Origin of the sequence: Mycoplasma leachii PG50 (genome assembly GCF_000183365.1) — a bacterium.
GTDB lineage: Bacteria > Bacillota_I > Bacilli_A > Mycoplasmatales > Mycoplasmataceae > Mycoplasma > Mycoplasma leachii.
This window is the reverse complement of record NC_014751.1, coordinates 1-115,343: the sequence shown is the minus strand read 5'-3', so window position 1 is coordinate 115,343 and position 115,343 is coordinate 1. Positions and strand designations below refer to the sequence as shown.

The following is a 115,343-nucleotide window of genomic DNA, read 5'->3' as shown; positions in this document are numbered from 1 at the left end:
AATGATTTTGATTATATTTGTTCAGATTATCAATTAAAAATATTTAAAGATCAAAAATATCAGTTTATTGATTTAAATAATTGAGATTTTACTTGATTAATTAATAAATATCAATTCACAAAAGTTTATATTACAAAAAGTTTTAAAAAAATGAATAATATTGAAAATATTTTTCCTAATACTTATATAGAAGATGATTTAACAGATATTAATAATGCAAAACAAGCTTTAATTAATGCTGATATAAATAGTTTTTATAACATAGCGGGTTTTAATTATACATTTAGTGGAATTGTAACTCATTGTAATCATTTAGGAAGAACTATTAATTTTCCAACAGCAAACATTTTAACTAATGACAGTTTAGTAATTAAAAATGGTGTTTATTTAGTAAAAGTAATAATAGATGATAAAAATATACAATTTGGTATGGGTGATCATTGAATAAATAGAAATAATTTAAAAGTTTTTGAAACTTATATATTTAACTTTAGTAATGATATTTACAATAGTAAAATTACTTTTGAATTACTAGATTATATAAGAGACAATCAAAAAATAAATAGTTTAGAGCAATTAAAAACATTATTAAATAATGACAAAAAAGAGTGTTTAAAAAGATTGGAGAAATATAATGGATAAAATTTTACTAGGTTGTCATGTTAGTATGAATAAACAAAATAATTATTTAGTTGGAAGTGTTAATGAAGCTATTAGTTATAAAGCAAATACTTTTATGATCTTTACAGGCCCTCCACAAAGCACACTAAGAACTAATACTAATCATTTATATATTAATCAAATGCATGAATTAATGAATAGTTATAAAATTGATGCAAAAGATCTAGTAGTACATGCTCCTTATATTATTAATATTGCAAATAGTGTTGATCAAAACAAGTGAAAATTTGCTGTAGATTTTTTAATTCAAGAAATTAAAAGATGTGAAGAAATTAAAATACCAACTTTAGTATTACACCCTGGTTCTCATACTACTGGAAATTATAAAGATTCATTAAATCAAATCATTAAAGCTTTAGATATAGTAAGTAATTATCAAGTTAATGTAAAAATTGCTTTAGAAACTATGAGTGGTAAAGGTACTGAAGTTTGTTCTAGATTAGAAGATTTTAAATACATTTTAGATAATGTTAAAAATAAAGATAAGGTTGGAGTTTGTTTAGATACTTGTCACTTACATGATGCTGGTTATGATTTAAGTAAATGAACTAAGTTTAAAGAACAAATCAAACAAAATTTTAGTTTAGATAAAGTTTTATGTATTCACTTAAATGATTCAAAAAATATGATTAGCTCACATAAAGATAGACATGCAAATATTGGTTATGGTTATGTTGGTTTTGATACATTAGTTAACGTGGTTTTTGATAAAGATTTTTCTAATATTTCAAAAATATTAGAAACACCTTATATAGACAAAAAAGCTCCTTATAAAATAGAAATTGAAGATTTATTAAATAAGACATTTACAAATAGGTTATAGTTCTAATTTAATTAGAAAGGGATTATATGAAGAAATTATTATCAATAATAACAGGTTTTTCATTAGTTATTAGTCCTAGTTTATTTGCTATAAGTTGTTCACCAAAAGTTCAAATTAATAATAGTTTTTCTGACATAACATCAATAAAAAATACTAAAGCTTTTAAAAACAACCAAGCATTTATAAGTAGAAATGAACTAAAGGAAATAGTTAGTGAAACTACAACAACAAATGGGGTAAATAATAGTGGAACAACTACAAGTGGGGTTCAAACTAATCATAAAAACTATGCAACAAATAGACTAAAAGCTTTAGCTGCTGATAGCTTTACTAAAAACAAACAACAAGCTTGAGAGAGTTTAAAAAAAGTTAGAATGACTTTTTATAAAAAAGTTGAACCTACTGCTATAAATGTTTTAGGATATGAAGAAATTAAAAAAGAAACAGTTGATAAATTAGAAAAAGATCTTAAAACTATATTTTTAGTATTTAAAGATAATAATAAAGAAAGTGAAAAACTAGAAGTTGAATTATTATCTGAGATTAATAGCAATAATCAAATTGTAAAAGATGGTGTTCTTTATTTAGAACACTTAGAAAAACCAGAAAATCTTAAGTTAGCAAATCAAAAAAGCATTGTTGAAGTTTTAAGAAAATATTTTTATCTTATTCCTAACCTTTTAAACAATTCTAAAGAAAATACTGCTCAAAAGAATAATAGTTTAAAAGAAACTGAATTTTTTAACAATATAATAAAAGATCTATCATCATATTTAGCTAATGCAGTTAAATATTTTAATTCTGAGTCTGGTGTAGTTTTAACAAATCCTAATTTTTCATATAAAACTAGAAGCAAGCAAATTTATGAATATATAACTAAAAATAAAAAAGACGATTTATACACAAGATTATCAAAAGTATTTTCATCAGAATTTAACAAAATAGACTTTATAGATGTTTTTAAGGATTTTGAATTTGATAAAGATGATATTAAAAACAATAGTAATGATAAAAAAATAATTACAAAAATAATCAAATCTTCACCAACAAATTCATCATCTTCATCAACTACTACAAGTTCAGCTACCACTAGATAAAAGGAGAAAATATGGAAACTAAAATAAGTTTTTCTAAAAAAAGAAAACTACTGATCCAAGCCTTTTATAAATATCAATTATTAAATGCTAGTATAGATTATATTTATCAAGATGTATTAGATGATGTTCAAAATTTCAATAATAAAAAATTACTTTTTGAAATTAATCTTATTGCTGAAAAGCAAGTTGATCTTATTAATCATATAAACATAAATATTTCTTTAAATTGAAAATGAGATAGAATTCCTGCTGTTATTAGAGCTATTTTGATAGTTGGAACATATGAAATTTTATATACAGATACTCCAAAACCAGTTACTATTAATGAAATGGTTAATTATGTAAAAGAAATTGAACCTGATTTTGATTACAAGTTTGTTAATGCAGTATTAGATAAAATAATTAAATAAAATGAAAACGATTTTATCAGTTCAACAGTTAAATGAAAGCTTAAAAACTTTTATAGAAGAGCCAGATTATTTTAAAAATATTTATGTAAAAGGTGAATTGTCTAATTTAACTTTTAATAAATCAGGACACGTTTATTTTTCAATAAAAGATCAAAATGCTGCAATTAATTGTATGATGTGAAAATCTAATACACAAAAATTAGAATCTTTGAATTTAGAAGATGGTGTGCAAATAATTTGTCATGGAAGATTAACTTATTATATACCAACAGGAAGAGTTAGTTTTGAAGTAAAAGATATTCAAATTTATGGCATTGGTGATCTACAAAAAATTTATGAACAAAGATATAAAGATCTAAAACAAGCAGGATGATTTGATCAAAGTCTAAAAAAACCACTTCCTGAATTTATAAAAAATGTTGGAATTATTACAGCTAGTTCTGGAGCTGCAATTCATGACTTAATTACAACAATTCATAGAAGACTACCTTTAATTAATATTTATTTATTTCCAGCTCAAGTTCAAGGTGCTCAATCTGAAATAGATATTGCAAATAAAATAAAACAAGCTAATGATTTTAAAGTTAAATTAGATGTTTTAATAGTTGGAAGAGGCGGGGGAAGTTATGAAGATCTTTGAGCTTTTAATGAACTTGTGCTATTACAAGCGATTAAAGATAGTAAAATTCCTATAATTAGTGCTGTGGGTCATGAACCTGATGTTGTTCTATCAGATTTTGTAGCTGACATTAGAGCAGCAACTCCAACTGCTGCAGGAGAACTTGTAAGTAAAGATATTAATGAAATTAAAAATAGATTAAAACATTATTATCAAACAAGTAAAACTTTAATATGAAATAAATTAAAATTAACCAATCAAGAGTTAATTAATTTTAAAGAAAATCAAATTAAATTCATAAATAATTATTTATCTAATCAATATTTAGAACTTAAACAATTAAGTATTTATAATCCAAACTTAGTTAAAAATAAAATAACTTCATTAATTGATAAATTAGATGATAATAAGCATTTTGTTTTTGAATCAATTAAAAAAATTATAATTTTACAAAATAAAGAAATTAATAGTTATTTAAGTATAAATAAGCAAAAAATATCTGATTATTTAAAAAAACAAATTACTGATTTTAATTTTGCAATATCTAGTTTTAAAGGTTTAATTAGCCAAAAAATAAAATTTGAAGAATTAAGTTTTATTTCACTTGAAAAGCAAGTTAATTTACTAAACCCTTTAAAACCTTTAAAAAATGGTTTTAGTATAATTACTAATTTAAATGATCAAAAAATAACATCATACAAACAAGTAAAAATAAATGAAGATCTAAAAGTTTTTCTATCTGATAGTAAACTAGTAGTAACTATAAAAGAGGTAAAGATTAATGAATAATGAAAATAAAAGTTATGATGAACTAATTTCTGAAATTAAAGAAGATACTAAAAAACTATCAAGTAATGAAATTTCAGTTGAACAAGCTATGGAAATTTTTGAACAAAACATTAAAAAAATTAAACTAGCAAAAGAAAAATTAACTCAATATAAAGGTCAAATTAATAAAGTAATGCAAGATGATGAGTTAGAAGAATTTAAAGACTAATGAAATTAAGATTAGATGAATATATTTATAAAAACAATTTAACACAATCAAGAAGTAAAGCAAAAGAACATATTGTTAACAAAAGGGATGTTTATGTTAATAATATAAATATTATAAAACCTAGTTTTTTAGTTAATAATAATGATGTTGTTGAAATTAGAACAACAAAATTAGAATATGTTTCAAGAGCTTATGAAAAACTAGAAAAAGCTATAAATAAATGAAATATCGATCTGACTAATAAAGTTTGTTTAGACATTGGAGCTTCAACTGGTGGGTTTACTCAATGTTGTTTAGAAAATAATGCTAAATTAGTTTATGCAGTTGATGTTGGAACAGATCAATTACATCCATCACTTTTAAATAACAAAAAAGTTATTAATATGAGTCAATATAATTTTAAAAACGCTAAAAAACAAGAATTTTTAGAAAATATTAATTTTATTTGTTGTGATGTAAGTTTTATTTCTTTAGAAAAAATTTTTATACCTTTAAAAGATATAGTTGAATTTAATACAATTGGAGTATTTTTAATAAAACCTCAATTTGAATCTCAACCACAAAATATTAAAAATGGAAGAATTAATTCTAAATTAGATCATAAACAAGCAATTTTAAAAGTAATTAGTTATGCAAATAACAACAGTTTTGATGTAATTAATTTAGATTATTCTCCAATTTTAGGAAATAAAAAACAAAACATTGAATATTTAGCTTATATTATTAAAAAAGAAAATAATTATAAAATCTGAAAAGAAGAACAAATTAATCAACTAGTAAATATAGCTTGAAAAGAATTAAAAAAATAGGTTATTCTAATAACCTATTTTTTTGTATATAAAACTCTAATTGATAAAAATCACTAATAGCTAAATCGGGTTTTTTTCTTTTAATTGATTTATTTTGACTTCTTCTAATTCTTAAAATATCTCTTATATTAGTTTTATCTCTTTTTAAAACTCTAAAAATAGATTTTAATAAACTAGATTTAACTTTAACAATTAAATCTAAATTAGTTAAGTTTAATTCAAATAATAAAGCAGCTTCAATAATGTAATTAGTATTTGGATTGTTTTTGATTTCTTTTTGGATTTGTTTACTAATTAGTGGTCATAATAAGCTATCAACTTGTTGCTTTAATTTTTTATTTGTAAATAGTGTTTTTCTTAAATATTTTTTATCTACTTTATCATCTCTAATGATGTTATTATCAATTTCAAATAATTTAGATTTAATTTCTTGATTTTCTAATATTTTTTTACTTACATCATCTGCGTTAATTATTTTAAATTCAGGATGAAAATTTATAAATTTATTTGAAATATAAGTTTTACCAGATCCAATTTTTCCATAAATACCAATTATCATTTTATACACCATGCATTCTAAGCTGTTTTTCAGCTGAAATTTCAGTTACTGTTATAATTAAGTTATTTTGTTTATTAACTACAAAAAAGATATTAGTATTAGAAGCTGAAATATAAATTTCGTTACCTGACATAAAACTTTTAGTTGAATTTCTAATATGTTCTAAACAGATTTCTTTTACTTCATAATCTTTTTTATCTTTTAGTTTAAGCCTTTCTTTAGCTCTTTGCAAGCCATGATAACTAAAACTAAAATTATGTCTATAATAATAACTCATAACAGCTCCACTAATAATATAAAATTCAGATATTCACCTATATTATTGTACTTATTTAGAACTATATTTTTATCTAAATTAATTCTTAATAAATAATTTGTTTAACTTTTTAACAAAAAGGGTGATTTTGCCGTTAATTTTAAAAAGTTTATCAGAAAGTAACAAGTTATAATATTTTTTATAAATTTGAGCTATAAAATAATAGTTTTATGATTAGTATTTTTAAAAATGATGTTGATTTTTTACAAGATTTATTACACTTTCTAGACTAAAATTTAACAAAAAGGGTGATTTTGCCGTTAATTTTAAAAAGTTTATCAGAAAGTAACAAGTTATAATATTTTTTATAAATTTGAGCTATAAAATAATAGTTTTATGATTAGTATTTTTAAAAATGATGTTGATTTTTTACAAGATTTATTACACTTTCTAGACTAAAATTTAACAAAAAGGGTGATTTTGCCGTTAATTTTAAAAAGTTCTTTGGAAAGTGATATAAAAACAAGATAAAATTTAATAAAAGAGGTAATTTTGCCGTTAATTTTAAAAAGTTTATTGAAAAACAATAAAAAGAAACTCTGAAGAGGTGTTTATGGAAATAAAAAGAGATTTTTATTTAAATATGCTTATAGAAAAAATGAACAATAAAAAAGTAAAAATTATTACAGGGATAAGAAGATCGGGTAAATCATATATACTTTTCAAATTATTTTATAATTACTTACTTTCTAAACAAGTAGAAAAAGATCAAATTATTACTATTGCACTAGATGATATAGACTTTTTAGAGTATAGACAACCCTTAAAATTAAATGAATATATAAAATCTAGAATAATAGATGAAAACAAACAATACTATGTGCTTATTGATGAAATACAATATTGTGAAATAATTAAAAATCCTTATTTTCAAAATAGTAGTTATGATGTTAGTTTTGTTGATGTGTTATTAAGTTTAGTTAAAAAAGATAATGTTGATGTTTATGTAACAGGAAGTAACTCTAAGATGCTATCAACTGATGTTTTTACTCAATTTAGGGGACGTGGTGATGAAATTTATGTTAGTCCTTTATCTTTTTTTGAAATACAAGATCTTTTTGAAGATAAAAAACAAGCTTTAAATCATTATATGTTATATGGTGGATTACCTGAAGTTTATAATATTCAGCTAGACAAGAAAAAAACTGAGTATTTAAAAGATTTATTTGAAAAAATTTATATTAAAGATATATTAGATAGACATAATATTTATAAGGACAAACTAATACTAGAAACTTTATTAAATTTTATTTCTTCTTCAATAGGTTCACTTACAAATCCAAATAAATTATCTAGAAGATTTTTATCTAGTATGGAAATAAAAATATCTTCTAGCACCATTTCTAATTACTTAGATTATTTTGAAGAGTCTTTTATTATTTTTAAAGCTCAAAGATATGATGTTAAAGGAGGTAAATATTTTACTACACCTTTAAAATATTACTTTACTGATATTGGATTAAGAAACGCTTGATTAAACTTTAAACAAAACGAAGAATCACATATTATGGAAAACATTATTTATAATGATTTAATAAGAAGAGGATATAGTGTAGATGTTGGTGTTGTTGAAATCAGACAAAAAGATGGTGAAGCGTTAAAAAGAGCACAATTAGAAATCGATTTTATTGTTAATATATCTCACCAAAGATACTATATTCAGTCAGCTTTAAATGTTGATACACTAGAAAAACGCCAACAAGAAACGCAATCATTAATAAATGTAAATGATTCGTTTAAAAAGATAGTTATTGTTAAAGAAAATATAATTCCAAGACATGATGATAATGGAATATTATACGTAGGACTAGAAAAATTTTTATTAGATGATAGTTTTTTAGATAGTCTAATATAAAACTTTTTATACTAAGATATTTAACTATTAATTTTATTACATAAAAAATATATGGAATTTCTGACTATAAACATATAATAAATTAATCACTAAAGTATTTAAGCATATTTAAATATTGTACTTGTTTTAAACTATATTTTTATACTTTAGGATTAAAACTAAAATAGTTATTAATAAATAATTTGTTTAACTTTTTAACAAAAAGGGTAATTTTGCCCTTAATTTTAAAAAGTTTATTAGAAAGTAATGAAAATACGTATCTTTTTTATATTAAAAAGAACTGCTAAAAGCAATTCTATAAGTTCAATGCCTCAGGATCTAGTAAAAATTTTTAGATCAATGTACAAAACACACAATATCAAATCTTTCTACAAAAAATTTATATGGAATTCCATTGTTTTTTTAACTTGTTTTTATAAATTCATATTATTAGATTTACTAATATAAAATTACAATAATCAAAGGCTTAGACTCTATAACATAAGAATTAGACTAGCGTTGCTCATAAAAGTGAGGCGAGTTTTATTTTTTTTAAATTTAAAAAGAAACATAAATTAAAGACCAAATTCACAACTTCTTCAAGCTTAAATAAATTGAAATATTTTTATAATTATAATAAAAAACTATCCATAAAATATTAGGTCAGAATTCTGACCTAATTATTTTTATCCATTGCAATTTTGATTTAATTTTGTAGCTAAAAACGATTTTTAAATATTTCACTTATAAAAATACACTTATAATTGTGAAATTATAGATAAAAAATATTATTCTTAAAAAAACGATAGTTACATACTTTCAATTAATAAATTGTATGCATGTGTATAACAAAAAGCATACTAAAAATAAGAGACAATTAATTGAATGTAATTTTATATTAAATTATATCTTCTTGACTTAATGTTAAAAAGTTGGTGATGATATACATCATATAAAAATTATTAATAAAACACAATTATTAGCTAATAAAAATTTAAAGATTTATTCTAATAAAAGATAAATTTTAGTCATTAAGTCTTTTAGTATTGGTATTGTTTAACAAGAGAAAATAACAATATTATTTTCTATTCTGAACTCTCTAATTACCATTAATCAATATAAGTCAGCTTTATAGAAGAAAAATAAAAACTTGGATAAGAGAGTAAAATTACCTTAATTTTTTTTAAATAGTTATCAATATTAAACGAAGGACTTTATTTGAAATGAAATAAATTATAAATTAAATGTAGAATGGACTTGTAAAAATAATTACAAGAATCACAGGAATTGGTTCTATATTTATAAAAATGATACAAATAAGTAGATACTTAATTATCATCTTATTATTCTTTATATAAAAAAATACTGGATAACTAATTCAATTGATACTAAACATCAAAAAAGATATCTATTTTAAACTATAGATATCTTTTTTTATAATTGTTCAAGTTCTTTAATCATTGGATTAATTTTTTTTAATTTTTTTGTTTTTGATGAAGAATTTTATGTTTTTTTATTATTAAAAAAGTTTACTCTTTTATATGAAAATAATAATTAATTAAGTACATTTCAAATATTTATAATAAAAAAGATTAATTTATAAAATTATGCTTTTACATATAAAAAATTTAATATAAACATTTTTTGCAAATAAACAATGTAAGTTATAGAAAATTAGGTTGGGATTCCGACCTGATTTACAAATAGTATTTTTTAATCCATTACAAATTTAATTAAATTGTATAGTAAAAACGATTCTTCAATATAACATTTATAAAAATATATTTATATCAAGAGCAGGACTATTTAAAAATATTTAATAGAAATAACTCTAATAGAATTCTAATTACTTCTAATACTAAATATTGCAATACACAAATATCATTTATATCAATGTTTGATTTAACTAAAAGAGATGGGCTTATATATTCAATACAACAAAAAATATAAAGAAATAAATCTTAAATTTACTCATTTATATTAAGACGATTAGTTAATAATATTCATAGTTTGTACCGAGTCTATAAAATAAAATACAAGAGATTAATAATTTACTAAATTATTTTCCTTTCCTTTTTGCTGCTTGTTCTATTCATTTCCCCATATTTGAATAGCCATCATCTAGAACATAATCATAAAAACCGTCACAGATATCAATAAACCTATATCCATTCACTATTGTATATGGACTTTGAGAAATACTTGTAAGTCTATTTTGGTTTTTTATTCTACCAATGCTAATTCCGATAATGCCATTTTTTCTCTTTATACTTTCTTGTATTTCATATTGTACAAATTTTCTATTTAATGTTTCACTACCAATGAGAACAACTGTAACACTAGCTCCCATTAACTGTTTATCAATTCATTTTTTAATTGCTAACTCATTTTCAAGTTTGGTTTTTTCAAATTCAGCCTTATCTATAAACCCCGCTTTTTTCTTCCCTCTAATAACTCAGCTATTTCTAACTACATTTACCCTTCAAACATCATTATCATAGTGAAAGCTGAAAAAACTTTTCTCGCCATTTTAGTTAAGATCCTTATTATTTAATAAATTAATTGATTCTATAATATTTTCTACAATTTTGTTTATGTTATCTGTAGTTTCACTATTTGCTTTCTCAATAGCATTTTTAATTTCATCAATATCATTTGAATATTCTAAATCAAAAATTTGCTTTGCACTACCACCTGTAATTTTTATAGGAATTGGAATTAACTTTTTTTGATTTGTTAATTGATATTCTTTTATCATTCCTTCTGCGTTATTGTTATCTTTATTTCCAAAAACAAAAATAGCAATACCACATTTTTCTATCATTTGTTCTCTATTTTTTATATAAAGTTCTTCTATATTTGCTTTTGAAATTTTATTTTGTGGAAATGGAGCAACAGTTAAATGATCTGAGATTTTCTTATTATTTTTCAAACAAAACTCTGTTATTCCAGAAAGCAAGAAATCTCCAATTCCTTTACCATATCCATTAACTATGTGATAATTATTTTCTGCTAACTTGTATGCTAATGTATGAAGAAATAATTTGGCATCATTTTCATTTCTAAAACCATCATATTTATCAGCACTACCAGAAATAAAAATTGTTTTTCTTTTGTACATGTCTACAAGAGTTTGTAAAATTTCTGTTATTTCATCATACTCATCAACAAGACAAGTAAATATTCCATAACGTCTTAGATCTTGAATTTGTAAGTTTTGTTTTACAAGCCTATACCCAAAATCCTCGTTTGTTTCGTTTTCTTGCTTACTTACTCGTTTCATTATGCAATAATGTGTTCTTGTATTAGATTCTTGTAATAAGACTCTAAGCCTAGCAATAACATAATTAAAATTAGGATCATTAAAACTAAAGCCAAGAAAAATAAATGTTTTAGTTAGTAAATCACCCTCAAGAACTTGTCTAAAAAGTTTTCTATTATAGTATCCAAATTCTTCATAATCATTTCTAGTTATCACAGCTTCTTCTGGCTTATCAACATCTCCATGTAATTTATACACTATTGCATCAAAGCTTCTATTTGTGATACGCAAGTGTTGATCTGTAGTCTTTACAAATGGATTTTTATTTTGACTTTCCAATCCTTTTTCAATTAATTTATCATAGTTAGTTGTTCAAAATGTAGTTATTGGTAATTGAGCAAGTAGTATATGGTTTTTTGTTGGTATATTCATTTTTGCAAAATTTTCTTTAATTAGTTCATCTATCGAACTTCTAAGCTTTGCATTAGAATAATACTGAGCTAAACTTACTAAATCATTCTCTTTTTCAATATTAAGACCTATATCTAAAGCAGGCTCTTTAAGTAGATTTGATCACATCATAAATCCAGAATCAGCAGAGATTCCAGCGCCAATAAAAGCCGCTAACTCTCTGGATTGAATAGATTTTTTTAATTTTTTTATAAGTCCTTTTTTGTCAATTTCTCCATTCAACATAATAGTTTTACACCTCTTAAATTTATAAAATATCTAATAATAATTTTATATACTAAAGTCGTTTTACTTAAAAGTTAGTTTTTATAATTTAAAAAATCAAAAAACAATCTTATTTGAGAACCTGCTAGAACAACTCATTTATCCTCTCTTTTTATACAATAAGCAGTTAAGATTTGTTTTGTATGCTTATCTTTTTTTACCATTTTAAAATAACTATTTTTATTAGTTTGCTTGTTATCTAATAATAGGTTTAAAGATTCTTGTTTAGTATTTATTTTTCTTGTAAAAATATCAAAACCTATAGATCTAAAAATAGTAATTGTATTATCTAAAAAATCTTCTCAATGTTTTTGATCATATAAAGATATATTCCCTTTACTCCCTGAATTTTCATTTTTTAGACTAATTAATTTATTATCTACTCCATTAATAAAACAATACTCTAAATACTTAAGTTCTGTTGCTCCTAGCAAATTATTTGTACTAGTTAAAATATAAACATAATCAAAGTCTTTTGTTTTTGGTTCTTTAAAATGAGCTAGTACTCTTGTAAGTATTCCTGTGTTATCATTTCTTACATCTGCTTGGCCTATATAAACACTTTTATTTGTAATATCTTGTTTTACTAGAAAATAAATACCAGCAGATTTAAGATCTATTTCATTTTTTACTTGTTCATTATTAATGAAATTTTTTGAAATTTTATATATTACTCCAGTTCAACTTTTATTGACATATTTTATATAATCTGTGCTATCTAAAAGATAGGTATGAAACGTACTTATTGACATATTAACCTCTATTTATAATTTTATCAATTTTAAATATTAACTAAATTAACAAATTTAAAGTCTATTTTTTAGTCTATATTGATTTTAATAAAGCCAAAAACAACTTAAAATTAACAAACACTTGAGAACAGGAAAAGGGTGATTAGTGAATCTAGGTTGGAAAATAATGATGATATTTTAGTTTGTTCATTATAGGTCGGTCTAAAAATCATGTGGTTATATATTTGTTCTAATACCAAATAAGGAACTCCACCAAATTTAGTTAATTTTTCACATTTTGATAAAAAATTATTTAATAAAGTGCAATATAGGAACATTCTATTAACTTCGATGTTTTGCAATATATAAGTGCGTTGATATGCATTATATTTGCCATCTGTTAAGTGTAAATAACCCATATTAGCTCCATTTCCTGCTATAGAAATTCCTGGCCCTTCAAATGCGTATTTATTTATCTTGTAAATTTCGACTCCTGATGTAAAAAAATCATATTTTCCATTATGTTCCATAGCATTAGCATCTAATGAACCACAATTTATAGAACATATTTCTCCCAACTTTTCCTGTTCTCAAGCGTTAGTAAATTCTTTAAATCTAATCTTTGGAAATAACTCATTTTGCTTCATTTTAATTTCCTCCTAGAATTTTAATTAACTCATTAACAGCTCTCATATCACTTTCTTCACCTGTTAGATCTTTTAATAAATCTAATAATTCTTTTTCACTGTTTAAAATTTGATTATTAATATCATCTAATGTATCTTCATATTTTTTAGATAATAATTCAAACTTAGAAACATAACTATCAATTATATCAATTGGTTTTTGTTCAAATGTTTTAATAATATTTTCAAGTCACTTGGTTATTAGTAACTCATAAAATTCATTTTCAGTTAAACTTAAATATTTATTATATGAATCATTTATTAATTGTTTATTAGTTAAATTAAATATTGCTTTAATTTCTTTTTGTTTTTCATATAAGTTAGAAACTTGAACTATTTTATCTTCTAAAGAATCTTGTTCAATAACTTGTTTATATTTTTTAATTGATTTTGCTAATTTTTCTATACCATCTTTAATAATGAATTTTTCTTTTTCAAAATCATAGATTTCGTCAGTTTTATCTTCTTCATCTATTAAACTTAAAACATTTTCAATTTCACTATTTTGTTCTTCTATTTGTTCTTGTTGAACGCTTAAAAAATCATAAATATCTTTAAAATATTTATTTTTAATAAATCTAGGTTCTAAAATAGTTGAATTTCAGTCTTTTACTTCTAAATCCTCAGATTTCTTCTTTTTAGATTCTCAAGTTACTGTTAATTCATCTTTTAATAATTCTAAATGTATGTCTTGTTTAGTTTCATTTTGATTATCATTGTCATTATAGTATTTTGAAATTAATTCTGTGTTTTCTTTAATAACATTAAAATTATTAATAATAATTTGATATAGATCATACTTATCTGTTAGATCTATATCATCTATTTGGTTAAAAATATAGTCAGTAAGTGATTTTTCTAATTCTGTTATATTAATGTTTTTAATATCATCAAGTGATGGTATTAAAGTTTTAAAATGATTTAAAAAGTTAGTTGATAATTGTTTGAATTGATCTATATATTTATTTACATCATCATCTGAATATATAGTATCTCTTATTTGATCTTGATCAATTTTTAAGTCTAAATAGTTATTTTCGTTTAATTTAAATAATTTATCTTTAATGTTTTTAAATACATTAAAAAAGTTGTTGTAATTATCTAATTCTTGTTTACTTATTCCACCAATCATTAGTGAGTGAAGATCATATTGTTCTTGTTTTTTTAAAATTATCAATATATCTTGAAATGTTTAAATTAAAATCATTTTATTTAATTTCATCAAATTTAACAATTCTTGAGAATTTTTCAACTTCAATTCTATTGTTTACAACATCTGCAATTTTTTTAATTTGTGACTGACTGAATTTATTATTTTTTCCTTCTTTTATATAAAGTTGAGAAGCATCAACAAATAAAATATCATTAATTGGTTTTTGTTTTTTTAGAATCATTATAATTGTTGGAATTCCTGTTCCAAAAAACATATTAGAAGGTAGTCCTATAATAGTATCAATTTGGCCTTTTTCAATAAGTTTTTGACGAATTTGTTTTTCTGAATTACCTCTAAATAAAACTCCATGTGGTAAAACAATAGCCATAATACCTTCAGGATCAATATGGTATAAATCATGTAATAAGAAAGCATAATCTGCTTTTGTTTTAGGAGCTATTCCATATTCAACATAACGTGGATCATTAGTATGTTTTTCTGAATTTCATGATTGAGAATAAGGAGGATTAGATACAACTGCATCAACTGTTAAACGCTTATATGTACTTAGGTCTTCATTTTCAAATATAGGTCAATCTTGTTCTAGTGTATCTCCTCTTCTAACATGAATTTCAGAAGGATTAATATTTCTCATTATTAAATTCATTCTAGTTAAGTTAAAAGTTTCTGTTTTAAGCTCTTGAGCATAATAACTAACTGGAGATGAACCTTTATTGTACTTTTTAAATTCATCTCCAATATTTAAAAGTAAAGAACCAGAACCACTTGTTGGATCATAAACACTTATAATAGATCTATTTTTTAAATGATGAGCAACAATTTTAGACATTAAATCAGATACTTCATGTGGAGTGTAAAATTCTCCTGCTTTTTTACCTGCACTAGAAGCAAATTGAGCAATTAAATATTCATAAATAAAGCCTAAAATATCATAATCTTGTTTTACTGTTGGAATTTTATTCATTGTATCTAATAAATTATTAATTGTCTCTTGTTGTTCTTTAGAGTTACTTCCTAATTTATCTAGTGATTTTTCAAAAATAGAAAAAATTCCATTAAATAAAATAGTTGTATTTTTCATTAATACTTGCACTAAAATCATTAAATGCTTCTTGAAAATTTTGAATATTAAAATTATTTTTATTTTTTATTCAAGAACTAAATAAATTTCTATACTCTATAAAATATCCATTTGCATCTATACAACTTTGCTTTATTTCTTGAATTTCTTCAACACTATCTAAAGTTGTATTATTATCAAATTCAAAATTAGAAAAATCAAATTTATTATCTAAGTACTGTAAATCACTTTTTCAAATACCATTAGATAATAGTCAATTTGTTTGCTTTTCACATAAAAATTTATATAAAAGCATTCCTAAAATATAATCTTTATATTCATGTGCTTCTAAATTCTTTCTTAATTTATTAGCTGATTCTCAAATAATAGAACCTAATTTTTGCTTAGTTATTTTATTACCCATCTTTTCTCCTATAAATATTTTTTAAAAATTACGCTGATATATTTGTCACCTAAAATTATAACAATTAGCAAACTACTTATTAATTACTTGCATTTTAATAAACTACTAAAAAGTTATTTATTAATACTTATAACTAAAAACAGTGAACTTATTTGTTCACTGTTTTTTTATTACTTTTTTCTAAATATTTTCTAATAAGTCTTATAAAAGCATACATTTCTTGTTCTTTTAAAAATCTAATTAGTTTATAGTAAGTAACTTTATTTGGTTTAAAATTTATTCTTCCTAGCTTAACATTAGTTAATATTTTAGTGATCTTTTTATTATCAATAATTAGTTGTTTGTTTTCAGAAATAATAGTTTTTAAAGGTTCATTTAATTCATTAATATGGTCTAAAATACTTTCAACATTTTCATACTTATTAATTAAAGCTTCAGCTTGTTTTCTTTTTATATATTTAATTCCTTTAATATTATCTGACTGATCTCCTAAAATAGCTTTAATGTCAGCTACTTGATTTGGTTTACATAAAAAATGTTCATAAACTTCTTTTTCTCTAATAATTTTAGTTTTTTCTTTTTTACTAACATTTGTAATTATAGAAGTTTTTTGATTTACTAATTGGTAAATATCTTTATCGTTTGTTAAAATTTGAACTTCATATCCTAATTTATTAGCTATTTTGCAAATAGAACCAATAATATCATCACCTTCATAATTAGATTTTTCATATCAAGTAATATTTGATGCAATTAAAAAATCTCTAGCAATTTGTAATTGAGGTATTAGGTCGTTTGGGGTTGGTTTTCTTTTTGCTTTATATTCAGGATATATTTGTTTTCTTCAGCAATTATCATCAACATCAAAAGCAACTATAACTGAATGATATTGATTAGAATTAATGAATTTTAAAATATTTGCTACAAAAGAATAAATGGCATTAATAATAATTCCATCTTTATTTTTAGATACTTTTTTTCTTTTTAAAGTACCATAATATCCTTTATGTAGTAAATGATAACCATCAATTAGTAAAATTGGTTTGGTTTCATTTGTAATCATTGTTATTCAATCCTTACTTTTTAATCATATCACTATAATCAAAAAGTTATACTATTATAACTAAATAGAAATTTTATAAAATTGTAAAATAAAAACTACTTTTTAATTATTTTTAAATCAATAATCTTAAAGAAGTTTTGTTCATTTATTTTATTATTAGCTTGAAGTTTATAAACTACATTTAAATTAAATTCTTTACTAATAATTTCTAAATTATTTAAATTAATTCAATGATTAACTAATTTAATATTTTTAATATCAAAACTAATTTGATAAATATAATATGTTTTAATTTCTAAAAACTTAATATTTTTTAAGATCATACTAGCTGCATTATTATAAGTTCTACTTAATACACTAGCTCCTAGTTTTATTCCACCAAAATATCTAGTAACTAAAATTACAATATTAACTAGTTCATTTTTATTAATTACACTAAAAATTGGTTTACCTGCTGTATTTTTTGGTTCATGATCATCATAATAACCACCAATAAGTTTTTGATCATAAATAACATAAGCATAACAATTATGACTAGCATTTAAATCAGAATATTTATTTAAAAATTCTTCTAGTTCTTTTTTTGAATTAATATTTGTAGCTATTGTTTTAAATTTAGAATTTTTAATAATAAATTCATTTTGATAAATTTCTTTGTTAATAGTTTTCATGCTTTATTTTTATAATCTATATAATTAGTTTGCTATATAATTATTATATTGTACAATCTTATTTTCTTGGGAGGATCTAATGGTTTCTGATAGAAGACTGTTAAAAAAATTTGGAAAAATTGCTGATAGAATCATCGCTTTAGAACCACAAATGCGCCAATTAAAAGATGAAGATTTTTTATTAAAAACACAAGAATTTAAACAAATGTTAGAAAATGGAAAATCATTAGATGATATTTTAATTGAAGTTTATGCAGTAGCTAGAGAAGCAGCTAGAAGAGTTTTAGGTTTAAATGCTTATAAAGTGCAATTAATTGGTGGAATTATTTTAAATTCTGGTGATATTGCTGAAATGAGAACTGGTGAAGGTAAAACTTTAACAGGAATTTTTCCTGCTTATTTAAATGCTTTAACTCAAAAAGGTGTTCACATTGTTACAGTTAATGAATATTTATCAAGAAGAGATAGCGAAATTAATGGTAAAGTTTTTGATCTATTAGGAATTAGTGTTGGATTAAATGGATCATCACTATCAAAAGCAGAAAAAAGAGAAGCTTATAGTAAAGATATTACTTATACAACTAATGCTGAACTTGGATTTGATTATCTAAGAGATAATATGGTTAGTGATTATAGTTTAAAAGTACAAAGAAAATTAAATTATTGTATTATAGATGAAGCTGATTCAGTTTTAATAGATGAAGCAAGAACTCCTTTAATTATTTCTGGAGGAACATCAACAAGAATTAATTTATATAAGGCTGCTAATAATTTTGCTTTAAGTTTAAAAGAACATGATGATTTAGACATTGATTTAGAATCAAAACAAGTTTATTTAAATGAACAAGGAATGAAAAAGGCTAATGAATTCTTTTCTTTAAAAAACTTATTTGCTATTGAAAATACTGAGATTTTTCACTTAATTATGAATGCTTTAAAGGCTCAATTTGCATTTAAAGAAGGTGTTGAATATGCAGTTAGAGATAATGAAATTTTATTAATTGATCAATTTACTGGTCGTATAATGCATGGAAGAAGTTATTCAGATGGACTACAACAAGCTTTACAAGCAAAAGAAAATGTTGATATTGAAGAAGAAACTGTAACTTTAGCAACAATTACTTATCAAAATTTTTATAGATTGTATTCAAAAATTGCTGGGATGACTGGAACTGCAAAAACTGAAGAAGAAGAATTTATTAAAATTTATAATACAAGAGTTATTCAAACCCCAACTAACAAACCAGTAATTAGAAAAGATGAACCAGATCTAACATTTGGATCTAAAAATGCTGCTTTAAAAAAACTAGTTGAAGATGTTAAAGAAACTCATCAAAAAGGTGCACCAATTCTGATTGGAACTACTAGTGTTGAATCAAGTGAACAAATTGCAAGATATTTAAAAAAAGCTAATTTAAAATTTGAAACTATTAATGCTAAGAACCACGATAGAGAAGCTGAAATTGTTGCAAAAGCTGGAGAAATTGGAGCAATTACTTTAGCTACTAATATGGCTGGAAGAGGAACTGATATTAAACTTGCAAAAGGTGTATCTGAACTTGGTGGATTACGTGTATTTGGTGTTGAAAGAAACGAAGCAAGAAGAATTGATAATCAATTAAGAGGAAGATCTGGAAGACAAGGTGATCCAGGATTATCAAGATTTTATATTTCTATGGATGACGATCTAATGATGAGATTTACAGCACCAAAAACAAGACAACGTTTTAAAGCTTTAGGTGATGATTATATTAAATCTAAAATGTTTACAAGAGCTGTTACAAATGCTCAAAAAAAACTTGAGGGAATGAATTTTGATCAACGTAAAAACGTATTAGATTATGATAATATTCTAGCTCAACAACGTGAAATTATTTATGCTCAAAGAGATGATATTTTAGAAGCAAATGATTTAAGTATTGTTATTGAAAAAATGCAAATTACCACAGCTTATGAGTTAATTGAAAAACACTCAACTTTAGTTCATGGTGAAAAAACTATTAATAAAAAAGAATTATTAGAAGTAATTGATGGTGTTTTAGTTCCTAAAAATAAATTTAGAATTGATGATTTTAATAATAAAGAAAAAATGGATCTTGCTGTTGAAATTGCTGAAGCTATGATGCAATTATATAAAGCAAGAATTTCAGATATACCTGAAGATGTTGTTATTGGTATGGAAAGAAAGATAATTTTAGATGCTTTTGATAAATATTGAACTAAACATCTAGATATTGCTGGTAAATTAAAAAGTGGAATTTATTTACAACAATATGCTCAAAATAATCCATTAGCTATTTATGTTGAACAAGCAACTGATTTATTTAATAAAATGAAAATTAATATTGCAAATGATGTTGTTGAAAACTTATCAAATGTCATTTTAAAAGTTGTTGAAGATGAAGAAAAACGTGAAGAACGTATTGAAGTTACAGATAAAGATATAGAAGAAATTCTATTAGAAACTGGATTAGAAACTAGCGATATTAATAATAAAGCAATTAATAAACGCTTTGATGAACTAGAAGAAAAATTTAAAGACGATAAACAAAAACTAAAACGTTTAAGAATCCAAAGAGATGTAATGTTAGGTTTAGTTTTAGAATTAGAAAGAAGAGCAGAGATGATAGTTAGTCCTGAAAATGATCAACTAGCTATTACTCAACTAATTAAAGAACTACAAAATGATATTGATATTGCATCAATTACTGTTGAACAAATTCACCAAAATTTTAATAATATGGTTGAAAAAATAAACGATCCAGAAAAACTAAAACATTTAGTTATAGCAAAAGATGTTTTATTACAACTTGTTGCTAGAATGGATGATATTAAAGAACAAGAAAAACAAACCAAAAAAAAGAAAAAGAAAAAACCTCACGATGATGAAACAACTAAAGTTAAAATAGGTTAATAAAAGTGTTATAAATTTTTGTAACACTTTTTTTATTAATAAGCATATAATTTTGTTATTTTCTTTTTTTATAATATTTGATAGTATATTGATATGATTAGAGGTTAAAATGAAAATGCAAAAAAGAACTATTAAAAGCGACATTGTTTTTTATTCAATAATTCTTATTCTTAATTTAATAACTAATTTTATTTATTGAATTACACATGCTTTTAATGTAGTTTATGTTGAAGAGGCAACTAATTTAGATATAATATTAGCTTTAAATTCATCTTCAATTGCTATTTGAGGATTATGAATTTGTACTTTTTATGCTGGTGTATGTTTATATAATGCCTTTATTAGAAAGCAACTATATCAAGCTCAACTATTAGAATTATTCATTATTAGTATGTTAATTTCAACAGGATTAATTTTTATGGGTATATCAATTATTAATAAAACAGCACATATTAGTAATTGATCTGCTTTATTAAGAGTTGTTAATGTGCATTTTTTACTACCAATTAGTATGCTATTATATTTAATATTTTTTAGAACTAATATGATTATTTCTAAAAAAAGTAGACTAATAGGTATGTGAAGAATTTTAGCTGTTGGAATAAGTTATATTAGTTGAATAACTTATAGAACAGCACCAGAAGTTCAAGTTAATTTAATTGACAAACCTTTTTTATACACATCCCTACAACCATCAAATATAGGATGAACAATTTTTATTAGTTTATCTTTTAGTTCATTTGTTTTGTATTTTTTTGTTTATTTATTACTGACTTGAATAAATAATATAATAAATAATAAATATGGAGGTTCAGATGCTAAAACGATTTAAAGAATTTCAAAAACAAAGAAATTTTAAACTTGAACTAATAATTTCATCTTTATTATTATTTTTTGCTATTTCTTGTTTAGCACTTTACTTTATTACTAAATCACTTGGTTTATATCATAAAAAAACATTATCAGCTGATGTAATTTTTTTACAAGATATTACTTTTTTAAGTGAGTGATATGCTGTTTTTGTAATGATTTTTTGTAGTTTAAAAATTTCAAGAATGCTAACAACAAAACAAATTTTTATTTACAAATACACTGAATATAGTTTTACTTCATGATCAATTTTTATTTTCTTATTATATATAGCTGGATTTATAATGGGACAAGCTATTATTAATGATGATAAAGATTTTCCAACTTTATATAGAGCATTAACAATTCATGTAATTATTCCAATAATATGAGTTACTTATTTTAGCTTATTTCCTTTAAATGATCAAAAAACTAAAAAACAAATCTGACTAGGTACATTACAAACTTTTAGTATTTTATGCTTTTATGCTTTATGATTGTTATTAAGATTATTACCAGGAATTAGCTTAGATGATAAAATTTGAGTAAATAAAATTCCTTATTCTTTTATTTCTACATATAATATTGGAATTATTAAATATATGTTGGTTAATATCGGTATATTTGGTGTGTTTATAAGTGGATATATATTCACTTATTATTTAAATAATTTTATCTATAAAAAAATAACAACTAATAAGCAAAAATTAGATAAATCAGAAAAAATTATTACAAAATAATTTTAATAAAAACTTAACGGATTAAAAAAAGTCCGGATTTCGGAATACCGAGCAAAAGAAAAATCTATAGATAAAGAAATACTAGAACTTGAGAGACCAATATCTAAAATTAAAGAATTTATTACTCAATTTAATAAATAAAAAAGCTAAATTAACTAAAAATAAGAAAATGATTTACAAATATTTTTTAAGTAATAAATATTGGAAAAAGTTTTAAAAAAACACTTTACAAACTTTGTATTTATGTTATATTAAAAATGTAGAAATAAGTTAAAATAAGCTTTCTTGATTTTCCTTTTTTCTACAACGTCAATAGGTAAGAACAAAACTCTTTGTTGTAATTAAATACAACAATTTAGAAAATGTTTAATATTTTCCAATAGTATACCCTGTATCTAAAAATACAGGGTTTTTTTACTATTTAAACTATAGTTTTAAAATAAGTTAGATAGGTTTTTAAGGTATAATTATATTATTGTAAAAGAGTTTTTTTAGTGTGGAAAATGGCTGAGAGGGTGGAATAAATGTCACAAGAATATAGTGCAGAATCGATTAAAGTTTTAAAAGGTTTAGAAGCTGTTAGAACACGTCCTGGAATGTATATTGGATCAACTTCAAAAACAGGGTTACATCATTTAGTATGAGAAATTTTAGATAACTCAATTGATGAAGCAATGGCTGGATATGCTGATTTAATTAATGTAACTATAACAAAAGAAAATGAAGTAATTATCCAAGATAATGGAAGAGGAATTCCAGTTGGTATTAATTCAGATACTAAGAAATCTGCATTAAGTTTAGTTTTTACTCAATTGCATGCTGGAGGAAAATTTGATTCAGAGACTTATAAAATTTCTGGTGGTCTTCATGGAGTTGGAGCTAGTGTTGTTAACGCTTTATCTTTATATGTTGAAGTTGAAGTCTATAGAAATAATATTCACTATCATCAATTGTTTAGTGAAGGTGGTACTAAAGAATCAGAGTTACAACAACTAGGTCAGACTGATTTAAGAGGAACAAAAGTTAAATTCAAACCAGATCCTGAAATTTTTAAAGAAACTGTAGTATTTGATTATGAAGTTATTAAAAATAAAGTTAAACAGTTAGCATTTTTAAATAAAGGTTTAAAAATTACTTTAACTGATGAAAGAATTGAAAAAACAGTTGAATACTTATTTTTAAATGGGATCTTAGACTATATTAAAGAAAAAAATGAAACTAAAAATAAAATAAACCCAAATATTTTTTATGTAGATTCAAAATATGAAAACATTGAAGTTGAAATGGCGCTTCAATATAATTCTGATTATCAAGAAAATATCATTACTTTTGTAAATAATATTAACACTCATGAGGGTGGAACTCATGAGGATGGTTTAAAACAAGCTCTAATTAGAGATATTAATAGATATGCTGATACAGTAATAAAAAATAACAAAACTCCTTCTAAATTCTCTTGAGATGATATTAAAGAAGGAATGATGTGTATTTTATCAGTTAGACATACAGATCCACAATATGAAGGTCAAACTAAAACTAAACTTTCAAACCCTGATGCTAAAGAAGCAGTTAATATAATCATTGGAAATGCTTTTGAAGAGTTTCTATTAAAATCACCAGAAGACGCTAAAGCTATTTTAGATAAAAATGTTAATGCTCAAAAAGCAAGAATTGCAGCTCAAAGAGCAAGAGAAGAAACTAGAAGAAAATCTGCACTAGATTCATTTTCATTACCAGGTAAATTAGCAGATTGTGAAACCAAAGATTCAAATATAGCTGAACTTTATTTAGTGGAGGGGGATTCAGCTGGTGGTAGTGCTAAAACTGGAAGAAATAGAAAATTTCAAGCTATTTTACCTTTAAGAGGTAAAGTATTAAATGTTGAAAGAGTAACTGAAGCTAGAGCTTTTTCGAATAATGAAATTAAATCAATTGTTACAGCTGTTGGTACTGGAATAAAAGAAGAATTAGATTTATCTAAACTAAGGTATAAAAAAATAGTAATTATGACTGATGCTGATGTTGATGGTGCTCACATTAGAACATTACTACTAACATTCTTTTATAGATATATGAAGCCACTTGTTGCTAATGGTCATATTTATATAGCTCAACCTCCTTTATATAAAATTGAAGCAGGTAAAAAAATAGCTTATGCATATACTGATAATCAATTAGATGAACTAAAAAATAATGAATTTAATAATTTAAAGTACACAATTCAACGCTATAAAGGACTTGGAGAAATGGATCCGCTACAACTATGAGAAACAACAATGGATCCACAACAAAGAACTATGTTACAAATTTCGCTTGAAGATGCTACTTTAGCAAATGAAGTATTTTCAGATTTAATGGGTGAAGATCCTGAATTAAGAAAAATTTATATTCAAGATAATGCTAAATTTGTTGAAAATATAGACTTTTAGAAAGGTAGAAAATTATGAATAATGAAAACAATAATAATGATTTTTTAGATGAAAATCAAAATCATTATCATGGTAAAATTTCTCCTATTGATATTTCAACAGAAGTTAGAAAAGATTTCTTAGAATATGCAATGAGTGTTATTGTAAGTCGTGCGCTACCTGATTTAAAAGATGGATTAAAACCAGTTCATAGACGTATCATTTATGCAATGAATGATTTAGGAATTACTTCAGATAAACCACATAAAAAATCTGCTCGTATAGTCGGAGAAGTAATTGGTAAGTATCACCCACATGGAGATAGTGCTGTTTATGAAACAATGGTAAGAATGGCTCAAGAGTTTTCTTATCGTTATCCTTTAATTGATGGTCATGGTAACTTTGGTTCGATTGATGGAGATGGTGCAGCTGCAATGCGTTATACTGAAGCTAGACTAGCTAAGATATCAAATTATCTAATAAAAGATATTGATATGGATACAGTACCATTTATTGATAATTATGATGCTAGTGAACATGAACCAGCTTATTTAACAGGTTATTTACCAAACCTTTTAGTTAATGGAACTATGGGTATTGCAGTTGGAATGGCAACTTCAATTCCACCACATAATTTAAAAGAAGTAGTTAGTGCTATTAATGCTTATATTGATAATAATGATATTACTATTGATGAGATTTTAGACAATTATATTTTAGGTCCTGATTTTCCAACTGGCGCTTTAATGACTAATGGAACAAAAATGCGCGAAGGTTATAAAACAGGACGAGGTAGTGTTATTATTAGAGCAAAAATTGATTTTGAAGAAAATAAAAAGCACGATAGATTTGTAGTTACTGAAATTCCATATCAAACTAATAAAGCTAAAATTATTGAAAAAATAGCTGAATTAGTTAAAGACAAAACTATTGAAGGTATTTTTGATATTAGAGATGAATCAAATTATGAAGGTATTAGAATCATTATTGAATTAAAAAAAGATGCTAATCCTGATGTTGTTTTATCTAAACTTTATAAATACACTGCTTTACAATCAAGTTTTTCGATTAATTTATTAACTTTAAATAATAATTTACCTGTTTTATTAGACTTAAAAACTATTATTAAAAACTATGTTGAGTTTCAAGTTAATGTTATTATAAAACGTTCTATTTTTGAAAAAAATAAATTAACTAAGCGTTATCATATTTTAGAAGCTTTACATATTGCTTTAGATAATGTTGATGATGTTATTAATATTATTAAAAATTCTAAAACTAGTGATGAAGCTAAAATTCAATTAACTAATAAATATAACTTTGATGAAGAACAAAATAAAGCTATTTTAGATATGCGTTTGCAAAGATTAGTTGGTTTAGAAAGAGACAAAATCACTTTAGAAATGACTAATATTAAAGAGCGCTTGACTTATTTAGATCTTTTGATTAACACAAAAGAAGAACAAGATAATGTTTTAAAAAATCAATTAAATGAAATAGCTGACAAGTTTGGAGATAATAGAAGAACAGAATTAATTGATGAAGAATTGATTAATATTGAAGATGAAGAATTGATTCCTGATCTAAAATGAATGATCTTATTATCTCAAGAAGGTTATATTAGAAGAATTAATCCAGATGAGTTTAGAATCCAAAAACGCGGTGGACGTGGAGTTAGTGTTAATGTAGAGCCAAATGATCCTATTGATATAGCAACAATGGGAAAAGCTAAGGATTGAGTATTATTTTTTACTAATTCAGGAAAGGTTTATAGAACTAAGTTATATAACATCAGAAGTTATTCAAGAACAGCTAGAGGATTACCAATTGTTAACTTTTTAAATGACTTAACTAGTGAAGATAAAATTACAGCTATTTTACCTTTAAGAAACAATAAAGAAAAATTCAATTATTTAACTTTTGTTACTCAAAAGGGAATGATTAAAAGAACTAAAATTTCTGAATTTGAAAACATTAATAGAAATGGTAAAAAAGCAATTAATTTAAGAGAAAACGATCAACTAATTTCAGTATTTGCAACAACTGGACAAGATACTATTTTTATTGCTAATGAGTCTGGAAAAGTAATTAGAATTAAAGAAAGCGTAGTTAATCCACAATCTAGAGTTGGTTCTGGAGTTAGGGCATTAAAATTAGAAGCTAATGATGTTGTGGTTGGAGCAATTAGTTCATTTAAATTAACTCATATTACCACTGTTTCAAATAAAGGTTTATTTAAAAAAACACCAATTGATGATTATAGAATTAGTGGAAGAAATGGTAAAGGTATAAAAGTAATGAATTTAAACCAAAGAACTGGTAAATTCAAAGCTATTATTGATGCTAGAGAAACTGATTTAATCTTAATTATTTCAAGTGATGGAAACTTAATTAAGACTAAAGTTTCAAATATTCCTTCGCTTTCAAGAAATGCTAGTGGAGTTAAAGCAATTAGATTAGCAGATAATCAAGAAATTAATGCAATTACTTTAGAATACCGTAAACATGGCCTTGAAAACGAAGATTTTGAAGAAGATTAGAATAAAAAAACCGAACATCATAAAAGTTCGGTTTTTTAATTTTTATTTTAAAAACTTGTTAAAAAATTATTTATCTTTTTGATTTATCAAATGGTATTCCAACTGCTGCTGGAGCTTTAGAAGTTTTACTAAATAATACCATTGCAACAATAGTTAAAATAAATGGTAAAGTATTAAATAAAATTGATATGCTTTGAATAGTTTTATTTGTTGAAATTGTTCCTATTTGTTGTCCTAAAGCAAATAGTCATGAAAATATAATGGCTCCAATTGTAATAAATAAAATTCTTCATTGTCCAAAAATCATAATAGCAATTCCTAAAAATCCATATCCAAATATATTTCCACTAAATAATCCACCACCACTAACTGTAGTAACAACAAATACTCCTCCTCCAATTCCTGCTAAAAATCCTGATAAAATTACTGCAACATATCGATATTTAGTTACACTAATTCCAGCTGCATCAATAGCATTTGGGTTTTCTCCAACCATTGCATATCTCATTCCTTGTTTTGTATATTTAAAAAAAACAAATAATCCAATCGCAAAAATAATAGCTATTATTGTTCAAATAGGTAACATACTTGCAACTACTTGAGTTTTAGAACCAACTGTTTTAGTTATATTAATTACATTTATTGAAGTATAACCACTAGCAATAACTTGTGATTGCTTTCCAAATCAATTTGATGTTGATAAAAATATTCCAAGACCTATTGTTAAAATATTAATCGCAGTTCCTGAAACAATTTGGTTTGCTTTTAATGTGATTGATGGAAAAGCATGTAATAGTGCAAAAATTGCTGTAATTACTCCCGCTAGTAAAACTATTGGTATTTGAGTATAATTACTCTTTTGATCATTTGTTGTTAAATAAGTTCCTAAAATAGAAACAACCAAAGCTCCAATAATCATCATACCTTCAACAGCAATGTTAACAACTCCTGCTTTTTCACTAACAAGTGATGATAAAGAAGCAAACAATAAAACACCAACTAAAGCAAGTCCTCAAGTTAAAATACTAATATTAAATAAAATTGCCATTTTTACTTAACCTCCTTTAGTACTGATTTTTCTAAATTCATAATCTTTAAATTAGTTTGTTGTTTTAATGTTTTTTCTAAGTTAAATAATTGCTCTAAATCAGTTAGTGTTTCTCTTGGCTGTTGCTTAATTGCTAATAAATATTGTTGTTTATCTTTATCAATAATTTGATTTGCTTTATCAATTCAAGTTTTATAGTTATTAATTAGTTCTTGTTCTTCAACTCTACAATTAGTATAAGAAATTTGCTTTTCTAAAAAGATTATTAATTTAAATGTTTTTAAACTTATTTTTACTTTTTGTCTAATATATTCAGGTGCATCATATTCACTAATAATATTAGAACCAAATATTTCATCTATTTGTGACTTTATTTTTAAAGCCTTTATTAAAGTTTTATCATTAGATTTTATTGCTTGTCTATTTAAGTTTTTATCTATATTAGTCATAACTAATGTCTTTAGATCATTTAATAAAACAATAGCCTTATTAACTTCTAATTTAGAACGATTCATATCAATAAGTTCTAAACGTTTGTGCTTATTAACAAGAGCTTGTTTTTTAGCTTGTATAAAGCGTTGTTTTTCTTCTTTAAGATAAGTTTTATATTGTTCTAAAATAGTTTGTAATTGAACCTTTTCTTTTTTAACATTGCCTTTTTGAGTTTTAAATTTATTTTTTTCTTCTAAAAGCTTAACACTAGTTTGCTTTTTAACTTCTTTAATTTCTTGTTTAATCTTATTAATTTGTTCTAAATGTTTATTATCATATGAATTTTTATTCAATTTCAAATTTTCTTTTTGTAAATTAAACTTAGACTTAATATTTTTAATTTGTTCATTAAGCAATGCAATAGTTTTTAGTTTATTAGCTTTAATTTCAATTACATTATCACGATATTGAAATTCGTGAAATAAAACTCCTATTTGTGCTTCTTTAAAAACTTTAATTTCTTGAATCTTTAACTTATGTTCTTTTTTAATTTGTTTTATATCTGATTGATATTTATTTAAAATATTTTGTTTGACTTGTGTGATTTTATATTTATGATCAGCTAACTTTAAATCTAAATCATAAGATTTTAAAACAAATTTAGTTGTTATTAAATTTAATTGTTCTTTTAAATTAGTTTTTAATCCATTAACACTAAGTCTTGTTTTATCTTCTTTAACAAATGCTTTAATATCAATAATTTTATTTTTAATTAAATCGATTGATTGGTTAATATTTTTTTTAAATTCTAGTTTAATATTTTTTCTACCATTTCAAAACAAGTGAGGTAATTGCATTTGTTTTTTAATTTTATTTTTAACAACATAATTTTTATAACTATCATTTGCTTGTTGTTTATACTCTTTTATAAAAATTAAAAAGATTTTTTTAAATCTTAATATCAAAAGATGTAGATATAATTTTCAAACAATTTCTCTACTTGTAGGTGATGTTAATAAATTAAATTTATTTTTTAACAACTCTCAAGGTTTAAAAACAATAAATATAGAAACAATTGCTGTAAAGTAAATAAGAACTCCTGAAATTAATCCACTTATTTGTGTTGAAATACCATATAGTGAAGAAACAGGGCCTCCTCCGGTTTTGATCACTGCTCATAATCAACCAATTGGAATAATTCCTATAGGGTTATTAAAAGCAACTAGTGAAACTGCAATTGCATCAAATCCAACAGTTGGTAGACTATTAGAAGCAAAAAAGTTATTTGGTGTGACTGTAAATATTAAAATAAATCCTGCAATTCCTGCTATTGCTCCTGATAAAGCTAATGAGCTCATAATTTGAGTTTTAACATTAATTCCAATATATTTAGAACCAGTTATTGATGAACCAATTGCTTTTAACTTAAAACCTAAAGTTGTTTTTGAAAATAACACTCAAACCAAAATCACACAAATTAAAGCTATTAATAAGGGAATAATTACAGTATTTGAACCAATAACCAATTGATCTGATGGAATATTTTTTGATGTAAATGATAAACCACCTGAAAAGTCTTTAAATTTGTTAAAAAATCATTTAAATATATAAAATACTGATCAATTTAATAAAATTGTTGAAACAACTTCATGTATGTTAAATAAAGCTTTTAATATTCCTGCAATAAGTGCTAAAAAACTAGCTGAAATAATACAAGCTATTAGCATTAAAACAATCATTGAAGCATTTATTGTTGTTGTTTTTGGACCTTTTATATAGAAAAATAAAATTGTTGAAACACTTGTAGCTGTTAGTATTTGACCAGGTGCTCCAATATTAAATACCCCTGATTTAAATGCAACAGCCATTGATAATCCTGCAACAATATATACTGCCATTCAGTTTAAACTTATTTGATAAAAGTTTTTATCAAAGTTAATTCCAAACAAAAGAGCAAAGTATGTAAAGGGATTTATTTTTAACAATGAAAGAAAAATACCAGAAACAATAAATCCCATAATAATTGAAAATAAAGAACCCTTTATAAACTTTAATTTGCTTTTTGTTTTATCTGAATTAAATAAATATTTTGTTTTTTTAATTAACATTCAGCATATTCTAGATTGCATTTTCTACCACCACCTCACTATCTTTTTTAACTTTATTATTTTTAATTTGTTCTAAAGTCTGACCTGTCATTAAAGCCCCAATTTCTTCTTTTTTAGCTTTTTTTGCTGGCAATTCACCAATTAATTTCCCATCATTAATAACAACTATTCTATCTGCAAGAGCCATTATCTCGTTTAAATCATAAGAAACTAACAAAATTCCTCTACCTTTTTCTTTTTCTTTTAAAATTTGAGAATGAACATTTTCTATAGCTCCAACATCAAGGCCACGCGTAGGTTGAACAACAATTAACAGATCGTGTTCTCTTTTAATTTCTCTTCCTACAATAGCTTTTTGTTGATTGCCTCCAGAAAGACCTCTAGCTAATACGGTTCCATTTCTTGAACCTCTAATATCAAATTCTTTAATAATTGTTTGTGCATATCTTGAAATTGCTTTTTTATTAATAAATCCAAATTGAGAAAATGGTTTTTTGTCAATTTCTTGACTTACAATATTTTCTTCAACTAAAAAATCCAATAACATTCCATGTTTGTGACGATCTTCAGGAATATGGGCCATACCCATATCATATCTTGTCTTAATACTACTATTAGCAATGTTTATTTTTTTATAAACAACACCGCCTGAAACTGGTTTTACTAGTCCTGTAATTGCTTGGATTAATTCACGTTGTCCATTTCCTTCAACTCCAGCAATAGCTACAATTTCACCAGGTCTTACTTTAACATTAAAAGTTTCTAGTCCATAAACTTTATGATTAGAATCTTTTTTTACTGTTAAATTAATAACATCTAATATTGGTTCTTCAGATAAAACTTTTTTATACTTATTTTTAACTTCTACAAGTTTTCTTCCAACCATTGCTTCTGCTATTTCATTTCCACTAACTTCACTAACTTGTAAATCTGTTATCTTTCTACCTAATCTAATAACTGTAGCAACATTTGCAACTTCTTTGATTTCATCCATTTTATGCGAAATGAAAATAATAGTTTTACCTGCTTTTTGGAGGTTTTTCATTATTTGTAAAAGAGATTGGATTTGTTGTGGTGTTAAAACTGCAGTAGGCTCATCAAAAACTAATATATCTGCTTTTCTATATAAAATTTTTAAAATTTCTACACGTTGTTGTAGTCCAACTGAAATATCTTGAATTTTTGCATCTAAATCAACATACAAACCATATTTGTTCATAATTTCAATTAATTCAGCACGCATTTTTGCTTTATTTAAAAAGATTTTTCCCCTTGTTTGTTCAACACCTAAAATAATATTTTCTAAAACCGTATTTACTTCAACTAATTTAAAATGTTGATGAACCATACCTATTCCTAGTTTATTAGCTTTAATTGGATTTGATATTATTTCTTCTTTTCCATTAACTTTTATAATTCCAGATGTTGGTTGATATAAACCAAATAAAATTGACATTAATGTAGATTTACCAGCTCCATTTTCACCAACTAATGCATGAATATCTCCTTTTTTAACTCTAATAGTAATATCATCATTAGCAACTATAGAACCATTTAAAAATGTTTTAGTAATATTTTGCATTTCAATAGCATAATTAATTTCTTCTTCTTTATTCATAAGTTATGCTCCCAATTCTATTTAGTTGACTTAATTAACATTTGTCAGTAATCTTTTATTCCTGCTATGCCATTAGCACTTAGTGTTAAACTATCTCATTCGTTATCTTGAATGTTTTTTTGTATTGATTCCAGTGCTTTATCTAGAGATGTCTTTGATAAGTATTCTTTAAATGTAATTCCTGATTTTTCTAGAGTTTTTTTAAGATCTTCTTCTATTTTTTTAGCTTTATCTTTTGAATAATCAATTGATTCAACAGATAAGTTAGCTGCATTAGTTAAAGAACCATTAACTTTTTTAATGCTTCACTTTGTATCAGATTTTCTTGAAGATGAAATTGATCAGTCTACTTCTTTTCCAACTAAAGTTTTTCCATCTTGAATTTCATTACTTTTATTTGAAATATATTCTTTATTATCAACAACAGCTTTTTGTAGCGATCTAGCTCTATTTAAAGCATAAACCGAAGCTGAAACAATGTTCTTTTTAGCACTTGTTATAAATCTAATCTCATTACCTTTTTTTGATGAACCAACACTAGTTACTTGATCAGTATCAACACCAATTACATAAGGCTTATGACCTGTAGCTTCTAAAACATCATTAATTTGTGGTCCAGCAACTGGAAAAATTATATCTGCTTGGTTTCTAATTAATGCATCAACTACTCCTGATTTTGTGGCTCCACCAACATCAAAACTTTTTGAAAATCAAGTATTTTCATTAACATCAACTAGTTTATCAATAGTTGCTTTTATCCCTTGATTTGCAAAATAAACAGGTTGTAATTTGTATTTAACTTTTTGACCTTTGTTATCTTCTAATTCAATTTCTTTATTTGCAATTTTACTATTATAAACATGCATTGCTGCAAGAAGTCCTCACATATAGTTATCAACAGCATTTTTACTAGTAATACCACCAAACATACCAATTGATATGTATTTATTACCTGCTACTGATCCCTGTAAAGGCATATCACTAGAACTATTAGAAGCTTGTAGTGCTTCTTTTGAAAACTTACCACTATTTAAACTAGTCATTTTCGGGAGATTTGCTCACATAATAGCATCTCAACCTGCATTAAATCCAGCTAATTCTGAGTTAAATAAAACTGAAATAACATTTTCTCTATCAAATTTAGCATCCAATAAAACAACTGTCTTATTTCCTGCTTTTTTCATTCTTTCAGCAGCATAATCAACAGCTCCTAAATGTCCAAATCCTGCTAGTAGGAATGCATCAGCCTTTTTATATATCGCAGTATTGTATGAAGTTCTAAAAGCATCAATTGTATGATCAGGATTTTCAACATAGTTATTACTTTTATCTTTTGCATATTCATAATCTTGTTCTATAAATGAATGAGTATTATTATCTCATTTAGTTTTTCCACCAATTGAGCTAGCATAATCAAATTTTCTAGCTATATTTTCATCTGTAATATTAAAGTTATTATGAATTTGAGAGCCAAATTTAATTACACCTTCTCAAGAACTTTCATTAAATGTTTTATCATTAATATTTCCTCCATCAGTAACAACAAGTACTCTTTGACCTAGTACACCTTCAGCAAAACTTGCTGCTTTACATGAAATTAATGTTGAAACTGACCCACTAACTCCAATAAAAGTTGTTAAAATTGTTAAAAGTTTTTTCATTTTCAACTCTCCTTTATAATATCTTCATCTATTTTTATGTGAAAATTTTTTTAAAAGTAAAAAGGTTTTTCATTTTTTAATATAAATTGCTAATAATAAAACTAAATTATTTTTTTATGATATCCTTATACCTCCTTTTTTAAAAATTAAAAATCTCAAGCAAAAAACTTGGGATCTTTTTAATCTTTAATTCTATTGAATATAACTTTTTTATTACCTAATTTATTGAATTTAATATTTAAAAATGTTTTTAAAATATCAAAGTTAATATCAACATTTTCTAACCCAGATTGCTCAATCATATCTTTATATGAATCAACTAATATTGGTTTTAGTAAATAAGAAATAATTGCAATATTTCTTTGCAAAGTAATTAAAACAGTTTTTAATTCTTCAATTCTATTCTCTTTTTCTAAATTTCAAGGCGTTTTAACTTCAATATATTTATTACATGCATTAGATAACTCTAAAACCACTTTAATAGCTTCACTAATTTTATATTGATCCATATTAAAAATATAGTTATCAATTGTTTTGATACCTAAATCAATTAGTTCTTGATCATATTTAACATTATTTAAATCAATATATCCATTAAAATATTTACTAATCATATTATGAGTTCTACTTATTAAATTACCTACATTATTAGCTAGATGAGCATTAAATGATTCAATAAATAATTCAAGACTAAAATTACCATCTTTTTCAGTTGGTAGATCATTTGATATATAAAATCTTAAAGCATCAGCTGAATATAATTCAATAATTTTAACTGGATCAATTACATTTCCTAAAGATTTACTCATTTTAGTATTTTTGTTTAAAATCCATCCGTGACCCAGTAAATGTGTGGGTTGTTTTAAATTTAAAGCTTCTAAGATTACTGGTCAATAAATTGAGTGAAATCTAATAATTTCTTTTCCAGCTAATTGTAAAATTTCACAATCATCATTTTGCCAAAACTTTTTAAATAATGAGTCATCTTCTTGAAGATACCCTAAAGCTGTAATATAGTTACTTAAAGCATCTAATCAAACATAAATTATATGTTTTTCATCTTGAGTAATCGGAATTCCTCACTTAAAACTCACTCTAGTTACTGATAAATCTTTTAATCCTGGTTCAACAAAATTTTTTAACATTTCATTTCTTCTATATTCAGGAATTAAAAAGTCTGATTTTAAAATATTTTGCACAAATTCTTGAAACTGACTAACTTTTAAAAAGTAAGTATCTTCATTAACTAGTTGTGGTTTTGTGCTTGAAATTTTACATAATCCATTTTCATCAATTTGTTCATTAGTTAAAAACTCTTCACAACTAACACAATATATTCCTTCATATTGCCCTTTATAGATATATCCTTTTTCTAATAAAATAGTAAAGATCTTTTGAACAGCTTCTTCATGATAATCATCTGTAGTTCTAATAAATTTATCATAATTAATATTTAATTTAGCTCACAAATCTTTAAAAGTTTGTACTTTAGGATTTAGATATTCTAATGGTGTTAGATTGGCTTCTTTTGCTTTGTTTTCAATTTTTTGACCATGTTCATCACTACCTGTTAAAAAGAAAGTTTCATAACCTTGTTCTTTTTTATATCTATTTAAAATATCAGCTAGTGTTGTTGTATAAGCATGACCTAGATGTAAATTACCACTAGGATAATAAATTGGAGTAGTTATATAAAATTTCTTTGACATATTATCCTTTCATAAGTATTATTTTACCAAGAATATCTTTTATATATTTTTATATATTTCAACCTGTTTAAAATATATTGTAAGTAATTAATATTTAAAGTAAGAAAAATTAAGTTTTTTTGATAAATTATGTACTAATTTTAGATATTTTAGCTATGTTGTTATAATATTTTCGAAAAATTTTTTGTAGGTATTATTATTATGAAAAAAGCAACTAAATTATTATTATCTATATTACCAATATCATCAATTAGTTTTTTAAGTATGGTTTCATGTACAACAAGAAATTCAAATAATAACAAGTCTGATAAAAAACCTGAAAAACCAAATGAAAACACTCCAAAAACTCCATCAAAACCAGATGACAAAAAACCTAATAATAACGATAATAATTCAAATAATTCAAATAATAACTCTAATCCGAATAATAAACCTGATTCAACTACTCCAAGTGAAAATAAAGACCCATCTAAACCTGATAAAACTCCAAAAACTCCAGATAGTGATTCAAAACAACCTGAAGAAGATCCTAAAAAACCTGATGATCAACCACAAGGTGACGATTCTAATAATAATCACCCACATAATGATCAACCAGCTGACCAACCTGAGTCTCATAAAGTGGATTTTTCTGATTTAGATAAATTACCTAAGGAAATTTCATTTGATAATTTTGAAATATACAAAAAACAAGACGCAACATCTGCATGATTCGATTTAAAAACTAAAATAAAATGAATATTTGAAAAAGTAATCAATGATAAAAAAATTATTAACAAATATGAGGTTAGTTTTGTAAACGAAAATGATTTAGTTTTCGTAGATGAAAAAGGTGTAATTGATAAAGTAAGTATTAAATTTACAAAAGATAAGCAATCTAAAATGCGCACATTTTCATTTATAGGATTTAAAAAAAGAATAAATCAAGTTAATAAAAATAATAAAGAAAATTATATAAAGCCTAAAAATAAAGTCGATGAAAAATTGTTAGGTTTATATCCTTCACTAGTTGCGTATATGTTAATGTATAGCCAAGATCATAATAATTATAGAGAATTATTGCAATCTGGTAATGTTATTAATTTTGAGGAATTAGAAAATGGTAACAACAATTTATTTTATAGTGATTCTATAAATCTTAATGTAGAAATGAAAGATTTATTATTAGAGTATGACAAAAGTTTAGGTGAACTTTACAATGACAAAATTATAGGTGTTAGATATGATGATATAAACGGAATTTTGGGTATAGAAGTAGAAATAACAAATAGAGATGATGATCCTAAAACAAAAGATGAACCTTATTCATATAAACCTAAAGCATTTATTTTTCAAGGATTTAGAAAAATAGATTTTAACAATAATGATAGAAATGTTTTATCTATAAATTTATTACCATCTAGTTTAAAAAAAATAGTAAGTAAGGGTAATGTTAAAAAGAAGATAGATGAGTTTAAAAAGAGTGGAAAAAAGGAAAATAAAATCTCATTTGAGAAATCAACTGAACCATTTTTTAAACAACAACTATTTAAAAATTTATTAATAGAGGAAGCGATACCCAATAAGTAGACACTTAAAATATCCACTTTATTTTAAATTGATTGTCCAATTTAATGATTTAAATTGGTATCTTTGAGATTTAGAAAAAGTGGATTTTTTGTGCAGTTTCAAAAGTGTTAAAGGGCTTGAAAAAGGTAATTAATTTTTCGATGATACCTTTAATAAAAAACCCGAGAACACAAAACTATAAAAATCTAAAAAGAAAGGATAATATTATGGAATTTCAAGATATTAAAAGTGACTATGTAAAAAGTATTTGAGATTCCTTAAATGATGAATTTAAAGGTAGTGAAGAAAGCGAATTAGCAACAGCTAGAACTTTAACTAGTAATTATTTAATGGAAGCGTATGGTACTGATTTTATAGTTCAAGCAATAGCAATTCCTAGAGAATGTATTGTTCCAGCAGAAACAGGAACTGGAATTTGAATAACTAATATAAAAAATACTGCTAAGATTTTTATTCCTAGCAATTTTGTTTATGACCAAGATAAAACAAAACCTACAGTTTTAATTGCTTTACCATTAAAAGTAAATGGTAAATTTTTCACTACTTTTTATAGAAAAAAAGGAGCTCAACGATCAAGTTATTGTAATTTGATTAGAGCTTATTTTTTCTTGCTTAAGGTTAACATTTTTTACTATATAGCAAAAGGCAAAGAAAGAATGAAACAACAAGCAGAAAAAGCAAAAGAAATTTGAAATAAAACAGAAAATTGAGTTAAAAAACTCTTTAAAAAAGAAAAACCTAAAGATGATGAAAAAGTTGAGCAAATTAAACAATCACTAAACAAACCAGTTGATCAAAATGTTTTTAAATATCAAACTCAACCTGACGAATAAGAAGAACCAGAAATGATATTTAATTCAGAAAAAGAAAAAAACGACTACCATTATTATGAAATTATAGAAAAAATTAAAACATTGGTAAAAAATGATGAACTATTTGGGACAAATGAATTCTTTTTAATAGTAAAACAGAAATTTGATAGTGAAAGAAAAGAAAAAGGATGAGAAATTAAAAATATTAGTGATATTCTTCCTGAACCTTTCAATTCTAAATATTCTTAAAAAGCAAATTAGTTAATTTTTAACAAAAATACAGATATTGTTTAGAACTTAAATTCTAAACCTTTTTTGCGTGGTTTAATTTTGCCTTTACTGTATTTTTTATCAAATTTTCTTTTAAAAATTTACAAAAATGATTGACTTAACTTTATTTAGATTTTTTATAAAATAGTAAAGGTATAGCAAGGTATATACAGTGATATATTCTGATATACAACCGAGTTTTTGTACTTTATAATAAAAATTAATGATGAAGTTTTGTCTATTGTCTAATTAAAGAATAATATAATAAAAGAATAATATAATAAAAGAATAATATAATAAAAGAATAATATAGAACTTCCTTAAAAGAAGTTCTATATTATTATTAAAGAAAGAGAAAAAACATCTTTTTTTTTGTTTTTTTACTCTTATTTTTTAAATAACAAAACTCAAAGGCTCCACTTAAAGGTTATGCCTTTGGTTTTGGTTATATTTGTTTTTTTTGGGGGGCACACCCCCCCCTTTCCCCCTATTTGATAGGAATTCCGCTCATACTTCGCTCGGTATTCTTTTAGTTAGTTTATTTCTACAGGTGAAAATGAATTTAAGTTAGTTTTGATTACAATTATCTTTGTACTTAAATTTAATGTATTTAAAATAAGTAAATATGTAATTCATTTTAATTAATAATTTAACTAATTCTTTATTCAAATTAGTATTGAAAGACAAACTATAGATAAATTAAATAAAAATCGTTGAATAGACAACGATTTTATTATTTCTTGAGGGTTTTACTAAACAATGATTTTTATCGAGATATGAAGCTATTAATAGCCTTTAAACGCATTCTAATAACTTTACATTGTAAACTTAAGTGATTGTGTAGGTTTAGGTGTATCAGTTTCATCATTTTAATTAATAATTTAACTAATAATTTTTTAAATATTGTATATATATAATTTTTATGTTAAAATTAATTTAACATCGGAAAGTTAATTAATTTTTTCAAGTCTTTTAACAGAATTGAAACCATATCAAAAAACGTTATTTTTAGATAATGTTTTTTGTTTTACACAAGCAACCACTTAGGTTGCTTTTTTCATTTTTATCTAAATCCTTACAAATCAAAGTGTTAACAAACACTTTTAAAATGGAAAGGATTTTATGAACCAAATAAATATTGTTGGAAGAGTAGTTAATAATTTGCAATTATGAAGTTCAAAAAATAAAAATCCATTTGTTTTCTTTACAGTTGCTGTTAATGAATATTGAAATTCAGAAAGACAAACCACTTATATTCCTTGCGTTGCATTTAATAATAAAGCAGTGAACATAGTTAAATTTATAAATAAAGGTGATCTTGTTTCTATTGTTGCAAAATTAAATGTTAAAAGGATTGTAGAAGATAATGGAGAGTTTAAAAACATTTTTAATGTTGTAGTTTCAAAAATTGAATTATTATCAAGATCTGCTAAATTATCTTATAAAGATAATCAAGAACAATATGATTTAAATATTGCATCTGACCAAACTTCATTACAAAACAACGAAAACTTTAGTGATCAACAAATAGAAGTTTTTGGTGATGAGATTCCTGATTCAGCAATTTGAGATTAAATCATTCAAGAATAAAAGTTTTTTTATAAACATTTCTAAAAGGACTAAAAAAATAATAAACAAGAAAATTACTTTTAAAATTGATGAAGATCACTTTGAAAGAATAAAAGAAAGGGGAAACGAATTTGGAATGACTATGGGTGGTTATGTTCGTTATCTTGTTCTTAAGAGTTCTAAATTCCACCAAAACTAGAAAAGTAAATAATTAAAATGGAAATTAAATCAAAATATTTTAAAAATAATGAACTTTTAGATTTAATTCAATTTACTTGAACTCCTCCAATTGATACTGAAATTAATAAAAAAGTTTCTTTAATTGATGAAAACTTAGATAATTTTCCAATTAATAAACAAAATGAATTTACTTATCAACTAAGTCAATTATCAAAAAAAATGAATTTTGATTCTTTAGATTTAAATGATTTATTTTTAGAAAACTTAATTTCTAAAGATTTCAACTTTGAATCTCTTGCTAGTGTTAATAGATTTTATGAAGTTCTAGTTGATAAACAAGAAATAGATGAATTAAATTCAATAGCAAAAGAAAACAATTGAACAACGTTTGAAGCATTTATTAATAATTTAAATTTTCAACAGGTTAAAGATTTATTAGATTCTTATGAAAGAGATATTAAAATATCTGGTTTAAGGTCAAATAAACGTCTACCATTTAAATTAATCGATGAACTTTTAAATTTAAATGAAACAGATTTTGTAATTTTAATGCCATCTAATTTTTCAATTCTAAAGTTTGCTAAAACTCATAAAAAATCTATTTATTCATTTGATGATGTTTTAATTTTTTATAAAGAATTTGTTTTAAAAGAAATTTTAAAAATCAAAAATTTATCAAGTTAAAAATGAAGTGACAAGATAGCATTTCAAAAGAATGATGTGTGATTTCTTATCCTGGTGAAAGTGAACATTTAGATTGAAAAGAACGTTTATTTAAACTGCCAATTGTTATTAAACTAGCAACAATTATTCACGATAATGATTTAGATGATAAAGGAAACATTAAAAAGTTACATAGACATTCAATACTTTGTTTTACTAAACCAATTAACTATTTAACAGCAAAACTAATTATTAAACAGATATTTAACATTGAACTAATTCAACCAGTTTATTCAATAGTTAAGTATTATCAATATTTTACTCATTCCAATCAACCTAATAAATTTCAATATGATTCATCAAAAATTGAACATTTAAATGGATTTAATATTTTAGATTATCAATAACTAAATTTAATAAAAAGATATATCAAAGTATATCTGAATATATACCTTAATATATTTCAAAACATAGAAAGGAATAAAAAAACAATAATTTATGAAGCAAATATTTAAAAAAGAATTAAGTACTAAAACAAGTAATTGAATATTTAAAATTATAGTTTTTATCTTATATATTCTTCTTATTTCTGCAATTGTTAACCTAAAAGTTATTAAAAATTCTCCTGCTTATGAAATTAGTTTAATTTTTATTTATTCAAGTTCTGCTGCAATTATTTTGGTTTCATTTGTGACATTATTGTTATTTTTAATTCCTAATAAATCAAGAAAAACTAAAATTAAAAAATCTGAAATTGAAATTTTACAAGTTAATAAAGATGAGTAAAAACTAAAGAACTAACTAAAATGTATGTCAAGTTATACACCTTGATATACCTATAGAAAGGATATTAATTATGAGTTTTAACTTTGATGATTATATTAAATTAAAACTACTTGGAAAAACCACAAAGAGAGTTTTAGATTTAATTGACGAATCTGAAAATGATAACAAAAAAGAACCAAAATCTACTTTGGATCATATTTTAGAAGATATTTTATAGTATGCAGAATTGAGTTTTATTATTGGATTTCTTGTTGTTGTTTTAGTCGGTTTATTTTGCTAATTAGAGGATAAAAAATTTATGAAATCTCAAACAAAGAAAAAATTCGATTTTAATTATCTTTTTTTTCTTTGAATCTTATTGATTATCATTATAATAATAATTTTTGCTACTGTTAAGAAAGATGTAATTGATCTATTTTTAAAAACATTTGCTGTTGGATTAATTATTAACCTCTTTTTGTTTGTTTCCTCTTGGTTGTATTCGCTCGACTAACAAATAAACATTAGTTTAAATAGGAAAAAATATTATGAAAAATTGAGTTTCTCCATCTAAAAAAGATGTTATGTCTATCATTTGAATAATCAAAAAATACAACCTTTTAACTTATCAAGATTTACTAAAAACAACAAGAACCTTGCAAAATACCTATTACTATAACGTTGCTATAAATTACCCAAAACTTTGTATCAATTTAATTGATAAAAATAAACCAAAAAAACAAAAATAAAAAAAACGAAAGGAAAAAATAATTATGAACTTTGTAAATTTAATCGGACAACTTAAAAATGACGCTGAAATAGTTTTTATTTCAAATGATGAACAAACAAAAGTTTATTCATTTTTACTACAAGTACCAAAAAAAGACAATAGAGAAAAATTCGAAGTTTTAGAAATTACTGCTAATTCAAATGCAGTTGATGATGAGTTTTTATTACACGAAGGAGCAGTTCTTGGAATTGAAGGACATCTTGTATCAGTTCCATCAACAGACTGACCAGGAAAAACTTATACAAAAATTATTGCAAATAGAATTTTATATTTAAACTAACAAAAACATATATAGGTATATCAAGTTATACACCTTGATATACCTAGAAAGGATAGATCTATGAAAAACTATAAAAAAATTCTAATTCACAATAATAAAGGTGGAGTTGGAAAAACACTTATTACTGCCAATTTAGCAGTTTATTTAGCAAAACAAAATAAAAAGGTTTTATTAATTGATTTTGACCGCCAACGCTCTTTAACCCATTTTTTTACAGATTCAAAACAAGAAGAGTCATTTAAGATTTTTAATAAAAATGAAACAGTTGAAATTTTACAAACAGACATTGAAAATATTTGAATTGTTCCAGGTGATTCTAAAATAGAACCTCTTATTCCGTTTATGCAAATGGACGCTTGTTTAAGAAAATTTGAAAATGATAATTTCAGTCATTTTGATTATATTTTCTTTGATTTGCACTCAGCATTAACTAATACAACAACTTTATCTTATAAGAATGCTGATTCAATCATTTTTATTACTGATACATCTTTAAATTCTGCTTCTATTCTTACAGATTTTGTTCCAGATTGAAAATATACAGTCACAGAATCTGGATTAGAAAATAATATTAAAGCAGTTATTTTAAATAGATTTCAACCAACTCAACAAGCTTTAGAAACTTTAGAATTACTAAAAAGAAAAGTGCCTGATTATTTATTAAATACAACTATTCCAAATCAAGCTAATATTTCAAAATCAATTTTATCAGGTCAAAAATGAATGTTTGAATTAGCTTCAACTAAAGAAACGTGAACTAATTTAATTAATGAATTAACTGAAAGGGGAGCAATATAATGCCAAAAAGTATTTTAGGAAGTGATTATTCTAATCACGGTGTTTCATATAAACAATCAAGTTCAAAAAGAGTTTGTATAACAATTAGTAAACAAACTAAATTATTAGAAGAAGAATACAAAAATATTTTAGGTACTCCACCTAATAGATCACAAATTTATTCTAATTATTTAAAAACATTAATTAATAAATTAAAAAATGGTGTTGAATAAGTAATCAAGGTATATCAAAGTGTATAACTTGATATACCTTTTTTTTAAAAAAACTTATTTGTTTAATGAAAGTAGGTAAAAAAATTATGGAACAACTAATTAATCATAGTTATGAACAATTACCAAAAAACTATGTACAAAAACCTGTTTTAACTAACATAACTATTCCAAAAACTATAAAATCTTTAATCTTTTTTACAAAAGTTAAATATAAATTAATTAACTTACTTTCTTTTTGAACTTGTTTTTTACTAAGTTTGTTTTTAATAAATAAATATACTCACTTTTTAACAAAACTAATTAATAAAATAGGTTTTAGTATTCAAACAGATTATTTAAACAAATATATTAAATTTATCTCTAATCTTTCTTTAGAATGAATTATTACAGCTATTGTTATAAGCTTTTTAGTTTTAGTTTTTTATATGATAAATTCTTATCAATTTAAAATCCAAATTAAAAGATATCAAAAAGAAATATTAATTAACCAAAATCCTGATTTTTTACCATTCTTTATTATTAAAAAATATAAAAGTTTAATTCAAAAACCTTATTATGTTAATTATTTATGTTCTTCTGCTTATATTTTAATTGCTACTTCATTAGTGATTTATACATTTTATCTAATCTCACTTTGATTTAGAAATACTCAAGAACATATTCTAATAGTATTTAAATCTAATGTAATTGGATATTGAATAGGTTTAATAGTTCTTATTATAGTAGTTAGTTATCACATTTTTGCTTTATTATCAGTTAAGTTATTAAAAGGAAATTTTGAAAGTACTTATAATAGAAGTTTATTAAGTGAAGAAGAAATTTTAAAACTTAAAAAAACAGCAAACCGTAGATCATTAATTGTTTTAATAATTACTATAGCTATCTCATTATCATTAATTTTCTTCTTTATTTTGTTCTTTAAAATTGAAAGAAGAAAAGTTAATTTCTTTGCTAGATTTAAAAAATAAAGGTATATCAAAATGTATCAAAATATATAACTTGATATACCTTTTTTTGAATCATTTATAAAATCCAAATAATAGAAAGGAAACAAATTTATGTCAAATTATATGATTTATGATATTCAACCAGTTTTAACTTCATCTGCAAAATTAGTTGTTCAAGAATTAAATAAAAATTGTTCTTGGATAATTAATAATTTTGAAAATTATACTGACATAAATGATGAATTAGAAAAAGAATTTGAAAAACTAAATTCAACTTTTATTTAATGAAAAAATTTAACTAACAGGTTTTTTAATGAAGAAGTTTTTGATTTTAATAATTCAAATTCTTTAGGACAACTTTATGAACAAATAATTGAAAAACTAGATTTTTTAAGTAGATATATATTTAATATTTATGATTTAACATTTCTTCAATCAAGTTGACCTGAACCAGATCTTTTTGCTTATAATAAAACAAATTTATTTTCACCAAACAATTGAAAATTTAGTGATGAGTTAAGACACTTAATTTTTTGTCTTACTTATTTAAAAAGTTTACCTGATTTTTTTGAAAATAATAACTTATTTTATTTAGATGAATTGTATGAAAAAATTTCAGATAGTTTATCTCGTCATCAACTTGAAACAGAATATAAGGATTTATTGTCAGAAGCAATTAAACTATTTAAACAAATTGAAAATAAAGTCCCAGATGATTATGAAGTACTATTTGTTAATAAAAAAAATGATAGTTTTGATTATCACACTTCATTTAATGATGTTTTAAATTGATATAAATTAAAATTTTTAGACCATATTTTAACTAACTTTGATGAAGTTAAAATATTTGATTTAATAACAAAAAATGATTAACCATTTATTTACAAGATATATCACAATATATACTTTGCTATATTGTTTTTGCTATATTGTAATATATAAAAATACTTACTAACTATAATGATTAACCTGTATAACTTAATATTCAAAAATATATAAAAGGAGTAAAAATAAATGACAGAAGAAGAAATTGTATATGCTGAACGATTTGTTTTATCAGCAGCTATGATGAATGAGACTAAAATTGATGACATTATTTCAAGATTAAAAGAATATCATTTTTTATTACCTTTACACAAAGCAATATATAAAGCTACAAGAGATTTAAAAATTAGAAAAAAACCAACTGGCCCAATTGCTGTTATTAATTATTTATATGATAATAAATTATTAACTAAAGAGAGTGAAGAAATTGATATTTATACAATGTGTGCTGAGTATTTTACTGATGAAAACTTAAATACTTTTATTGATATTCTGGTTCAAGATAGTAATAAAAGAAGATTAAGTGAAATTGGTAAAGATTTAATCAAACAATGTGATATTAGTAATACAGATATTCAACAAATACTAGAAAATACTCAAGCTAAACTAATTAATATTGAACAAGACTCAAAAGTGTATAGTATAAAAAATGCAAGTGAAATATCTAAACATTATTTACATAAATTAACAGAATTATCTAGTTCTAATCAAAATTGTATGGGTATTCCATCTGGATTTAATTCTTTAGATAATTTAACTTCAGGATGACAAAATTCAGATTTAATTATTTTAGCTGCAAGACCAAGTATGGGTAAGACTGCCTTTGCTTTAAATTTAGCTTTAAATGCTGCTTTTAAAGAACATAAAGTTGCTTTATTTTCATTAGAAATGTCAAGTGAACAACTAATTGCTAGATTACTTTCTAGAATTAGTAAAGTTGATTCATCAGCGTTTAAAAATCCAAAAATTCTGAATACAGATTCTTGAAATAAACTATTCAGTTTATCTGAAAAACTTAATAATATTTATATTGATGATTCAGCATTATTAACTACTCAACAAATTAGAACTAGATTATATAAATTAAAAAAAGAACAAAACATTGAATTATGTATCATAGATTATTTACAATTAATTAAAGCGGTCGAAAATAAAGACAGACAAAATGAAATCAGTGAAATTTCAAGACAATTAAAACAAATTGCAAGAGAATTTGATATTCCAATTATTTGTTTATCACAATTAAGTAGACGAGTTGAAACTAGAGAAGACAAACGTCCTATGTTATCTGATTTAAGAGATTCTGGAGCAATAGAACAAGACGCTGATATTGTAACTTTTTTATATAGAAAAAGTTATTATGATAAAAATGAAAATTCTAATAAAAAGTTACAAACTGAACCAACTGAACTAATTATTGCAAAACATAGAAATGGTGCTACTGGAACAATTACACTTAATTTTGAAAAACAATATGGGATCTTTACTAATCCAACATTTTAGTAGTTAACTTAGATAAAAGACATATTTAAAATGACTATAAAATATGTTAAAATTAATTTAACATCGGAAAATTAATTAATTTTTTCAAGTCTTTTAACAGAATTGAAACCATATCAAAAAACGTTATTTTTAGATAATGTTTTTTGTTTTACACAAGCAACCACTTAGGTTGCTTTTTTTCATTTTATCTAAATCCTTACAAATCAAATGATAACGAATAAACAAAAGAGAAATACTTATGAAAAAATGTACACATAAAAACAAAAATGTTTTACCTAGTGGAAAAACACTTTCTTGTGAAGATTGTATGGAACACGACTTGAAAATAATATTAAACATATTAGCAGAAGCTGACAAATAATTAAAGGAGAATAAAATGCAAAAATTTAATAAATTAACAAAACCCAGTAAAAATATTTCTACAATAGCAAAAATTAAAGAAGTTAAAATTTCAACAACTTCATCGGATAAAGAATTTTTATCAATTACTTTATTTGATAGAACAAAAACTTTACAAGCTAAATTATGAAATTGCAAAGAAATTGATAAAGAAAAAATTACACCAAATTCTTATATTTTAATTTCATCAGGAGATTTAGATGAATATCAATCAAAAATCCAACTTATTGTAAAAAAATATCAAATTATAAACGAAAATGAATTATTTAAATATGATTTATCAATTGATGATTTCACTAAAACAAGCATTTTAGATACAAACAAAGAATACAATTATTTAATTTCACTTATAAATGAAGTTGAAAATAAAGTTTATAGAGAAATTACTTTGAATTTACTTAAAAAATATGAACAAGATTTTTTAAATTATCCAGGCGGATTAAGAATTCATCACAATTTAAATGGTGGTTTATTTTGACACAGTTACACACTTGTAAAAAACGCCTTAGCTTTAAAATCAAACTATCAATATACATCAACTGATTGAGATTTATTAATGTGTGGAGCTATATTACACGATATAGGTAAAGTTATTGAAATTTCAGATGTTAATGGTAGTGATTATAGTTTACAAGGTAAGTTATTAGGACATATTTCTATAGGAAATACTGAAGTTAATAAAATAGCTGAACAACTTGGTTTTACAAATAAAGATGATGAAAAATATGTTACTTTACTTCAACATATGATATTAGCAAGTCACGGTAAAAATGAGTTTGGTTCTCCTGTTGAACCAAAGACTCTTGAAGCACATATTCTATCTGTTTTAGATGATTTAGACGCAAAGATTTTTGGAATCAATGATGAATTAAATCAAGTTGATAAAGAACAATGAACTCAAAAAAACTTTTTCATTGATAATAAGTCATTCTACAAACATAAATAGGTATAAATCTTATATAACATATATACCTTATATATCCACAAACCAGAAAGGATTTAATTATATGAACAATCCAAAACCTTACAAAAAAGCAATCTACAACTCAAACTTAACCGAATGTTTAGAAATTGGATATTTTACAAATGAAGCTGGCGAAATTCAAATTGAACCATTTAATCCAACAACTAAAAAAGTGCCATCTTCCTTACCAAAACAAATCACAATCTTAAAATGTGCATTTAAAGATAATGAAAATGAATCTATTGATGGAATTCAATATTGAGATATTTCAAAAGTAACTAATATATCATCTATGTTTTCTAATGCTTACACCTTCAACCAACCAATAGGCAAATGAGACACTTCTAAAGTAAAAAATATGAGTGCTATGTTTTTTCAAGCAAGCAATTTCAACCAAGATATTTCAATGTGAAACACCTCAAACATTGAAAATATGAGTCATATGTTTTATGCAGCTGATAAATTTAATCAACCCATCGGCAACTGAGATACATCAAATGTAATAAATATGTCAAGAATGTTTTATGAAGCAAAAAACTTTAACCAACCCATTAATAATTGAGATACATCAAATGTAAAATATATGGATTTTATGTTTTCTAATGCTTACACCTTCAACCAACCAATTGGTAACTGAAATACATCAAATGTAACTAATATGTGCGGAATGTTTTTCGGTGCTACTTCTTTTAATCAAGATATATCAAAATGAGATGTTTCTAATGTAACTAATATGGAATATATGTTTTATGGAGCAGAAAATTTCAATCAAGATTTATCAAACTGAAATACTTCTAATGTCTGAAAATGAAGCCAACGTATCAATGTTTCTAATACAAATTGAAAAAAACAATATTGACCTAAATTTAGCAAAACAACTAGCTAAAAGATATATCAAGTTATACACCTTGATATACCTAGAAAGGATACAAATGATTGAATATTTATTAGGACTAAAAATTACAAAAGAACTTTATAAACTTTTTGATGACGACGATGATAATGATGACTTTACTCAAGATATAGATGATTTTGACGAAGATTTTGATGACACTGACCAAACATATATAGATGATGAAATGAGTCTAACTAGAACAGATGACACTGAAGAAGTTAAAGAAATGTCTGATAGAAAAGAAGCTATTTATAATGCTGATAAAACTGAATGTTTAGAAATTGGATATTTTGTTAACTCTAAAAGTGAAATTCAAATCCAACATATGCCGATAACCATTAAAAAAGTACCTAGTGCTTTACCAAAAGAAATCACAAGTTTAAAATTTGCATTTAAAGATAATGAAAACGAATTTATTGACGGAATTCAATATTGAGATACCTCAAATGTAAATAATATGTGAGGATTATTTCTAGGTGCATCAAATTTTAACCAAGATATCTCAATGTGAAACACATCAAATGTTACTGATATGGGTGCTATGTTTAATGGTGCAAAATCATTCAACCAACCAATAGGTAACTGAAACACATCAAATGTAAGAGATATGAGTTATATGTTTTTTTATGCTAAAGAATTTAATCAAAATTTAAATTCTTGAAATACATCAAATGTAAGAGATATGTCAGCAATGTTTTTTGAAGCTAGTTCATTTAATCAAGATTTGTCTAAATGAGATATATCTAATGTAAAAAATTTTAACTATTCCAACTCCTTTACCTTATCCAAATTTAAACATAAAAAGCTTCCAAAATTTAATAAATAAGGCATATCAAAATATACATTTTTATATACTTCAACAAAAAAAGTATTCAACTAATAATGAATAACTAAAACAAATATAATTATTACAAATACTAAAAATCAATATTAATAGAAAGGATATTTATGAAACTTAAAAAAACTGTGTGAATTCCTTTAGTTTCTGTTCCTATTTTACTAACAGCTATAATAATTCCACCTGTAGTTATTTATAAAAACAAACAAAAAGTTTCTAAACCAACTGACAATAAAAAACCCATTTCTGATAAACAACCAAAAAAACCTACTCCACAACCAATAAAGCCAATTGATGAGTTAAAACCTATAATTGACCCAAACATAACCACTTTAAATAAGCAATTAAAAGAGGTTTCTAATTCTTTAAACTCTACACTTTCTAATAAAAAATATAAGAATTTAGAAAAACTTCAATCTGAAATATCTGCACATTTAACTAACAATAATAATTCTTTTAATAATATCTCTTTTGAAATAACTAATAAATCTAGTTTATTAGAACGTGGTAGAAATCAAACTGTTAATCTTAATTTAAAAGCAACTGGACTTAATAACAAATCTTCATCTTTATCAACAACTTTAAATAATGTTTCTTTAGGTATTTTAGATATTGATGAAATTATTTCAAGAAAAAAGATGTGAGTCGAAATTGAAGAACTTGAAAGTTTTAAAAACAACACTTATCCTGACAAAGTAAAAGAAGACTTCTTTTACTTATTAAAGAAAAATAATTATGATAATCTTGATGAATCTATTTTTAATAAAGATTCTTATACTTATGATTTTAGTGAAACTAAAGTAAAGTATGTATATAAAAACGAAACAGTAACTGGTGAGGGTTTAAATAAAAAAACCACTATAACATATAAATTTTCTGATATGGATTCCAAACAAAGCTGATATGAAACCAAGATGAAAATCAAAAAAAATCATACAAAAAATGATTTTGTAGATTGAAATAATAAAGATGAACTAGAACTTACTTTATATGCATTTATTCCTACACTTTTTAAAATAGATTTATATTACTCTTATGGAGACTATGAAAATGATGGTCAATTCATTTTAATTGATAAAGACGGTGATGAAAAAAGAGTTAATAAAAAAGCGCTTTTAGTTGACGACGATTCATATGATGAATATGATTATGAGAAATGAAAAAAGCAAGGTTGAAAAGTAGAAGAAATTATTGCTTGAAATGGTATTTTTAAACATGATCGATTACCATATACAATTAAAAGATTTCCTAAATTAAAACCTAGTTATTGAAAATAATGTTAAATAACTATTATTTAAAAATTAGTTTCAAATTTTAAATCATCTTGACTAAATTTCTCTTAAAAAGACTAATTATTTATGTTAAAATTAATTTAACATCGAAAAATTAATTAATTTTTTCAAGTCTTTTAACAGAATTGAAACCATATCAAAAAACGTTATTTTAGATAATGTTTTTTGTTTTACACAAGCAACCACTTAGGTTGCTTTTTTCGTTTTTTCTAAATCCTTACAAATCAAAGCTTAAAAAAAGCTTATAGAAAGGATAATAAAAATGTTTAAAAAGATAGGCGATTTTATAGATACAACAAGACGTATTTTTGAAAATTTACCAAATTTTCTATTATGATGTCTTCTACTCCCACTTTTAGCTATCCCAGCAGGATTAGCTGTTATAGTTGATTTTTTTGGTAGAGATTTAATAAAGCTTCTAATTTTTGGTGGCGATGATTTTAGTGTAAGTAAACTTCCACAAGCATTTAAAACAATCGCAATTATAGCAGCTGCTATTGCTATTATTTCATTTATCTTCTTTTTTGTTTTTTTAATAGCAAAAGAAGATTCCAGAAAACACATCAAACAAACAGTTAAAGGAATAGTTATAGCGACATTATTTGTTTCTACAATGCCAATAGCTTTCTTTTTACTACAATATGTTGTTTCAATCTTTTTTGATTTAATTAAACTTGCATTTGGATTAGAAAATCAATCAGCTTCACAAACAATAATTGAAAATATCTTAAAAACAGGTCTTAAGAAATCTAATTTTCCTTATGATGTTCAAAACATTTCACTAAATATGAAAATAAAAGTTTTTTTAAATTGAGTTGAAGATGTTAATCCAATTTTTCCATTAATAACAACTGTTTTAGTAACTTGAACTTATATTCAATTTTCAATTGCAATTATGCAAAAATCAATGGAATTATTTACTTTATTTATTACTTCTCCAATTTATGGAATTTCAGCAGTTTTTGATGGTCAAAAAATCTTTAAAAAATATATTAGAGAAAAAATCATTGGAAAATCGTTTGCTGTTCTAGGCTTAATGTTTATTTGAAATGTTTCATTCTTATTTTTAAATTATTTTACAAATAGATTATTAGATCCAATAGTTGCTGCTATTACTTCAAGTGGAAAAGCAGGACATATTTCAAACTTTGGTGAAAGTATTATCAAAAGTCTTGTAACTTTAGTTGGAATTGTTTCTTCAGCAACGTTTGTTTCAAAAGGAGCTAATCTTTTAGGTGATTTAACTGGTGAATCAATTAGTGTTTCATCACCAGCTGCAGCATTAAAACTTGCTGGAAAAATTACTACAGCTGGAATTGGTGCTGGAATTTCTAAATTTAAAAATAAAAAGAATAATACATCATCAAATCCAACTGATACATCTGAAATTTCAAGTTCTTCAATAACAAATAATAATTCTACTGCAGCAGTTAAACAATCAATTTCTGATAAAGTTGCAAAGTCAAAACTACCAAGTAGAAACTCTGGTGTAATTTTAAAAGGAGAAAGTTCAATAGCAGCTGTAAATCAAAAAAGAATCAATAATTCAAAAAATTCTGCTGAATTAGCTAGATCAAATTTCTTTGAAGATAAAATTCAACCAGCAAAAATTGATAAAATCAAAACCCCATCAAAAGCTTATAGTCAAGCTCAACAACTAGCTAAAGCTAATAATGTTGATTTATCAACAATTACTGGGTCTGGACAAAATGGAAGAATTTTAAAATCAGATGTACAAAATGCTATAAATAACCAAAAAACAGTTAAAACACTTACTACACCAAATTCATTTAATAATAATTCTGATGATAAAACATTCTTTGACAAACTTACTAAAGGTGATTCTAATAATTCTATAGTTGATAAATTACAAGCAAAAGAAGGAAAAGTTAATAAAAAACAACCAACTAAAAATAATGATGAAGAAATTGAAAAGAAAAAATCAACTCTTGAAAAATTCAAAGAAAATTACAAAAAACTTAGTGAAAAAGAAGATAAAAAACTTATGCTTCAAGAATTAAAAAAATTAAACAAATCAATTGAAAAATTTGCAAAACAATTAAATAAATCTAAAGTTATACCAAAAGATTCTGACAAGATTAGTAAAACTAAATCATTTAAATTATTTGACTTTAATAAATTTAATAAAACAAAACCTAGTTTTGAAGTTAAAGAACCTAATTTATCATTACAAAATAACCAAAAACCTTTTAAAGTAAATATCTTTAAAAAAGACATTGAATTAAAAGAAAAACAAGATTTATTTAAGAAAAAAGATAAGGAAGTGAAAAAATAATGAGATCAAAAGCAATGTTTCCTGAACGCTTAAGAAACGTTAAATTTTATATATGAAAATCACTTACTTTACTAGATACTTTATACATTAGTTTTTGTATTGCTCTAGGTTTTGTTTTATATAAAACATTAACAATTATTCCATTATGAAATTATCGTTTAATACCAGGAATATTTGTTCCACTAATATTATTAGTTTTCATTCTACCAGTAAATTTCAAAAAACCTGAAATCAGAGTTTATCATCAAGCTAAATGATTAATTCTATTTATAATTACTCCAAAAAGATTTAAAAAAGTATTTAAAAAAGAAACTGAATCTAAAATAACTAATCATTCAAAAGTTTTTAAAATTACTTCTAATAAAAAAAATAATTTATTAAAAGCAAATTTAGTTAATGAAGATTTAATAAAAGAAACCGAACAATTAAATCAAATGATTAAAGAACAAATTAAAAATATAAAAAAAAAAAAAAAATACATTCTAAAAAAATTACTAATTAAACATTTATTTAAAGGTATATCAAGATATACACCTAAATATACCCATAGAAAGGAATATATGAACAACATTTTAAGTTTTATTAAAAACAAAAAAGAACATTTGTTGAATAAAAAATCAGATGATATTAAAAATCAACAAGATTTTAAAGATAAACACAACTTTTTAAATAAAAAAAGTTAAAGAATTACAAGCTGAATTAGAACTAAAAGAAGCTAGAATAACTAATTTAACTAGTCAAAATCAAATACTAGATTCAATTATTATTAAGTTAGATAATAGAATTCTATTTTTAGAAAATGATATTGATCAACTTAAAAAAGAAAATCACGATTTAGAACAACAATTATACTCAAACAAAATATTATTAAACAATTTTAAAGTTCATATTAATCAATTAGTTAAAGAAAATTTAAATCTAGTTGAAATTATTAATAACTCAAAACAAATTATTGATGAAGTTTATCAACTATCTTTAAAATCAACTAATTTATCAAAACAAAATAGTGAGTTTTTAACAAATAACTTAACTAATTCAAAAGATTTTACTGAAAATAAACAAGAAAATATAGAAAGGATATAAATTGTATGGCAATTTCTCCAAATGTATTAATCCCTTATAATAATGTGTATGACCAAACAACTATTACTACTTATTCAGAGGGTTTTAAATCTTTAGAATACATTAAAGCATTTGAAATATTTGGAAATGATATTAGTAGTTATACTTTAGAAGAAAGACAACGTTGTTTAACTCATTTCTTTAATTTATTTAAATTCTTAAGATCTAATTTATCATTTGTAATTATGAATAAAATAATTAATATTAAAGACTATCTTAATATTTTAAATGAACAAATAGAAGACATTAAAAAAGACACTTTATCTGAAAATGTTAAAGAATCTAAAATTCAAACAATTTATGAAACAATAGATATACTAAGTTCTAGAGAAGATGAAGAAATTTTAACTAAAAAATATTATGTGTTTTATTATAATAAGAATTTAGAAGAACTAAATTTAGATACTATTTTCTTAAATGAACATTTATTAAATACAAAATTAAATTGTAAACAATTAGAATTTTATGAAATTTTAACTGTATTAAAAGACATTATTGAACCATCAATTAACGATTTTAATGAAAAACAATTTGAAAACATCAATTATCAAGATATTGAAATAGCTAACGTTTTAGAACCTAATAAACTATCTTTTAGTTCAGACTCTTATAAAACAAATAAAAATATTATTTCAAATATTAGTGTTGTTGACTGTTATCCATTATTTCCAGAACGTTTTTGAGCACTAGACCTTGTTAATACTGATTCAACAGTTATTATTAAAATTAGTCAAAATGACGCAAAAGAATTTACTAGAAATTTAAATAGAGCAATTGAAAACATAGAACTTCAAAAAAGAGATATTAAAAAAAGAAATGTTGTTGAAATTTCTGCAAAAGAAGTTGAAATTAATAATTTATTAAATCTAGTTTCATTAATTAATGATTCTAAAGAAATTATTAAAAATGTTAACATTTATTTAATTACGAGAACTAACTCATTTCATTTAAAAAAAACACTAAAATTAATTGAAAAAGATATTAATATAGATGGTTTTTCATTAAATAATTTGACTTTTCAACAACTAGACGCCTTTAAAAGTATGTTTCCAAGAACAGATGATGAACTATCAGAAAATTTCAGAATTGAAACAACCACTTCAACTTTAAGTGAATCATATCCCTTTGTTAATCAAGCTTTAATTCAAAATAAAGGGGTTCTTTTAGGTAAAAATAATTTAGGTGAATTAATTATTTGAAATCCTTTTGAAAATTTAGAACCAAATTCAAGTTTTTTGAATGCTAATACAACTATTATTGCAAAATCTGGATCTGGTAAAACTGCGTCAACTATAGCTATAGCTGATAGATTAATTTCACAAAACAAAACTAAAATGATGTTTATTGACCCAGATAATGATTATTTAACATTATGTGATAAATATAATGGAAAACATATTAATTTGGGTTCTGGTTTTGAATCAAGAATAAATCCTTTGCAAATTTTATACCATTTAAAAGATGAAACTAAAAAAGATAAATCTCACTTAGAAGATAAGTCTGATGTTAAGTTAGCAAATTCAAACGAAGTAGTTATATCTAATCATGTTGGTTTTTTAGAACACTTTTTTGATATTATTAACCCAAATTATGAAATTAATAGGTATATATTAAAAATGATTAAGTCACTTTATACAAGATGAGACTTTATAAACAAAGATTTATTCAATTTAAAAACAACTGACTGACCTACTATTAATGATTTAATCAATGAATTTTATGATTTTAAAAAAGATAGAGAAAAAGAAGATGAATATGTAAATGAAGCAATGTGAAATAATGCTTTAGAATTCTTAAAAGATGAATTTACTGGATTTGGTAAGTTTTCACACTTATATAATGGGCATTCAACTTTAAATACTCAAGATTCAGAAGTAATTGTTTTTGATATTAAGACTTTAATTGAATCATCTAACTTTAAAATTATTCAAGCTCAAATTATGTTATTAACAGCATTTACTCAAAATGAATTTGAATTAAATTCTAAACTATCAAATAAAAATACTATTTTAGTGATTGATGAAGCACACTTATTAATTGACGCACAAAATCCAATTGCTTTAGAGTTTATTAAAAAAACAACAAAAAGAGTTAGAAAAAAACGCGGTGGAATTTGACTAATTACTCAAAACATTAATGACTTTTCTGACCCAAGAATTTTAACTCAATCAAGAGCAATTTTATCTAATATGCAATATAAATTGTTTTTACAAATGGATTCAGAAGAAATTGAAAAATTAGCAGAATTACTTATTAATGATGGTGGTTTAACGCAAAGTCAAAAAGAATTTTTACTATTTTGTGAAAAAGGACAAGGATTATTGATATTTAGAAACTCTGTTTCTCAAAAAGTTACAATTGCTCCAACTGAATTAAGTAAATCAGTATGAATTCATAAAAAAAACAAAAGTAAGGAGAATTAACAATAAAAAAAGATAAATGAGATGTTGACAACTTTTTAGTTGTTGATTGACCTCAAAAAACTAAAGAACAAATTGATAGAGAAGTTCAAAAAAATGTAGATGAATTATTTTCTAATCCCGAATTTATTGAACTTCTAAAAAGACTAGAAAAAATGTAATCTTTAATCCAAAAAAACTAGAACATAAGTTTCTAGTCTTTTTTGTATTTAAATTTGCTTAAGAAAATAAAAAAAAGAAACCTATAAGGTTTCTGCATAACAAGTAGTACGGAACCCATTAGGTTAAACTTTCGTAAATAAAAAATAGCGGGGGGGATTTAAGGTCTGTTTTCCCCCGCTATTTTTTATTTTATTTAACATCTCGTATAACGCATTTTAAAGGGGTATATAAGCTGTTTTTTTATATAGTAGATGGAAAATACTCATTTTGACAAAAACTCTTTTATTGCAATAAATTTATTATCTTTATCATATAAGGAATTACTTTGTATTTTCATATTCCATTTTTATATTTACTTTTTCTTTTTTTAAACATTTTTATCTCTTTTTTTAGATTTGTTATTTTTGTTTGAAATTTTAATAACTTTGTTTTTCTTAATTAATTTTCTTCTTCTTCACCAGAAGTAAGTAATTACTCAACTAGCTCCTAGAGTTAAAACACCAGCTGCTATAATTCAATTTCTATCTTTTTTAGTTAATCCTAATATTCATTTTTCCTCAGGTTTGATTTTATCTTCTGGTTCTTTTGGTGTTGGAGTTGGTTCTAAAGTGTCATCTTCTTTTTCCCATCATTTATCATTAGTATTTGTTTCACTTTCAGGAGAAACGTTTCCTGGTTTATGAGGACTAACGTAATCTCCTGGTTGCTCTTCATTAGATGGATTTGTTGGATTTGATGATGTTCCATTTTCATTACCTGATCTAGAACCATTTTCATTACCACTTCTATTTGATGAAGAACCATCTCTATTTGAATTAGAACCTGGTGTTCTACTATCGGGATTTCTTGATGAATTATCACCTGGTATATTTTCATCTCTTCTATTAGTTGAATCATCATCTCTTGATGAATCTGAATCATCTGGAGAAAATTCATTATATCCAGGTTCTGGTGACTTATCTTCATCAGGTAATTCAGGTTTGATTATTTCATCAATTGTTGAGTCTTCAATAAAGAAAATGTTAGTTGAACCTGTAAAATGCTTATTTTCATTTTTAGCGGTGATTATTATTTCATAATATGAATTAGATTTTTTTTGGATTTCAATTTCAAATTCATCTTTTTCAGGTTTAAAAGTAAGTCTTGAAATTGTGTCATTAAAGTGTTCAATTATTTTATTTCAAAAATATTCTTTACTTTCGGGTTGTTCAATTTTTTTAACTCTAATTATAGTATTGTGTTTAAAAATATTATCTATTCTTGCCTTTTCAACTATATTAGTATTATTTGGAGATTGAAATTTACCTGTTAATGTGCCTTTAAATATTTTGCTATTATTTTTAGAAATAATATCAAAAGTGTAATTTCTAATAAATCTATTTGGTCCTGCTCTTTCTTCTTTATTCTTAACTAAATTTAATTCATTTAGAAATTCTTTAGATGATAAACTATCATATCCAAGTTTTTTAATATTATTTTTATTTAGTTCAATTAATTTATTCATTAAATCTAAAGAAGTAATCTTTTCATATTGTTTTTTATTAATTCAACCTAAATCAGTAATTTTAAATAATTCTTTAACATCTAATTGTTCAAAAATTGTACTTGGAGCATTAAATTTTTTATCATCATTAATAAATCACTTTTTATTTGATGAAGAAATATATTGACTATTTTCTAAAGCATAAATAACTATTCTATAATTTGAAGATTTTCCTTTAGTAAAGAAATCATTGATTTCTTGAGAAGCAAAAGTTTGATTTCTTTTTATGCTCTCTTCTAATTGTTGATCAGTTTCTTCTTTTTTAGCTAAGAAAAATTGATAATCTTTTCCTAGAGTTAAAGTAATATCTTCATCTTGTTTTTTGTTTTTAATTATTGATTTATTATATTTTGAATTAATTTGACTAGAAACAGTATTTGTAATAAATTTTCTTATGTCTTGTTCGTTCAATTTATCAAAATTAGTATTTATATCATAAAATGAGAAATCATTTAAAGAAGTTAAATGATATAAAGAGTTTGTGACTGTAAAAACTTTAAATTGATTTCTTTTTAGTATTGTACTAAAGTCACTAGCACTAACTTGAATAGACATTTTTTTATTTTTATTAGACTTGTCAAAATTAATAAAGTCATCAGAAATGTTATTTTCATTTAATTCTTTTACTTGACCAAAACTATTAACAATTTGAATGTTTAAGTCATCTAAAGTTATTTTTGTTTCAGATAATCAATTGAAATTTCTTAAAATATGATCTTCAATTAATTTTTTAGCTTCTGTTTTATTTTTAACTAGTTTTAAATTTAAATCTTCAATTTGTCTTAAATCACGCTTAACAACATTTACTAAATCACTAGATTTTGATTGAATTATTGAAGAAATATATTTTTTTCATAAATAAACAATTTGTTCATAATCTAGTTTTTTTATTTCAGAAGTACTCATTCCTAAATTTGAATAAAACGCAATGAAGTGTTTTGCTTGACTAGTTTGTCAAAAGTTTTTAAATTTTCATTGACTATTTTTTCCATTTTCTTGTAATTGTTTAAAGTCTTTTAAACTTAAGAAATCTTTTAAGTATAACTCAAGTTCTGGATCAAAGTTAGTATCAACATTATCAGTGTATTTATGGTCTATATAAACATATTTATGAATAGTAGTTCCTGGTAAATATTCAGTAGGTTTGATTATTTTATCAATAGGTGACGGTACTTTTTGAATACCTTTTTCATCGTATTCAGGTTTAATATAATCTTTTAAAGTAATTCTATAATGTCACAATCCACCAATGGAGTTATTGTTATGACTATTAACTAGCACTGGAGAATTATTGTCTTTTATATCATTAAAAGTTTTTGGGTCAACTTTTATTTTTTCTATTTTTTCAATTAAATTATTTTTTTTATCTGCAAATAAGTGATCAATACCACCACGAGTAACTAAAACTTCAGCAATAAATCCTTTTTCAAGTTTTTCATATCTTTTTTGAACTTCTGATGTATTGTCTAAATTTAAACCATCAAAAACATATTTATCATCTTTATCTATTAAATCTGTTGGGAAATTATCATAATCTCAATTTTGGGTTGGATCAGTTGTATTATGTCTTACAAAAATAAAGTTAGAAATGAATCCGGTTTTTGGATTTAAATTTGGTACAAACTTTGGATTTGATTGCCTATTACCATCTTTGTCAAATAAAAATTCTTGAGTTATTAATCATTGATTATATTCTTTTGTATTTTTATCTGCTTTTTCATCTGGTTTTCAACCTAAATTTTTAATTTCTAAATTTTCTTTAACTATAGGTTCAATTTTAATAGTAAATTGATAGTTAATTTTTTGTTTACGCTCTGGGTTTTTTGAAGTAATTTGAATATTTCATTCTTTTTGAGTTTCATCATTTCACTTATTAATTAAAGGAATATTAAAAGTTTCTCTAAAAGTGTTATTATCTGATGGTTCTTTAATTTCATCATTAACTACTAAAAAATCTGATGGATCATCTGATTTTCATTCTAATGTAACATCTGAGTGATAAACATAAGTTTTTGGTTTTGTATTTAATTCAGGATTTGAATCTGTTTGTGTTTGTTTTATTTCAGGAATATCTTTAATAAATTTATTTGATTTTGTATCAAAGTACTTACCTGACTCTAAAGTTAAACCATTACCTAATGTAATTTTTTTATTGAATTCATCAGAACCAGAAACATTATAATTTATATAAATTGTTTTAACTTTGTTATTTTCAATATCTAATATATCTTTTTTATATTTAGAATTAGAAATAAAATTAATTTTAATTCTTTTTCTGATAGTATCAAAACTAATTGTGTGTTCAAACAATTTATTTAAATCTTCTTCTGAGAAATTTTTTTTAATAGGTTCAATAAATAGTTTTTGAATTCTATCTTCAATAATTTTATGTACTAAAGTATTGTTTGTGTATAAATTAGAACCATATGTTTGAGCTGTTATTTCATCTTTATTTATAACTTCGTTTTTAACTGTTTGGTCTGTTATATCGATGCTATAATCAGCTATTATGTTAATATCAGATGATAGTTGATTAAATTTATTGTTAATTTCAGACTTAAATGAAGTTGCATTAAAATTTATTTCTACTGGTAATTCAAATTGTGTAGGAATATTAAATGGTCTTTCTGTAAATGGTCATTTAGCAAAACTATTAATAGGCAATATTACTTTATTTTTTTCAAATTTAAGATGAGATTCTAAATACCTATCATCTAATATTTCATCAAAATTAGGAAAAGCCCTATTAAAAAATGTTTCAGTTAAAGAAGAGTAATTTTTACTTTTAAAAGAATTTAATTCTTCTTTGAATTTATCTAAAACTAATTCTTTATTTGATTTAGTTTTTTCACCTGTACCAACTTTGTAGGTTTTTTCATCATTAATAATATCTGATGTTTCTGAATTAAAAGTAAATTTGTTCAAATGATAAGTTTTATCTTCGTGCATTAAATTATCTCAATATTTGAAATTTGGTTGAATTTCAATTTTATCAGCCAAAGTTTTTCCAGCAACAAAAATAATTTCTTTTTGATTATAGGATTCTGACACTAATCTTATTTTAGTGAAAATTTTTAGTTTATTATTTTCAAATTTGAATTTAACAAATGATGTTCATTTTCCTCCTCCTAATTGGTTTGGTTCACCTTTTTTTTCAAAATGTTCTAATTCAATTCAATTTTCTTGATTTTTTAAATCATCTATTTTAAAAGTTTTAGTAATTTTAGAGTGATTTTTAATTAAATCAGGATAAGCGTACAATCTATAATTATCAATAACATTGAAGTATATTTCACCTCCACCTGGTGGGCCATAACCAAAGTATCCTCCTCTTAGAGTAGGAATACTTTTATGTTTAAATGTGCTATCATAAATATCTGCTTCTTTATAATATCTTTCTATACTAAATGAAATACTTATTTCAGGAGAAATAAGTCTTAAATCATCCAAATTAGATAGACCTAGTTCAGTTAAATCAATTTCTCCAGTTTTAGCAAAAAAATGTTCTTCAGCTGCTCAGTAACCATTTAAATATTTTGTATCTCCTTTTAATCTTTTTTCATCTGTTCATTCATCTAAAGATGAGGAACCATAATGTCAATCTGTTGTGTAAATATAAGGTGTAAATTCTGAGTTAGGATCTCAAGTTTTACCAACTCTAAATGTAGGTGCTTGAATGTAATTAGATTCTGATGAAGATAAATTGTTAAAAGTTAATTTATCTAAACTGGTTTTATTGTTAAAAACAAGAAGTGATAAACCAACACTAGTAGTAGTGAATGTAGAAATTGCTAGAAATGTAAGCAATTTTTTCATATTTTTTTGTCCTCTCTAGGTATATCAAGGTGTATAACTTGATATATCTTTATTTTTTAACTTGGGGTTGGTGTTCAGATTTTCATTCAGGGTTAACAAAGCCTATATTCTGGCTATGTTTTTTTACTACTTTTGAAGTGTTTCACATTGAAATATCTTGGTTAAAATTTTCTGCTCCAGCAAACATTCAACTCATATCAGTAACATTTGAAGTATCTCAGTTACCTATTGGTTGGTTGAAGTTAGTTGCTTGATAAAACATACTTGACATATCTCTTATTTTTGAAGTATCTCATTTTGATATATCTTGATTAAATGAAGTAGCACCGAAAAACATTCCGCACATATTAGTTACATTTGATGTATTTCAGTTACCAATTGGTTGGTTAAATGATTTGGCAAAGCAAAACATATTATCCATATCAGTTACATTATAAGTATCTCAATATTGAATTCCGTCAATAAATTCGTTTTCATTATCTTTAAATGCTTCTTTTAAACTAGTGATTTCTTTTGGTAAGGAAGATGGCACTTTTTTAGTTGTTGGATTAAATGGTTCAATTTGAATTTCGCCAGCTTCATTTGTAAAATATCCAATTTGTAGACATTCAGTTTTATCAAAATTATAAATAGCTTGTTTAAATTTATCTTTCATAAATAAATCCTTTCTATTTTAAAAGTGTTTGTTAACACTTTGATTTTTAAGGATTTAGATAAAAATGAAAAAAGCAACCTAAGTGGTTGCTTGTGTAAAACAAAAAACATTATCTAAAAATAACGTTTTTTGATATGGTTTCAATTCTGTTAAAAGACTTGAAAAAATTAATTAATTTTTCGATGTTAAATTAATTCTAACATAAATTATAGATATTTTAAATATGTCTTTTATCTAAGTTAATTTACGAAACAATGTTTCTAAGATTTTAAAAAAGATTATTCTATAAAAAACCAAGATTTAAAATCTTGGTATTTATTCTTTTTTTAACAAAAATTAATATCTATTTTAAATGCAAACTTGGTAATACTATTGGTAGGAAATTAATTGTATTTAAGGCAAATTTTTGGTTTGTGTCAACTGTTTTCAAAATAGATTGAATAATTGGTCAAGATGAAGCAACAACTACAATTCCTATAAGAAGAGCTATAATTCTTTTTAATTCGTGTCTTTTTTTAACAACATCTTCAGCATTTGAATAAGATATATAAGCTTTAATTGCCGATATACCTAAATAAGTACAAACTACAACTTGCACAATAATGATAATTATTGAAACAGGCCCTAAAAAAGTATTAATTATATTTTTTGCATTTAATGCCATTATATTTGTATTGAATGAGTTCATTTTTTTATCCTTTCATTTTTTTTATTTTTGTCTTTTTGATTTAGTTTTTTTAAATGGTAATTTAAATTGATTATTAGAATCTATTAGATTTTGTTATTTATTTTGTTAATAATCACTGCTTTTAGTTTCTTTAACAAAATCATTATTTATTTCTTGTCCAACACTCTCATATTCAGGTTTAACTTGGTTGGTTTCAACTTCAATTTCTTTAAAATCATTAGTTTTTAATGGTAATTCAAAAACTTCATTATGAGTAGGATTAAATGGTAAATCATAAACTTTAATTTCTTGATTATTAGAGAAATTTATTTGTTGTTCATTTAATGTCATTTTCTTAAAAATAAGCATTTTATAAGCTTGTTCTATTTTTTCAACACTAGAAGTTAAGGGAATTTCTAAAATTTTAAAAAATGATTCATTATCTAAATTACTTAATTGTTGAACAAATTGTTTTTCAGCTTTATTAGATGAATTAGCATAAATTTGTTGTTCAAATTTTGCTCTGGCTTTTTTGATTTGATCTAAAATTTGTTCATTCTTTAAGTCATTTTGTAAATCCATTTGAAGTTTTGTACGTTTATAATCAAGATTTTGTTGATGAAGTAGTAAATCTTTTTTTAATCTAGAATTATGTTGAAAAAGTTGAATACTATCATTTAATTCTTGTTTATGTAATCTATTTTGTTCTTTTATAATTCTTGGTTGTTTCTTTTCTTCTAAACGATCTTGTTTTTTAGCAAAATTAATTTGTTGATTAGTTTTACTATTTTCACTTTTCATTTCTTGTTTTTCTAATTTGGTTTGATTTATTGTTAACCTAGTTTGCTTTTTGATTTGTTGATGTTTATGTTTTAATTGGTGTTTTTCAAGTCTTAATTCAGCTCTAGCTTGTTTATTTGAATAGAATTGAATATATTTCTTTTTAACTTGAATTATTTTTGAATAATAAATTCAATAAAATGAACAAAACATTAAAACTAAAACATAACTTAAAGTTGCTATTGTAATTTTGTATACAAAATCAGTTTTATGAGGTTCAAAAAGTGAAAGCAAAATAAATAACCCAAAACCTAAAGTTGCAAAAAGAAAAATTAAACTAAATAAGATGTTATTTTTTTTATGTTTCTTAATTCGTTCTTTTGCTTGTTCACTTGTTTCAATGATTTTAAAATATGAATTGTTATTTACATATTCTATTGATTGATTCATAGTTTATTTCCTTTCTAAGTTATATAAGGTGTATAACTTGATATACCTTGATATGTTTTTTTAAAAAAAATACTAAGATAAATAAGAGATTTTGTTTGCATAAATTTCAATAGCGTATTCCATTGGATTAATGCTTTGTAAAGAAGTTTGAATTCACCCATTAACTGCTACAATTGTTTGATCAACTAACAACATTTCTTCATTTGAATTTTCTGTTCAGAATTTAATTTTGATATGGTTGAATTGATCTGATATTGCTAAATCTTCATCAGAAAAATTATTATTATCTTTAGGAAAAACTATGGTAAAACAAAGAAGTTTTTTTCTTTTGTCCGGAGAAATATCTATTACTTGACAATCATTTTCAATTCAACCAATAATATTTACTACGTTCATTTTTATTTAGTCCTTTCTTTGGGTGCCTAGATATATCAAGGATATACTTTGATGTATTTTTAAAAAATGATTAATTTAAATATAAAATTCTATTTGCAATAATTTCATTTCTGATATTTGTTAAATCATTATTTGAAATAAAAGATTCAATTCTTCCTTCAATTGCAACAACAGCTTGATTATGTAATAGAAATTCATCATCAACAGCATTTGATCAAGCTTTAATATTAATATAATCAAGTGAATCTACTTCTTCTGTTTTATATGATTTTGGTACTTTAACAACAAACTTATAAAGCTTTTTTTCTCCATCTTTTGAAGTATAAGCAACAGTTGCATCTCCTTCTAATTGTCCAATAATATTTACTACGTTCATTTTTATTTAGTCCTTTCTTTGGGTGCCTAGATATATCAAGTTATATACCTTGATATACTTTTTTAAATTGGGGTTGGTGTTCTGGTTTTCAGTTGGGGTTAGAAGCACCAATATTTTGTCCAAATGCATTTACATTAGATGTATCTCATTTAGATAAATCTTGATTAAATGAAGTTGCATTATAAAACATAAAACTCATATATTTAACTTTTGAAGTTTTTCAAGAAGATATATCTTGGTTGAAGTTTTTTGCTCCATCAAACATATAACTCATATCAGTTACATTAGAGACGTGTCACATTGAAATATTTTGGTTAAAACTATAAGCACTAGAAAACATACCTGCCATATTAGTTACATTTGAGGTGTTTCAATTACCAATTGGTTGATTAAAGTTTTTTACATTGAAAAACATATTTGACATATTTGTTGCATTAGAAGTATTTCACATTGAAATATCTTGGTTAAAATTTTCTGCTCCATAAAACATAAAGCTCATAAATTTAACTTTAGAAGTATTTCACATTGATATATCTTGGTTAAAATTTTCTGCTCAACAAAACATATAATTCATATTTGTGATATTTGAAGTATCTCAGTCTTGAATTCCATCAATAAATGCATTTTGATTGCGAGAAAATGCTAATTCTAATGAGGTTATCTCTTTTGGCAAAGCACTAGGTACTTTTTTAATGGTTATCGGCATATGTTGGATTTGAATTTCGCCAGCTTCATTTGTGAAATACCCAATTTGTAGACATTCGGTTTCATCAAAATTATAAATAGCTTGTTTAATATTTTCTGACATAAAAATCCTTTCTATAGGTATATCAAAGTGTATAACTTGATATACTTTTTTTATTTGTTAAATTTTGGTCTGTATTCTGGTTTTCATTTAGAGTCAGAACTACTAAAATTGTTTGAATTTTCTATATTTAAAACATTTCAATTAGAAATATCTTGGTTAAATGAAGTAGCTCCAGAAAACATCTCATTCATATTTTTTGCAAATGAAGTGTTTCAACCTATATATTGGTTAGATTCATCTCCTATTTTTTTAGTTGAAATTTCTTGATTAAAGTTCTTAGCATTAGAAAACATTTTATTCATATTTTTAACATTTGATGTATCTCAATTAGAAATATCTTGATTAAATGAATTTGAGTCTTCAAACATAAAACTCATATCATCTACATTAGAAGTATTTCAATTTGAAATATCTTGATTGAATAAAGTTGTTTTGGTAAATAATTCAGACATATTTGTTATATTTGATGTATCTCAATACTCTATTCCATCAATTGTTTTATTTTTGTTATCTGCAAAAGCAGCTTTTAAACTTGTAATTTCTTTTGGTAAAACTTTAGGGACTTTTTTTGTTGTTGGTTTGAATGGTTCAATTTGGATTTCACCTTTATGATTTGTAAAATAACCTATTTGAGTACAAATTGTTTCATCATTTGGATCATATAAAGTTTCTATTTCTAACTTCTCATTTGACAGTTGTTTTTTAAAATTTTCTAATTGATTAGTTAAAAAGGTTTTAAGATTATTTAATGTTTTAATAGAATCTGCTGATTCATCACTATTATCTGAATCTAAATGTTTTTGATTATCTATATAATCAATTGTTCTTTTTAATTGAATTACTAAATTTCTAAGATTTATTTGTGTTTTATTTAGTTCATATTCAGCTTGTTTAACTATAAATTTTCATCACTGAATTTGAATTTTTGATGGATAAATAAATTCATTGTATAAGCTTCTTATTTCATCTAAAGACAAATCTTTATCTTTAAATAATTCAATTTCTCAATTTGTCAATTCACTTATTAATTTAGTAACTTCTTTTTGATATATCCTAAAAGTTTCTTCTCAAGAATTATTAAAGGGTTTTACTTCAAAATTATTAGATTCAAGACTAACTAATAAACTAGAATCTAAATTTTTAGTTTCTGTTGAATTATCATTGAATCTTGGATTATTTTTATGAGTATTATTGTTATTAGATGAAGAATTAATATCTCTATTGTTTAAAAAATTATTACCACTAATACCATTAAAAAATCAAGAACAAGAAACAACCATTGGAGTTATAGAACTAGCTAATGTAAAACTTGAAAGAATAGCTAATAATTTTTTCATTGTTTAACTTTTTTGTATATATCAGGATATATATTTTGATATATCTTGATATATCTATTGTTCAGTTAGTAATTCTTTAAGTTTTTTAGCTGGTTTAAATTTTGCTGTTTTACTAGCTGGAATTATAATTTGTTCTCCAGTTTTTGGATTAATTCCTTTTCTTGAATCTTTTTGTAAAACAACAAATTTACCAAAATCTGGAATTGAAATTTCTTTATCTTTAATTAAAATTTTAGCGATTAATTCAAAAGTCTTATCAAAAATTGAATTAACTGTTTTTTTTGATACTTCAGTTTCTAAAACAATTTCACTAATTAATTCTTTTTTATTCATAAAATCCTTTCTATTTTAAAAGTGTTTGTTAACATTTTGATTTTTAAGGATTTAGATAAAATGAAAAAAGCAACCTAAGTGGTTGCTTGTGTAAAACAAAAAACATTATCTAAAAATAACGTTTTTTGATATGATTTCAATTCTGTTAAAAGACTTGAAAAAATTAATTAATTTTTCGATGTTAAGTTAATTTTAACATATTTTGTTAAAAACAACAAACTTAATTTTCCTAAAATACAAAAAACATTATATAACTCGATATATCTTTATATATTTTGCTATAACTCAGCACATAAAAACCTTTATTTTTCTAATTTAAAATCAAAAAAACAAGTTTTTTTAGCTTTATATTAATTAATGAGGAATCGATTATGAAATATGAATTTAACTTAAAAACAACAATTATTTTACAGTTAAAACAAAAAACTATTAAAGAAATATGTAAAGACTTTAATGTTAACTTTAATACTTTAAAATATTGAAAATATCATTCTGAAAAGATTTTAAATAACTCATATAATTATTTACTTAATAAAGCTAATAAAAAACATCTAGAACAACAAGGATTATTAAAAATACAAAACTTATGACAAAATACTAATGAAAATAAAATCAAAGTATTTAAACAAATAGAAATTATAAGAAAAAAATACAAAATTTCACTAAAACCTATTTTAGAATTTCTAAAAATTTCAAAAAGTTCATATTATAAAAAGTTAAAGCAACAGGTTAATAAAAATAAAATTACTAAAACTAATAAATTAGAAAAATTAATAAAACATATATTTGATAAAAGACCAAGAGGATATAGAAAAATTAAAGAAGCACTTTTGAAAGAGTTTAATTTAGTTATTAATCATAAAGTTATTTTAAAAATAATGAGAAAATACAAACTAATTGTAGGCTGATTGAAAAATAAAAGGCATAACAAACACAAATCCGGACATAATAAATTTAATATACCAGATTTAATTCAAAGAAATTTTAAATCAGTAATTGAATTTGGTAAAGTTTTATATACTGATGTTACTTATTTAATTTATAAAGGTAAAAAAACTTATCTATCAACTATGTTAGATGGTGCAAGTAGACAAATTATAGATTATAGAATTAGTGAAAAAAATAATTCTAATTTAATTAATACTAATTTTAAAAATGCTATTTATAAATTAAAACAGTTAAATATTAATACAAATAATATAATCATTCATTCAGATCATGCGCTAGTTTACGAATCTAACTCTTTTAGAAAAATTTGTAAAAAATATAATATTTTACAATCAATGGGAGCTAATTACAGTTGTACTGATAATGCTGTTATTGAAAGTTATCACGCTCAATTAAAAAAGAACACAATACATTCAAATAAAAAGAATTACAAAGATTTTAATGATTATTTAAAAGATGTAAATGAATATTTAAAATGACATAATCAAGAAAAAGAATCAAAAATCAATTTAAATAAAAGAAAAATTTTAAAATTTTAAGTTTTTAGATTAAAAGTAACAGAAAAGCATCTATTTTATCAATAGATGATTTTTGGCGTCATTATTTTTTTTATTTTTTTATCAAAAAGTATTTGAAATTTAAAAATAAAATAGTTAAAATAAAACTAACAATCATTTTAACTTAAATGATATTTTGTGTGTTTACTTTTAGGGTAGCAGTCCCGATATAAATGATAATGAACAAAAGATTTATAGATCAAATAAAGCTTTAAGCCTACATTCATCTAATGGTTATACTTCAATTATAGGTTTAGCTGGGAATATGTCTATTTATCCATTTCATTCAATCATTACAAAAGATTGTATTAATAATATCTCTTTAGTTGTTAATAAACAACCAGATAATAATTACTTAATTACAATCGATTTTGACTTTGATATACCAGTTTTTTCATCAACTTTTAGTGATTTAAAATCTCACGTAGCAAGTGATTCGAAGACTTTGAAATTAAAAGTTAGTGCAAAAACTTTTATAAAATAATTTTCCTGACATGTAAATAAGGAGTTAATTATGAAAAAAGCAACTAAAATATTACTATCTATATTACCAATTTCATCGATTAGTGTTTTAAGTGTAGTTTCATGTTCAACAACTAGTTCAAATAAAAAGGAATCTGATAAAACTCCAAAAACTCCTGAAAATGATTCGACTAAACCTAGTGAAAAACCTGAAAAACCTGAAGAAAACCAACCTAAAAAACCTGATGATCAACCTCAAGGTGATAATCCTAACAATAATCACCAACCACATAATGATAAACCTGTTGATCAGCCTAATATAAATAAAGATGAATTTGTTGATCTATACAAATTACCTAAAGAAATTTCATTTGAAAGGTTTACTTTTTATACATCAAAAGATGCCGCAACCGCACTAAGTCATTTACGAATGGATAGCTCAGTTATTAAACTTATTTTTTCAAACACTCATAGAAATATTTTTGAAAAATATAATATTAATTTAGAATTAGACGGAAATGAAAAAGAAGATGTTGAAAAAGGCTTGATAGATAAAGTAAAAGTTAAATTTGCTAATAAAAAAGATAAAAAATCTAAAATTATTGAGTTTACTTTTACTGGTTTTAAAGTAGTTCAAAAAACTCCCGATAAAGAAGATAAGAATAGTAAAAAAAACTATATAAAGAAAAAAGAAAAAATAGATAGTAAATTAACTGGTTTATATCCATCACTAGTTGCATATATGATTATGTATACTCAAGAACCTAAAAATTATAAGAATTTAATGCAAGAAGATTCAATAAATTTTGAGGGGCTAGAAAATAATAACCCTAACCTATTTGCAAACCCAGAAATTAATCTTAATGTTGTTGCATTAAAAGACTTATTGCTTGAATATAATAGGGAGTTAGGAAAACTTTATAAAGATAAAGTAATTGCCGTTAGTTATGATGATGTTAATGGTAAATTAGATTTAAAATTGTTAATTGAAAATATAGAAGAAAACAATACAATAGCTAGCAAATATTCAGAAACTTTAGAGTTTGATTTTGAAGGATTTAGAAAAATTGATTTAAAAAATCCAAATAAAAACGTATTATCTTTATTATTGCCGCAAAATAATTTTAAAGATATGATTAAAAATAATGTTTTTAAAAAGAAAATAGAAGTCTTGAAATCAGGAAAACAAAAAGAAGATAAGTTGTTGATAAATGAAGAGTATGCAAAGCGACTAATTTTTAAAAATTTACTAGTTCAAATAATTGATAATGAAAATAATTTATATAGAGCAACACAAACTTTGAGTCTTCAAAATAATAAAAAAAATAATTATGCTTCTATATTAGGATTGGCTGGAGGAGGATCTTTATATCCATTTCATACTATAATCAATAATGATTCAATTAAAAACATTTATTTAACAATTAATAAAGAAAATAAAAAACATAAAGTCACAATTAACTTTGAAGTTGATATTCCTATATTTGCATCAACAACTAGTGATTTAACTTCTTATGCAACAAGTGGTGATACAAATATATTAAAACTAGACATTACTACAAATGCTTTAATTGATTAATTATATATGTCATTAGAAATGAGAGATATATTATGAAAAAAGCAACTAAATTATTACTATCTATTTTGCCAATTTCATCAATTAGTTTTTTAAGTGTGGTTTCATGTACAACAAGTAGTTCAAATGCAAAACAACCAGATAAAAAACCTGAAAAACCAAATGAAAACACTCCAAAAACACCACCAAAACCAGATGAATCAAAACAACCAGATGACAACAATACAAATCCAGGTAATTCGAATAATGATCCTAATAACCCAGAAACTAAACCGGATCCTAGTGAAAACCACAATCTGATCAACCAACAGGTAAACCAGATGAAAAAAAATGACAAACCAAATCATTCAGATAAACCACAAGCAGATGATTCTAACAATAATAGAGACATTTTTTCTGACCTAGACAAAATATCTAAAGAAATTTCATTTAAGAGATTTTCTTTTTATACTCAAAGAGATGCGGTTACCGCACTTGTTGATTTACAAAAGGATCCATCAACAATTTATACAATTTTTTCTAAAGATTATAAAACTATATTTGATAAGTATCATATTCAGTTCTTAGCAAACAATGGAGAAAGTGCCAATAATGAAAGGAGTCTAATTGAAAAGATTAAACTTAAATTCACTCATAAGAAATTTGGTCAGTCAAAGATATTAGATTTTATTTTCACCGGATTTAAAAAGAACGAAAATACTAATATTACAAATAATAAAGAAAAATATATAACAAAAAAAGAAAAAGTAGAAAAAATAACAGATTTATTTCCGTCATTAATAGGTTATATGTTGTTATATAGTCAAGATCATAATCAATATGAAAATTTAATGGAAACAAAAAACGTTATTAATTTTGAAGACTTAGAAAATGGTAATTCATCATTATTTACAGATGAGGCACCTTTGCTTAATGTTGCAACTATTAAAGATTATCTATTTGAGTTTAATCCTGAATTAGGTAAACTTTATAAAGAAAAAATAACAGCAGTTAGATATGATGATTACAATGGTATTCTAGGTGTAAAACTAGAGATAGAAAATAGAGATTTTGATCCTAAAACTACAAAAGAACCAATTATAGAAAAAAAGTTTGTTTTTGATAATTTTAGAAAAGTGAATATAAAAGATAATGAAAAGAATCCACTATCTTTATTTTTAACTCAAGACAAATTTAAAGAAATGACAAAAAGCGGATTATTAAAAACTAAAATACAAGAACTTAGATCTTCAAATAAATTAGAAAAAAAGGAACTACTTCAAGACAAAAAAATAGACTTTCTTAAACAACAAATATTTAAAAATTTATTAGTAGATATAAATGACAATTCACATAATATATATAGATCACAATCAACTTTAAGTTTAGGTTCTAATAAGACTTATAAATCAATTTTAGGTCTAACAGGTGGCTTTTCAATTTATCCATTCCATACTTCAATTAATAAAGATTCAATTAAAAATATCTATTTATCAATTAATAAAGATGAAGAAAATGCACATAAAGCAATAATAGAATTTGAAGTTCACATACCTGTTTTTTCTACAGGATTTAGCGATCTAAAATCTTATGCAACAAGCGGAGATGAAAAATATTTAGTTTTAAAAATTGTACAAACCGCTTTAATTCAATAAACTTATATAAACACTAAAAAACCTAGACTACATCTAGGTTTTTTCTATTCTATTTATTATTCTTTAAATATTCTAATCCGTTTTGATAGCTTAATAAAAGTGTGTCGTGTTTTAAATTACTAACTTTAGCATAATCTAAAATAGTTAAAATTCTTTCATTTTTACTTAGTTTTAATTCAGTATTTCTAACTAATCTTTTAAGATCATCTTTTATAAAACTATTATTCAATCTTTTAATTATTTGAATCTTATAATCATTTAATTCATTTAAACTAATATTATATTTATGATTTAAAACTAAAATTACTTCATTTAAATAGTTATTAATAAATTCAATTACTTTATCATTCTTTAAAGCTTGATAAACATATAAATACTTGTTAAAACTAAAGTTTTTAAAAACAAACCAAGCTATAGAACAATGCAAAGCATTTAACATATAAATCTTTTTAATTATTTGTATATCAAAACTAGTTGTATAAGTTAAGTTAGGTATTTGTTTAAAATCACTTGGTCACTGAGTTTTATCAACAACTCATAAATAATAATTTTCACATTCTAAATAATCATTTAAAATGTTTTTATTACTAACTATCCTATCAACTAAAACATCAACAAAATAAATATTATTGTTTAAATTAGAAAAATAAGACTTAAATAAGCTACTAACTCTAATCCCATTTTCACAGCACATAATAATTAGTTTTTGATTATTTTTGATCTTATAATTTATTAATTGATTAACATAATAAATAATATGTTTTAAGTTTTTAATTCCAATTGAAATAGTTAATAAACTAACTTCATTTCAAGTATTTTTATAATTTATAAAATCAGTTAATAGTCAAGATGAAATGTTAGTTATACTTATTTTTTTATTATCTGAAGTATGTATTTTAATTAATTTCTGAGTATTTATTTTATTAACAATATCAATATTGTTATCAACAAAATAAATATGATCAACAATAGAGCTTAAAATTGGAGCAATAAAACCACAACCGATATTTCCTGCTCCAAAGTGAATTAAATTCATCTATTTTCTTTTAGTGCTTTTTAATCATTTAACATAAACAAAATCTAGTAATTGAATAACAAGCTGAGCTTTAATTGAATTAATACTTCACAACTCTGATTCATCAGTTTCAAAATATAAATATTTATCAAATAAACTAATCATTGAACTTTGTTTTGGACCAATTCCTATAATTTTTACTTTTTTATTTAATGATTCAGCAATCTTTTTAATATATTCATTTTCACCAGATATTGTAATTAAAATTACTAAATCATCAGGTTTTATAATATTTAAATAAGTTTTTATAGAAATATAATCTGATTCACTAATTGCTTCTTTTTGATACCAACGTAAACGTTGAATAAAATTTTTTGAAACATTATATGAAAGATTAAAAGCAAATAAATAAATTTTATTAGCTTTATTAATTAAATTTACAATTTCATTAATTGATTGAGTTTTTAAATTAATTTGTTGTTGTTTAATTGAGTTTAAAAGTATTTCAAAATAATCGTTATAAAATTTTGCTTTATCATCAATTCTTGAACTAATTGGAATTAATTCATTATCTATAATGATTGAATTTGAAATATCATTTAATCTGAACTTTAATTCATTAAAACCTTTTAAGTTAAGCTTTTCAGCAAATCTTGTAATTTTATTAGGACTTGTATTACATTCTTTAGAAATTGCTGTAATTGTTAAATTCTTAATATTAGTATAGTTTTTTAATAAATAAGTACCAATATTTTTGTAATCTTGACTGCAATCTGTTTTAATAAAATCTTTAATTTTTGTTAATAAATTTATTGCCATGTAATCACCCTTAATATTGATACTTATTATTAATTATTGTTTTGTACAAAAACTTATAACTTTATCTATTGTTAGATTTTTTAATAAGTCATTAAATAAATCATCATTCATAGCATTAATTGCGATATTTTCTAACATATCAATTTGATCTTCTTGTTTTAATGCTAAACCTATAATTAATTGTACTTCAGAATCATCTCAAATAAGTGGTTTTTGCAAGTGTATAACAATGATTAAAGAGTTTTTTAAACTCAACATACCTTCATAAGTTCCATGAGGAATTGCTATTTTACTTCCAATGTTAAAAGAACAAGCTTCTTGTCTTTTATTGATTGAATCAATATATTCTAAACTAACATTTTCTTGTTTTAAAAGTTCTTTTAAATGATCTAGACATTCTTGTTTTGAATTGAATGTTTTATTTAAATATATGTTTTTAGTTTCTAACATTACATTACTTGACCTCCTGTAATGTTAATAGATTGACCTGTACAATAACTAGCTTTATCTGAAATATAAAATAATAAAACATTTAAAACATCTTCAAAACTACATCCTCTTTTTAAAGGAACTTTATTAATATAGTATTGTTTAACTTCTGATTCTTTGATATTTAGTTTTTTAGCATATTGTGGAATCAGACTTTCAAACATTTCTGAATCTAAAAGATTACCTAACATTAGTGAGTTAACTCTAATATTATGTTCAGCTAAATCTAAAGCAAGACTTTGAGTTAATCCAACTCCACCAAATTTAGCTGCTGAATAACCTGAATTATATTTAGAACCAACTCTTCCTGATTTTGAATTAATTTGAATTATATTACCTTTTGTATTATTTTTAATCATTATTTTTGCTGCTTGTTTTGCTGTTAAAAAATATCCATCTAAATTAATTTTTAAACTTGTAATAAATTCTTGATATTCAAATGAAGTAATTTTTGCTGATTTTGCTCATCCTGCATTATAAACTAGTGTATTTATTGTTTTGTATTTATTTTCGATTTCGTTAAATACATTAATTACATCAATTTCATTAGTTAAATCACATACAAAAGTATCTATTTGATTATTTTCTAATTTTAATTCATCTAGTTTTTGTTTATTAACATCTAAAACAATTACTTGATAATTATTTTTATCTAAAGCTAAAGCTAAAAATTTACCTAAACTTTTAGCTCCTCCTGCAATAATAGCTACTTTTTTCATTATTTTTCTTCTCTGACTTCTTGTTTATTTTTTATCATTTTATATAAATCATCATATATGTTTTTGCCAATGAATTGTTCTACAGGATATATATAAGCACTTGGTGCTTTTTGTTGTGCAAAATCTTTAAAACTTTTCATAGTTATAACAATATCATATTCATCTTGTAAATCTTTAACAGCTAAATTTGTAACTTGAATATCATAGTTATTATGATTAACTCATTTTCTAATTAAACCAGCAGCCATTGCAGATGAACCTACTCCTGCTTCACAAGCAACAACAATTTTTTTAATATCACTATTATTTATTTTTTCTTCATAATTTTTATTATTAGAAAATTCAATCCCTTCATCAGTTATCTTAAATCCTTGTTTTGATTCTGTTTGTAAATGTTTTTTATCTTTTAATAATAATAAAACACTAATTCCAAATGCTATTAATGTACCAACAACAAATGCCAATAAATTAATTAATAACGCATATGTTCCATTAGATAAAGCAATTAGTGAAATCAAACTACCTGGACTTGGAGTTCCAATAGTTCCTCCTCCTAAATAAGAAGTAATAAATTGTGCACCAACCACTCCTAACATTGTTGCTAATAACATTTTTGGTTTTTTAATAATAAATACAAAATATACTTCATGAATTCCACCAATTGTATGAATTAATGAACTAGCTGTTGCATTATATCTATCTTCTTTTTTAGTAAAAATAATATAAGCTAGTAACAAACCTAAACCAGGACCAGGATTTGGATCATATAAGAAAAAGATTGATCTAGGGTTTGCAACTCCATTAGATCTTTGAATCTGAATTTCATTATAACCAATAGGTCCTAAAACACCATGATTTAAAGCGTTATTTAAAAATGATACTTTAATTGGTTCAGTAAAAAAACCTAATAAAGGAGCAACTCATTTATTATCTCCAAACAACTTAATAATTGAGATCATTACAAAAGTGATTCCTCACATTATTCAACCTCAACTTCAAAATAAACCTAAACCTAATACTATAGCATAAATTGCTAATCCAAAGTTTTTAACTAACATTTCTAAACCTGGATTAATTTTATGTAAATATAATTTTTCTACTTTTTTTAAAAATAATGCTGATAATGGTCCAACTATCATAGCACCAATAAATTGATTTGGTGAACCAGGATGAACTCACTTATCTCCTACTTTTTGTAAAATGTAGTGTCCATAAATATAATCAGTACCTGTGATTGTAGCAACAATAATAAAGGTTGCTATCATCCCACCTCTTAATCCATAAACTAATCTTCCACCATTAAATGCAATTAATATTGGTAAAAGTCACTTAATTCCTGGTTCAACTAATCTACCTAACATTGGAGCATCAAATCAACCTAGTTTTTTATTATGATCAAAATCATATAAGAACATAGCTGTTCATAACCCTCAAGCTAGTAAAATACCAATTGATGGCATAATCATTCCAGCCATAAAAGAACCAGTTTTTTGAATTTTAAGCTTAAATTTATTTGCTCATTCTTTATGAGTAATCTGAATTTTTGAATCCATCAAACAATTCCTTCCTAAAATTATATTAACCCATATTGTAAATATTTACAATATTATGTAGATATTTTTATATTGAATCTTATTGCAACAAAAAAGCGCCTTTTGGCGCTTTTATTATTTCTTTAAAATATCTTTTGTTTGTATTATATCAATAATATATCATCAATAATTGCTTTTATATCTTTGTTATATCAAATTACACCTTTTATATATCTTTAAGATATCACATAGATGTGATAATAATATAAATAATTGATATATAAAAAGAAAATAACTATTTTTCAATGCGTACTCAATAACCTATCTTATTAGAACCAACTCTTTTTAAAATATTTTTCTTAACTAATTTACTAACTGTTCTTTGCATTGTTATTCAAGCCATATCAAACTCATCTGCAAGTTCTGTTAATGATGAAATTTTTCCATTTCTATTGCAATAATTTAAAATTTCTTCTTCTAAAGAAGTTAGTAATAAAGTTTGTGATTTGGTTTTTGTACTAGATTCATTATTTATATTTTTAATATTATCTTGGACATTTAAAAATTCATCATCTGTTTTTCTTCTATAAAAACTAAAAGTAAACCCAAAATTAGAAATATCATATGAGTATTTTATATTTTCGCTATTACATAAATTAAACACGGTTTGAAATCCAGTTCCAAAATTTTCAACAAGATTGTTCTTATATAAAGTAGTTGCTATAAGTGGATTTGTCAATTTAGATGAAAGCTTACCTTCAGCAAAGTTTAAAGGGGTAGTGTTTAATGGGAAATGTCCTGGATTATAAATTCTTACTTCACTTGGGAAAATCGATATTTCATTATAATCACCATTAGTTATTCTCATATGAACAAAACTATTTACTACAATTTCACGAATAGCTTTAATTGGTATTTCTGGTTCTGGTACTCTTCTTAAATCTTTATAAACATACACTTGATTAATGTTATTAATTATATATTCAATAGACTTATTGATACATTCAAAGATATTTCCTTTAAATCTAATATTATCAATAAGTGTTATTTTTTCATCTGTTAAAAACTTACCTAATTTTATAGTTATTGGTTTATTTTTTGAAAATAGATAATAACCGGCATTATTTAATTTATCATTTTCCATTAATTCTAACTTTATTAAAGTTTCTTTAATACTTTTAAAAATAAAGTTAATCTTTCCTAGTTCATTTGCTTTTCTTATATAACTTATTAATAATTTTTCATCAACTTCTTCTTCACCATATTTTGTTGCTAGTTTTTCTCAATTAAAGTTAGTAAATTCATTAGTTAAAAATAATTTTCTAAGTTCATTATTATCAACAACTTGATCTTGATCATCAACTCTTATGTAATATTTTCTATATGCTGAGTACGGTCTTTCAGTACCATGAACTTCAACAGATATATAACTTACACCATTTTCTTCTAAAACTTTAATATCTGGATAGACATTTGGTTTAATATAATTTTTTATTTCATTTACAATATCAGCTGTTGTTGTTTTTCCAATTTGTTGTCCAATAATTGTTCCATCATTTTTGATTCCAAAATAAACAGTTCCACCATTACTTTTATTTAACATTGCACATAATGAAATTACTGCTTCTTTTAATTCAGCTGTACTTTTTTTAAACTCTATCTTTTCACTTTCTCTACTAAACATATAAACCTCAGAAAATTTCTTTTTTTAATCTAATAAGTATATTTATAGCTTATGATGCTTTATTATAACTTTAATATAGCTTTATTATAGCTTATGATGCTTTATTATAACTTTAATATAGCTTTATTATAGCTTATGATGCTTTATTATAGCTTTAATATATCATTATTATAGCTTATGATGCTTTATTATAGCTTTAATATATCATTATTATAGCTTATGATGCTTTATTATAACTTTAATATAGCTTTATTATAGCTTATGATGCTTTATTATAGCTTTAATATATCATTATTATAGCTTATGATGCTTTATTATAACTTTAATATAGCTTTATTATAGCTTATGATGCTTTATTATAGCTTATGATGCTTTATTATAGCTTTAATATAGCTTTATTATAGCTTTAATATATCATTATTATAGCTTATGATGCTTTATTATAACTTTAATATAGCTTTATTATAGCTTATGATGCTTTATTATAGCTTTAATATATCAATTCAATTAGTATAAAACTAGCTAAGCAATTGTATCTAATTTCTCAAACTTTTTAAAAATTATATAGCATATTTGAAAAACCTATGATAAACTAAAATTGCTGGAAACAGCAAGTTTAAATATGGATCTTTTAATTTTTTAAAAGTTATTATATATTTAGCTAAATCTGATTTATTGGACATAAAAAAGCTGCCTTTTTGGCAGCTTTTTTATTTGCTATAATTTCTATTCAATTACATATGGTAATAAAGCCATTTGACGAGCTCTTTTAATTGCTAAAGCCAATTGTCTTTGATCTTTTGGAGAAGTTCCTGTAATTCTTCTTGGTAAAATTTGACCATTAGGTGAAATGAATTTTTTTAGTAATTCAACATCTTTATAGTCTATATATTTAATGTTATTTTTTTGAAAGAAATTAACTTTTTTTCTTTTTTTAATTTTTTTAACTTGCATGAAATTATCCCTTTCTACTTATTCTCATAAAATTGAAAGTTCATCATCATCAGAAACTACTAAGTCATCAAATGATGAATCATTATTTTCTTGAGTATGTTGGCTAGGTGATAAATTATCGTTTTCTTCAGTCATTAAAGCATTTCTGCTTTTAGCTGGTTCTAAGAAATTAACTCTTTCAGCTAGTACATTTACAATAGTTTCAAATCTACCATCAGGTGTTTGATTATTTCTGGTTGTAATTCTTCCTTCAACTGAAATTAAACTACCTTTTGATAAAAATTTAACCATATTTTCAGCAGTTCTATCAAATGCAGAACAAGGTATAAAATTAGTCTTTTCTTCTCTGCTTGAATATTCAGAAACAGCAACTGTAAAAAATACAAATTTAGATCCATTTTTTGCTACTCTTAGTTCTAAATCTCGTGTAATTCTACCTACCAAATTTACTCTATTCATAAATTTTCCTTAATATTATTTGCTTTCTTTAGTTGCAGCTTCTTCTCTTTTGATAAATGGTTTTCTGAAGTTTTTCTTTTCACGTTGTTCTTCTTCAAATTTAGTCATATCTGTTTTTGATAAAACAACTGATTGTTCATAGTTTTGAATATTTTCTGTATTTAAAACTAAAGTTCTAACAACATTTTTATCAATTTTAGCAATACGCTCAAATTCTTTAATTGCTTGAGTAGTTGCTTGAACAATAACTATGTGATAAAAACCTTTTTTCTTATGATTAATTTCATAAGTAAAATCTAATAAACCTAAATCATTAGATTCTAAGATTTGCCCACCTTCAGATAAAATGCCATCTAATTTTGCCACTAGTTCTTTTGTATCTTTTAGATCTTGATCTAAAATGTACATCACTTCATATTTTTTAATCATTTAGATTATTCCTCCTTATGGTCTTTTGGGCTAAATAGCCAAGGAGCTAATTACTTTTAAATTAACTCATATGAATTATATAAAAAAGATATTACTAATACAACTTAAAAACAAAAATAGAATATATATTATAACTAAAAATAATAATTATTAAAATAAAAAAATATCAGATATTATCTGATATTTAACTAATAATAACTATTTAGTGATTGAAACATTAAATGCTTCTAGTCCCTTTATACCCTTATTTAATTCATAACTTACTTTTTGACCTTGTTCTAAAGTTTTATAACCATTTACATTAATATTTGCAAAATAAACAAAAACATCTTTATTATCAGAATCATTTGTTATGAAACCAAAACCTTTTTCATCATTAAATCATTTAACTATACCAGTACTCATATTACCTCCAATCTATTTCATTATTAACAGATTGAGTAATACAACAAAAATCTTTTTTAATAATAACTTGATTATACATTAAATAAAATAAAATTATGCTAGGAGGTAAAATATAAATTAGATTATTAATAAAATTAATAAACAAATTATTAATATTAACTATAAAATAACAATAGGAGGTAAAAGATGAGTAAAGTTCTTGTTTTAAAAACAACAGCTCAAGCAGATGAAGTATCTAATTCTGTTGCCTTAACTAACAGATTTTTAGAAGAATATAAAAAATTTAACCCAGATGATGAAATTATTATTGTTGATTTAAATAAAGATGAAGTTGGAACTAGTATTTTAACTTCAGAAACATTCCCAACATTTTATCAACAAGAAGTTACTAAAAAATATATTAATTTATTAAAAAGTGTAGATAAATTAGTAATTGCTTGTCCGATGTATAATTTTTCAACTCCAGTAACATTAAAATCATTTATTGATCATGTTTCAGTTGCTAATGAAACATTTTCATACAAGTATTCTAAAAAAGGAGATGCAATTGGTTTAATTACTAATTTAAAAGCTCAAATTTTAGGAGTTCAAGGAGCACCATTAGGATGATATCCTTGAGGACAACACACTCAATATGTTGAAGGGGCTATGAGATTTTTAGGAATCGAATTTAATAAAACTGTTTTATTAGCAGGAGTAAAAGTAGCACCATTATTAGAACTAACTCCAGCTCAAAGAGTAGAAACAATTATTGATGAAGTTATACAAGCAGCTAAAACTTTTTAAAAAACAAAATAAAATGCACCTTGGTGCATTTTTTATTACTAAATTTTAAACTAGGCTCATTCAATGGTTTGTGGATCAGCTGGATGTGCATTATGTTCTAAATTATCAATAATTCCATTTTTAATATGAATTACAGTGTTTGCAATTTTAGCAATATTTGGGTTGTGAGTAACTACAATAACAGTAGTTTTATACTCTTTATTAACTTTAACTAAAATTTCTAGAACTTTACGTCCCATTTTTTCATCTAGTGCTCCAGTTGGCTCATCAGCAAATAAAATATCTGGATTTTTAGCCAATGCTCTTGCTATTGAAACACGTTGCTGTTGTCCTCCTGACATTTGATGAGGATATTTGTTCATTTGATCTTTCATTCCAATTGTTTCAAAAATTTCATCAATTGACATTCCATTTTTTTTACTTGAAAGATTTTCTCCGACTTCAACATTTTCTTTAGCAGTTAAATTGGTCAATAAGTTATATTGTTGAAAAACAAACCCAACAGTTTTTCTTCTAAACTTAGTCATGTGAGAGTCTTTTAATAAAGAAAGATTAGATCCTAAAACAAAAACATCACCTTCACTAGCTTTATCTAAACCTGAAATAATATTTAAAAAAGTAGTTTTTCCTGATCCAGAAGGTCCCAAAATAACAATAAAATCTGATTTATCTAATTTAATATCAATACCTTTTAAAACAGGGGTTTCTAAATCACCAGTAATATAAGATTTTTTAACATTTTTTAATTCAATAATATGTTTATTTAAATCTGGTTTGTAGTTTTGAGTAGTGATTATATGCTCTTTATTTAAAATATCTTTTGAATATTTACTAGTTAATTGCTTTTGAAGCTTTTGTTTTTGTTTTAGCCCTTTAATTCCTGGTTCAAAATTTTGTTCATTTGGAATAATTATATATTCTCTTTGATCTGCTTGAGTTGATGAAAAAGACTCAGTTTTAACTGATTTTATTTTTTTCTTTTTTTCAACTATTTCAAGGTCATCTTTTTTAGATTTACTAATTGGTTGAATTTGTTGAATATTAATAGAAACCTCAGAGACCTCAGTTTTTTTCTTGTCTTTAGCCATAATTACCCTCTTTATAAAATCAATGATTCTAATAGATTTTAACACAATTTAATTTAATAATGTTAGGACGTCTTGTATCTGAATATTGTATTTTTGATTACAAAAATCGCATACAACTTCTACAGGTTTATCATCTTTAATAATATCTTTTAAATCATTTGGGTTTAAAAGATTTAGTGTTGATAAAACTTTTTGATAAGAACAAGTACATTCAAAACTAATTGTTGATTGATCTAAAATAGTAGCATCATTATCAATTTCTTTAACAATAGCATAATAATTAGTTGATTTAACTAGTACATCTTTTACATAATTTGTATTACCTAGTTTTTCTGAAATATAGTCTAAATCTTCTTTTGTATAATTTGGAAGCATTTCAACTAAAATTCCAACTACTTTTTTAATTTCTAAATTATCATCAAATTTAACTTCAGTTGTTATAAATGATTTAGTTTGATTTGATTGATTAAAATACTTCATAAAATCATAATCAATATTTCCATATTCAATTTCTATATTTGAAACATATGGTTCTTTTAAATTTAAATCTCTACTTACTATTAAGTCACCTGTATTAGAAGCAATTAAACAAATAATTTCATTAAGATCTTTATTATTAAAATTATCAATATTTACATTTTTATTTTGTATATAAGCTCTAATTTTACTATCATGATACTCAGCTATCATAGTTTTAGTTAAAGAATTTGGTGCATTTCAATTAACATAAGTCTTTTCTTTATTTTTAAATTGCATTCCAATTAAAGTTGAACAACAAATAAACTTAGAAAAAACCATATTAGCTAATACATTTGATTGTTGTAAATCTGTAATTTCTTTTATAGTTTCAGAAGCATCAACTATTGAAATTCTTAAATTATATTTGTTACTAATTGCTCTTATTTTTAGATCCATAAAATACCTTCTAACTAATGAATTATACCAAAATCAGCATATTGACTTGTATATAAAAATGTTTATTAACTATAAAAGCTATTGTATATAAAATTTCAAATTGTTCATAACCTTATTTTTAATATATATCTATAAGGATTAGTTGATATTTATTATATGTTAAATAAAAAGCAGTTTTAAACTGCTTTATAACCTAGAGCTATAACTCTATTAATTGATCAATAAGGATTATTTTTATTTTTTAATAATCTAACTTCAAATCTAGTACCTAATCTTTTAGATTCTTTAGTATCTGAAGATTTTAATCTAATTAATTGATAAATAATTTCATTTTCATTACTACTTAATATTTTAGTTGACCAAGCGTTTTTATCATAATATTTAGTAGCAATTTGTTCTTCTTGCTTTTTAAGTTCTTTGTCTTTTTTATCTAAAACATAATTAAATACATTAAGAATTGAAGTTACATCAGTTTTGTTTTCAATTGAAAGTTGATAATTTGAATCGCTTGCTGGTAATCCACCAAATAAAGTACCAAATACATAACCCAGTGAATCTTTTAAATATGAACTTTTATCAGGATTTATTCCTAATAGCATATGTAAAGGAGAATAAGATGAATCATCTTTTAATTTGGTTCTATCTAAAGTAATAGCTTGACTAGATCCATTAATATAAAAATGAATTTTATCTCAATTATAATAAGATTCTGGCTTTCTATTTTTAATAGAATCAGAACCTACATCACTACTATTATCATGAGTATCAAATCCATAAACCAGAGCTTTAAGAATAGTTTTAGTTTTATTTTCTTTAATATCTTTGCTATACAAGAAATTTTTATCTTTGTTTTCTGGTCTATATTCAACACCAACTTTTATAGTTAAAGCAGTAAGAACTTTTCCAAGACTTGAAATATTAACTCCAACTACTTTATTAGGGTTTTTAGATAAATAATCATCAAAGTATTTACCTAAAATTTCTAGAAGCCGTAAAATGGTTTGGTTATTTATACTTTCTAATCCAAAGTATTTTAATAATTCTTTTGGAATATCAATTTTTTTATCTCTAATTTTTGATATATTTTGAAAACTTTCTATTTTTTTAGAAATATTAGTTATTTTAGATACTCATTCATTTTTAATATCATCTAAAGTTTTTAAACTATTCTTTTTAGTAATTAATCTTATTATAGGAAGTAATGGATTTTCCTTATTTTCTGCATCTTGTAATAAGAAATTAATTCATTTTAGAATGAGGTCTTCAATTATATTACCTTTATATAAACTAATATTTAGATTAAATTTTAAGTCACTAGATTTTTCATATTTTTTAAAATGACTAGAAAATAAATCTAAATATTTAGGAAGTTGTTCTTTTATCTTATCTGCATTTTGTATAAATTTATTTTTTTGCAATGTTTCAGAAATAGATTTAATTTTTTTTAAATGTGGTTCAATTTTATCCTTTGCAAATCTTTCAAGAATTCACTTTAATGCACTATTTGAATATGGTAATTCTAATATGTCATATATTGAACTTATATCCAACAATTTTATAAAAAGAGCTTTGACATTAACATTTAATATTTTCTTATTTATAAGCAATTCTTTAAATGTCATTATAATTTCAGATATATTTTTTGATGTTATAGAAAAATCTAAAATATTATCCTTTGCTAGATAAAAAATTTCTTTTATATGTTTTATTATTGTTTCAGATGAATCATTGATAATGCCATGAATTTTTTTAAGAACATCAATTATCTTAGGTATTATACCATCTTTGCTAAAAACTTCTATTTTAGCTGTTAAACTCCCTAATCATAAAGAACTAGCAGAAATATTTAGTATCCCATTTTTAATTTCTACATGCCATTTGCCTAATGGTGTTCCTAATTCATTTAATTTTTTTGTAATAAAATTTTTAATATTTTCTTCAAATGTTTTCTTAATTTTTTCATCAGACATAGCAAAATCAACAAATTTTATTAATGTTTCTAATAAATTAGAAAAATTATGTAATTTTTTTTCTACTCAATTAATTAAATCAAATATTAAATTTCCAACACCATTATTTGAGCCTATATTATTTTTGCTATTAAATATTTCATTTTCATTAAAACGCTTAAAAATAAAATTATAAAATCTATCAAAACTTTTTTTATCCTTTAATACTTTTAGAAAACCATTTATTAATACATTTAAATCAATTTTATTATTAACTAAGGCTGAAAAATCACTAACATTAACTTTTTGCTTTGTTAAATCACTTGGATTTTTAAATTCTTCATGAGTGACATAATATAAACCAAAAAAGATTTCTGAATATAAATAAGTAACTAAATATGGTGTAATTTTATTTATTAATTCTAAACCTTTTGTTTTTAATTTTTGAAAGTTTTGTGATGTAAAAATATTTTTAATTTTGCTAAAAATTTTTCCTAAATTTTGAAAACCATTTTTACTACTAATTAGTTCACCAATAATTTCACCTAAAGAATCTAAACCTAATTCTGCTAAAATTTTATCTAATGCTTCAGGAATTTTATCAACTTCAGTTTCTTTAGCAAATTCCTTATTATCAGCAATTACTGCTGCTATTTGATTAATATTTTTAACTAAAGCTTGTTGGACAGTAAGGTCTTTATAATAATCTTTTTCTAATGGTTCAGGAGTAAATAATTTACCTAAATAACTAAAAAGATCTTTGTTATTTTCAATAACATCAGCAAATTTATTTATTCCATCTTTATAACTTTGAAGTTTAGAATCATCTCTATTATTCAAAACTTTATTTTGTAAAAAAGATAAACCTAAAGAAGCTAAAGAAGGAGCAAAACCATTTAAAAACTTTTCAGCTGATTTACTTATACTTAATAAAAAATCAATATTTTTTGGAGTTATTTCTCCTTTTGAACTCTCTATATTTTTATACTCATTATTATTTTTATATTGAATTTGCAGATTCTTATTTAATACATTATTAGATGAACCAAAATAAGTTTTTCAAAGATCTGAAATAGTATCAGAAGAAGTAGTTTTACTATTATTTGGTCGTCAAATAAAATCACTGTTAAACTCATTTAACAATGATTTTTTTCCGATTTTTTCATTAAGATAATCTTCATTAAGATTTTCTGTTTCTTTTAAAATTCTAGATTGAACTGCATATGAGCTAGCTTGAACATAATTTTGAATCTTATTAACTACTTTTTGTTTGTTTGAATCTACATAACTTTTTGCAAAAATTCCAAAACTACTAAAAAAGATAGCAAAAATAGAGATTATAATTACTCATCACTTACTATTTTTAATAAATTTTAACATAATGATACCTATTAAATTAACTAAAAAATTTAGTTGTCATATTAAAACACGTTCTATTATTATATTATATTATTATGGTTCACTATGCTCAATATGGCATAGTTTTTGACTTTTAATAATTATCAATAGAAAAGAAGTTGTTATGAAAAATTTATATTTAATGCTAAAACAGGGAGTAAAATGAATTTTAAAATTCAAGCTTCAACTAGTTGTTATTATAGTTTTGACTTTTATTGCTTCAATTATTTTAACAATTTCTTTTACCACTAATAAAAGATTAAGTTCAGATTATGATCAAGTTGTCAATAACCAAAACTCTCCTAAATTCGATTCAACTTATCAAATAACAGTTGGAAGTAAAGCTAAACCTAAAAAAGATGACCCTTTATTTGTTCCTATTTTTGATTTTGTAAATAAACAATACACCGGATTTAAAGATGAAGGTTATGATAACTTCAATCTAACTTTTAATGATATTTATGGTGAAAAAAACCTTTTAACAATTACAACAAGTTCAAAGGAATTTAAAGATGCTTGGGCAAGTAAAAAAGATGTTTTTGTATATAACAAAAATAGTGATGATAAAAAGCAAATAGCAAATCAACAACAAGATTTTGACTTTGCTATAAATGATGCGTTTTTTAATACAATGGCTGATTTGCTTTCAAAAAATGATTCAGCTATTAAAAATACTGTAATTGGTAGATATACTCAATCTAATCCAAATTGATATAAGCATTTTTATAATAAAGAAAAGAATATTAAAAGTAACTGATCTAATTTTATTAAAAATAAAGCTAAAATTCAAAGTTTAAAAAATACTAATCCAGATGATTTAAAAACTTACTTTTACTCATATTATGCTTTTGAATCACTTTCTCAATATTTCTTTAAGACCATTCAAACATTTTTACAAGATGATAAAAATGAATTAAGTCAGCAAACTTTTACACACCAAGAAGATGCATACAAATATTTCTATGAATTTTTATTTGGTAAATATTTTGATGAAAATAACAAAAAACCAAGCTATAAAAATGACTATATTGCAACTAAAGACAACCTTTATACTCTAACTTTTGATTCAAGTGTGCCAACTAGTGAATTTCAAAAAATGAAATTCTTAATTAAATCAGAAAATAAAGACGACCATAAACAAAAAGATCAAAATTTCTTCACACAATTAGTTAAACAAGGTTTTAAAGGTATTTTAAGACCACTTCAAATTACTTATCATAATACTGGTAATGAAACTGATATTACTAATGTAATTCAATATAGTGAAACTCAAGAACTAAGAGGTTTTGTTTCAAATTCAAATATTTATTCTCAGAATGTAAAAGAACTACCTGAAATATTTAAAAATAATAGTTTTGTAGATATATTAGCTATGAATGCTGATCCGTTTGCAAATATTGGTGAAAAATCTGTTAATTTCTATACTAGTAAAACAAATGATCTTGAAACAACAGTTGCTTCAGATTTTCCAATCACAGCTGCATTTTTAACTCATCATAAACTAACTGCTTTAGCTAATGGTTATGATTTATACATTAGACCTGAAACTATATTTAATGACCCAATTACTAAAAAAACATTTAGAATTGTTGATATTACTAATAAAGATTTTACTAATTACATAATTTTAGACGGACAAACTCCAAGTAGTGCTAGTGAAATAACAATAAGTAAACAATTTGCAAAAGCTAATAAAATTCAAATTGGTGATCGTTTAACTTTAGGTAATGCTAAGGGATTAATTGTTACAGGTTATGCAGTTGATACTTATTCATTTTTCCCAACTTCAGATCCAAATGTTCCTTTACCAAAATCTGATTCTGGTGGTTTAATATATGCTGATTTTGCAACTATTAATCAAATTTTAGGTGATGGAAATTCAGCAACAGGAAATGATCAAACTTCAACATTTAATTTCTTTTTAATTAAAAAAAATAATTCTTTAAATATTAAAAATGTCTTTTTTGATCATTTTTCAGTAGCAAATAGAATCAGAGATAATATTTTAGCTAAACAAAAAGGAACTGAAATTCAAACATTTTATCAAGAACATAAATTTAGTAATTCTTGATATTCTTTAAACTGAACTTTATATCAAAAAATTGCATTTTGATATTCATTAGCTACATTTCTAACAGCTAGTTTAATCGCTCTTGTTTCAGCACTAGCTGTATTTGTTGGAGTTATTAAGTCAATTCAAGCAAACTCTAAACAAATTGGTATTTTAAAAGCAAATGGAGCTTCAAGTGTAACTATTTCATGGTCATATGTTTCATATGCTGTGATTTTAGTTTTTATAGCAATACCTTTAGGTTGAATGGCTGGAACAATGTTACAAGTTCCTTTTGTTGCTATTTTTAAAGATTATTTTAGTTTTCAAACAAATGTATTAATTTATGATTGATTAGCACCTTTAATATCTATTATTATTTTTGGAGTTTTAATTGGAGTATTTTCGTTTTTAGTTGCTTTATTTCATATTAAAAAACCAGTTCTAGATATTATAAAAAGTTCTAAAAAATGATCTAAACCAAAAATTACAGATTGATTACATAAGCGTATTTTTAAAAAACCTAGATTTGCTACTTTATTAATGCTAAAACTAACTGAATCTGGTAAAAAACCATTTAGTTTGTTATTAGTATTAGTGTTTGTTGGAACTTTATTTGTTTCAGCTGGTGTAGCTATTCCTAGTGTTACTAAATATGCTAAAGATAATTACTTTAAAAAAGTTAATTATGATAATCAGTATGAAATTTATAATAGTTTATCAAATAGCCCATTGGGAAAAGATGTATTTAATTTTTGAAATGGTCATGAACAAATTGATAATACTTATAAAGAGATTAAAGATCCTAGTGGAACTATTAATTATTATGAAAATCCAAATAGTTATACTTTATCAAATCAAAACTCTTCAGTTCTACCTCAACTAATTTATAAAATTAATACTAATAAAGATAATGATTCTAATAATGCTGAAATCCTTACTCCATATAAATCAATTATTAAAGAATATTTAAAAACTGGAGTTTCTAATTTATATAAAAACTTATTAGATTGAGCTTCATATCAAATTAGTATTTCTAATGGTAAAAGCATTTCAATTGGTACAATAGAACAACTTTATGCTTATATTTTAAATGATGCTGATTTAAACGAACGTTTTAAAAATGACATAGATAAAGTTAAAGAAACTAATAATGTTACTCAACCTTTAACCCAGTTTGTTGGAGAACTTTTAAAAACTATTTTTAAAGATAAAGTGCAAACTACAGGAGAGTGAAAAGAAAAAATTTTAAATTTAATTTTAGGTTATTCTCCTTCATTTATTAAATCTTATTTAACAAGTGAATCTCGAAGAAGTCAATTTTCTTTTGGTTGACAAAAACAAACTATAATTCCACAAAAAGATCAATTAGCAACTATTTTTAAACCTAAATCAAATAATGTTGAAACTAATTATAGTATTTTAGGATTAGATAAAAATCAACAAACTTATAAGTTAACTGATAAACAAAAAAATCAACTATTTTTATCAAATAACCAAGTTCAAAAACTTTATCAAATTATTAATAATCCTTATGATAAAAATCAAAACAATGATATTTATTTAAATAATATTAAAGTTTATGATCATAAAACAAATACTTTAACTATTCCAACTATTGTTAATAAAAACTTAAATTATAAATTAAATAAATTTGGTGATAATATCATTTCAAATTTATCTGCAAATAACATTCAACTATCATATAAAACAAGAAATAATGATTTTAATGCTTTACCAAAACAAGCTTGAATATATGATGATTCAGATTATTTAAAAACTGAATATGTAAATAAACATACTAAATGAGAAGATCAACCAATTCAAATTATTAATAATAAAAACAACAGTTCTTCTTATGGATATGAAGTAGTAGAAAATAATAATGAAAAATACTACTATTTAAATCCTTATAATTTAGATGTTAATAAATTTACTCAAAGACAAGTTATAGATATTTGATCTAATAATTCAAATAGTTCTTTAGTTGCAAAACAACATAAAAATATTGTTGATGAGTCTCCTTTATTTGGTGATTTTGTAATTAATAATAATGGACAAATTACAAAATCATTTATAAGACCATATTATCAGTTAAGAAACTTATTATTATTTGTTCCAATAACTGATCAAGTTAGTTGAGAAGACTTTGTTTTATATGCAAGTGGATGAAGTAAAAGTACAGAACACGGATTAGATATTAAAAAAGTTATTAGTGATTTAGATAAAACTGATGATCATACAAGAAACTATAAATACCCAGCTATTAAAAAACTAAATGCTAGTTTAGTTCCACAATCAGTTAAAAATGGTTGACAATCAGTAATTAAAGATCTTAAATCTGATACTGCTTATTTAGCTATTAGACCTTATGATTTTTCTATTCAACAAGAAAAATGAGCAAATAATCATTATGAGTATTTTATTTTAGATAATAATACTAAAAAAATTCTTGGAGTTAATCCACCTTCAGCTGATAAATCTATTCCAAACATTTTATTAAATTCAGTTCCTCATTTTTATAGAAGAGCTGTTGGAAAAAGAAAAAGTATTCCAGCAATTTTAAAACTACAAGATAAAAATGTTAATTATATAAATAAAGATTTAAAAATCAAATTACAAAAAGTTGATGATATTGATATTTATGGAAAAGCTTATGCTTTAGTTGATTCTGATTTAGCTAATATGTTGTATGGATTTGATATTAGTAGATCAACTAATTATGACTATCGCCCATTTGATACTTCTAAAATCATTAAAAAAGGTGAATTATTTAATACTTATAAAACTACAAATTGATTAAAAGTAAATAATAAAGATCCTTGAAAACAAGCGTTTATTAATCAAAAAGATACGTTTAGTTATTCACCACATTATTATTACAATACTATATTTTCAAATTCTAGTGAACCTTTAATTATTACTAGTTCAGTTTCATTAATTTCAGAACAAAGATTAGGAATTGCAATTTTAGATTTAATGAATCTAAGTGATTATAAAGCAGGTATAGTTGATGTTGATTTTACTTTTGAAACTAAACAACTATTAAATCAAATAGCTAAAACTGCTATTTATATAGCAATAATTATAATTACAGCAATTATGTTATGTGCTTCATTATTAGTCATGCTAATAACTGATATTTATATTTCTCAATATAAATCATTTATGATAATGTTAAGATCAATGGGATATACAAATACTCAAGTAATGTTTTACACACTTGGAATAACTACTATATTTAGTTTATTAATTTCATTTATTACAACAATAATAGTCTTTAGTAGTACTTCAATAATTGATAAGGTCTTTTCAGCAAATGGCTTTTCAATTCCAATTAATGTATATTGAGTATCAGTAGTATTTTGTATTTTACTAATTTTAGTATCATTCTTTACTTCTTTATGAGTTTCAACAAAAAGAGTAAGAAATGCTGAACCAAGTACAATGCTAAGCGAAGTTGATGAATAATAAAAGATTAAACCAAATACATTGTGTTTGGTTTTTTTATTTACTATTGAAAAAAAGTAAAAAAATAATATAATTTGCATACTATAAAAAAATGTTTTTCAAATGCGTAATCAGGAGTAAATTTAATGAAAAAATTATTGACTATATTAAGTATTAGTAGTTCTATTTTTTTTAATAACAACAGGAGTGATTTTAAGTAGTAAAGATAATTATTCAAGTATGGAAACAATAAGCCTTAATGTTAATTATCTTAAAAGACATAAAATAACAGGAAATAAACTAGAAGATATAGGCTATTACAAAGAAGGAAATCTAATTAGAATTGAGCATATACCATACAATGTAGAGATTATTGCTTGTTATCTTCCTAGAGAAATTACAAGTTTGAAGAACGCTTTTGTTACAAGAACAAATGACATAAAGTGAGATGTTAAATGAGACACTAGTAATATTGTAGATATAAGTGGCACTTTTTATAATACAAAAGAAATTACAGATAAAAGTATTCGAGATTGAAACACTTCAAAAGTTACAAATATGAGTGAAATGTTTGCTTATTCAAAAGGTTTTAACTTAGACTTATCAAGTTGAGATGTTTCTAAAGTAAAAACTATGAAAAAAATGTTTCTTAATGCTGAAAAAATTTAATAATGGTGAAAAACCTTTAAAATGGACAGCAAACTAAATGAAGTAACTGATATGAACAAAATGTTTTATAATACTTCTAGTTTTAATCAAAATTTAAATAGTTGAATATTAAAAAAGAATGTAAAAAAAAGATAATTTTGGATTAGAAGAATCTAAACAACCTATGTGAAAGGTAGAAGATACAACATCTTCTGCAACTAGTCCTTCTGCTGTTCAACCCGATAGTTCATCTAACATTTCGCCAAGAAGTGATGAAATAATAGAACATAATTCAACATCAAATTCTGAATCCGAACTAAATGATATGTCGCCTAAAGATAGTGAGAATAATAATCCAACTGAAGATATTAAAAATGAAATAAACAACCAACCTTTAAATGATGAAAATGATAATCATTCTACAATACCTACAACTGAAAATGAAACTACAGAAACTGAAAAAAACTACTAATGATAGACCAAATGATTTAAAAAATGATATTTATACAATTCCATCTAAACCAAAATAATATAAATTCTTCTAAACAAAAATCATCTAAAACATTAGCTATAACAATGGGCGTTTTAGGTTCTGCTACAATTTTAGGAGTAGGTTCTGGAGTTAGTTATTATTATCGTAAAAACTTAAAAGATTTTTATTTTAAAACTAAAAACAAGATATTTAAATCTAAATAAAAATACAGGAATTCCTGTATTTTTTTGTGTTCTATTTGATAAATATTTAATTTTAAGAAATAAAGAATATCAAATCTATTGTTAATAAAACAAGATTACTTTCTAATTTTTGGTGCTAATAAAAATTTAAATTTTGGAAATTATATAATTTTATTGTATGGTAAATAGTTAAATTAAGGGCATGATGTATCGGATAAATTTGAATATAAATTTTAGAAATTTTATTAAAAGTAAGTATAGTCTTTGAAAATTGTTTATTAGATATTTTATGTCTAAATTTAAAATACCTAAATAAACAGGAGAATATATGAAAGTTATATTTTTTGGGGTAAGAGATTCAGAGGTTCAATTTTTTGAAAAACTAAAAAATAAATACAACTATGAATTAACATTAGCCCAAGGGGTTTTAACACTAGATAGAATTGATCTAATTAAAGATCATAATTGTGTTATTGTTAGAGGTGCTGATAAATTAGATAAAAGTTTATTACAAGCTATTAAAGACCAAGGTGTTGAATATGTGTTTACTAGAACAGTTGGATTTGATCATATTGATATTCCAACAGGACACGAACTTGGATTTAAAATGGCTAGAGTGGCTTCTTATTCACCAACTGCTATTGCTGAATTGGCATTTAGTTTAGCTCATAGTTTATCTAGAAAATCAGCTTATTGAGCATATCAATCAGTTAATAAAAACTTTAAAATGGATCAATATGGATTTTCTAAAGAATTAAAAAATAGTGTTGTTGGTATTATTGGAACTGGACGTATTGGTTATGAAGCAGCTAAAATGTTTAAAGCTTTTGGTTGTGAAGTTTTAGGTTATGATATTAAACCAAATAGTAATTTTGAAGATGTAATTAAATATGTTGATTTAGATTATGCGTTAGCTAATGCTGATATTTTAAGTTTTCATATGCCTTATATTAAAGGACAAAACGATAAACTGATCAATAAAGAATTGATTAGTAAAATGAAAGATGGAGCTATTTTAATTAATACTTCACGTGGTCAAATCCAAGATGAACAAGCTATTTTAGATGCTATTAAATCTAATAAATTAGCTGGAGCTGGATTAGATGTTTGAAATACAGAAAAAGATTATTTATTTAAAACTTTAGATAGTATAGATGATCCAGTTATTAAAGGATTATTAGATTTATATCCAAAAGTTTTATTAACACCACACATTGGTTCATATACAGATGAAGCAGCCTCAAATATGATCGAATACTCATTAGATAATTTAAATGAATATTTAACAACTGGGGATTGCAAAAATAAATTATAAGATGAGTTAAGGAGATATATGAACGGGGTTAAAGAAGCTTTTATTCAGACCATGACTAATCAAAAACTATGAGAAGCAATTGTTGCTACAATAGTTACTATTTTATTAAGTTATGGTTTAACAAAAGCAAACATATTAAAAAAGGAATGAAAAGCAGGATTAGTTAAAGTAGTTATGACAATTGCAGTTCCAGCACTTGTTTTAACTGGATTTATGAAAACCGCAAACATTCAACAATTAAAAGAACAAGGTGTTGTTTTAGGAGTTTCATTTGCATTTTATATTCTTTTAAATGTTATTGCATTTTTATGAAGTAAATTTGCATCAAATTTTGCTAAAAAATCAGCAGAAATGATTCAAGATAATAAAGCATTAAATTCTGATGGTTCAATGAGTCAAAGTCGTGCCTTAATTATGTGAATGATGATTGTCTTTGGTTCAACTACATTTTTTGGATTTCCAATTATCCAAGCTATTTATCCAAATTCTGGGTTCGTAGCTGCTAACATTTGAAATATTGCTTATAGAGTATTTTTATATTCATTTTGTTTTATGATGATTTCAGGTGTTAAATGATCAAAGAAAAACTTTAAGGATGCTATGAAAAAGACATTTGTTAATCCTATAGTTATTTGTACTTTTTTAGGATTAATCTTATGATTAACAACTTTAATTCCAGGTCAAAGTTTTGGAGAAAACTTTAAAACAGTTGAAAAAGGTGGTGTTGCTTGATTTGAGTTTGGTAAAACTTTACCAATAATTCATACACCACTTCAAAAACTAGGTGCCTTAGCAGCTCCTATTACTTGAATTGCAATTGGTATTACTTTAGCAAGCTCTGATATTAAAAAAGCAGTTAAAGATAAATGAGTATGAATATTTAGTATTCAAAAACTAGTTTTATTACCTTTATTTGTATTTTTAATTTTCTTAGCATTAAACAAAACTGGAGTAGTTTCAAAAGAAGTAGCAGTTTCAATGGTAATACTTGCTGCAACTCCACCAGCAACAGTTGTAGTATTATATGCTATTCAATATAAAATGCGTGATGAATTTGCAGCTCAATGTTCAACACTAACAACTTTATTAGCAGTTATAATGTTACCTTTATGAGTTGTAATTAGCAGTATAGCTTTTGTATAAAATAAAATTTTATAACGGAGTGAAGCTAAAGACTTCACTTTTTTATTGTTTTAAAATGTGCTTTAATAATGTGATTTTTTTATGAAAAATCAAAGAATCAAAATTGACTTAAAACCATAGTTATTAAACATATTTAAAAAAGATATTTAACAAAAATGCTAGAGAATTTAAAATATTTTTTACATTAAATTCGGCAAATTTGGTAAACTTTTTTTATAAATTTTGACTAATTTGGTAAACTTTTAACGGAAAATTTGGTAAACTTTTATTAACTAATTTGGTAAAATAATTTCAGTTATTTCTACAAATATTTATGTAAAACTTAAATAAGATTCGATAAAAAGAGGGGGTTATGATGAAAATAAACAATGATAATTATATTCCTAGAATAATGGATAAAATTATACAAAAACATCTCAAAATAGCAGGTGCAATTTGTGTTGAAGGGCCTAAGTGATGCGGTAAAACATGAACATCGAGACAAAACTCAAATAGTGAATTTCTTGTTGGTAGTGCAGCTAATGCTTTTTCTAATAGACAATTAGCTATTCTTAATCCTGAATATGTGTTAAAAGGAGAGTTCCCAAGAATGATAGATGAATGACAAGAAGTTCCTAGTTTATGAGATGCTACAAGAGAAGAAGTAGATAAATATAGTCAAAATGGCCTTTTCATTTTAACTGGTTCATCAACTCCAACTCATAAAGGCGTTTTACATAGTGGAGCCGGAAGAATTGTAAGACTTAGAATGAACACCATGACATTATTTGAGTCGGGAGATTCTACTGGCATACTATCTCTTAAAGATCTTTTATTAGATGAGATTAAAACTGAATATGTTGATGAATTAGATTTTAAGAAATTAGCTTATCTTATTGTTAGAGGTGGATGACCTAAAAATATAAAAACTAGCTTTGATGATTGTGAAGTGTTACCAAGGTCATACATTGACTCTATTTTAGAAAGTAAATTATTAGATGAAAATAATAATGCATACAATTCAAACTATATTAAATTGATTTTAAAATCCCTAGCAAGAAATGTATCTACTACTGTTAGTGAGCGTTCAATAATCAACGATATTTCTCAAAATGAAGTTGATTCAATTTCGCGTCCTACTCTATCTAAATATTTGGATTTTTTAAATAATATGTTCTTATTTAGCAATTTAGAATCTTACTCTTTAAATCCAAGATCTTCTTTAAGAGTGAAACAACAAGAAAAAAAATACTTTTGTGACCCATCTTTAGCTTGTGCTTTATTAGATTTAACACCTAATAAAATAATGAGTGATTTGAATTTATATGGTTTATTATTTGAAGGATTAGTAATAAGAGATTTAAAAGTTTATGCTCAAGCAAATGAAGCTAAAGTTTATCATTATCAAGATTATTTATATAATGAATTAGATGCTGTTATTGAATTTAAAAACGGTGAATGATGTGCTATTGAAATAAAACTGGGACTTAATCAAGTAGAGCAAGCAGCAAAACAATTAAACAAAGCAATTGATGCTATAACTAGAAGTAAAAATAAACCACCTATTAATAAATGTATAATAGTTGGATTTGGTAATTTAGTATATAAAAGAAAAGAAGATGGAATTATTGTAATTCCGATCAATGCATTAAAAGATTAAAAAAACCAAGATTTTATAAGTCTTGGTTTTTTAGTTATATTAATTATTTTCTTTATCATCTTCTTTAACATCATTGATATCTAAATCAATAATTTTTCCAGAATTTATTTTTTCTTGTTCTTGTTTATATTTTTCTTTTTCATAAATTACAGCTTCTGGAAGTTTTTTGTTTTTATTAATGTAATCAATTTGTTCAGATGTAATAGTTTCTAATATTCTTAATGATTCAGCCAATAATTCTAAAGTTTCCATATTTTCACTAATTACTTTAATAGCTAATTTATATGATTCTTCTAAAATTCTTTCAACTTCATCATCAATTTTAGCAGCTGTTTTTTCTGAATAACTACCTTCAGTTTTTCCATAAGCTTCATCTGCCATAGTTAAAAATTTAGTAATACCTAATTCTGACATACCAAATTGCATTACCATTCTTCTAGCAATAGCAGTAGCTTTATCAAAATCATCATGAGCTCCAGTAGTTACATTATCTTTACCAAATTTAATTTCTTCAGCGGCTCTACCACCTAGATATCCAGCAATCATAGCATATAGATCAGCTTTTGATGAAAATAGTGTTTCATCTTTTGGAGTCATTATAGTATAACCACCGGCATTACCACGTGGAATAATTGTAACTTTTTGTACTTTTGAAGCACTTTCTAATTTTAGTCCAATTAAAGCGTGACCAGATTCATGATAAGAAACAATTTCTTTATCGTGCATTGTCATTGCACGTGATTTTTTAGCAGGTCCTCCAACTACTCTATCAATTGCTTCATCAATTTCATTAACACCAATTACAGTTTTACCTTCTCTAACCATTAATATAGCAGCTTCATTTAAAACATTTTCAAGTTGTGCACCTGAAAATCCTGGAGTTCTCTCAGCAATTCTATGTCAATCAATTGATGGATCAATTTTTTTATTTCTTGCATGTAATTTTAAAATTTGTTCACGTTCTTTAATGTCTGGTAGAGAAACTTGAATAACTCTATCAAAACGACCTGGTCTTAATAAAGCAGGGTCTAATACATCTACACGGTTAGTTGCAGCCATTACAATAATTCCTGAATTAGTTTCAAATCCATCTAATTCAACTAATAATTGATTTAGAGTTTGTTCATTTGTTCCTGTACCAATTGCTGAATTACGTTTTCTACCAACAGCATCAATTTCATCAATAAAAATAATTGCAGGAGCAGATTTTTTAGCTTCATTAAACATTTCTCTAACTCTACTTGCACCAACTCCAACAAACATTTCTTCAAATTCAGAACCAGCTATAGAAAAGAAAGAAACATTAGCTTCACCAGCCACAGCTTTTGCTAGTAAAGTTTTACCTGTTCCAGGTGGGCCTTCCATTAAAACTCCTTTTGGAGCTCTAGCACCAGCTGATGCATATTTTGCAGGTTGTTTTAAATAATCAACCAGTTCTACTAATTCTGATTTTTCTTCTTCAATACCAGCAACATCACTAAATTTAACATTAGATTTCTCTCTACGTGCTTTATTTTTACCCATACCAAATAAACCACTAGCCCCAGCTCCAGCAGCTCCGCTTTTAGCCATAAAGTAAAATAAACCAATGTAGAATAAAATTAAAATAAACATTGGTAATAATGATGAAAGTAATGAGAATCAAGATGACTCAGTATAACGAGTAGTATTAGAACGTCATATAAAATCACTAAAAGCTTTATCTAAACTATTAATGGCATTTGGATTAGTATTAACAATAAATTTGGTTCAACCAGTTCCATTGTTATATCATCCAGTGATTATATCAATACCTTGAATGTTATTACGTTGTAAAACAACATTATTAAATGCCTTATTTTCTTTAAACAGGTTATGAAGTTGATCAATAGTTAAATTTTGAGCAGTTCCTCTAGAAGTTATACTAATAACTGATAGTAAAATTATAAAACCTACTATTAGAATTATTCAAAATCAAATTGTAGATTTTCTCTTCTTTTTATTCATCTGTTTCTCCAGTCTATTTAATGTCAATAATAATTTAATAATATCATATCGCTAATTAAATAATTAAGGCTTTAACAATGTAGTTTCAAATTGTTATTTTCTATGTTATTATAATAGTGGTAAGACGTAGGGATTGAAGAAGATCTTAATCGTATGCACTACTAAGAGTGTAAAGTACGGGCACCCCTATGCTGAAAGGAGGCTATGCCTCCTTTTTTAAAGTGGTGATTTTATGACTTATTATCTTAATTTTTATCTTGATGAAAGTGGAAATGCCATTTCTGATTTTTTTGTTGTAGGTGGATTTTATTTAAATGACTCTGATTATCAAAATATTCAAGTCTATGAATCTAAAATTAAATCTAATATTTTAAAAACTGAAAAATCAATTAGAAACTATAGAAATAATTTTGAAACTGATCTAAAACCTTATGAAATAAAAAAAGAAGTTAAATGAAATAATTTATCTTTAAATAATAAAAAGGCATTGTCATCAAAAATTAGATTTAATAATCAAACTAATATTTCTATGATTAGTAGTTTAAAAGATTGACAATCAAAATATAGCAAACAAATTAATCTTGAAGCTATTTATAATATGATGGTAAAAAACTTAATTGAAAGAACTATCAAATCTTTATCTGTAAAAAAAATAATAAAAAATAAAGATATTTTAAATATTAAAGTTTATATAGATCAAAGAAGAATTAGTATAAAAACCAAAAATAATAAACAGCAAAAATTTAAAGCTTTAGAAGGTTATTTAAAAACTTATTTTTATTGAAACTTGCACTTTAAAGATATTCAAATTAAAGTTATACAATTTGAATCAATCTCTCATCCATTAATTAGATATGCAGACTATTTTGTAGGAAGCATTGCTAGTATGTGTAATTTTTTAAATAATTCAGAAAAATCTTGATATCAAAATGCTGATTTAATTTTTGAACAAATGCACAAAAAAGTTCCTTGTACTTGCAGTCAAACTATTGTTAAGCAATCAAAAATAATTGAACAAATTATTAGTTTATGTCAAAAACATAATCATATAAGAAAATCAAAAAACTAATAGTGTTTTTTAACTTTGTTTAGAATAATTTTATCTTTAATGTTATATACAACAGGTGCTAAAAATCTTGTTTTATAACTAATTTTTCTATCAATAAAATATCTATTAGTTTTTTTATTTCTAATTGTAGTAATTGACTTATATAATTCATAATCATTACTAATTACATAACTAAAGTTTTTTTCTCTTATAATTATTTGTTCAATTTCTTTAATATCTTTAAAACTAGTTTGATTAGCTAAATCATCTAAATTATTAATAATTATAGTTTTAACTTCTAATAAACTATTTTTAATAACAAATAGTTTTTTATAATCTTTAATTAAACTATGATCATTTAAGTTAATTTTTCAAAAACTTTTATTTGACTCAACTAGTCTTTTAGCAACTTCACTAATTGTTTTATTGCTTCTATTAACTAATAATCTTTCTTTATCAATTAACTTAAAATATTTATAAATAATTCTTTTAATAATATTACTTTCTAATAAAAAAAGTTCTTTATTTAAAATCAATTCTTTATTAATAAGATTATGTTCTAAATAGTTATTAACTATTTTTTTTATTGTTTCTAATTTTTTATTATCAATATCAATTTGATTTTTAATATTTATAAAAATAGATTCATCAAGAATAGATCTAATTTTATTTCTTTGATATTTAATATCAGTATTAGTTGAATCAATAGCATAACTAATTTGGTTCATTTTTAAATAATCAAGAATTTCAGATTTTTTAATATCTAATAAAGGTCTATAAACTACAAGATCTTTATAGTGACTAACAGTTTTTAACCCATAATAATCAACTAAATTATTTCTTTGTAATTGTAATAAGTAAGTTTCAATTAAATCATTAAAGTTATGAGCAACTAATAAGTTATAAATGTGATACTTTTTAGCTATTTTATTAAAAAAATCATAGCGTTGAAATCTTGCTCAAGATTCAAAGTTTTCTTTTAACAAGCTATAGTCTTTATTAATATTTAAGATTTCTAACTTTAAATCAAATTTTTTACAAAGATTAGTTACTATTTTTTGATCATTGATTGAATCATATCTAAAGTTATAGTTAACATGACAAACTATTAAATTAGTAGAATCAATAATCTTAACAATATTACATAATAAAAAAACACTATCAGGACCTCCTGATATTGCTAATAAATATTTTTTATCTTTATCTACATTAAATAAATTCATAATATTAATCAATTTTTAAAGTTTTAATTATTTTTACAAAACGTTGTTTATCATTTTTTAAGATTCTATTAAATAGAACTTGAACTACATATAATAATGAAAAATTAGCAGAATGCTTGATCTTTTGTAATGGGTCATCATCACTAACAGCATATTTAACTCAATAATCACAAACACTAGAATACTTGTTTTGTTTATTCATTGAAATTAAGGCTATTTTTGACCCATTTTTTTTCAATTGTAAAATTGATTGAAATGTAGAGCTATTTTCTGCAAAATGTGAAATAACAATAAACAATCAATTAAAATCAGAAATCTTTGTAAAATAATCTAAATCAGTTTGTTGATTAATAATTACAGGTGGAATTCCAATTAAATTCATTTTTTCAGCAAGTTCAGCAACAGCATGTTTAACACTATTATCATAAGAAATTAAAGCAACAGTTTTAGTGTTATAAAGAGTTCTAACAATTTTATCAACTTCATCAATATCAATTAATGCATCAGTAACATTAATAGCCTCTCTAATTTCAGTAAATTTAGAAATTTTTTTGCCCTCTTCTTTTTCATCTTTATTTTGTTTTTCTTGTTCATTTAAATAAACTCTTATTAAAATTTGTAATTCACTAAACCCAGAAATATCTAAATATTTTTGACAAATTCTAGTAATTGTTGATGGAGAAACAAAACAAAGATCAGCAACTTTATAAATTGTTAAGTTAGTAATAAGTTCTAAATTATTTAAAATAATTTTGCTAATATTTCCAATTGTTGTGCCACGTTCTTTTGCTAATTGATCAAGCGTAAATATTACTTTTTTAGCATCCATATAGTTATTCTTTCTATTTGAATTATAATACTTAATAAACTTAAATAATTATTAATCATGAAAGTATTTTAATAACTCATCAGTATAAGTTTCATCATCATTATGTGTAATTAAAGTAGGTAATATCTCCATTCCTTCATTTCCTTGATATGTTCCATCAAGTAAAATCATTTTTGCATTATCTGTTTTTTTAGATTGAATTAATCTTAGTCTTTTTGGATAAATATTGTATTTATAAAATAAATTAATGATTTCACTTAATCTTTCACTTCTATGAACTATAGTAAAATTACCACCATTTTTTAAACATCTAGAGGCACTTTTAATAATATCTTCTAAAGTAATTAATAATTCATGTCTAGCATTAGCAACTTCTAAAGAAATTTCTTTTAATTTTGGGTTACCATTCATTTTAAAAAAAGGAGGATTACATACAACTAAATCAAATTCTTGATTATGTAATTTACTAAACTCTTTAATATCAGTATGCACAATTTCAATTTGTTCTTCTAGATTATTTAATTTAATATTTTGTTTTGCTATTTCAACTGCTTTATGTTGAATTTCAACTCCAATAATTTTTGCTCTTGTATATTTAGATAAAATTAAAGGAATAACAGCATTATTAGTTCCAAAATCACAAATCTTCTTTTTCTTACTATTTAAATTACAAAACCTAGCCACTAACACACTATCTAAAGTAAAATTAAACATCTTGTTATCTTGATATAATTTTCTATTTTTATATCCTAATAAATCATTTAAAACTTTCATTAAATTTGCTCTACAATTCTAATTAAATAATTATCTATAGCTATGTTTGTAAGTGGTAAAAATTTTAAATCATCTAGTATTTCTAAAGTACAACTAATCAAATTAGCAAATTGATAAATAATGGTTCTATTATATGCATCATCAATCATTTTAACTAATTCAATTTTATTCATAGCTTTCATTTCTTTATTAAATAACAAAATCTCATCTTTATTTTTAGATATTAATAATTCTTCAAATCTGTTAAGTTTGTTATCTAATTGAGTTTCATTATCTATATTAATTAACTGACAACGTGATCAAATAGTATTAATAATTTCACTATAATTATTAGTTAGTAAAATTCCATAAGTATTAACTGGTGGTTCTTCTAAAAATTTTAATAAAGAATTAGCAGCACTTAATTTAAGATTTTGAGCATTTTTAATTATAAAAAACTTAATGTTTTGTTTTCCTGTTGCTGATAGTGACATTTTATTAATTAGATTTAAAACTTCTTGATTTGTTATTACTACATTATTATTTCCAATTGTTAATATGTCAATATGTGTATTATTTTTAATTTGTTCTTTTAGTTTATTAAAATCAAGATTTTCTAAATTTTTACTAAAAGCATAATAAATAATTTGTTCAACTACATCTAAACTAATTTCTTCATTTTTACAATTTAAAATAATATTAGAAAATAAATTATTATTATCAATTAGTTTTTTTAATCTACTAATTACTTGTTCTTTTTTCATTTTCTTTAAGTTTTTCTAAAATTATTTTTATAGCTTGATTATAAACTTGATCAATATCTTTATTAGCATCAATTACTTTAATACGTTCAGGGTTATTTTTAATTAGTTCTAAATATCCTTGATAAACTTTTTGCTTAAAATTATTTTCTTCTTCATCTAGTCTATTTTTTGAACTTTCTCCTCTTAGTTGCATTCTTTTTTCAGCTTCACTAAAAGAAACATCAAAAAATAATGTTAAATCAGGTAAACAATTTTTTAAAACAATTTGTTGAACTTGATTAACTACATCAACACCAATATTTCTAGCACTTCCTTGATAAGCACTAGTTGAATCAATAAAGCGATCTGAAATAACAATAATATTTTTTTCTAAAGCTGGTTTTATTACTTTTTGTAAATGTTGATTTCTTGAAGCTATAAAAAGTAAAGCTTCAGTCCATACATCCATATTTTTATTTTTATTGTCTAAAATAATTTGTCTAATTTGCTCAGCAATAACTTCTCCACCAGGTTCTCTTGTAATTAAAACTTTGTAATTTAACCTTTCTAGTTCTTCTTTTACTTTTAGTAAAGCAGTAGTTTTTCCACTACCATCCATTCCTTCAAATGTAATAAACATTTTTATTCTCCATATTTTTTTCTATTAATAAATGCACTTTGTAAAGTAAATTCATCCATATAATCTAAACTAGCCCCCATTGGCATTCCCTTGGCTAATCTTGTGATTTTAACATTTTTAGTACTTAGTAGTTTATATAAATAATTAGCAGTTAGTTCGCCTTCAAAAGTAGAGTTTAAAGCTAAAATAATTTCAGTATTGTCATTAACTCTTTTAAAAATAGAACTAATATTTAACTTATCAAATGTAATGTTTTTATTTAGATTAATTTCACCATTTAAAATATGATAAACTCCTTTATACTTATTTGCAGTTTCTATGTTTTTTGCATCTAAAATTGTTGAAACTATACAAATTATATTTTGATTTCTATTATCTAAACTACATACTAAACATTTCTCATTTTCACTTAAATATCCACATATTTTACAAGTTGAAATTAGTTGGCTAACTTTATTTAGTTGATTAATAAATTCATTAAGTTTATCTTTATTTAATAACAAATTCACTAATAATCTTTCTGAAGTTTTTTTAGTTAATCCCTCATTAGTTCTAATTGATTCTACAATTTCATTAAATATACTTTCTGGCATTTTAATCACCTATCATAAAATCATCATTAAAAAGATCTTTTGCTTTATTAATTAAATCTTCATCAAGTTTATTGTTAATTGTTAAATATTTTTCTTTTAATTGCTTTTGATCAATTAAATTATATCCAGATAGTCTATTTTTACTTTTTAAATCCATAAAGATAGTTTTGATTTCATCTCATTTCAGTTTATCAATAGCAAAAATTATATAAGGTTTTTTAAATCATTTAAAAATTGCTTGTAAAACATGTTCATCTAACATTGAATCATTAATTAAATTAGACTGGGTTTTAGTTTGAGTTTTTACAATAATTACTTCATTAGTAAAAGAAATAATTTTACTATCTATTAACATAAACAATTCAGTAGCTTGACTAGGGTTAATTAAAGTATTATCTTGTTCTTTAAAAAGTTCTTCAAATAAATTTTCTAGAATTTTTTTATTGTCTTTATAATATTTTGTTTGAATAAAAATACTAATTAAATCATCATTTGAAAGCATTTTAACTTTACTATCTATAGAATTAGAAACACAAACATTAAATTTCGATTTTAATTCACTAAACGTTTTACAAAACTTACTAGTTAGTTCTAATTCTTGATTAATATTTACAAATTTAAAATCACTATCTTGTTCATCATAATTATTAATTAACTCATTAAAATTACTTTCTTGTTCAACTTCGTTATTAAAAATCTCTTCTTTTTTTACTGATTGGATTTCTTGTTGATTTATTGATTCATTTTTAATATTTGGTTTAATAAAAATTTCATCAACAGACTTATCTGTTTTTTTATTATTAACAACAAACTCTTCAACATAATTTTGTTTTATAGCAACTTGTTCTTCTAATGAATTAATAGATTCTTTTTTGTTTGTATTTTGATTAATTGTTTGTATATTTTCTTGTTTATTGTTTGAATTAATAGTTTTTAACAAACTTAATAATAAGTAGTTAAAGCTAATGTTTGCAGCTTTTGTTTTAAAGTAAGCTTCAGCTAAATTATCTGATAGTAAAAAAAGATGATTAACATCAATATTGACAAATTGTTTAACTTCATCTTCTTCTAATATGTTTAAAAACTCATTATTATTAGTTAATTTATACTCAATAATTTCTTTTAAAATTTCAATTAAACCTAAAGCAAAAACATCTCAATTCATTCCTTGATCATTTGCTTTTTGAAAATAAGAAATAATAGAATTAGTGTCATTATTTAATGATTGATGAATCACTTGCAATTGCTCTTGTTTTGTTGCAATTAAAAAAATTGCTTTTAAATTTTTTATAGTAATTAGATTATTTGTAGCTAACATTAGTTGTTCTAAAATATTAATTGCATCTCTTAAAGAACCTTCTGAAAGATAAAATATTTCATCTAAAACTTCTTTTTCAATCTGATAATTTTCTTGATTTACTATGTATTGCAAACGATTCTTTAAAGAGTTTTTTTTAATTTTTGTAAAATTAAAAATTTGACATCTAGACAAAATAGTTTGAGGGATTTTATTAAATTCAGTAGTTGCTAAAATAAAAATTGCATAAACTGGAGGTTCTTCTAAAGTTTTTAACAAAGCATTAAAAGCTTGTTTTGTTAACATATGAACTTCATCAATAATATAAACTTTATATTTACTATTTATTGGTAAAGTTGAAACTGAATTTTTAATTTCTCTAATTTCATCAACACCATTATTTGAAGCAGCATCGATTTCAATAATATCAATTAATTGATTTTCATTTGCTAATTTGCAATTATTACATTGTTCACAAGCTTTTGAACCAATTAAATTTAAACAATTAATAGTTTTTGCAAAAATTCTAGCAACACTTGTTTTTCCAGTTCCTCTTTGACCAGAAAACAATAAAGCATGGTTAATTCTATTATCTTTAATTTGCTTTTCTAAAATTTCTTTTATATTGTTATGTCCAGCAACGCTACTAAAATCTTTTGGTCTATAAGCCCTATATAAAGATTGTTTATTTGTATTCATTTTAGCCTCCAACTAATATAATTTTATCTTATATTAATACTTGATTAGATAAACAAATACTAGTAGGAATGATAAATATTTATCTTTTATTAATAAAAAAATTATTAAGTAATTTTATATATTCTGTTTGCTTTTTTTGGTTTTTTATTTGAATTAAATTAAGATTTTGATCATTTATACTGTAATTGTTTTTAATGCCAAATTTATAACTTTCAACTAGATAATAAATAGTATTTATTTTTACTTGTTTAATTGCTGAATAACACATCATACAAGGTTCTAAAGTAGTAATTAACTTATATTTAGATAAATTAAAATTATTAAGTTTATTAATTAAATTATTTATTACATTAATTTCAGCATGTTGAGAAATGTCTTTATTTTTATATCTACTATTAATAGCTAAACTTAAAATATTGTTATTACTATCAATAATACAACAACTAACTGGTATATCATTATGTTTTATTGTTTTTTTAGATTCATTGATTAGTAGATCTAATATATTATTAAAATCATCCATAATTTTCTCCAAATAAAAAACCGCAATACAGAACACTTTTCCTTATAGCTGCTACCTTCCGGTTCTAACTCGTTCAGACGTTATTCTTATCGCGGCTTTATAATTATATTATATTTTTGTCTATTATTCAATTAAGTAGTAGTTATAGCTTTTATTATTAATAAAAAATTAACTAAACTTATTTTTTTTATTTTTTATTGGTCTTGAAAATAAACTTATTATTATTGAAACTCAAACAATAGGATTAAAACTTAAAAGACCAAATATGTAAAATAATAATACCTTTTTTATAGTTTTACTTATCATTGACATATAAGTAATTACTAATAAGGCTAATGAATCAATTATCAAAAATATTAATATGTAAATAATATAATTGTAATAGTCACTTTTAGTTTCTTCTACTGTAAATTGGTTATAAATTCCCATTAATTTATTTCAAATTTCTTGTAATTTTTTATTATTCTTTTCAAATATAGGAAATTTTTTATCATATATTTGTTTTATTTTGTCAATATCTTTTAAAGGTTCTTTACTCTTGCCTGTAAAGTATTCAACTTCATTTTTAATAACTTCAACATTAGAAGTTATTTTTTTACCTTCCTCAGATATTTTTTTAGCTAATTCAGCAATTTTTTCTACAGAATCTTTAACAGAATTAACATCTCCTACAAACTCATTTGCAATAGTACCAAGAACATTTAAATCATCTGGAACATTTCTGCTGATTCTCCCAACTATTCCACTACCGTTTTTTTGTAATTTTTCAATTTCTTTAGTTACTTCATCTAAATGCTTAGTTACTTGATTACCATCTTTTATAACTTCATCTACTTTAGGTTTAACTTCTTTACTCTTTTCATCAAACTCTCTAGCTATACTAGTAATTTCTTTTACAATCCCTCTAACTTCATCTATTTTATTAATTAAACTATCTTTTGAGTTTTTATCTGTTTCTTTTTTAACTTCATCTACTACTTCAAGAGCTTCTTTATATATTTCTTTTAATTTAGGAATAGAAGGTTTTATCTTATCAACATTAGTAATTAAATCAACTTTATAATTATAATAAGTGTAACGTAACCCAAAAAATAAGCCACTAATAATAATTAATAAAAATAAAAAAATATGAGTAAAAATATTAGAAAAAACTAGAGAAAATCTCATTAAAAATTGAAATTTAACTTTATTTTCTTTTAACTTAAAATTATTTTGTTCTAGATCTTCTAAGGTTATTTCTTGAAAATCATTAATCATAAATTCAATCCTTTTGTTTCTAACTTAGTTTTGTCTATATTTGTCTATATTTTGATTATATAAATTTAAAAATTACTAGTATAGATCAGGTTAAATAATTTTATATATTCATCTATATCTAGTTGTTCTGGTCTCAAATTACTACTAATATTTGAGATTTTTAAATATTCTAATGCTTTATTTTTATTTTGAATAATATTATTTAAGTTATTTAAAATAGTCTTTCTTTTATTATTAAAAAGAATTCTAACAAATTCGATAAACTTTTTATCATCATTAATTTGCTTTTTATAAATATCATTAAAAGTTAAACTAATAATTGCTGAATCAACTTTAGGAATTGGATAAAACATTTTCCTATTAACTACAAACTCAAAGTTTCTTTGACTATAAAACTGACAAGCAATCGAAAGATTATTGTAGTTATTTTCATTTTTATTACTACAAATTCTTAAGGCAACTTCTTTTTGTAACATAAAAACAGCTTTTGTAAGTAAATCACTGATTTGTAAAGTTTTAAATAAAATTTCACTAGTTATATAATAAGGTGTATTTGAAATAATACTTATTTTTTCATAATCATACTTACTAATTAGTTGTTTTAAATCAATTTTTAAAACATCAGTTTGAATAATTTCTAAATTAGAATAATCAAATTTAGCTTTTAAAATTTCAACCATATCTTGATCAATTTCAATAACTACAACTTTATTAAATCTTTTAACTAATTCTTTAGTTAAAGCACCCTTTCCTGGACCAATTTCAATAATTAATTGGTTTTTGTTTTGATCTAAAACATCAACAATTCTATTAATTAAATTTAAATCAGAAATAAAGTTTTGTCCATAGTATTTTTTAGCTTTCATTATTCACCTATTATTTTTTTAATATCATCAACTGAGATATTCATTCAATTTAATCATTTAAACAAAGTCTTAGAACTAATATTATTATCAAAATTAAAATATTTACAAATAACTATTCTATTTGATTTTAAATAAAAATCATTATTTATATAATCAGTTCAACTTAAAGAAACATTATTTTTATCATAAATAATTAAATTATCTAAAGCTTTTCTAATAGCATCATCACCAGCTTCAGCAATTCCAACTTTTTTACTAGTTTTATTTATATCATCTTTTTTAATAAAAGCATTTAAAACTTTATTATCTAAATAATCTATAATAGTTTGTCTTATTTTTTTACCAGCTCCATCTGGATCAGTAAAAATAATCACACCCATTTTATTATTAAATTCTTTAATCATTTCTAAAGTTTTTTTATTTAAACTTAATCCTTTTGTTTGAATAGTTTTTAAATCATTTCCATAAATGCTTTTTAATTTGTCGGTATCAGTTTTACCTTCAACAATTATAATTTGTTTAATTTTACTCATAATATTTATTTTAAAAATAAAAATCCACTAAGTGGATTAATTTGATAAAAAGGTTGGAAGAATTACTTGTTTTAAATATTCATCATAAACATTATTAATCACAATTGGTTTAGTTGGATTAATTAGTTTTAGTTCAATTCTATCTTCATTTAAAGTTTTAATCGCATCAATTAAAAATCTTGTATTAAAACTAATTGATAAACTTTTATTTCCTTCAATTACAAAATTATCAAAATCTTCTTCATACTTACCAACTTCTGAAATAAAACTCTTAAATTCGATTTTATCTTCATTAACTTTAATATTTACAATTGCTGGTAAACCATCATCTGCTACTAAATCAAATCTTGATAAAACTTTTAAAATTGATTTTTGTTTTACTGTAATAATAGTTTCAAATTTTGTTGGAAAAGCAATTTGAACATTTGGGAATTTTCCATCAATTAAATTAGATTGAAAAATAACATTATCAATTATAAAAGTAATGTATCCTTCAACAATTATAATTTTTAAATTTTCAGCATTATCTAATAATTTAGGTAATTCTAAAGCAGTTTTAAAAGGAATTGTTATATCAATATCTTCATTATTATTACTTTGAATTTCTAAAATCTTTTGACTAATTCTAAATGAATCAGTTGTTGAAAAAATTGCTTGATTATTAGTTAGTTTTAAATTTAAACCTGTAAGAATTAATTTTTTATTATTTTCATTCATTGAAACAGAAACTTGATAAATAGTTTTTTTAACTTCTTTAGGATTTAAATTAAATTCAATTCCTTTTTCTCTAAATCCAATTAAAGGATAATCTTCTGAATTTAAAACTCCAACACTAAAATCTGAATTATCAGTTTTAATAATTAATTCATTTTCTTCAACCATTGAAAATACTACAAATTGATCATCTAATCTTCTTAGCATTTCTAAAACATATTTAGGTTTTAATAAAACTTTACCTTCTTGTTTAACTTCTAAATCTGAATTTTGATTATTTAAAATACTTTTAAAAGAAAGTATACCACTAGTAGCAATAACATTAATTTGATCATTTAAAACATTTAAATAAATACCTGATAAGCTTGGATTTACATTTTTATAATCAATTACTTTAGCAGCTTTTGATAAATTGTCTAATAAAATCATTCTATTTATTGAAAAATTCATAATTACTCCTTTTAGATGTTTTTTTATTTTAATTTAGAATAAATTAAAATAAGATGTATTTTGTATTTCTATTTCTTTATTATATTTCTAAAATATTATTCTTATTATGAGGTTAATTTGTGAATAACTTATAAAAACATAGATTTAAAATAGTTATTTTTATTATTTTGTTAAAATTTTATTCTTTAAAATATCAACAGTCTTTTTTAATTGTTTATCTTTTTTTAACATGGCTTCTATTTTTCTTTCAGCATTAATAACTGTTGTGTGATCTCTACCACCAAATTCTTCTCCAATTTGAGCTAAAGTGTGATTTAAAATCTCTTTTGTTAAATACATTGCTATATGTCTTGCTGTTACAATTAGCTTACTTCTAGCTTTTCCATCAATTGCATTAACTGAAATACCATATTTTTCACTAACAACTTCTTTAATTTTTTTAACATTTAAAATACCTAATTTTGAAGTAGGTATATCTCTAAATAGATCAGAAATTATTTCTATAGTAATAGTTTTTTCTTCTGGATTTTGTTGAGACCAAAAGTTTAGTCTTGAAACACTTCCCTTAATTTTTCTAACATCATCTGAATAATAATTAGAAATAAAATTAATTGCTTCACTAGTAACTTCTGATTTAATATTTTGATTTTTAATTTCTTTTTTAATAATAGCTATTGCTGTTTTATTATCTAGTTTTTGAATAGCAATACCTAATCCCATATTAAATCTAGTAATTAATCTATTATCAAAACCATTTAATAATTCAGGTGATTTATCACTTGAAAAAAATAGCTGTTTATCATTTTCTATAAAGTTATTAAAAATAGTAAAAAATATTTCATTAGTTTTTTCTTTGTAACTTAAAAATTGAACATCATCAATAATTAAAACATCATTTTGACATACTTCATTTTTAAATTGTTCAATTTCTTTATGAGTTTTTTGCAATATATCAACTGCTTTTCTAGCAAACTCATCACCACTCATATAACTAACTTTTAAATCAGAAAAATTAGATTCAATATAGTTTTTTGCAGCTTTTAATAAATGAGTTTTTCCCATTCCAGATTCACCATAAATAAATAGAGGATTATAAGAAACTCCAGGACTTTTACTCACTGTTTGAACTGCTATAAAAGCTTGTTCGTTACTTGAACCAATTACAAAATTTTCAAATGTATTTTCATTTATTTTTTTAACTTTTCTACTAATAATACTTGAATGATCTTTATTTATTAATTCAGTTTTTTCTAGTTGTTTTTTATATTCTTGTTCATATGTAAAACTAATATTTACTGGCTCTTTTAAAATTCTTTTTATCTCATTTTCAATAGTTGGACGAAATTGTTTTATAGCTAATAAGCCAAATTGTGATTTAACAACAACAACATAATCAGATAAATCTTTTTTATAAATATTAATTGTTTTTATATAGTCGTTATATATAGATTCATCAATATTTCTATTTGTTATTAAACTTAGTTTGAGTTCTTTTAAAATATCGTTTATGTTCATATTTATCTCCAAAGATATTATAAATTAAAGACTTGTTAAAAATGTGGAAAACGTGGACAAAATCCATATATTATAGTTATATTAACAAAATATAAAAAAGGAAATCTTAATTATTTGCACTAATCTATAACTTATCAACTTATCAACAATTAACTAATATTTTTGTGAGTAATTTTTAGTTTTATATACATTTAATAGAGAAGCTAAAAATTAAGTTTATAAGTGT

General features: G+C 23.5%; 99 protein-coding genes, 1 other RNA gene and 3 pseudogenes (1 of these 103 running past the window's edge). 50 read left to right on the top strand and 53 right to left on the bottom strand.

Annotated features, from left to right (window positions below):
- The 7 genes in view from MSB_RS00500 to MSB_RS00470 are tightly spaced (at most 26 nt apart) and all read left to right on the top strand, a layout consistent with a single transcriptional unit that may run on beyond the window.
- A protein-coding gene (locus tag MSB_RS00500) for a riboflavin kinase (RefSeq protein ID WP_013447421.1) crosses the window boundary here: on the top strand, positions 1-642 show its 3' portion. 111 nt of this gene lie to the left of the window's left edge; 642 of the gene's 753 nt are visible here — the last part of the coding sequence; the start codon falls outside the window, past its left edge; the stop codon is at positions 640-642.
- On the top strand, positions 635-1,504 hold the full coding sequence (locus MSB_RS00495; protein ID WP_013447420.1) for a deoxyribonuclease IV: 870 nt from the start codon (positions 635-637) through the stop codon (positions 1,502-1,504). The genes MSB_RS00500 and MSB_RS00495 overlap by 8 nt, the downstream gene beginning before the upstream one ends.
- 26 nt (positions 1,505-1,530) lie before the next feature.
- Positions 1,531-2,601 carry a lipoprotein gene (locus tag MSB_RS00490; protein WP_013447419.1) on the top strand — a complete coding sequence of 357 codons (1,071 nt, stop codon included), beginning with the start codon at positions 1,531-1,533 and terminating at the stop codon, positions 2,599-2,601.
- An 11-nt stretch (positions 2,602-2,612) separates the two neighbouring features.
- Positions 2,613-3,011 (top strand): transcription antitermination factor NusB, encoded by a 399-nt coding sequence (gene nusB / locus MSB_RS00485; RefSeq protein WP_013447418.1) that lies wholly within the window; start codon positions 2,613-2,615, stop codon positions 3,009-3,011.
- Between the two features lies 1 nt (position 3,012).
- On the top strand, positions 3,013-4,419 hold the full coding sequence (gene xseA, locus MSB_RS00480) for an exodeoxyribonuclease VII large subunit (RefSeq protein WP_013447417.1): 1,407 nt from the start codon (positions 3,013-3,015) through the stop codon (positions 4,417-4,419).
- On the top strand, positions 4,412-4,627 hold the full coding sequence (gene xseB, locus MSB_RS00475; protein ID WP_011386957.1) for an exodeoxyribonuclease VII small subunit: 216 nt from the start codon (positions 4,412-4,414) through the stop codon (positions 4,625-4,627). The genes xseA and xseB overlap by 8 nt, the downstream gene beginning before the upstream one ends.
- Positions 4,627-5,436, top strand: a complete 810-nt coding sequence (locus MSB_RS00470) for a TlyA family RNA methyltransferase (protein ID WP_013447416.1) — start codon at positions 4,627-4,629, stop codon at positions 5,434-5,436. The genes xseB and MSB_RS00470 overlap by 1 nt, the downstream gene beginning before the upstream one ends.
- Before the next feature lies 1 nt (position 5,437).
- Here the strand turns inward: MSB_RS00470 and coaE are convergent, their stop codons facing one another.
- On the bottom strand, positions 5,438-5,995 hold the full coding sequence (gene coaE, locus MSB_RS00465; RefSeq protein ID WP_013447415.1) for a dephospho-CoA kinase: 558 nt from the start codon (positions 5,993-5,995) through the stop codon (positions 5,438-5,440).
- 1 nt (position 5,996) lies between these two features.
- On the bottom strand, positions 5,997-6,272 hold the full coding sequence (locus MSB_RS00460; RefSeq protein ID WP_011166305.1) for a hypothetical protein: 276 nt from the start codon (positions 6,270-6,272) through the stop codon (positions 5,997-5,999).
- Positions 6,273-6,864: 592 nt separating this feature from the next.
- Between MSB_RS00460 and MSB_RS00455 the strand changes: the two genes are divergently transcribed.
- Positions 6,865-8,166: an ATP-binding protein gene (locus MSB_RS00455; RefSeq protein ID WP_013447414.1), complete on the top strand. Its 1,302-nt coding sequence runs from the start codon at positions 6,865-6,867 to the stop codon at positions 8,164-8,166.
- 2,038 nt (positions 8,167-10,204) lie between these two features.
- Here MSB_RS00455 and MSB_RS00450 read toward each other — a convergent pair.
- From MSB_RS00450 to MSB_RS00420, 9 genes and pseudogenes are all read right to left on the bottom strand, one after another.
- Positions 10,205-10,648 (bottom strand): annotated as a pseudogene (locus tag MSB_RS00450) (TIR domain-containing protein); the annotation flags it as partial.
- 27 nt (positions 10,649-10,675) lie between these two features.
- A complete protein-coding gene (locus MSB_RS00445; RefSeq protein ID WP_013447413.1) occupies positions 10,676-12,103 on the bottom strand; it encodes an SIR2 family protein in 1,428 nt (475 codons plus the stop codon).
- A 74-nt stretch (positions 12,104-12,177) separates the two neighbouring features.
- Positions 12,178-12,894 (bottom strand): GIY-YIG nuclease family protein, encoded by a 717-nt coding sequence (locus MSB_RS00440; RefSeq protein ID WP_013447412.1) that lies wholly within the window; start codon positions 12,892-12,894, stop codon positions 12,178-12,180.
- A 110-nt stretch (positions 12,895-13,004) separates the two neighbouring features.
- Entirely contained in the window at positions 13,005-13,520 is a 516-nt protein-coding gene (locus MSB_RS00435) for a restriction endonuclease subunit S (protein WP_013447411.1), read from the bottom strand.
- A 1-nt stretch (position 13,521) separates the two neighbouring features.
- Positions 13,522-14,736 (bottom strand): hypothetical protein, encoded by a 1,215-nt coding sequence (locus tag MSB_RS05380; protein ID WP_013447410.1) that lies wholly within the window; start codon positions 14,734-14,736, stop codon positions 13,522-13,524.
- A gap of 31 nt (positions 14,737-14,767) precedes the next feature.
- Positions 14,768-15,835, bottom strand: coding sequence for a type I restriction-modification system subunit M (locus MSB_RS05375; RefSeq protein ID WP_013447409.1), 1,068 nt, complete (start codon positions 15,833-15,835; stop codon positions 14,768-14,770).
- Positions 15,789-16,217, bottom strand: a complete 429-nt coding sequence (locus tag MSB_RS05370; RefSeq protein ID WP_013447408.1) for a type I restriction-modification system subunit M N-terminal domain-containing protein — start codon at positions 16,215-16,217, stop codon at positions 15,789-15,791. Before MSB_RS05370 ends, MSB_RS05375 begins: the two co-directional genes overlap by 47 nt.
- Before the next feature lie 148 nt (positions 16,218-16,365).
- Positions 16,366-17,280, bottom strand: a complete 915-nt coding sequence (locus tag MSB_RS00425) for a 5'-3' exonuclease (RefSeq protein WP_013447407.1) — start codon at positions 17,278-17,280, stop codon at positions 16,366-16,368.
- A 95-nt stretch (positions 17,281-17,375) separates the two neighbouring features.
- Positions 17,376-17,951: an IMPACT family protein gene (locus MSB_RS00420; RefSeq protein WP_013447406.1), complete on the bottom strand. Its 576-nt coding sequence runs from the start codon at positions 17,949-17,951 to the stop codon at positions 17,376-17,378.
- A gap of 79 nt (positions 17,952-18,030) precedes the next feature.
- Here MSB_RS00420 and secA point away from each other — a divergent pair, with 79 nt between their 5' ends.
- The 5 genes from secA (at position 18,031) to gyrA (ending at position 27,402) form a co-directional block, all read left to right on the top strand.
- Positions 18,031-20,865: a preprotein translocase subunit SecA gene (secA, locus tag MSB_RS00415; RefSeq protein WP_013447405.1), complete on the top strand. Its 2,835-nt coding sequence runs from the start codon at positions 18,031-18,033 to the stop codon at positions 20,863-20,865.
- A gap of 109 nt (positions 20,866-20,974) precedes the next feature.
- A complete protein-coding gene (locus MSB_RS00410; protein ID WP_014584329.1) occupies positions 20,975-21,697 on the top strand; it encodes a hypothetical protein in 723 nt (240 codons plus the stop codon).
- On the top strand, positions 21,681-22,454 hold the full coding sequence (locus MSB_RS00405; protein ID WP_013447403.1) for a hypothetical protein: 774 nt from the start codon (positions 21,681-21,683) through the stop codon (positions 22,452-22,454). The genes MSB_RS00410 and MSB_RS00405 overlap by 17 nt, the downstream gene beginning before the upstream one ends.
- Positions 22,455-22,978: 524 nt before the next feature.
- Complete coding sequence (gene gyrB, locus MSB_RS00400) at positions 22,979-24,883, top strand: DNA topoisomerase (ATP-hydrolyzing) subunit B (protein ID WP_013447402.1); 1,905 nt, start codon at positions 22,979-22,981, stop codon at positions 24,881-24,883.
- Between the two features lie 14 nt (positions 24,884-24,897).
- Positions 24,898-27,402 (top strand): DNA gyrase subunit A, encoded by a 2,505-nt coding sequence (gene gyrA / locus MSB_RS00395; protein ID WP_013447401.1) that lies wholly within the window; start codon positions 24,898-24,900, stop codon positions 27,400-27,402.
- Between the two features lie 70 nt (positions 27,403-27,472).
- On the opposite strand, the gene MSB_RS00390 is transcribed toward gyrA, so the two are convergent.
- From MSB_RS00390 to metG, 5 genes are all read right to left on the bottom strand, one after another.
- Positions 27,473-28,450: an ABC transporter permease gene (locus MSB_RS00390; protein WP_013447400.1), complete on the bottom strand. Its 978-nt coding sequence runs from the start codon at positions 28,448-28,450 to the stop codon at positions 27,473-27,475.
- Between the two features lie 2 nt (positions 28,451-28,452).
- Complete coding sequence (locus MSB_RS00385) at positions 28,453-31,011, bottom strand: ABC transporter permease subunit (RefSeq protein ID WP_013447399.1); 2,559 nt, start codon at positions 31,009-31,011, stop codon at positions 28,453-28,455.
- Complete coding sequence (locus tag MSB_RS00380) at positions 31,001-32,608, bottom strand: ABC transporter ATP-binding protein (protein WP_013447398.1); 1,608 nt, start codon at positions 32,606-32,608, stop codon at positions 31,001-31,003. Before MSB_RS00380 ends, MSB_RS00385 begins: the two co-directional genes overlap by 11 nt.
- 17 nt (positions 32,609-32,625) lie before the next feature.
- A complete protein-coding gene (locus MSB_RS00375; protein WP_013447397.1) occupies positions 32,626-34,269 on the bottom strand; it encodes a BMP family ABC transporter substrate-binding protein in 1,644 nt (547 codons plus the stop codon).
- A gap of 179 nt (positions 34,270-34,448) precedes the next feature.
- A complete protein-coding gene (gene metG / locus MSB_RS00370; protein WP_013447396.1) occupies positions 34,449-35,978 on the bottom strand; it encodes a methionine--tRNA ligase in 1,530 nt (509 codons plus the stop codon).
- A 201-nt stretch (positions 35,979-36,179) separates the two neighbouring features.
- On the opposite strand from metG, the pseudogene MSB_RS00365 reads away from it, so the two are divergent.
- From MSB_RS00365 to MSB_RS00255, 24 genes and pseudogenes are all read left to right on the top strand, one after another.
- Positions 36,180-37,526: pseudogene (locus MSB_RS00365) on the top strand (LppA family lipoprotein); the annotation flags it as partial.
- A gap of 227 nt (positions 37,527-37,753) precedes the next feature.
- Positions 37,754-38,380: a hypothetical protein gene (locus MSB_RS00360; RefSeq protein ID WP_013447394.1), complete on the top strand. Its 627-nt coding sequence runs from the start codon at positions 37,754-37,756 to the stop codon at positions 38,378-38,380.
- 12 nt (positions 38,381-38,392) lie between these two features.
- Entirely contained in the window at positions 38,393-38,608 is a 216-nt protein-coding gene (locus tag MSB_RS00355) for a hypothetical protein (RefSeq protein ID WP_013447393.1), read from the top strand.
- A gap of 1,143 nt (positions 38,609-39,751) precedes the next feature.
- Complete coding sequence (locus tag MSB_RS00350; protein ID WP_013447392.1) at positions 39,752-40,204, top strand: single-stranded DNA-binding protein; 453 nt, start codon at positions 39,752-39,754, stop codon at positions 40,202-40,204.
- A gap of 210 nt (positions 40,205-40,414) precedes the next feature.
- Positions 40,415-41,062, top strand: coding sequence for a hypothetical protein (locus tag MSB_RS00340; RefSeq protein ID WP_013447391.1), 648 nt, complete (start codon positions 40,415-40,417; stop codon positions 41,060-41,062).
- 2 nt (positions 41,063-41,064) lie between these two features.
- Positions 41,065-41,448: a Rep family protein gene (locus MSB_RS00335; protein ID WP_013447390.1), complete on the top strand. Its 384-nt coding sequence runs from the start codon at positions 41,065-41,067 to the stop codon at positions 41,446-41,448.
- 91 nt (positions 41,449-41,539) lie between these two features.
- On the top strand, positions 41,540-41,827 hold the full coding sequence (locus MSB_RS00330; protein WP_013447389.1) for a hypothetical protein: 288 nt from the start codon (positions 41,540-41,542) through the stop codon (positions 41,825-41,827).
- A gap of 70 nt (positions 41,828-41,897) precedes the next feature.
- The gene (locus tag MSB_RS04965) at positions 41,898-42,044 is read left to right on the top strand and encodes a hypothetical protein (RefSeq protein WP_013447388.1); all 147 of its coding nucleotides are present in this window, start codon (positions 41,898-41,900) and stop codon (positions 42,042-42,044) included.
- A gap of 310 nt (positions 42,045-42,354) precedes the next feature.
- Positions 42,355-42,555 carry a hypothetical protein gene (locus tag MSB_RS00325; RefSeq protein WP_013447387.1) on the top strand — a complete coding sequence of 67 codons (201 nt, stop codon included), beginning with the start codon at positions 42,355-42,357 and terminating at the stop codon, positions 42,553-42,555.
- A gap of 24 nt (positions 42,556-42,579) precedes the next feature.
- Entirely contained in the window at positions 42,580-42,876 is a 297-nt protein-coding gene (locus tag MSB_RS00320; RefSeq protein WP_013447386.1) for a single-stranded DNA-binding protein, read from the top strand.
- Between the two features lie 60 nt (positions 42,877-42,936).
- Positions 42,937-43,674, top strand: a complete 738-nt coding sequence (locus tag MSB_RS00315) for a ParA family protein (protein ID WP_013447385.1) — start codon at positions 42,937-42,939, stop codon at positions 43,672-43,674.
- On the top strand, positions 43,674-43,886 hold the full coding sequence (locus tag MSB_RS00310; RefSeq protein WP_013447384.1) for a hypothetical protein: 213 nt from the start codon (positions 43,674-43,676) through the stop codon (positions 43,884-43,886). The genes MSB_RS00315 and MSB_RS00310 overlap by 1 nt, the downstream gene beginning before the upstream one ends.
- A gap of 65 nt (positions 43,887-43,951) precedes the next feature.
- Entirely contained in the window at positions 43,952-44,854 is a 903-nt protein-coding gene (locus MSB_RS00305) for an MSC_0882 family membrane protein (protein WP_238523224.1), read from the top strand.
- Between the two features lie 90 nt (positions 44,855-44,944).
- Complete coding sequence (locus tag MSB_RS05050) at positions 44,945-45,118, top strand: hypothetical protein (protein ID WP_013447382.1); 174 nt, start codon at positions 44,945-44,947, stop codon at positions 45,116-45,118.
- Positions 45,119-45,433: 315 nt separating this feature from the next.
- Positions 45,434-45,706, top strand: coding sequence for a hypothetical protein (locus MSB_RS04895; protein ID WP_162465527.1), 273 nt, complete (start codon positions 45,434-45,436; stop codon positions 45,704-45,706).
- 141 nt (positions 45,707-45,847) lie between these two features.
- A complete protein-coding gene (dnaB, locus tag MSB_RS00295; protein WP_013447381.1) occupies positions 45,848-47,161 on the top strand; it encodes a replicative DNA helicase in 1,314 nt (437 codons plus the stop codon).
- Between the two features lie 238 nt (positions 47,162-47,399).
- Positions 47,400-47,522 carry a hypothetical protein gene (locus tag MSB_RS05335; protein ID WP_013447380.1) on the top strand — a complete coding sequence of 41 codons (123 nt, stop codon included), beginning with the start codon at positions 47,400-47,402 and terminating at the stop codon, positions 47,520-47,522.
- Between the two features lie 15 nt (positions 47,523-47,537).
- Positions 47,538-48,506 carry a 3'-5' exoribonuclease YhaM family protein gene (locus MSB_RS00290; protein WP_013447379.1) on the top strand — a complete coding sequence of 323 codons (969 nt, stop codon included), beginning with the start codon at positions 47,538-47,540 and terminating at the stop codon, positions 48,504-48,506.
- A 61-nt stretch (positions 48,507-48,567) separates the two neighbouring features.
- On the top strand, positions 48,568-49,410 hold the full coding sequence (locus MSB_RS00285; protein ID WP_013447378.1) for a BspA family leucine-rich repeat surface protein: 843 nt from the start codon (positions 48,568-48,570) through the stop codon (positions 49,408-49,410).
- Between the two features lie 46 nt (positions 49,411-49,456).
- A complete protein-coding gene (locus tag MSB_RS00280; RefSeq protein ID WP_013447377.1) occupies positions 49,457-50,245 on the top strand; it encodes a BspA family leucine-rich repeat surface protein in 789 nt (262 codons plus the stop codon).
- Between the two features lie 122 nt (positions 50,246-50,367).
- Complete coding sequence (locus tag MSB_RS00275) at positions 50,368-51,534, top strand: hypothetical protein (protein WP_013447376.1); 1,167 nt, start codon at positions 50,368-50,370, stop codon at positions 51,532-51,534.
- A 277-nt stretch (positions 51,535-51,811) separates the two neighbouring features.
- Positions 51,812-53,845, top strand: a complete 2,034-nt coding sequence (locus tag MSB_RS05045; RefSeq protein ID WP_013447375.1) for an Mbov_0396 family ICE element transmembrane protein — start codon at positions 51,812-51,814, stop codon at positions 53,843-53,845.
- A complete protein-coding gene (locus MSB_RS00265; protein WP_013447374.1) occupies positions 53,845-54,528 on the top strand; it encodes a hypothetical protein in 684 nt (227 codons plus the stop codon). Before MSB_RS05045 ends, MSB_RS00265 begins: the two co-directional genes overlap by 1 nt.
- 405 nt (positions 54,529-54,933) lie before the next feature.
- Positions 54,934-57,390, top strand: coding sequence for an Mbov_0397 family ICE element conjugal transfer ATPase (locus MSB_RS00255; RefSeq protein WP_013447373.1), 2,457 nt, complete (start codon positions 54,934-54,936; stop codon positions 57,388-57,390).
- 526 nt (positions 57,391-57,916) lie between these two features.
- Here MSB_RS00255 and MSB_RS05130 read toward each other — a convergent pair.
- From MSB_RS05130 to MSB_RS00210, 9 genes are all read right to left on the bottom strand, one after another.
- A complete protein-coding gene (locus MSB_RS05130) occupies positions 57,917-62,908 on the bottom strand; it encodes a hypothetical protein (protein ID WP_013447372.1) in 4,992 nt (1,663 codons plus the stop codon).
- A gap of 49 nt (positions 62,909-62,957) precedes the next feature.
- Positions 62,958-63,563 (bottom strand): BspA family leucine-rich repeat surface protein, encoded by a 606-nt coding sequence (locus MSB_RS00245; protein ID WP_013447371.1) that lies wholly within the window; start codon positions 63,561-63,563, stop codon positions 62,958-62,960.
- A 343-nt stretch (positions 63,564-63,906) separates the two neighbouring features.
- A complete protein-coding gene (locus MSB_RS00240) occupies positions 63,907-64,251 on the bottom strand; it encodes an Mbov_0395 family pilin-like conjugal transfer protein (protein WP_013447370.1) in 345 nt (114 codons plus the stop codon).
- 105 nt (positions 64,252-64,356) lie between these two features.
- Positions 64,357-65,460, bottom strand: a complete 1,104-nt coding sequence (locus MSB_RS05125; protein ID WP_013447369.1) for a hypothetical protein — start codon at positions 65,458-65,460, stop codon at positions 64,357-64,359.
- Positions 65,461-65,532: 72 nt separating this feature from the next.
- Positions 65,533-65,856, bottom strand: coding sequence for a thioredoxin domain-containing protein (locus tag MSB_RS00230; protein ID WP_013447368.1), 324 nt, complete (start codon positions 65,854-65,856; stop codon positions 65,533-65,535).
- Between the two features lie 70 nt (positions 65,857-65,926).
- The gene (locus tag MSB_RS00225; RefSeq protein WP_013447367.1) at positions 65,927-66,232 is read right to left on the bottom strand and encodes a single-stranded DNA-binding protein; all 306 of its coding nucleotides are present in this window, start codon (positions 66,230-66,232) and stop codon (positions 65,927-65,929) included.
- 40 nt (positions 66,233-66,272) lie between these two features.
- Positions 66,273-67,040 carry a BspA family leucine-rich repeat surface protein gene (locus tag MSB_RS00220; RefSeq protein ID WP_013447366.1) on the bottom strand — a complete coding sequence of 256 codons (768 nt, stop codon included), beginning with the start codon at positions 67,038-67,040 and terminating at the stop codon, positions 66,273-66,275.
- Positions 67,041-67,090: 50 nt separating this feature from the next.
- Positions 67,091-68,377 carry a BspA family leucine-rich repeat surface protein gene (locus MSB_RS05365; protein WP_013447365.1) on the bottom strand — a complete coding sequence of 429 codons (1,287 nt, stop codon included), beginning with the start codon at positions 68,375-68,377 and terminating at the stop codon, positions 67,091-67,093.
- Between the two features lie 54 nt (positions 68,378-68,431).
- Entirely contained in the window at positions 68,432-68,710 is a 279-nt protein-coding gene (locus MSB_RS00210) for an HU family DNA-binding protein (RefSeq protein WP_013447364.1), read from the bottom strand.
- Positions 68,711-69,081: 371 nt separating this feature from the next.
- Between MSB_RS00210 and MSB_RS00205 the strand changes: the two genes are divergently transcribed.
- From MSB_RS00205 to MSB_RS00190, 4 genes and pseudogenes are all read left to right on the top strand, one after another.
- Entirely contained in the window at positions 69,082-70,197 is a 1,116-nt protein-coding gene (locus MSB_RS00205) for an IS3 family transposase (protein WP_013447363.1), read from the top strand.
- A 184-nt stretch (positions 70,198-70,381) separates the two neighbouring features.
- Positions 70,382-70,699 (top strand): annotated as a pseudogene (locus MSB_RS00200) (LppA-related lipoprotein); the annotation flags it as partial.
- A 30-nt stretch (positions 70,700-70,729) separates the two neighbouring features.
- Positions 70,730-72,256, top strand: a complete 1,527-nt coding sequence (locus MSB_RS00195; protein ID WP_013447362.1) for an LppA family lipoprotein — start codon at positions 70,730-70,732, stop codon at positions 72,254-72,256.
- A gap of 32 nt (positions 72,257-72,288) precedes the next feature.
- On the top strand, positions 72,289-73,887 hold the full coding sequence (locus tag MSB_RS00190; RefSeq protein ID WP_013447361.1) for an LppA family lipoprotein: 1,599 nt from the start codon (positions 72,289-72,291) through the stop codon (positions 73,885-73,887).
- A 49-nt stretch (positions 73,888-73,936) separates the two neighbouring features.
- Here MSB_RS00190 and MSB_RS00185 read toward each other — a convergent pair whose 3' ends face one another.
- The 10 genes from MSB_RS00185 to MSB_RS00140 form a co-directional block, all read right to left on the bottom strand.
- Entirely contained in the window at positions 73,937-74,923 is a 987-nt protein-coding gene (locus MSB_RS00185) for a mannitol dehydrogenase family protein (RefSeq protein ID WP_013447360.1), read from the bottom strand.
- The gene (locus MSB_RS00180) at positions 74,924-75,721 is read right to left on the bottom strand and encodes a MurR/RpiR family transcriptional regulator (RefSeq protein ID WP_013447359.1); all 798 of its coding nucleotides are present in this window, start codon (positions 75,719-75,721) and stop codon (positions 74,924-74,926) included.
- Between the two features lie 33 nt (positions 75,722-75,754).
- Positions 75,755-76,171, bottom strand: a complete 417-nt coding sequence (locus MSB_RS00175; RefSeq protein ID WP_013447358.1) for a PTS sugar transporter subunit IIA — start codon at positions 76,169-76,171, stop codon at positions 75,755-75,757.
- Positions 76,171-76,929: a sorbitol-6-phosphate dehydrogenase gene (gene srlD / locus MSB_RS00170; RefSeq protein WP_013447357.1), complete on the bottom strand. Its 759-nt coding sequence runs from the start codon at positions 76,927-76,929 to the stop codon at positions 76,171-76,173. The genes MSB_RS00175 and srlD overlap by 1 nt, the downstream gene beginning before the upstream one ends.
- Complete coding sequence (locus tag MSB_RS00165; protein ID WP_013447356.1) at positions 76,929-78,482, bottom strand: PTS transporter subunit EIIC; 1,554 nt, start codon at positions 78,480-78,482, stop codon at positions 76,929-76,931. The genes srlD and MSB_RS00165 overlap by 1 nt, the downstream gene beginning before the upstream one ends.
- Before the next feature lie 274 nt (positions 78,483-78,756).
- The gene (locus tag MSB_RS00160) at positions 78,757-80,145 is read right to left on the bottom strand and encodes an RNA-binding domain-containing protein (protein WP_013447355.1); all 1,389 of its coding nucleotides are present in this window, start codon (positions 80,143-80,145) and stop codon (positions 78,757-78,759) included.
- 726 nt (positions 80,146-80,871) lie between these two features.
- The gene (gene rpsR, locus MSB_RS00155; RefSeq protein ID WP_008362754.1) at positions 80,872-81,099 is read right to left on the bottom strand and encodes a 30S ribosomal protein S18; all 228 of its coding nucleotides are present in this window, start codon (positions 81,097-81,099) and stop codon (positions 80,872-80,874) included.
- 18 nt (positions 81,100-81,117) lie between these two features.
- Complete coding sequence (locus MSB_RS00150; protein ID WP_013447354.1) at positions 81,118-81,558, bottom strand: single-stranded DNA-binding protein; 441 nt, start codon at positions 81,556-81,558, stop codon at positions 81,118-81,120.
- Between the two features lie 15 nt (positions 81,559-81,573).
- Positions 81,574-81,987, bottom strand: coding sequence for a 30S ribosomal protein S6 (rpsF, locus tag MSB_RS00145; protein WP_013447353.1), 414 nt, complete (start codon positions 81,985-81,987; stop codon positions 81,574-81,576).
- Between the two features lie 198 nt (positions 81,988-82,185).
- Positions 82,186-82,392 (bottom strand): cold-shock protein, encoded by a 207-nt coding sequence (locus MSB_RS00140; RefSeq protein WP_011386926.1) that lies wholly within the window; start codon positions 82,390-82,392, stop codon positions 82,186-82,188.
- Positions 82,393-82,578: 186 nt separating this feature from the next.
- On the opposite strand from MSB_RS00140, the gene MSB_RS00135 reads away from it, so the two are divergent.
- A complete protein-coding gene (locus tag MSB_RS00135; RefSeq protein ID WP_011386925.1) occupies positions 82,579-83,178 on the top strand; it encodes an FMN-dependent NADH-azoreductase in 600 nt (199 codons plus the stop codon).
- 50 nt (positions 83,179-83,228) lie between these two features.
- On the opposite strand, the gene MSB_RS00130 is transcribed toward MSB_RS00135, so the two are convergent.
- The 3 genes from MSB_RS00130 to MSB_RS00120 all read right to left on the bottom strand — a co-directional run bounded on the left by MSB_RS00130 (position 83,229) and on the right by MSB_RS00120 (position 88,510).
- Positions 83,229-84,266 (bottom strand): ABC transporter ATP-binding protein, encoded by a 1,038-nt coding sequence (locus MSB_RS00130; RefSeq protein ID WP_013447352.1) that lies wholly within the window; start codon positions 84,264-84,266, stop codon positions 83,229-83,231.
- A gap of 48 nt (positions 84,267-84,314) precedes the next feature.
- Positions 84,315-85,181, bottom strand: coding sequence for an Hsp33 family molecular chaperone HslO (locus tag MSB_RS00125; protein WP_013447351.1), 867 nt, complete (start codon positions 85,179-85,181; stop codon positions 84,315-84,317).
- Between the two features lie 176 nt (positions 85,182-85,357).
- On the bottom strand, positions 85,358-88,510 hold the full coding sequence (locus tag MSB_RS00120) for an STREFT protein (RefSeq protein WP_013447350.1): 3,153 nt from the start codon (positions 88,508-88,510) through the stop codon (positions 85,358-85,360).
- A 142-nt stretch (positions 88,511-88,652) separates the two neighbouring features.
- Between MSB_RS00120 and MSB_RS00115 the strand changes: the two genes are divergently transcribed.
- From MSB_RS00115 to MSB_RS00085, 7 genes are all read left to right on the top strand, one after another.
- The gene (locus tag MSB_RS00115) at positions 88,653-94,049 is read left to right on the top strand and encodes an ABC transporter permease (protein WP_013447349.1); all 5,397 of its coding nucleotides are present in this window, start codon (positions 88,653-88,655) and stop codon (positions 94,047-94,049) included.
- Between the two features lie 219 nt (positions 94,050-94,268).
- Positions 94,269-94,697 carry a BspA family leucine-rich repeat surface protein gene (locus MSB_RS05110; RefSeq protein ID WP_013447348.1) on the top strand — a complete coding sequence of 143 codons (429 nt, stop codon included), beginning with the start codon at positions 94,269-94,271 and terminating at the stop codon, positions 94,695-94,697.
- Positions 94,698-94,860: 163 nt separating this feature from the next.
- Positions 94,861-95,148 carry a hypothetical protein gene (locus MSB_RS05105; protein ID WP_013447346.1) on the top strand — a complete coding sequence of 96 codons (288 nt, stop codon included), beginning with the start codon at positions 94,861-94,863 and terminating at the stop codon, positions 95,146-95,148.
- A 23-nt stretch (positions 95,149-95,171) separates the two neighbouring features.
- Positions 95,172-95,372 (top strand): MyrrCad domain-containing protein, encoded by a 201-nt coding sequence (locus tag MSB_RS05100; protein WP_041362191.1) that lies wholly within the window; start codon positions 95,172-95,174, stop codon positions 95,370-95,372.
- A gap of 307 nt (positions 95,373-95,679) precedes the next feature.
- The gene (locus tag MSB_RS00095) at positions 95,680-96,666 is read left to right on the top strand and encodes a 2-hydroxyacid dehydrogenase (protein WP_013447344.1); all 987 of its coding nucleotides are present in this window, start codon (positions 95,680-95,682) and stop codon (positions 96,664-96,666) included.
- An 18-nt stretch (positions 96,667-96,684) separates the two neighbouring features.
- Positions 96,685-97,809, top strand: coding sequence for an AEC family transporter (locus MSB_RS00090; protein WP_013447343.1), 1,125 nt, complete (start codon positions 96,685-96,687; stop codon positions 97,807-97,809).
- A 352-nt stretch (positions 97,810-98,161) separates the two neighbouring features.
- Entirely contained in the window at positions 98,162-99,448 is a 1,287-nt protein-coding gene (locus MSB_RS00085) for an ATP-binding protein (RefSeq protein WP_014584314.1), read from the top strand.
- Positions 99,449-99,487: 39 nt separating this feature from the next.
- Here the strand turns inward: MSB_RS00085 and ftsH are convergent, their stop codons facing one another.
- Positions 99,488-101,434, bottom strand: a complete 1,947-nt coding sequence (gene ftsH / locus MSB_RS00080; protein ID WP_013447341.1) for an ATP-dependent zinc metalloprotease FtsH — start codon at positions 101,432-101,434, stop codon at positions 99,488-99,490.
- Positions 101,435-101,666: 232 nt separating this feature from the next.
- Between ftsH and MSB_RS00075 the strand changes: the two genes are divergently transcribed.
- The gene (locus MSB_RS00075; protein ID WP_013447340.1) at positions 101,667-102,503 is read left to right on the top strand and encodes a DUF3800 domain-containing protein; all 837 of its coding nucleotides are present in this window, start codon (positions 101,667-101,669) and stop codon (positions 102,501-102,503) included.
- On the opposite strand, the gene tilS is transcribed toward MSB_RS00075, so the two are convergent.
- The 14 genes from tilS to dnaA all read right to left on the bottom strand — a co-directional run bounded on the left by tilS (position 102,500) and on the right by dnaA (position 115,117).
- Positions 102,500-103,705: a tRNA lysidine(34) synthetase TilS gene (tilS, locus tag MSB_RS00070; protein WP_013447339.1), complete on the bottom strand. Its 1,206-nt coding sequence runs from the start codon at positions 103,703-103,705 to the stop codon at positions 102,500-102,502. The two genes, MSB_RS00075 and tilS, sit on opposite strands and share 4 nt — an antisense overlap.
- A 4-nt stretch (positions 103,706-103,709) precedes the next feature.
- A complete protein-coding gene (locus tag MSB_RS00065; RefSeq protein WP_013447338.1) occupies positions 103,710-104,534 on the bottom strand; it encodes a MurR/RpiR family transcriptional regulator in 825 nt (274 codons plus the stop codon).
- 51 nt (positions 104,535-104,585) lie between these two features.
- Positions 104,586-105,308: a tRNA1(Val) (adenine(37)-N6)-methyltransferase gene (locus MSB_RS00060; RefSeq protein ID WP_013447337.1), complete on the bottom strand. Its 723-nt coding sequence runs from the start codon at positions 105,306-105,308 to the stop codon at positions 104,586-104,588.
- Positions 105,308-106,051 (bottom strand): DNA polymerase III subunit delta, encoded by a 744-nt coding sequence (locus MSB_RS00055; protein WP_013447336.1) that lies wholly within the window; start codon positions 106,049-106,051, stop codon positions 105,308-105,310. Before MSB_RS00055 ends, MSB_RS00060 begins: the two co-directional genes overlap by 1 nt.
- Complete coding sequence (gene tmk, locus MSB_RS00050; RefSeq protein WP_013447335.1) at positions 106,029-106,670, bottom strand: dTMP kinase; 642 nt, start codon at positions 106,668-106,670, stop codon at positions 106,029-106,031. Before tmk ends, MSB_RS00055 begins: the two co-directional genes overlap by 23 nt.
- Before the next feature lie 2 nt (positions 106,671-106,672).
- Positions 106,673-107,263, bottom strand: coding sequence for a recombination mediator RecR (gene recR, locus MSB_RS00045; protein WP_013447334.1), 591 nt, complete (start codon positions 107,261-107,263; stop codon positions 106,673-106,675).
- 1 nt (position 107,264) lies between these two features.
- Positions 107,265-109,259, bottom strand: coding sequence for a DNA polymerase III subunit gamma/tau (gene dnaX / locus MSB_RS00040; protein WP_013447333.1), 1,995 nt, complete (start codon positions 109,257-109,259; stop codon positions 107,265-107,267).
- Positions 109,260-109,338: 79 nt separating this feature from the next.
- Positions 109,339-109,782 (bottom strand): nucleoside deaminase, encoded by a 444-nt coding sequence (locus tag MSB_RS00035; RefSeq protein WP_013447332.1) that lies wholly within the window; start codon positions 109,780-109,782, stop codon positions 109,339-109,341.
- 7 nt (positions 109,783-109,789) lie between these two features.
- An RNA gene (gene ffs / locus MSB_RS04555) (signal recognition particle sRNA small type) lies at positions 109,790-109,885 on the bottom strand.
- A gap of 65 nt (positions 109,886-109,950) precedes the next feature.
- Entirely contained in the window at positions 109,951-111,039 is a 1,089-nt protein-coding gene (locus MSB_RS00030) for a methyl-accepting chemotaxis protein (RefSeq protein ID WP_013447331.1), read from the bottom strand.
- Positions 111,040-111,104: 65 nt separating this feature from the next.
- On the bottom strand, positions 111,105-111,905 hold the full coding sequence (gene rsmA / locus MSB_RS00025; protein WP_013447330.1) for a 16S rRNA (adenine(1518)-N(6)/adenine(1519)-N(6))-dimethyltransferase RsmA: 801 nt from the start codon (positions 111,903-111,905) through the stop codon (positions 111,105-111,107).
- A complete protein-coding gene (rnmV, locus tag MSB_RS00020; RefSeq protein ID WP_013447329.1) occupies positions 111,905-112,438 on the bottom strand; it encodes a ribonuclease M5 in 534 nt (177 codons plus the stop codon). The genes rsmA and rnmV overlap by 1 nt, the downstream gene beginning before the upstream one ends.
- Positions 112,439-112,474: 36 nt before the next feature.
- Positions 112,475-113,602: a DNA polymerase III subunit beta gene (locus MSB_RS00015; RefSeq protein ID WP_013447328.1), complete on the bottom strand. Its 1,128-nt coding sequence runs from the start codon at positions 113,600-113,602 to the stop codon at positions 112,475-112,477.
- Between the two features lie 162 nt (positions 113,603-113,764).
- Positions 113,765-115,117 (bottom strand): chromosomal replication initiator protein DnaA, encoded by a 1,353-nt coding sequence (gene dnaA, locus MSB_RS00010; RefSeq protein WP_013447327.1) that lies wholly within the window; start codon positions 115,115-115,117, stop codon positions 113,765-113,767.
- Positions 115,118-115,343: the final 226 nt, after the last annotated feature.